Below are 89,790 nucleotides of genomic sequence, written 5' to 3' on the forward strand. Positions count from 1 at the left end.
GAGCCCCCTGCGAAAGCTTAGTGGGCGATCGCAGGGGGCGGCGGGGGTAGCCATTTCATTATTAGATCTCCGTGAACACGATATTTGTGTATGCCACAGATCTAATGTGGGAGCGGGCTTGCTCGCGAAGGGCGCACTGCGGTATCAGAGCTTGACCGCTGGCCGCCCAGGCTTTTTGGTCTGCAACAAATGCGAAAACACCGCATGCAAATCATCCGACGCACTTTCTTCGTCGAGGTTGAGCTTGCTGTCGATGTGGTCCATGTGATGCATCATCAGGTCCACCGCCAGCGTCGCGTCCCGCGCTTCGATCGCGTCGATCAACTGAGTGTGTTCATCATAAGAACAGTGGGAACGGTTGCCGCTCTCGTACTGGGCGATGATCAACGAAGTCTGCGACACCAGGCTGCGCTGGAAGCTGATCAGCGGTGCGTTTTTCGCCGCTTCGGCCAGTTTCAAATGGAACTCGCCGGACAGACGGATACCGGCACCACGATCACCACGGGAAAAGCTGTCGCGCTCGTCGTTGACCATCTGCCGCAGTTCGAGAAGTTGCTCGGCGGTGGCGTGCTGAACCGCCAATTCAGTGATCGCCCGCTCCACCAGACGCCGCGCCAGAAACACCTGACGGGCCTCTTCGACACTCGGGCTGGCGACGACCGCACCGCGATTCGGTCGCAGCAACACCACGCTTTCATGGGCCAGACGCGACAGCGCGCGGCGAATGATGGTGCGGCTGACCCCGAAAATTTCCCCCAGCGCTTCTTCGCTCAACTTGGTGCCGGGCGCCAGACGCTGTTCGAGGATGGCCTCGAAGATATGCGCGTAGACAATATCGTCCTGGGTACCGCTACGGCCGGCTTTGCCTGCTCGCGGTTGTTTCTTGAGGGGTTGCAACTGTTCGTTCATGGGCACTCGAGTCGGGAGAACTGCGGCGAATTGACCGTGACTGTAATACGGCACAGTGGGTCGCTGGCAAGTATCGCGTAAAAAACACCGTGATTGTACACAATGGCAGGTGGCAACACGACTGTACGGCTGTTTGTCGCCCTCGCTGTATTGCAACGACCGGTTACTTTTCAGTTTAGGCTTGAACACAGAATCCGCAGCCTGAACACAATCCCTGTAGGAGCGAGGCTTGCCCGCGAAGGCGTCGTGTCATTCAACATTGATATCGACTGACTCTACGCTTTCGCGGGCAAGCCTTAATGCCAGTCAGTTAAGTGCGAAACCTGTGGGAGCGGGCTTGCTCGCGAAGACGGCGGCATAGTCAACATTGATGTCGCCNAGGGCAAGCCTCGCTCCTACAAGGTTCAGCGGCTACGGACATCTTTATCAGAACAAGGAACACCGCTGTCATGACCGACGCCACGCACACGCAGCTTCGCCCCCTGACTGACACGTCACCCTCGGCCATCGTCGCCGGGTTCATCGCCATGATGACCGGCTACACCAGTTCACTGGTGCTGATGTTCCAGGCCGGGCAAGCGGCGGGCCTGACTAGCGGGCAGATTTCGTCGTGGATCTGGGCGATCTCCATTGGCATGGCGGTGTGCTCGATCGGCTTGTCCCTGCGCTACCGCACGCCGATCACCATCGCCTGGTCGACCCCCGGCGCGGCGTTGCTGATCACCAGCCTGGGCGGGGTCAGCTATGGCGAGGCCATTGGCGCCTATATTACTTGCGCGGTGCTGGTGACCATTTGCGGCCTGACCGGCAGTTTCGAACGACTGGTGAAAAAGATTCCTGCCTCATTGGCAGCAGCGTTGCTGGCGGGAATTCTGTTCAAGATCGGCAGCGAGATTTTTGTCGCCGCCCAGCACCGCACTGCGCTGGTCCTGGGGATGTTCTTCACCTATCTGGTGGTCAAACGCCTGTCACCGCGCTACGCCGTGCTCGCCGCGCTGTTGATCGGCACCGCACTGTCAGGGTTCATGGGGCTGCTGGATTTCAGTGGCTTCCATCTGGAAGTCGCGACGCCGGTCTGGACCACGCCGCACTTTTCCCTGGCCGCGACCATCAGCATCGGCATTCCGCTGTTCGTGGTGGCGATGACGTCGCAGAACATGCCGGGCATCGCCGTATTGCGCGCCGATGGCTACAACGTGCCGGCCTCGCCACTGATCACCACCACCGGCATTGCCTCGTTGTTGTTGGCGCCGTTCGGCTCCCATGGGATCAACCTGGCCGCCATCAGCGCGGCAATCTGCACCGGCCCGCATGCCCATGAAGATCGCAACAAGCGCTACACCGCCGCTGTCTGGTGCGGGATTTTCTACGGGATTGCCGGGGTATTCGGCGCGACGCTGGCGGCGTTGTTTGCCGCATTGCCTAAAGAGTTGGTGCTGTCGATTGCCGCGCTGGCGCTGTTCGGCTCGATCATCAATGGGTTGAGCATTGCCATGGCGCAAGTGCAGGAACGGGAAGCAGCGCTGATCACCTTTATGGTGACGGCGTCGGGGCTGACGCTGTTTTCCATCGGTTCGGCGTTCTGGGGGATTGTGGCGGGGGTGTTGACGTTGGTGATTCTGAACTGGCGCAAGGCCTGAAACAAAAAAACGGCGACCCTTGGGTCGCCGTTTTTTAGAACATCAAGCTACCGGATTGATCGGCTTTTCCGGGTACCAGACGTCGATCAGCGGGCTGACGGTTGCTTCGGTCAGTTCGCTGCGGCCTTTGAGCCAGGCTTCAACAGCGGCACGCTGCTCTTCGGAGACCGAGCCACGCTTCTGCAGGCAAACCAGACCGAAGTCGTCGCCGCCAACATAGCCCAGACCGTTGGCTTCCATGGCTTCTTTCAGGAACGCGTCGAGGAAAGCATCAATGGCTTCATCAGCCAAATCTTCTTTGAAATCCAGGTTCAGTTCGAAACCCAGCTCTTGAAATTCATCGACGCACAGTTTTTTGCGCAGACGCTGGGAACGGTTAGTCGCCATTGGAACAATCCTCATAAGTAATAACGGGCAGCACTTTAGCAGTTTAAGGCGCCGATTGCCCGCCTCGGAACACCGCTACACCTACCGTCGGTAAAAAAATAGCGGATTAGACGACCGGGGTACGGCACAAGCCGCTACACCTTGGGGCATAATGCCGACACTTTCATGACCGCTGAGGGAATTTATCTCCATGCCCTCGTCTTTTTTCCCCTCGGCTGTAGGGTTTTATTTCAGATGATCAAATCTTTGCGTCCATTGCTGCTGGCCAGTCTTCTTCTGCCCCTGGCCCTCCCCGTTTCCGCCGCTTCGATCAACACCGCCCTGTCGCCCAACGTCGAAAAGGCCCTCAAGGCCAGCAAACTGCAAGACAGTGCCCTGTCGCTGGTGATGATCCCGCTCAACGGCCCGGGCACCCCAACCATTCATAACGCGGACGTTTCGGTTAACCCGGCCTCGACCATGAAGCTGGTGACCACGTATGCCGCGCTGGAAATGCTCGGCCCGAACCATCAGTGGAAAACCGAGTTCTACACCGACGGCACCCTCAGCGGTGGCATCCTCAACGGCAACCTCTACCTCAAGGGTGGCGGCGATCCGAAGCTGAACATGGAAAAACTCTGGCTGCTGATGCGCGATTTGCGCGCCAACGGTGTAACCCAGGTCACCGGTGATCTGGTGCTGGACCGCGGCTTCTTCATGCAACCGCAACTGCCCGAATTCAATGACGACGGCAATGACGAGAACAAACCGTTCCTGGTCAAACCCGACGCGCTGCTGGTCAACCTCAAGGCCTTGCGCTTCGTCGCTCGCAACGACTCGGGCAAGGTCCTGGTATCGGTCGAGCCGCCGATTGCCAGCATCCGCATCGACAATCAGGTCAAGGCGCTCAATTCCAAGCAATGCACCGGTGGCGTGCGTTACAACCCGGTGCCCCAGGCTGATGGCAGCGTCACCGTGACCGTTGGTGGCCAGTTGGGCGAAGGTTGCAGTTCCCAGACCTACCTGTCGCTGCTCGACCACGCGACTTACACCGCCGGGGCCGTGCGGGCGATCTGGAAGGAACTGGGCGGCAGCATCCAGGGCCAGGATCGTCTGGCACCGACGCCGAGCAACGCCAAGGTACTGGCCCGGGCCTACTCGCCAGATCTGGCGGAAATCATTCGCGACATCAACAAATACAGTAACAACACCATGGCTCAGCAGTTGTTCCTGAGCCTGGGCCAGAAGTTCCGCACCGATGCCGATGGTGACGACGCCAAGGCCGCCCAACGCGTGGTGCGCCAGTGGCTGGCAAAGAAAGGCATCACGGCGCCGCACCTGGTGATGGAGAACGGCTCCGGTCTGTCCCGTGCCGAGCGAGTGAGTGCGCGTGAAATGGCCGCGATGCTGCAAGCCGCCTGGCGCAGCCCGTACTCTGCCGAGTTCATCAGCTCGATGCCGATTGCCGGCACCGATGGCACCATGCGCAAACGCCTGAAGACCACCGCGATGCGCGGTGAAGCCCACGTCAAGACCGGCACCCTGAACACCGTGCGCGCCATCTCCGGCTACAGCCGCGACATCAATGGCAATACCTGGGCGGTGGTGGCAATCCTCAACGACAAGGCACCATTTGGCGCCTCCTCGGTGCTGGATCAGGTGCTGCTGGATCTGTATCGCCAGCCGAAACTGCCGACTACGGCTTCGGTGTTGTAACCCGATCGTCCAGACACTGGAGATCAAATAATGTGGGAGCGGGCTTGCTCGCGAAGAGGGCGTGTCAGTCGACATTAATGTTGCCTGACACACCGCTTTCGCGAGCAAGCCCGCTCCCACATTGATTGGGGTCAAAGCACAGCATTGCGATCAGTCCACAGGGTTTACATGCGGCCCGGCTTAACTCATCTGCCCCTCAACCCGATCCCTTCCCGCCTGCTTCGCCGCATACACCCCTGAGTCCGCCCGCAACAGCAGCGCATCCGCGCCCTCCCCGGCCTTCCAACTGGCAATCCCGAAACTCGCGGTGACGATCCCGACCTCGTCGATCGGCGCACTGCGCAACCCTTGCCACAACTCCACGGCCAGCACATGAGCCTGTATGCCGTCGATATCCGGACAGAGCACCATGAACTCTTCGCCCCCCAGGCGACAAAACACATCAGTGCGCCGCAGGCGACCGCCAATGCGCTCGCACACGGCCTGCAAAACCCGATCGCCCACGGCATGACCGTGCTGGTCATTGATGCGCTTGAAGTGATCGATGTCGAGCATGATCACCGACAACTCCCCACCGCCGCGCTCGACCCGGGCCATTTCGGTGGTCAGGCGCTCCTGGAAATAGCGACGGTTATGGATTCCGGTCAGGGAGTCGGTCACCGACAGTGCGCGCAATTCCTCCTCCACGCGCTTGAGGTCGGAGATGTCCGAAATGTAGCCATGCCAGAGCACACCGCCGCCGGGCAGCTCCTCCGGAGTCGCTTCACCGCGGACCCAGCGCGAACCACGCCGGGGTAATTGCACGCGGTATTCCTCGCGCCAGGGGCTGAGGGTGTTCGCCGATGCCTGGATCGACGCGCGGACCCGGCGCGCATCCTGAGGATGAATCCGCGCGAACACCGCCTCGGCGTTGTGCAACAGCACGTCCGGCTCAAGTTCGTAGATTTCGCGGATACCGTCGCTGGCGTAGATCACGCTGAAGCGCCCATCGAATTCCATCTTGAACTGGTAAATCCCGCCGGGCACATGAGCGCTGAGCTTCTTCAATAACAGGTCCCGTGCCGCCAGAGCCTCGTGGACGCGCTTGCGCTCGGTGATGTCGATACAGATCGCCAGGTGCCCGACCCACAAGCCTTCCTCGTCGAGGACCGGGGTCGCCAGCATGTTCACCGGCAAATGGCTGCCGTCGTGACGGACCAGGGTCCACTCCCGGGCTTCGTGACCGCCCTCTTCCCCGCCTTCGACCAACATCGCCTGACACGTCGGGATCGGCTTGCCATAGCGCGCGCTCAACTCCGCCGAGCGCGCTTCAAGCTCCCGGGGCAGGTGCAGATTTTCCAGGGTCATGTGGCCCACGGCCTGCGCACTGGAGTAACCGAGCATTTGCTCTGCACCGGCATTGAAGGTGCTGATAATCCCGCGCAAGTCAGTGGCAATGATCGCCACCTGAGTCGCGGCATCCAGCACACCGCGCAACTGCCCATGGGTGCCGCGCAACTCTTGCTCGCGGTCGTGAAGTTCCTGGGTCCGCTGCTCCACCATCTTCAGCGCCCGCTGGCGCTGGCTGACCAACACATAGAGCAACACACTGAGCAACAGACTGAGCAAACCGCCGAGCACCACCAGGCTGGCTACCGAGGAATGGTTAGCGTTCAGGAACGCGGCGCTTGGGCGCATGTCCACTTGATAATCGTGGTCGGCCAGACGCAGTAATCGCGTGGAGGACAAGTCACTGGCCCCCGCCGTGTTGGTCGACTCGTACAACACTTCGTGCTGATCATCGGTGGACAAGTCGAGGATTCGCACCGAGAGAGAGTCGTGATTCTCCTCCGGCAGCCCGTCCGCCAGCAGCTGACGCATGCTGATCACCGCCATGACGTACCCGGCGGGCGCGGCACTCGGGAGGTTCTGATGGTTGACCGGCGCCACCAGCAATACACCCCGCGAATAGGCGGGCTCGACGCCTACCAGATGCAACGGTTGCGACACGACCATGCTGCCACTGCGATCGGCTCGCTCCAGAGTCGAGCGGCGCAGGGGTTGCGCCAGCAGGTCATAACCCAGCGGTGTGGGCAGTCGGCTCTGGGTTTGGGTATAAAGCACCGGCACGTACTCGTTCCGTTCCGCGGCCGGCTGCCACTGGCCATCGGCGTTGAGTTCGCGAAAGGTGAAATTGCTCAAACCCTCTTCAAGCACCGCGCGCTCAAGTAGAGGTCGTTCAGCGCGGGAAACCCGTGGCGCCCAGGAATAGGCCTGGGTGCGACGCAAAAGAGGCTTGGTGTAACCGTCGAATTCTTCGCGGGACACCGTCCCGGAATAGACAAAGAACCGGCGCAGGCCGCCGAGGCGCTGCTCCTGATCTTCGAAACGTTCTTCGATACGGCTGTAACGTTCACTGGCGAGCAGTTGGAAACGTTGCCGCAATTGCTGATGAAACTGATTGAACGTTGCCCAGGCCAGCAATCCCGTGAGAATCCCGCCGACGAGTAATACCAGCAGCGCGACCAGCCCGGCCGAAACATCTTCGCGGATAAAACCCAGGATCTTGGGGCGCACGGCGTGCAACGACATAAAAACAACTCAAAATGCCAAGTGCCGGAAAAGCCCATTGGCCATGAATGGAGTTATAGCTATTAGCCACTAATTTGACCAGCACTGTAGGAGCGAGCTCGCTCGCGATGGTCGATAACGATAACGCGTGCTTTCTGGAAACACGCGGCGCTTTCAGGTTCATCGCGAGCAAGCTCGCTCCTACAGATACGGGGGTCAACGGGCCGTTATTTTCCAGGCGCGATGGATCTTGGCGTTACGGGAAAAATCCGGATCGATGGTCTGCCCAGTGATCTCCTCGACCGCATAGCGCTCGCCGAGATTCGGCTCCAGCTCGAACTTGCGGAAGTTGTTGGAGAAATACAACACCCCGCCCGGCGCCAGGCGTGCCATGGCCAGATCGATCAACTGCACCTGGTCACGTTGCACGTCGAAGATCCCTTCCATGCGCTTGGAGTTGGAGAAGGTCGGCGGGTCGATGAAGATCAGGTCGTATTCGTCACGGCAGGCATCGAGCCAGGCCATCACGTCGCCCTGCTCCAGACGGTTTTTGTCGGAGAAACCGTTCAGCGACAGGTTGCGACGCGCCCAATCCAGATACGTTTTCGACAGGTCGACGCTGGTGGTGCTGCGCGCACCGCCCTTGGCCGCATGCACGCTGGCGGTCGCGGTGTAGCAATACAGGTTGAGGAAGCGCTTGCCAGCCGCCTCTTTCTGAATCCGCATGCGCATCGGCCGGTGGTCGAGAAACAGCCCGGTGTCGAGGTAGTCGGTGAGGTTCACCAGCAGCTTCACGCCGCCTTCGTTGACCTCGTTGAACTTGCCCTGCGCGCTCTGACGCTCGTACTGCTTGGTGCCGCTCTGACGCTCGCGACGCTTGACCACCACGCGGTTCTTGTCGATGTTCAACGCCTGCGGGATCGCCGCCAGGGCATCGAACATCCGCGCCGAGGCTTTTTCCGGGTCGATGGATTTCGGTGCGACGTATTCCTGGACGTGGACCCAGTCGTGATACAGGTCGATGGCCATGGAATATTCCGGCATGTCGGCATCGTAGACGCGGTAACAGTCGATGCCTTCACGCTTGACCCACTTGCCCAGCGCCTTGAGGTTTTTTTGCAGGCGGTTGGCAAACATCTGCCCGCCTTCGCTCAAGCGCGGCTGCTCGATCACCACCGGTGCCGGTTTGATCGGGTTGCCGTTCTTGTTGTACTTCTCGTACTTGCCCGGCGCTTCGATGTTCGACGGCGCATCGGACTCGGCCTGTTCGCGCTCGATCTGACGCTGTTCCGGGGTGCGACGCTCGCCAGTGACGAACTGGTCCGGCGTGACCTTGATCAGCAGCAATTTGCACGGCAAGGCACCGTTCCAGAACGAGTACTGTTTGTGGCTGCGGATGCCCATGCGTTTGCCCAGGTCCGGGGCGCCGGTGAACACCGCCGCTTCCCAGTTCAGGCACGCCTGTCGCAGGCGCTCGCCGAGGTTCTGGTAGAGGTAGAGCAGGCTCGCCTCATCGCCCAGACGCTCGCCGTAGGGAGGGTTGCAGATCACCAGGCCTTTCTGGTTCTGGTCCGGGCGCGGCTCGAACGTCGCGACTTCGCCCTGGTAGATCTTGATCCACTCGCTCAGGCCGGCACGTTCAACGTTATTGCGGCCCGGCTGAATCAGGCGCGGGTCAGCTTCGTAACCGCGAATCCACAGTGGGGGCTTGGCCAGGCCGGCCGCGGCGCGCTCGGAGGCTTCTTCGTGAAGTTTTTTCCACAGCGCCGGCACATGACCGAGCCAGGCGGTGAAGCCCCATTGCTCACGGCGCAGGTTCGGCGCCATGTCGGCGGCGATCATAGCGGCTTCGACCAGGAACGTACCGACACCGCACATCGGGTCAGCCAGGGCGCCGCCATCGGCTGCAATCCGTGGCCAGCCGGCACGGATCAGAATCGCTGCCGCGAGGTTTTCTTTCAGCGGCGCCGCGCCTTGCTGCAAGCGATAACCACGCTGGTGCAGGCTGTGACCGGAAAGATCGAGGGACAGAATCGCTTCGCCACGGTCCAGGCGCAGGTGAATGCGCAGGTCCGGGTTAAGCTTGTCGATCGACGGACGGTCGCCCTGCGGGGTGCGCAGTTTGTCGACGATGGCGTCTTTGACTTTCAGGGCGCCAAAGTGTGTGTTGTCGATGCCCGAACCGTGACCGCTGAATTCGACGGCCAGAGTGCCATCGCTGAGCATGTGGTCTTGCCACTCGATATCCAGCACGCCGTGGTAAAGGTTTTCGGCGTCCTTCATCGGGAAGCGCTTGAGCACCAGCAGCACGCGGTTCGCCAGACGCGACCACAGGCACAGGCGATAGGCGGTTTCCATGGTGGCCATGCCGCGCACAGCCGAGGTGTGCTCACGTGCTTCCTCAAGGCCAAGCCCGACGGCTTCCTCGATAAGCAGGCCTTCAAGGCCTTTGGGGCAAGTGAGGAAGAGTTCGAAACGATCGGACATGGTAATTCCAGAGCCTTTAGCTAAGTGAATCGGCAACGCATTGCCGATCCGGTTTTCAATCAGGCGTTTTTCTAACAGAACGCCCGCGTGGCACGAAGGTGTGCCGTCCCACCCTGACTGCTCGGGTTAAAAGAGCTTAGATGCCAGGGCAGATAAAAAAGTTGATGCAACAAAATGTCATAAGTCGACCCTTCGTCGAATAGTCCCCAAGTGAACGGGTGTCATTCTCGTTAAAGGCCTCACCCCTCTCATCCCGCGCAGGGCCGATCATACCGGGGTTTGGCCAATAAACACGGGACAAATATCGTGTTACTTATGGCCATAGCATCTTTATGGTTACGTTCTTATGACAAAACGATCATTCCCTCGATGTGACGCATTGGTTAGAACTCAACTCAGGTTGACGTCGCAACGGCGTCAACACCTTGGCTCGCGACGCCGGCAGCGAGCCACCAACGGCAGAATTTTTCTGCCTGACCTCGATTGAGGTCGACGCGATAAATACAGTCAACAAGTGAGGGCAACACCCTATGAGAAGACTTAAGCGTGATCCGTTGGAAAGAGCATTTTTGCGCGGATATCAATATGGCGTTGGTGGTAAATCCCGTGAGCTTTGCCCTTTTACTCTACCGTCGGTACGCCAAGCCTGGATCAATGGCTGGCGAGAAGGACGCGGCGACAACTGGGACGGTATGACCGGCACTGCGGGCATCCACAGACTCAACGAACTTCACGCCGTCGGCTAATACAGGGCACACACTCCGACACGACACGACAATCTGATTACGCAACGACTTAACCACGCACGTCCCATCCGGACGGCGGGCTTCGGCCCAGGGGCTCCTTCGAGGAGCCCTTTTTTATGCCTGCATAAAACTCAACCTCGAGCTGCAAACACATTACCTGTGGGAGCGGGCTTGCTCGCGAAAGCGATTTAACATTCAAGAATGATGTTGACTGACCCAACGCTTTCGCGAGCAAGCCCGCTCCCACAGGGTTCAGCGCAGCGCGGCGATTGCATCCACCGATTCACGAATCAACGCCGGGCCTTTGTAGATGAAGCCGGAGTAGAGCTGCACCAAACTCGCACCCGCAGCGATTTTCTCAGCCGCGTGCTTGCCTTCGGTGATGCCGCCCACGGCGATGATCGGCAAGCGACCGGCCAGTTCCGCCGCCAGCACCTTCACCGTGTGAGTGCTCTTGTCGCGAACCGGCGCGCCGGACAATCCACCCGCCTCGTCACCATGTTCCATGCCTTCGACGCCAACGCGGCTCAGGGTGGTGTTGGTGGCGATCACCGCATCCATCCCGGTTTCGATCAGCGCTTGGGCGACTTGAGCGGTTTCTTCGTCGGTCATGTCCGGCGCGATCTTGATCGCCAGCGGAACATGTTTGCCGTGATGCAGGGCCAGTTCCGCCCGGCGGGTGGCCAGGTCGGCGAGCAATTGCTTGAGCGAATCGCCGAATTGCAGGCTGCGCAGGCCCGGGGTGTTGGGCGAACTGACGTTGACCGTCACATAGCTGGCGTGGGCATAGACCTTGTCCAGGCAGATCAGGTAATCATCGACCGCACGTTCAACCGGCGTATCGAAATTCTTGCCGATGTTGATGCCCAGCACGCCCTTGTACTTGGCTGCCGCCACGCGAGCGAGCAAGTGATCGACGCCGTGGTTGTTGAAGCCCATGCGGTTGATGATCGCCTCGGCATCCGGCAAGCGGAAAATCCGTGGTTTCGGGTTGCCTGGTTGCGGACGCGGTGTGATGGTGCCGATTTCGACGAAACCGAAACCCAACTGGGCAAAACCGTCGATCGCCGCGCCGTTCTTGTCCAGACCGGCCGCCAGACCCACCGGGTTCGGGAACTCCAGGCCCATGACCGTCACCGGCATTTTCGCCGGTGCCTTGCACAGCAAACCGTTGAGGCCCAAACGTCCGCCCGCGCCGATCAGGTCCAGGGACAGATCGTGGGAGGTTTCCGGGGAAAGTTTGAACAACAGCTGACGGGCCAGGGTGTACATGGGCGGGTTTGACTCTGGGCAATGAAAAGTGGCGGCGATTATAGCCGTGTGGAGAGTCAGCGGCGAGAACCAAGGGATTTATTCCCCCGATCGGCGATGCCTGTCGGAGCGTTTTTTGATAGTCGCAGCTGGAGGGCGGGTGAATGATCGATTCGACTGCACTGACGCAGCGCCGATGGAAGACAACGCAATGCAAATTTCCTCATCACCGCCACCAACACTCCAACTTCATGGAAATGCCGTCAGTTCCGCCCCTCCAGCCCGCCCAGATCACATAATTTTGGAAATGGAAGGCTGTGCCTATTCTCAGACAATCGCCGAGACCCTGAGTCAAAATGTGCCCGGCGAACATGTCACTGAACTGCGTTCCGATGACACAAGAATTATGCTCGAGGATGCAGGTGAAATACTGAAAGGTGTCATTACAGAGACTCCTGTCAATAATACCGAACGCGAGATTGCACTGACCATTGCGCACCTTGTTCAAGCTAATCTCGACGCAGCGAGAGAGACTGCGACTCCCGGATCTCTGGCAGAACACGTCCTGAACATCGGGCTCCCGAAGTCCGAAGAAAATGAAGAGTCTTCAGTCTCCGCAGCACTACACCGCGCCCAGACAATCGTTGACTCACTCGGCGAACTCCTGGCCAAGTTGGGACGCAACGAATTCGAAGGTGATCTCGGACGATGGGCCAGCAACCTGACGATTTCCGGCCTGCGCACAGGCCTGGTCATCGGCACTCTCACAACCGTCAGGCAACTGATTGGCTTCGCTTTGGAAAAATCCTTGTCCTCCAATGCCGCCGCACCACTGACACGCAATGTGATGAGCGCAATCGCCCTGGCAATCGGCCCCGCGCTGAACATCCTTGGTGCAATAAGAGACGAGTGCAACGGTACGGCCAATCAGCAAACGCGCTTGGCCCGGATCGCCACACTCACCTTGTCGATGGCTGCTTTGGCATTGACGGCGTCAGCGCCGGCAGCGGCGATGCCAGCATTAGCCGCCTACGGCACGCAAATGGCTTTCTACAGCTTCGCCAATGACCTGGTTAACCTGTTCTTGCCGATAACTGACAACTCAAAAGCCAACCTTGGTGGCACTGCCGCCAGCGGAGTGCTGAACAGTGCTCTCCAGTTTCTGGCCTTTACAGGCATGAACTACACCGCGCCCCATTCCGGTCCGGGCTATGTCATGTCACAGGGCAAAGAGCCCCCATCGACCGAGCGTCAGACTTTCGCCGCTCAGCTAGCAGTGTGGTTGGCACAAAATACCGACACAGTCTCCGATCCAAATCCAACCGTCCAGAGTCGGGGCAACGAGATTGTCGAATCCCTCGCTCTGGTGGTTGGACATGATTTTCTACGTGGTGCCTACAACGCCGGAGCCGATGTTGCCAGCCAAGTGATTGGCGGCGAACTGATGCACGCTCTCCAGGGTGAAAACACGGGCAAAGGCTTTCGAATCAACATGTCTGCACGGGTACCCACCGCCGAACAAGTCGCCAACCAATTCTTGTCCACCAATGCCATTCGGACCTCGGTGAGCGAAACAATCATCGCCGTTGTCATCTCCGCAACCCGGTACTTCTCGACCCTGCCGATTTCCAAAGCTGATGTAGACCATATCGTCAACACGCTGGTCGCCGCAGTGGTTTTCGCGGGACGCTTTGGTGCCGTGTACGTCAATGAGCGAACGAAACCTGCGTAAGTTCATACAGCGTTGTGCGCCAAGCTATTTTGGCTTGACGCAACCCAGCCTCACCACTCGCTCTTTTCCCAACTATCGTCGCCCATCGGCTGGAACACATCGCGCATAAAACTTGAGATGAATATCTCGATGCTGAAAGCCCGGGCATTGGCGCCGCTGATTTCCTTGTAGAGCAGCGACTTTTCCAGGTTCTCGTCTTTCAAACGGAGCAACAGTTTATGCGTGACGGCCATAATCGCCTTGGCGTTTGGATACACGGGCGTGCCATCGGGTTTCAGTTGTGACTTCAGGAAAAGGAAGATGGCCTTTTCGCCCTGCCCTTCCATCGCCAAGAGCTGTTGATAAAGCGAATCGAATTCGGGGTCCGGGCGCTTGCTGCCGTTGACCTCAGCCGCATTGCCAGACGCCTGCAACACGCGTGATTCAAGGCTCTCGACCGCAGACCTCTGATCAAGGCGGTTAACGCTCATCATCGGTTCAATCTTCATGGCGCACCTGCGTTGTAGCTTTTTCAGCGACATCGGTAGAACGCTTGCCGAAGGCCGAACACAAGTCATTCAGTCGTTGCAGGGATGCCTGATCGAGCGAGCGCACCGATTCGGGCAACGTTGTCAGTCGCGACAGCAATCCGGGCTCGAGGCGTTGGCGGGTCGTTTCGGTGTCGAATTCGAGCAATTGGTCGGCCAGGCGCAGCAGGTAGCGTTCCTCAGGGTGAAACTCCACAGCAATCGTACCGGGCCACAGCGCCTGCAACCGTTGCCGGATTTCGTCTGCCCGAGGCTTGCAGCGCATCGGCAGCAGCACCTGCAATACCGCCTCGGCCTGGCCCGGCTGATCGGCCAGCCAGCGTTCGAGCATTTCCTCCAGCCACTCATCGCGACTCAGAACGTCGCCCAACAAATGGCGAGCCGCCTGTAGGAGCTCGTTGCGCAATGCCTGCCCCAGCGTCTGTTTTTCGAGCAAACCGTTCACCAGATCGGCGGCCGCCCGCAAAATGCCCTCGGCATAGCCTTCCTGAAAAGCCTCGGCGCGAACCGCATCGGCATCGCGCCGGGCCTGGTCGACACAATCGCGCGCCCAGCGCCGGGCTTGACGTTGCAGTACGCGACGCTGGCGCGCGGCGACAATGTCATCGGCGGCCATGCGCACCTCCATCGTCTCGGGTAGGTCAGTCAGGGTTCGGATGGTATCGAGCATGCTGTGCCGCCAAAAAGAAAAGAGCCGGATCGGGTTCAGCCACCGGCCACTGTTTGTGCAGGCCGACAACCTCTGGAGTGAATTGCAACGACAGCCGCTGCAACAGCAGAGGCGGCAGGTGTTCGGACAAACCCGACAGTGAATTGAAGCCGGCGACTTCGACCTGTTGCGTTGGCGCCGTCGACAGTTCAAGCGGCACGTCGGCGCGCGGCCCTGGCCTGCAACTGGCGAATCTGCGTAACGACATCGGCAACTGCTGCCACGCTGCGCCTCGTGCCAACTGCGCAGAAAGTCGCCAGGCGCCCATCAAGCAGGCGACATAGGGTAATTGGCGCCATTGCCGGACCCACAAATCAGCAATGGGTGTCAGTGGTGTGACCGGCAATGAACGGTGCTCGCCGAACCCTTCGAGCAGGATCCGGTTAAGCGCATCCCGTGCATCAGGACCGTCAAACCCCTCCGGTATGCGCAAACGCTGCGGGTGCACATAATCAAGAGGCTCGTAGAAAATTTGCCGCAGACGCTCAGCGCAGGATGTCACGCCGCTCTCCTCTGGATTGCCGATAGGCCAGCGCCGCCCCGCCCGCCATCAGCACTGCCGTCAACGAAGCCAGCAGCCAGACCCAGCGCGAATCACTCTGCGTGGCGGACACCGACGGCGCGACATGCTGTGTCGGCGAGCGCTGTGACAGGACGACCGAAATATTGTCGTACTCAACGCCCGCAAAACTGTTTTTGAGAAAGCGCTTGATATCGGTGATCAGCAACTGCGGCTCGATATCCCGCTCATGAATGACCAACGCCGACAGATGAATGGGCGCTGCCTTTCGCCCGCCCTCACCGGCATCCAGGTCATAACTGACATGCACCCGCGCCGACACCACCCCCTCAAGCACACTCAACGATTGTTCGATTCGTTGCTCCAGCGCCGAGTAGAGCCGGGCTTTTTCGGCCCTGGGCGAGGCCACCAGCGAATCGCTGGGGAACATCTCGGCCACTTGAATTCGAGGCTTGGAAGGCAGCGAATAGAGGTTGAGCAAGTCGACAGCGGCCGAAAAATCGATCTGATCGATGGTCACCGAATAGCCGGTTTTGCCTGCGTCGACTTTCGTTGCCGCGATATTGTTGCGTTGCAGCACAGACAGCACTTCGTTGGCCTGCTGTTGATCCAGCCCTTCGAGCAGGCTCGGCTGACGACAACCCACCAGCGCCACGCACACCAGCATGAGCAACGCACTGGCTTTCATGACGCACGCAACAGGGTTTCGGCCGTGCTCACGGCTTTACGGACCAGCACGTTGAGCAAATTGATGTCGACGTTGTACTGCCCGACCTGCTCCTGCAACCGAGCCAGCATTTCGGGGCTGGTGATATCAGGGTTTTGCATCAGTTGATTGATCGACGATACCTCCTGGCCGCTGCTCACCGCTGAATTGGCGAAGGCGTCGATCAATCGGCTTTCAAGCGAAATGGGCGGAGCTTCCTGCGGGCTACGCAATTGCGCAAAGGCTGTCGGCTCGATGAATGAATGGGAAACGCTCTGGATAGACATGCAATGCACTCATGAAAAAGGCCATTGGGTGAACCAATGGCCGATCAAAAGGGGAAGAGTCAGCGCGCGGCCTGGATGATGGCCATGTCGATATCCTTGAAGCCCTTGACCGTGTTGGTCTGGGCATTACGGAATACCGTGTAGGAAGAAAAGGCAGCCTGATAAGCGGCCAACTTTCCAGGATCCGATGCGTCACCCTTGAGGTCCTCGAGTGCTTCATCCAGCGCGAGCTTCAGATTCGCGGCACCAAGCTCGAACGCCGCCGCTTGACGCCCGAGAAAATCATCGGGAAATGTGATGGGAATACCAATACCAGACATCGGTCACCTACTCTGTTCAGTTGGGAAAATGCCAAGACGACGACGTCATCTTGATGTAGCCCTGAGGGCCAATCTGAAACGACTTGCCCTTGAGCAAGTCGTCCTTGAGCTCGATAGCGAAGTGCACGTAGCGATCGCCCCATTGCCGGGTAAAGCCGTCGATGTATTGTCGAGCGGCTGTCAATTCGGCGTCCTGCAAATTGCCTTCAATCGAAAACGTCACGCTGTCGCCGTGCTCGTCCCGCTTGAACCGCAGCGAAAGGCGCTGCAGGCCTTCCTGGGCGAGGTCCGCCAGTAAATTGTCATCCTGCATCTGCACCGCCACTTCCCGGGCATAGGGGGCGGCTTCGAGCAAAACGTCGCTCAGTTTCGATTGCAACGGTGGCGTGAGCAGATTGCGCTGGGCGCTCAACAGTAATCGCGGCTGTGCGGGGTCCTTGAGATCAAGAGAATGCCAGGCCAACTGCGGCTCATGGTCAACCAGCAGTTTTTCCAGCCGGCGACGTTCCTGATCCTTCACCAGCACCTTGCCGGGCAACAAGTTATTACGCATCAACACCTGGCGGCTCCAGCCGGCATCACGTTCAGAAGACGCAAAAACGTAGACCGTGTCGTCCCGCCCATGCACCACGTCGACGTCCGCGCTGGTGCCGTTGATCAGGGTACGAATATCAGTTTCCGGTGTCGGTTCCGGTATCGACAGGATGCCCACCGTGGTCAACAGCAAACACAACGCCAAGCCGCCACCGAGCCATTTCGCAGGGGGTGTCCGGCGCCAGGTACGCGTGGCTAGTTGAAAGGAAGTCGGTGCCTGTATCTCGAGAGGTTCGGGCGCCCACGGCTGGTCGTGAGGCCGCAAGCCGATGCACAGGGCGCCGACTTGCTCACTGCGTTGGAACGGGCAATGTCGAGTGTCCGATGGCTGATCAAGCAGCCGCAATGTTGCACCGTCCTGCACGCTCTCATCCAGCAGCACTTCAAAATTACATCCCCCTTGATCCAGCGGCACATAGATCGCGTCCGGCGGCACGCTAATCGCTCCGCTGCCTTTTCCCAGCAAATCCACGGGCGCCACGATGAACAAGGTTCTCGGCTCACTGAGCGGGAATTCGCAACCTTGCAGCGGACCGTTGAGGATTCGCAGAACGCAGGGTTGTAGAGAGGGGCTCGACGTGACGGTCACCGATCACGCTCCAGGCAGTGAATGAGCGTCCATGCTAGGAACATTACCCGGGATGTTCCTGATCGAATTCTGCCGGTTTCGCACGCCGATGATCAGAATCAGCCGTTGCGTTCGGTGTCCGGGGCTGCCCGAGTACTTTGGGGGTTAACATGCGGTAACGCTTCCACACCTTTTGCGCATAGCGCAGACGGGCCGCTTGCCGATCAGGCGCGTTACCGGCGTTGTAAGCGCCGACGGCCGTCCAGTTGTAGCCGTAACGAGCCACAAAACCGGCCAGCACCGCCGCCCCGACTTCAACGGACAGACAGGGTTCAGCCAATAACCGTTGTTCGGTAATGCCCTGTGCACGCAGGCGCGGCAGATGAAAGCTGTTGATCTGCATCAGCCCGATATCCCGCGAGCCGTCCTTGTTGTAGTTCAACGCGTTCGGCAGCTGCCCGGACTCCACCTCGGCAATGGCCTGCAGCAGTTCGGGTTCAATGGCGTGCTGCCGGCCCGCCTGGCCCCAGCAATAAGCATGCGCGGGTTCGGCCACCCAACCTATCAACATCAGGAGCCCACCCGTGACCCGACCGCTCATGCCAGGCGCCTGCCATTGTCCTGTTGCAAGGTTTTCCGTGCCATGAACATGACTTCATGAGGATTTTCCGTGAGCGTGATGCGCACCCGCAGAATCTTCGCCCGGACACAGTTCGAGTCGTGGCGCAGACACTTGTCGATACTTTGAGCCGCCTGATCGTTGCGCCGCCAAAACCAGTGGTGCCAGGCGTGGAGGTAATGGACATCGGCCTGATCGGCTGTCAGCAAACAGCGGCGAAACAGCACTTGCGCAGCGTCGTCGCACCCTCGAAGGCTGGTCAGCAAGGCCAGCCGCGGCAGTGCTTGCGCACTGTCGGGGTCCAGCGACAATGCCCTGGACAGGGCCGAATGAGCCCCATCGATTGCCCGTTCCTGCTCACACAGACCCAGCATCGCCTTTCCCAGCCACGCATCGGCCACGCCACACCACGCAGCGGCATAACGTTCATCCAGTTGCAGGCAGTATTGAAATTGCACCAGCGCGTCGCGCAGGCTTTGCGGGGTGTGACGTTGCACACTGCACAAGCCATTGAGATAAGCCACCACGGCAGGATAGGAAGTGCAGAAGCTTCCAGAGGGACGCAGCCCCGGCAGGCGCTGCGCGACAAGACAGGTCAACTCTGCGAGCGCCTCCCCCAGGCCATCGCCACCCAGGATTTGCCCATGTAGCAGAACGTGATCACTGCCACGTATCAACTCGACCGACCACTGCGCTTGCTCGCCCGGGCGAGTACAGCGCCCGCTGAGGTAGAAGTCCGGCATCAAACACCTGACCAAATCCCGGGCGTCGGTCCGTTGATCAAACTCAGCCATCAACCCCGAAGGGACAACCCGCAGCGCTGCGCCGAATGCCGTGGTGAGCTGACGGATCACCGCATCCTGCATATCCAGAGCATTCGCCTCGCTCACACCGCGAAAAGCCAAAACCGCCAGCGACGGTACCGTGGCCGGCACTAGCCCGGATGGATCGACCACTGCAACCGGGCAGGTGAATCGATAACCCTGGCCGTACACCGTCGCAATGAAGTCCTTGTTGTCCTTGAGCAGCTTGCGCAAGGCGTAGATGCAGCGAGTCAACGACTCCTCGGCGGCATCAATCCCGGACCATACGCGGTCCAGCAGGTGGTCCTTGCTGATGACCGAGCCGGCCGAGCCAAGCAGCAGACGCAGTACCTGTAGCTCTTTGGGGGGGACGTGTATTCCTTTGCCGTCTCGCATCAGCGTTCCATCGCTTTGCAGTAGCCATTGGTCAAAAACAAATGACCTGAATGGTGGGTGATCAGTTGCACTGTCCATACTTTGAGACATCTCTATAGAAAGGTACTGAAGCGCAATTAAACCTGTGATTAAGCAGGCTCAAGATGACAAGCGTTAGGACTATAAGAAGTTGAGCGAGAACTATCCGTAGGACTACAATCTTTTACTGGTAGGAAATTAAAATGAAAGCTGTAGGACAATTCCCCCACGATCACGTCACCATCGCAAAATGAACAATATTGAGATTTTTCGTCGCCTCAAGCACATTACATATAAAAACATAAAACATAAAACATAAAACATAAAACATCCATCTAAAGCCCACACTTCTTAATAAACATCTGAAAAACATCTACAGCGCTTTACTTCGACAGCTGTAAGAGCCAAGCAATGACGGAATTTTTAATAAATCATGAAACTATTAAACCCTTGAAATAAGCGTTTTTTACAAGCCGCACAAATTTACGCAATGCAATCTTTGCAAGCAGCAAACTTCAACCAACCGATATATAAGGGTTAAAATGCACTTCCCAAATATTAGCTCGCTTACAGGACTTAGTTCGACCAACCTGGAAACCAACTTTAAAGAAAGGTCACATGGCGTAACGGCGGGGAAACTTAATTATGCAACTAGCTCTTCGCGAGAATTTTGCCGAACACTTGACAAATATGGAATTGACATACAAAAGAACAAGATGACAGGAACGAATGCTGCAGATCAGATGACAGTACTTGCACACAAAGACCACGCAGGCAACTACAAGCTGGAGACAGGTCTGTATATCTCCAATCCAAAAAATGGAGATGCGTACGGCGACTTCAAGTTTTATCAGGGCCGCGGAGCAAAAAAATATCAAACATCACAAGTCGCCAAACTGGAATTTGACAAAACAAGTCTAGAGAGGCTGAGTAAAACCTACCATGAAGTACCAGGCGCTACTAAGTTTCTGAGCGACCTACTTGCACTTCGCCCTTGCAAAGATTTGAACACATACATTAGCAACCCTGAGCTATTTTCCTATTTAGCTCCTGATGACGCGCAATCAAATGGCTTCCTGATTTTTCCCAACCTACCCTACATCGACACCCCATCGCTACTTAAAACGCCTACCAGCATGAAGGACAAAAAAGAAGGTATTGCGGTGTGTGCATATGCGGTACACCCGAATCAAGACCTACGTCTAATTAATCACATGAAAGGCATGGAAAATCTGAGCAGATTAAATACTCTCGATCACCATTCAACCGACAATCGGACCGCCCATGAGATGGAATCCGGGACGACTGTGAAATATCTTTCGAGCATCCTAGACTTGGATGTGAGGGACGTCCCAATGTTAGAAACATTACACACACACATCTTAGACCATCTATATAACGTTTATGAAGCTGATAAAGCTAAGGATAAAGTACAACTGTTTTTTCATTTCCCAGTAGCGGAAGAAACCTCTACTTTGCACCTCCATGCCCGCGTAAACAAAGCAGATCATCCCCTCAACGAGGCCAGATCATTTGAGCTTATAGAAGTCATCGATACGCTACGGAGTGGTAGAAGTATAATTGACATGATTCTAGGAAGAAATAATGGGGTATTTTATACAGGCGCACATGAGAGTGTTGCGGCTATTCAAGACATTCCAAATAAAGGGTCAGTTCATAACCCGTATCTCCTACCTCTCTCCCAGCCTTTCGAGGGCTCATCCATGTTTCGAAGCCCGCAAGAAACTTAATACCTTGTGACTTGCACTCACAACACATAAGAAGTCTGGTTGACAGCTTATCTTCACAATGAGTTATCAGCCAGACATCGAACACCTTGAAACAAGCAAACCTTCTTCGTTTTCTTTGAAATTACGACAACTTCAAAATTAAAACCAAAATTATTTGTAGCGTCTTACTGCAGCGCAGATATCAGCCACGGACCTCCACTCCGATATATCTTTTTCAGGCAGGTCGATTTCGAAAAGCTCATTTAGCGCCATGACAACTTCAACCAACCCCATCGAATCAATATACAAATCTTCCACTAATCGCGACTCAACTTCTATTTTCCCATGGCCCGCCAGAAAACAGTGAGACAAGACGTCTATTACCTGAAGATCGACCCCAAACTCCTCATTCACAATTCACGACCTCTTTTAAAAACCAGCATTGATTTAAACAATACACAACCTATCAAAACCGCTCCACTTGAAGCCCAATAACATAACCTCTCAAACACCCTCAAACACCCTCAAACACCCTCAAACACCATCAAACACCCTCAAACACAAACTTACCATTATCAAAAGATATTAAATATAAATTTGTTTTTTACTTTTCCGAAATTCGGTATTCCACTGATAGAACCGATTTCGTCTGTAACTGGCACAAGATACTTCCCACCATTTCTACCTAGAATCATATCGACCATGGTTCTACCAGCCTCCAGACATTCAATAACCTCATCAAGCTCAAAAGATCTTGCGTTATTAAGCGGATGCTCAGCCTTATTTACCCATACATGAAGGTGTAATGTCGCAGTTTTTTCAGCTACAGGAAAATGAAAAAAAAGCTTCACTTTGTCAACTACATGATCGACACCATAAACTTCTGAAAGATTGCAAACCACATCTTCCTTCAATTTTCTTAACATAGGAACATCTCCCTCCACCAGGTCAAGCACCGACGAAAGATACTTAATACCAGTCCCCGACTCTATTTCATACAGGGCACGTTTATTGTTAGCATAATCATCCTTTCGATGACCGTCCAAGCGCACACCAGGTTGCGTACAAATTTCTTCGATGAACGATAGATTTTGATTAGGATGAATTGCCCAAACCCCCAACGTAATACCCGACTTTCTTTCCTTTAGAATCATAGGCTCCTCTGAATACTCCCTGAAGTCTATATAGGGTAAGTTGGGAAAAATCAAAAAGCCGTTAGTGGTAGCATCACAAGGATTGAAATACGAAAATCGATCACGAGCAAGTTCATAACCAGACAAATCCTTGCACGGAACCATATCAAGAAGGTCTCTCAAAAACTGTGTGACACCCTTAACCCTATGATAAGTGTTGCTTAGCGACTTCAGACTTTCCGCATCAAAAACCAAAACATTACACTCTGGCGCTTGGTACTTCTTGGCTCCCAGCCCCGAATAAAACCTGAATTCACCATAACGATCTCCGGAGCTTTTATCCGAAATAAACAGCCCAGACTCAAGCTTAGCTTCCCCACCAATGGGCTTATGTGAAAAAACTACAGGAGTGCTCCTGTCCAACGCACACTCCATTTTAGTTAAAGAAACATCTATGCCAAAACTATCGAGCCTACGCTGAAACGTACAGGCAGAATTACCAGCCCCCATAAAAGACGACCTAACTCTGCCACCAACAGTTTCTAGATCAAGAGCCTCAATATTTCTACAATGCACTGCACTTATACCCAAACTACTATTTAATTGCGCCCCCACTCCTCCCCCCTCAACATTATTCAATATCGACTCAGACATCACCACTGACAACCAAGCTCCCTCTCAAAATATAACCCCTTACTTAAGCTATTAAAGCCACATAAATTCAACCTCGATAAACCACAACAAAGCAACCCTCTTCACCACGAACAAATTTTCACATCCCAAGCAGCGAACAACTTCCACCAAGAGGACGCTCCACTTATGAAGTGCGCACTCAAAAATTCAACATCGCCTTCAACATGTCAGTAAACTGATTAAGATGAGAAGACAGCGTCTTATTAAAGTTGTCATGATAAGAGTTGGCATTGGAATACTTCTGCGTGAAGGACTGCAGCATGTTTTTCATGCGTTCCTCCTGGGCATTGAAGCCGGTTTGCCAGGCCTGGAATTTTGATGTATCCCAAGTAACCGTACCACCACTAGGCAAGCTGTCCTTCATGATGGTCAAAGGCCCAAGGTCCATGACCACGCTGTACGTGCCGTCGTCATTTTCCTGGAGGCAGTTGGCGGGAAGGCCTAGCGCCAAGCGCCATTTTTCGGCTTCTTCTCGGGTGGCGCCTTCCATGCCCGGCGCCGGGAATAACACCGCTGCGGGATTCGGATGTGAATATTTATTAATCAGTGACTGCAAGGCGGCCCGGATCGCGCCGGCGTTTAATTTAACTTCCTTCCCGTCATTCGCGCCTTCAATCCAGTCTTTCATCTGTGCAGTGATTTCTTTGTTGAAATCGGCAAAGAAGTCGGAGTAAGCGGCGATGATGTGTTCGTAGCCTGCCAGGTAACCGTTCTTGATCAGTTCGATCAGTTCCAGCAGTTTTTCGAAGAAGTCGTTTGGCGAGTTGATCACTGCTTCGAATTGATCTTCAACTTCAGTTGGAACTGGCTCGCTGTTCAGTTCACCCAAAACTCGTTTCTGTTCGGTTAGAACTTGCTGAAGCTGTTCCTCTGACAGCGTGTTAATGCCAGATTTCATCACCGAACAACATACCTGCGCTTGTTGCGCCCACATCTGCGAGCGAATGCGCTTGGCCTGGGTCTGTTCGGCAAACTCCGCTATAGAACTTTCCGCAGAGCCACCGTTCAAGAGGTCACCAACGACTTTGTTGATGTTCGGCTGACACCTGAGCATGTTCTCAAGGTTGCGATTGAGTGCTTGCGCCGAGCGTTCCAGCATTTGAGCCGACGAAAAAGCCAGCGGAACTTCGGGTATTAGTTCGGGTAATGAGGACGCGGGCAGCCTTTCATTGCCATGTGCGGGAGGTCGGCCACTCGCCGGGTTAAAGCCAGGAATTATCATTTCATTCTCCTATCAAGCGCGCGTCAGCGCGCCAATGACTTCAATACGCGACTGGAAAAGCTGCATCACGATGTCCATAAGCTTTTGCAACAGCGCCGCGTCGGCCGAGTCTTTCTGCCCCACTTCGTCGCTTAGACTTTTCTGAGTGTTTTGCGCACTTTGCTGCAGCGTTTCTTTTGCGCGGGCGGCGAATTCATCCATCCGCACAATGCTGGACATCACCTGGCTCAGGCTCATTGACATGGCGTTGAGCGCCCGACCGATTTCAAGTTTCTTTTCGATGCTGCCGCTGCCCATCTGGCTCAACCAGTCAGAGGTCTGGCCGACTTTTTGCGCCTTGAGCATTTCAGCGTCAAACCACGCCTGTTCCTTAGCCGTCAGCGTGGCGCCCTCGGGCTTGAAGTCCACGGTCTTCGACCTGCCGAAATCATCGAAAACCTTGATTTTGTGGGTCGTGTCCGGACTCCAGTCATCGCTGGCGCGATCACGCTTCAGGTCCCGCTCGATGTTGTTGGCGTCCAGCGAATTGCGTTTGTGCAGGTTAATGTCCGCGTGTTTCAGCCCTTGTCCCTGGAAGGTTTTCACCATTGCAAAACCGGCTATCGCGCCGGAGACCACCGCGCCAGTAATGGCGCTGTACAGACCGGCCTTGCCAGTCTCCACGATTGCCGCGCCCTGGGACTTGGCGGCGTCGGCGGCCATGATGCTGAAATGCCCGCGCAACTCGGCGTTGGTCACTCGAGCGATGTTCAATGCAATGATCGCGGCGACCAATACGTTCGCATGTTTCTCCCAGGCGCCGGGGTCGAACACCAGATCGTTGGGCGCTTCATTGCCGGGCATCTTTGAGGCGGCGACAAAGTCCTGCCGGTCAGACTCGCTGATCTCATGGTCGGTGACTTTCAGGTCCAGCTCCTCTGGTGTATAGCTGGCGATCGCCGCCCTATCGAGCACCTGCCCCTTACCAACCTTATCGCCCAACGCTGAATCACCGAGTGGACGAAGCGAGTCCCTTTTAATCTCTGGAGTAAAACTGATCGGGCGTTGAGCCAACGCCCTCACACCATTAATCATGTCCATGACGAATTCCTTTTATGATTGATTTCAAACGTGCCGAACCATGTTCAGGCTGACCGAGTGGCTGCGTTGCATATCGGCAAACACTTGCTCGATCTGGCGGGTACGCTCCTGCATCGCGCGTCCGTAGTCCTCGACCACGCGCGTGAGGTAGGTGGTAATTTCTTCACTGACGGCCATGCGTATCCGCACGTCCGCCAAGTGCTCGGCGGCCTGCGCCTGGTGTACGCCGCTTCTGATCTGAAGCGTGCTTTGCGCCGCTACACTGCCGAACTCGGTGACGGCTTGAGCGATTTCAAGATTGGCCGCGTAACGGGCCAGGGCCACGGGATCGGCACCGTTGGTGATGAAGCTGCGCAGTTGCGTCAGCAACTGGGTCAGCGTGTTACCCACCGAGGACGCCACCTGCTTCATCGCCTGCATCGCCGCGGGTGCCGCTTGCGCAATCACCGTCGCCAGTTTCGAGGCAGCGGCGCTCACCATCGGCCCGATCACTTGGACCCCGACCAATGCCGTCAGGGCGATGGCGGCGAGGGTCGACGCGATGCCCTGGATCATGCCGGCGATTTGCGCAATTTCCTTCGCGGTCTCCGGATCGACGCCAAAGGCAATCAGCAGTTTGGTGTAGAGATCGGTAAACAACTTGATGGCTTCCTGCATCACCGTCATCAGCGGCTTCATGGCCTCAGCCATGAACGACACCCCGGTGGCTTCCTTGACCACGGCATCGGAAATCATCACCGCCGCGCCAATCACACCCACCGCGATCAGCACCGGATTGGCAGTCAACACGCCGGCCGCAATGGTTGCGACGGTCAACAGGGCGCCAACGATCATGCCGATACAGCCCATGGTTTTCTGCATGGCCTCGGCTTTGCGCACTTCTTCCAGGTATTTATCCGACTCCAGCTGCATTTTCTCTTGCAGCTTGGCCTGCAATTCCAGAAACAGCTCCTGACTGAGCTCCTCCTTGTTTTGCGCCGACTCGCCCAGTAATTCGATGAGCTTTAACCGATTGAGCAGCGCCAGTGCGCTACTGCTCAGCGCCTTCTCTTCAGACTGTTTGATGGATGGGCCTGCGAGCCCCGCTGCCTGTACCTTCTCGGAGACGACTGCCAGGGTTTTGGCCGCGGCGTTGGCCACGTCTACCAGTTTCAGATGGGCATCGGTGGCTTGTTTAAAGGCCTGGGTGTGGCCCGCCAGCTCGCCTTTGAGTTGATCGCGCACCGCCAACTCCCGTGCGTACTCGGGGGAGTCAGGGTCCAGCTGCGCCAGACGCGCCTCGCTTGCGTCAAGCAGGCCCTGGAAATGCTGGACCCGCTCGCGCAGTTTTTCGAGTTTCTCCTGACTGCCGCCGACGGCCTCTTCAGCCGCCGCCAAGGCATCGACAGCAGACTGGTATTCACCTGCCAGCTTTTCATGACCTTGTTGTTTCGCGCCGGCCATCGCCTGCAACATGGCCAGACGATTTTTCAGTTTGTTGGTGTCAACCTCGCTGAACAATTCGCTGAGCATTGCCATCAGGAAGGTGAACAAGTCCCCCTCCGCTTTCGGTTTGTCGCCGTGGGGTTGCACGGGTGCATGCAACTGCGGTCGACCGGCAACCGCGGCGGATTGAGCCTTGTCACCGTCGTAGTGCACCGACATCAGACCCGCCAGCGCTTCCTGACCGGCCTTCTGGTAGTCAAGCGTTCTGGCAGCCTGGCTGGCGGCCTTGCCGTAGATTTCAATTGCCTCGGCACGGCCAAGGGTTCCCCGGATTGACGGGTTGGATGTACTTCTGATTTCACTCATGTTCAGTCCTCCGAACAGTGCTATGCAGGTGGTCCAGGGTGTCGAGATACACCTGGGCTTGCGCGCGCAGATCCGCTTCCGTGGTCTGCTCGATCACGCATTCAAAACACAACCGCGCTTTGCCAACCTTGCCCAGGGCGAGTTGACATTGGCCGGTGTAGAACATGGGCCGGCAGTCGTCTTTGCCTTGGGCAAACGCGATGGCATACAGATCGATCGCTCTCTGGTGGTTTTGCTTGAGCTGATGCACGGCAGCCAGCCCCAGCCAGTAATGGCTGTTGTAAATGTCGTAGATGCACAGGAAGTGAAAGAACTTCTCGGCATCGTCCAGCCGTCCCTGTTCATAGAACTGGAACGCAAAGGCGTACAGGCCTTCCATGTGCTCGTCGCTGATGCCTTGCACCTCCTTCAGCGGTGCGCCCGCGAGCACTGCATCCACGACCTGCCTGGCCAACTCTTCATCTTGTTGATTGTTGCGACTCATCGGCCACACTCCTGAAAAACGTCAGCGCCGCTGACAGGTGCATTGAGCCAAAGCGCTGGTGAGCACGCTGCCAAATTGCGCTCATGCCAGCCTTCGGAGAAAGGAAACGGGACGGGATCAGGCCTGCTCTACCTGCTCGAGCCAGATCAGCAGGCGCAGCACTTCTTCAACTTCCTCAACCTGAATGAAGCTGTAGCGTTGATGGGTCTTGAAGATCCGCCGTGCCAGGGCGATGTCGCTTACCACCGGCACACCGACCTCCCGGGCATAGGCCCGGACAGCAAGGGCTCGCTGGTTGGTTTCCATCAGGGAAATGAACGGCAGCACCGTGATTTCCGGCCGGAAATACACACCGATCGCAATGTGTGTGGGGTTGGCGATGATCATGCGCGAGTTGCGCACGTCGGACTTGACCTGCTCCGACAGCAGCTCCATATGCAGGTCGCGCCGGCGTCCCTTGATTTCCGGATTACCGTCCTGCTCCTTGTGTTCGCGCTTTACCGAATGCAAATCCATCATCTGTTCTTTGATGAACAGCCAGTATTCGCACAGCGAATCGAGCACGACGATCAACAGGACGCACCCCAGAAAAGCCAACACCAGCACCAGCAGCAGGTGGCCCCAGATCGCAAACAGATCTGGCGCCTGGGCGAACAGTTGGGCAAACAGCAAATGCCGTTGCGTCACCCAGACAATCCACAGCGCCATGGCAAAACTGCCCAGGTACAACAGCGCCTTGACCGTGTCCTTGACGGTGCGCAGGCTGAACAGTTTTTTGAAACCGTTGATTGGGTTCAAGGCCCCCAGGTTGAGCTTCAGCGCTTCACTGGCCAGCGCAAAACCACTTTGCAGCAACGCAGGCAAAGCGCTGGTCAACACGCACACCAACAGCAACGGCAACAACGCCTTGAGCCCGACGACCACCAACATCGCCGAATACTTTTGCAGGTCGGCGTCGAAATCACTGGCGATGATGCGCCGGTAGACTTCCATGATTTCCAGCAGCGAACTGTTGAATACCATGTAGGTGATGCCGCACAGTGTCAGGCAGGTGACCACCAGGTCTTTGGCCTTGAAGGTCTGGCCCTTGCGCGAGGCATCCCGCAGACGCTTGGGGGTGGGTTTCTCAGTTTTCGACGCGCTGGAAGACATCGGCGACCTCCCCGTTGAGGAAAGCGTCGGGCGCCTGGAACTGGCTTCCCATGCGCAGGATTTCGTCCGGCAAGTGCGCGCCGAAATACAGGATCAACACCACCAGCGCCACCAGGCTCTTGACCGTCAGCGACACCGAAAACGCATTCATCTGCGGTGCATACCGCGAGAGCAATCCCAGTAATGCCTCGCTGACCAGTAACGTGGCCACCACCGGTGCGCTAATCACCAATGTCTTGCTGACCAGGGCATCGAGCAACGTCATGACGGGCTGCAACTGTATTTCGCAGCTGACCGGCGCGCAGATACGATAGCTATAGCCGACGGTTTCCAGCATCAACAGCATCCCGCCGCCCTCGAGGTAAACCGCAGCGGCGAATAATTGCAGAAAGTTGGCCAACTCCGAGGTATCGACACCGTTGGCCGGGTCCACCGTGCTGCTGAGCATGGCGCCGCGCTGGTTGTCGATGAGATTGCCCATGGCGTGCAGCACCCAGAACGGCCAACACAGCAGGCACCCGAGCAGAGCGCCGATACCTGCCTCGCGCAATAACAGGCCGAAAAACGCTAGCCCGTCGAGACGAGGCAGCGGCTCACCTACGTACGCCCAGAACCCCAGCGCCACCAGCACGATCACCGCCTGACGTGGAGCGCCGGTCAGCACGCCGCTGTTCAAGAACGGCAACATGAAAAAAATCGGCGCCAGCCGCGCGAACCCCAGGAGCGCAGCGGCGAACAACGCATACAGATCGAAAAACAGCGAAACCGTCATTGGCCTACCCCAGGGCCAGACGCATGACTTCACGACTGAAATCAAGCAAGGTTTCGCCGTACCAACCCGAGAGCAGGAACAGGCACGCCGCGACGGCCAACAGTTTGAAGCCGAACGGCAGCGTCTGCTCCTGCAACTGAGTGACGGTCTGCACCAGACCCACCACCAGCCCGACCACGGTGGCCACAATGATCGGCCAGGCCACCATCAACAGAATCAGGTACAGGGTTTTATTGCCGGCATACACCAGATCGTTCATCAGGGCCCCCTAAGCCAGCAAGGTCAGGTATTGCTTGACCAGCCCGGTAGAAAGCAGCGCCCAGCCATCCAGGGCGACAAACAACACCAGCTTGATCGGCACTGAAATGATCACCGGACTCATCATCATCATGCCCAGCGCCAGCAGGATGCTGGAGATCACCAGGTCGACGATCACGAACGGCAGATACAGGTAAAAGCCGATCTTGAAGGCACTCTTGATTTCGCTCAGTGCGTAAGCCGGTAACAGCGAAAACAGGGAAGGTTCAAGCTGATCATCATCGGGCAGTCCGGGCTCGGTTTCACTCTGGAGCGCCTGGGCGCGCTCGAAGAACTGCGCCAGTTCTGGATCAGTGTATTTGCGCAGGTAATCCTTGTAGCCACCCAAGCCGTTCTCGGCAAAATCCACCACCGATTCCACGTCGGTGAACGCAATCTGTTGTTCCTTGTAGTAGCCATAGCCCTGTTTCATCACCGGCGTCATGACGAAAATCGCCATCATCAGCGCGATGGCATTGAGCGACATGTTCGACGGCACCTGCTGCAGCCCGAGGGCGTTACGCACGATGACAAACACGATAGAAAACTTGATGTAACAGGTGCCGGCCGCGACCAGGAAGGGCAACAGTGAAGCGAAGGCCAGCAGCGCAATCAGCGAGACATCATTCATCACTGGCGTTCCGATAGACCTCAAGCAATTCGACACCCAGTTGCGCGTCCAGCTGAACCAGCTCTCCCCGGGCAACCGGCTTGCCATTGGCCCGCACTTCGATGTGCTGCGAAGCGTCCGGATCCAGCGCAATGAGCTGGCCGTCGATGATGTGTTGTAACGCGCCCAGGTCGATGTCCCGGGTCGCCAGAACGAACTCCAGGCGAACCGGCAAATGAGCCAGCTCCCCACCGTTTGAAGGCTCGACAACCGCTTGCGTGTGCGAATCGACGGCAGTCAATTCCATGTGTAAACCCTCTTCAGTGAACGTAAAAACGCCGATACCCCGCTCCGCCAGCACACAGTGGTGCGTCAGTCGGGTGATCCGCAGAACATCGCCTTGCCTGAGCCGCCCATGGCTCGCGCGACTGAGGTGACTGACGCCCAACTGCAATACCAGGCGCAGCGGCAGATCGCTCAACCATGAAGCGGACTGCGGCGCCCTGTTTGAAGGTTGAGCCGATGGCAGATCCATCACCCAAACCCGGCCCCGAGCGGTATCGAGCCATGGCAGTTGCTGCGCGCAAACGGAGTCGGTCAACTCGATCTCGGACAGATCCCGGTCATGCAACCCTTCCACCTCCAGCATCAGCGGGCGTGACACCGCGCGAAACAGCCCGGCGATACTTTTCCCCGAGCACGCGTCGGGCAGCACTGATTGCAACTGCGGCAGTGAGTAGTGCAGCCAGTCGCCAGCCTGAATCAACCCACGCCAGTCCCCCTGTTCACCCCGCGCGCAAAAGCTCAGGAAACCGGACTGTCCATCAAGGTTGCCAACCCCCGCGCAATGACCGGCTTCGCGCCAACGCCGGACTGTCTGTAAACGCGAATGCGTCAGCGCATCCACCCGTCGCAGCACCAGCGTTCTCATGCCGGATGTTCCTGCTGCTCTTCCTGCTCATCGTCCGGCGACTGACGCGAACCATGACGGGATTGCTCATCCGCGGTATCAGCGAGGCGCCAGTGGCTTTCGCGAACCTGATCGAAAGGCTCCCTGAGGTGCTCGAGAACCTGCGGATTACTGGGATTGAGCACCAGGTTCTGCGCGAACTCTCCTGGCAGTCGAGTGATCGTGACTTGGCCACTGGCAGTACCTTTGCTGAACGGAATCTGCAAAAAATTCCGACTGGCGCCCGCAGCTTCTTCGAGGGTGATGTCCGACGGTGGTGAAGGTGGCAAGGTTGCCGAAGGGACGGTGACCGGTGACGCCATTGTGGGGGCACTTCGCGGAGCCTGAGCGACGGGCAGCGCCTCGGGCAGATCAACAAGATTGTCTGCAACGGCTGGCTTGCCGGGTGGCGGTGACAGATCAACCGGCGCCGATTCCATCGGACGCGACAGTCGATCCGGCAATGGCTGAGACTGAGGTAGAGGCTGAGGTTGAGATTGCGGTGACAGTGGTTGTGGTGCGCTGTTGGTCCGCGGTAGTGGCAGCGGCGCTTCGACGGTCGATGCCGGGATCGTCACCCGCTCCATCGCCGAAAGCACAGGCTCCATCTGGCGCGATGCGGATCGTCCTTGCGCGGCAGGCACTTCAACCTGCGCCTGTAAATCATGACGCTCGATGATCCCCGCGCTTGACGAAGGAGCCGGTGGAAGCCTGTCATGGCGACCCGTCCCCATCATCGGTCGATGACGCACCAGCAAGGCGGCCGCCAGATCCAGCAGCCCTTGCGGCAGCTCGTCCTCTTCAACGGGTATCAATTTATCCTTCAGCTCATCCACCGGACCGTCATGGCCCGGCGCTTCAACTGAAGCCGGTAACCTTGGCACCACACTCATCTCTCTCATCGCCGTACTCCGGTCATCTCTTCAATTTCTCGTTCTTCGCGACGCACGTGTTCAAGCCGTTGGACACGCAGCAGCTGCTGGACAGACCGTTCATATTTGCCATGTTGGCGCTGCAGTAAACGCAGCTGTTCGCGTTGTTCGCACAACGATTGATCGACCTGCCGGCACTCCCGATCAACGCGATCGCGCTCCAGCTGCACCAGGTGAATCTGCCGCCGGATCACCGCTTGACGCCTCAGTAATGCGAGCAGTTGGCCGTGGTCGAGCACGCAGTCCTGCGCGCGATGGCTGGCCAGCAGGCTGTGCAGCGACGCTTCCTGTTCCGCAAAACCCGCCAGCTCCTGACGCAATGGCAGCAACTGCTGTTGCGTGCGCAAAACAGCCCGTTCGCAGCGTTGTTGACGGGTATCGCTCAGCGCCAGCAACCGGCGCCTGTCAGGCAATGAGTTCATTCAGACTCCGCAGCGACTCTTCAGGTGAGGAATGCTCGTTCGTTGGCTGACGCAGCCAGTCGATCAGGGCATCGCGGCGTTGCATGGCGTGATCATTGGCCGCGTCGGCGCCCGGTGTGTACTCCCCCAAGTCGAGGAATATCTGCAACTGCTCGAGGCGCGCCAAAAGCTCACGGGTGGACGATGCCAGTTGTTGAACCTGTGTGGTCGTGACCTGGGTCGCCACGCGGCTGACGCTGCGCAACACATCGATGGCGGGAAAATGGCCCTTGGCGGCCAGATCGCGGCTCAGATAAATATGCCCGTCGAGAATCGACCGGATCTCTTCGGCCATCGGGTCCGGCTCGTCATCGCTTTCCAGTAGCACCGTGTACCAGGCTGTGATGCTGCCCCGAGCCGTGACACCGGGGCGTTCCAGCAGGCGCGGCAAGGCATCGAACACCGAGGCTGGGTAACCCCGGCGTGCCGGCGCTTCGCCAGCCGCCAGTGCCAGGTCGCGCCGTGCCCGGGCATAACGGGTCAACGAGTCCAGCAACAGCACCACGCGCTGACCCCGGTCGCGGAAGTACTCGGCGATGGCCGTGGCCTGCAGTGCGGCGTTGCAGCGATCCACCGACGAAAAGTCCGAGGTCGCGAACACCAGCACACAGCGCGAGCGTTTTTCAGACTGGCGCAGATGTTCAACGAATTCGGTCACCTCTCGCCCGCGTTCGCCGATCAGGCCAATGACGAAAACGTCCGCCTCGGTGTGCTGGATCAACATGTTGAGCAGCGAGGTTTTGCCCGATCCGGCGGCGGCAAATATGCCGATGCGCTGACCGACACCGCACGTCAGCAAACCATCGATGGCCCGAATGCCGGTCATCAAGGGTGACGCCACCGGTCGACGTTGATGGTATGCCGGAGGATCGGCGTCCACCGGGCAGTCCTGCTCATCAAAGCCCGTCGACGGTGCCAGTCGCTCCACAATCCTGCCGTGTGGATCGACCACGCTGCCGAGCATGGCCTCGCTGCAAGACAGGCGTAACACTGAGCCAGTCGGCACGATCAGCGACTCTCGGGACAGCCCTCGTGCATCTCCCAGCAAACTGAGCAGTACCACGCCCGGCTTGAAACCGATCACTTGCGCCCTGGCCGTCACCTGCGACGAACGCCAGTGCTGGCGGACCTCGCAGACTTCACCGATGACCACACCGACCAGTGCCGCTTCGATCAACGGGCCGCTCAAGCGCAAGGGGTGAGCCGCGCGTCGCTCCAGCCGCGCGGTCATAAGCGCAGGATGGCGCATAACGCTTCGATCTCGGCCACGAAAGCGTCCAGGGCCTGGGCGAAATGCTCGGCGTCGCGAAGGGCCTGTTCGTTACACATCAAGCGCAACTCGAGCTGACCTTGAACCTCGCACAGGTGCAACTGCCCACTGCGGGACCAGCGACTGCCCTGGAGCAAAAACTGCCACAGATCGACGGCGCAATGGTCGAACGCATGGGGCCTGACTTCCGTGATCGACGCCCAGACCCACACTTCCCCGTCCACGTCGCCCACGCTGATATTGGGCAAATCCTTCATCTGCAATTCAATCGTACTGTGGCTGTCGAAGTGGCCCAGTTGCCCGCCTGTACAGCCGCTGTGCAACAGCGCTTCGCGCAGCAACCGGGCAATGTCCATCTGTCTCATTTACCGGGTTTCCTTAAAGGGTCTTGATGACATTGACCGAGATGGTTTCCGAGATTTCACCGAACGACATCACGTCCAGTTCACGGAATTTCCCCTCGATCAGTTTCTTGATGTAGCGCCGCACATCGACCGAACACAGCACCACCATGTCCTTGTGTGGAATGTGCAAGCTGTCCAGGCCGACGCTGAGTCGGTCCATCAGTTCTTCTGCGTCAGCCGGTTCCAGATTGACGAAACTGCCGCCCGAGGTTTGCCGGATACCCTTGCGCACCACGTCTTCAAATTCCGGCGACAGCAGCAGCACGCGTAGGTCATTGCCATGGGCGAACTTGTTACTGATGTAGCGCGCCATCGCGCCGCGCACGTGTTCGACCAGCACCAGCACGTCCTTTTCCCGCGATGCCCAATGGGCCAGCGATTCCAGAATCAACTTCATGTTGCGCACGGAAATGCGCTCGCCGATCAGTCGCTGCAGGACCTCGGCAATCTTTTGCACAGTGACGTGGCGGTACACTTCCTTCAGCAGATCGGGATAGCGGCTTTCCATCTCGTCAAGCAGCTGTTTGGTTTCCTGCACCCCGAAAAACTCCTGGATGTTGCGTGCCAGCAACGTCACCAGACAGCGGTAGCACTCGTCGTAGGCCGGGCGCAGTTGGTAACCCAATTGCTGCACCCGCTCCTTGTCGTCGGCGTTGATCCAGATGCCGCCCGACCGGTTACTGTCGGTGCCGCGCACCAGCGCGAAACCCATGGGTTCGAGGTCGGGTGAATAGTCGAGCAGGCGCCAATGATCGAAATGGATGTCGAACTGATCGGCGCGCACTTCGTTGATCAGCACGGCGATTTGGTGAGGCGGCAAGGTGTCACTGGCGCGTAATAGAGGCTCGGGGATTCGCAGCCCGTAATCGACAAAGAACTGGCTGCGAAAGCGCGCCATCAATCGAGCGTCTTTCAACTCGCCCAGGCGCGCGGTCGGCACCAGCAGCATCAAGGCGATGGTCTCGGTGGCGATGCTGTCGACGTCGTCCAGCAAACCCAGCTCGGTGTTCGCTTCATCAGGTGCTGGCAGGTTCCCGCGCGCTTCGCCAGACTGGCCCGCAACCCTGGAAGCCTTGCGATGCCGGAAAAACACCACCAGCCCCAGCACGCCGGCAATCGGCAAAAACGTCATCAACGGGAAACCCGGCAGCAGGCCAACGCCCACCGCCAGCAACGCGGTCACGCCCAGAACGAAGGGGTTGCCCAACATTTGGGCGAGCATGTTGCGGCCCAGATTGTTGTCATCGCCGTTCACGCGGGTCACGATGAAACCGGCGCCGATGGCAATCAGCAGCGCGGGGATCTGTGCCACCAGACCATCACCGATGGTCAGCAAGGTATAGGTCGACAGCGCGCTGGACATGTCCATGCCCATCTGCCCGACCCCGATGGCCATGCCACCAATGAAGTTGACGAAGATGATGATGATGCCGGCAATTGCATCGCCCTTGATGAACTTCATCGCGCCGTCGAATGAGCCGTACAACTGGCTTTCACGTTCCAGCACGCTGCGTTTTTCCCGGGCCTCTTCGGCACTGATCGCGCCGGCCTTGAGGTCGCCGTCAATACTCATCTGCTTGCCCGGCATGCCGTCCAAGGAAAAGCGCGCCGCCACCTCGGCCACCCGCTCCGACCCCTTGGTGATCACGATGAATTGAACAATGGTGACGATGGAGAAAATCACAAAGCCCACCACCAGGCTTTCACCGATCACGAATTCGCCGAACGAGGCGATGATGTCCCCGGCGTCGGCCTGGCTCAGAATCAATCGGCTCGTACTGATCGACAGCGCCAGGCGGAACAGCGTGGTCAGCAGCAGCAAGGCCGGAAACGTCGAATAGCTGAGGATGCGTTCGATGTAGAACGACCCCATGAACACCAGCAGCGAAATGACAATGTTCAGGCCGATGAGAAAATCCACCAGCACGGTCGGCAGTGGAATGATCAGCATGGCGATGATCATCACCATCAGCGTCAGGATCAGCAGTTCGGGGCGCGCGCTGACGTTGCGCAAAAAGATATTGAGCATGAAAAGTTCAGATTCCTGGAAACGTCATGAACCGCCGGCGAGGTGTCGCCGTTCGATGTTTTCATGAGCAAAAGCGATGTCGGCCAAATGGCAGAACTGTTGCGCCAGGCGTTGCGGCGCTTCTTCATCGCAAAATAATTCGTGTGGCAATTGCAGGCACACGCCTCGCAGCACCTGCAGCAGCATTGAACGTTCGCGGTGCGCAATCAGCACGACGCTTTCACCCAATGCGCCGAGCAATAACTGGTCGAGTTCGTCGGGGTAGGTCAACAGGCCCAGCAGAAACACCAGCCAATCAGTCTCTCGAGCGTTGTGCCGACAGACCCATTGATCGCCAATCAAGCTGTCGATGAACACAGCTTCGGCCGAGCGCAGACGCTTGAGCCCGGTCAATCTGGCCAGCAAGTGGCCAAACTCCTGGCGTGAGCAACTGGGGTCCTGGGCGCTGATGTCGGTCAGCAGCGCCGCTTCGATGAAGGCCAGTACGTTCATGCGCTGGGGCGCGCCAAACAAAGCGATCCAGTCCTGATAGCAACTGACCGGCCCTTCGTCCGATTCCAGAAAGTCACGGTAGGCTTCGCGCAGCAATCCCGCCCGTACCGTAAGCGCCGCGCCGAACAACCTGGCTTTCAAGGCGGCGTTGATTCCGGCTTTCATGCGTTTGGGCGAGGCTTGGTCAATCACCGTTTGCAGCAGGGTTTCGAGTCGCTGGCGGGTGCCTGCATCGAGCTTCTTGCGGCGCAATAACTCACGCAGCACCAGCGCCAGGTCACTGTCGTCGGGAAACAGTTTGCGTGCCATCTGCAGCAACCAGGCAACGGGTCTGTCGGCCAGGCGCGCCAGACTGAGCACTTGCCGGGCCTTGGGCACGGTGTCGTCTTCAAGCACCCTTTCGAAGCTGTCAGTCAAGGACTCGGACTTGAGCTCAAAATGCCGCCGGCTCCGGAACTGTGCCATGGCCGCCGACATTTCATCGCTGATCTGCACCAGGCGTTGCGTGAGCGCAACCGTACCGCTTTCCTCGACATCAATGTCGACATTGGCTTGAGGCTGAGGCTGCTCTGCGGCCTTTTCGGCGTTCAGCCGCGCCTGAGCCGCGCGCCCCCCCGAGGAAATGGTCGGCAGCATCACTTCTGTTCCGCGCGAAAGTAGGCCCGACGCACGCGTTCATGCTGCTCCGGTGTCATCAGGCGAGTACCCGGGTCGACGGCTTCCGGCTCCCATGCCGCGCGAATTTCCTTGGGCTGGATCAGAAACACCCGCACCGTATTCGCCGAGCGGCTCTGCCGGTAGCTGAACAGGCGACCGATCCAGGGTATCGAACCCAGCACCGGAATCCGTCCGACCTGCTCGCTGTGGTCATCCCGGGTAAAACCGCCGACCAACAGGCTTTTGCCCGGCGGCACCCGCGCCACGGTGCTGATGCGTGTGCGGCCGACCATCGGCAGAGCGTTCGGCTGCTCGCCGGCGTCTGGGCGCTCGACTTCGTTACCGTCTTCGATGTTGAGCGACATTTCGATTTCGTCCGCCTGGGCGAAACGCGGCAACACATTCACCAACGTGCCATACGTCACGTGTTGCAGGTCGACACTGCGCTCGCCAACCAAAGGTGCGTAAAACGTCCGGTTGTTGTCGAAGATCGCCGGCACGTTTTCCTGGGTCAGAATCACCGGTCGCGCGACCACATTGGCTCGGCTGGTACGCTCCAGCGCCATGACCTTGGTCACGAAAGATGCGCCATCAAGCGTGGTCGCCGAGCCCGCATTGAGCGACGCCGCAAACTGTCCGCCCGCCTTCAACGAGCCCTGCCATTCGATGCCCAGCTGGTTGAGTTCGTCCTTGTGCAAATCAATGATCCACAACGACAACTCCACATGACGCTTGGCGGTGTCCAAAGCGCTCACCAGGTTCTCGATGAAGCGCACCTGTTCCGGCAGCCCCTTGATCAGCAGACTATTGGTGTCGGGGTAGGCCACCACTCGAATGTTCCCCGCCGCCGCCTCCCGCGCAAGAATCCGCGGGGCCGTCGGGTCATCGGCTGAAGGCGCAGTGGCCAATCCTTCCAGGGGAAACGCCGGCATCAACCCTGAGGACTTCTGTGCTGTGGTTTGTGCAATCAGCGGTTCCACCTCGGCCTGCTCGCCACGCAGCAGTTGCTCGATCACCGTCGCCAGTCCGGGGATGGTCACCTTTTCATCGCGCAGCTCGTATTTGCGATCACCTACAAAGGTGTTCTGTACCTGAATAACGCCAATCTGCTGCTTGCCCAATAACAAGTCAGAGCGCTGGTTATCCATCAAGTGTGCGGTTTGAAGCACCAGGTCGACATAGATCGGCGGCCCGGAAATGTGGAAGGTGCGCAAGCCATCGTTGCGCAATGGATAACGGGCGTCATGCAATCCGGACTGCGTCAGGAATGACTTGAGCCTGGCCACTGAAAGCGTTTGCAGCGACGCCATGGAGCTTTTGATTTCGGCGGCGTCATACACGTAGATCGCCTGGCCATCGCTGTACCAGATCAGGCCCATCCGGGCGGTGATCCGCTCTAAGGTCGTTTGCGCCGATCCCAGGTCGAATTCACCGGAAATCCGTTTGGCCGCGGCCGCCTTGCTGACGATGACCGGCTTGCCCAGCGGCCCCGACAGTTCTGTGAAAAACGTGCGCACGCTCTGCTCACGCGCCACGTAAGTCTCGGCTTGAGCCTGCACGGAAATAGGGACGAAAACCAATACGGAGCTCATTAGTATCGGTACGAAACGCAGCGCAACGGAATGAACGCTCATCGACTCACTTGCTTGAAAGGTAGGTGATATCCGCAAGGCTGCTGGGCGAGAAACCCATCAGCTCACGAACTTCCTTGGAAAAATGCGAAGAAGAGGCAAAGCCGAACTCCAGCGCCACATCCGTCAGCGAACCGTTCTTCAGGTTCATGTTCAGCAGCGCCTGGGCCGTGCGCCAACCGCGCAATGCTGGCTTGGCCGCAGTGCCCAGCGCCTGGCGGCACAGGCGTCGAAAGTGCGACACCGACACGCCATAGCGCTGCGCCAGTGCGCTCAACTTTTCGCTGTGACTGCCTTGCTCCAACAGAAACCGCACCAACCCGTAGCTTTCGTTGTGGCGCAACTGACTGGCGAAGGTCCGATAGGGCAAACCACCGCCCAGCGCCTGCTGGATGTACCAGCGCTCAAGGGCTTTATTGGACTGGAGGGTTTCATAAGCCACTGGCAAGGTGGCCCACGGTTGCGCGCATGTGCCTTGATCGTGCAGCGCACTGCTCACATCGAAGAAGACCTGTAATTTCACCAGAGGCGCTTCGGACAACTTCATGACCTCAACGCGACCGCCGCTCACGTGGATCACTCGATCCAGCGCGATCAGGCCTTCCCAACCGACTGGCAGCCAACAGCACGCCGCAGAATTCGCAGAGGCCAGACGCACGGGGTTTTCGACGACGCGTAGATGCAACAGACGCTCGTCGAGGTGAACTTCAGGGAACGCTGTGGCACAAAGTGGTTCGATCTGCACATCGGTCTCCTTGGCAACCTGGTTGATGTGGTCGACAGGATGAAAGACGCGGCGTATCGAATCCTGATGAAATGCTGATGGGACGCAGCTGGCATATGCCTTGCACTGCCCCTGTCATCAGCACTCATGCCAACGACGGGATGAGTCGAAAGACAAAGGCGTCGTCACAAGGCTTTGCTCACGCGAAAGCCTGGGACGACGTTTTTTTTTGGAAGGTGTTCAGGCATGAATGAAACCACAGCCGGCCCACTGGCCTGGGTCAACGGCAGCGATGCCCCGGAAAAAACCGAAATCAATCTCGGCTTCATGGCCCTGAGCGACTGCGCTTCAGTGGTGGTCGCCGCCACCCAGGGCTTCGCCCAGCCCTACGGCCTTACCCTTAATCTCAAGCGCCAGACGTCGTGGGCCAACCTACGGGACAAACTGGTCAGCGGCGAACTCGACGCCGCCCACAGCCTGTACGGTCTGATTTACGCCGTGCACCTGGGCATCGGCGGCGTAGCCTCCACCGACATGGCCGTACTCATGGGTCTTAACCAGAACGGCCAGAGCATCAACCTCTCCCACGGTTTGCAAGCCCTGGACGTGACCAGTCCTGAAGCACTGGACCGACATGTGCACCAAAGTCGCCCAAAACTGACCTTCGCTCAGACATTTCCCACAGGCACCCACGCCATGTGGCTGTATTACTGGCTGGCGAGTCAGGGCATTCATCCGTTGCAGGATGTCGACAGCGTGGTGGTGCCGCCGCCGCAAATGGTCGCGCACCTGCAAGCCGGGCGCATCGACGGTTTCTGCGTCGGCGAGCCGTGGGCTGCCAGCGCGGTGCAACAGAATCTCGGGTTTACGATGGCCACCAGCCAGACCCTTTGGCCCGATCACCCGGAAAAAGTCCTCGGCTGCACCCGCGCCTTCGTCGAGCAATACCCCAACACCGCACGGGCATTGGTGATGGCGATCCTCGAAGCCAGCCGATTCATCGAAGCCAGCCGCGAAAATCGCCGCAGCACCGCGCAACTGTTGAGTGCGCCTGAGTATCTGGATGCACCGCTCGATTGCATCGAACCACGCTTGCTCGGTGACTACGCCGATGGCCTGGGCAATCGCTGGCAAGACCCGCACGCGATGCGTTTCCACGGTGACGGCGAGGTCAATCTGCCGTATTTGTCCGATGGCATGTGGTTCATGACCCAATTCCGGCGCTGGGGTTTGTTGCGTGGCGACCCGGACTATCTCGGCGTGGCCCGTCAGGTCCAGCAACTAGACTTATACCGTGAGGCCGCCACCGGGGTCGGTGTGCCCGCCCGGAGTCAGGAAATGCGCAGCAGTCAACTGATCGACGGCAAAGTCTGGGACGGCTCGGACCCGGCCGGCTATGCCCGCAGCTTCACGCTGCACGCCATGAGCGGCAGCGCTCCCCTTCTCGCCAGCCGCTGACAGGAGCCTGCGAATATGTTGCGTATCCTGCTGATCAACGACACCGCGAAAAAAGTCGGGCGTCTGAAGGCTGCCCTGACCGAAGCCGGGTTCGAGGTCATCGACGAGTCCGGCCTGACCATTGACCTGCCCGCGCGCGTCGAAACGGTGCGTCCGGACGTGATCCTGATCGATACCGAGTCACCGAGCCGCGATGTGATGGAGCAAGTGGTGCTGGTGACCCGCGACCAGCCGCGGCCGATCGTGATGTTCACCGACGAGCACGACCCCGGCGTGATGCGCCGGGCGATCAAGTCCGGCGTCAGTGCCTACATCGTCGAGGGCATTCACGCACAACGCTTGCAGCCGATTCTCGACGTGGCCATGGCGCGCTTTGAAAGCGACCAGGCCCTGCGCGCGCAACTGCACGCCCGCGACCAGCAACTGGCCGAGCGCAAGCGCATCGAACTGGCCAAGGGGCTGCTGATGAAGATGAAGGACTGCAATGAAGAAGAGGCCTACACCCTGATGCGCCGCCAAGCCATGAGCCGCCAGCAGAAGCTGATACAGGTGGCGGAGCAGATTATTGCCATGAGTGAGTTGTTGGGCTGACTGCCTTACCCCTGTGGCGAGGGAGCAAGCTCCCTCGCCACAACAACCTCTATAGCCACAACCACCGATTGTTGGCACAAATCTCGCTAAGTAAATCCCTGCAAGGTAACCAACGGCGGTTGCCCCACCTACGACAAAGACGTCGCTCACCTCATTCGCCCCCTGGCGGATCGGGTAGCGGCGTTTTTCCGTTTTGGCCCCAGAGACCGGGGCCGGTGGCGCGGCCTTTGTGGCGCCCCACCTGCAAGCTCATGACTCCTTCTTGATACGCCTGACAGCTGAGGTGCGCGATGAATTCAAGCTTCTGGAAATCCGGCCATACCCCGACACTGTTCGCAGCCTTCCTCTATTTCGACCTGAGCTTCATGGTCTGGTACCTGCTCGGCCCAATGGCGGTGCAGATCGCCGCCGATTTGCAGCTGACCACCCAACAGCGCGGGCTGATGGTGGCCACGCCGATTCTGGCCGGGGCCGTGTTGCGCTTTATCATGGGCATGCTGGCGGATCGCCTGTCACCCAAAACTGCCGGACTGATCGGCCAGGTGATCGTCATCTGCGCCCTGTTCGTCGCCTGGAAACACGGCATCCACAGCTACGAGCAAGCACTGCTGCTGGGCCTGTTCCTCGGCATGGCCGGTGCGTCCTTTGCCGTTGCCCTGCCGCTGGCGTCGCAGTGGTATCCGCCGCAGCACCAAGGCAAAGCGATGGGCATCGCCGGCGCCGGTAACTCGGGCACCGTTCTCGCCGCACTGATCGCCCCGGTGCTGGCCGCCGCGTTTGGCTGGAGCAACGTGTTCGGCTTCGCCCTGATTCCGCTGATCCTGACCATCATCGTCTTCGCCTGGCTCGCTAAAAATGCCCCCGAGCGGCCGAAAGCCAAGTCCGTGTCCGACTACTTCAAGGCCCTGGGTGACCGCGACAGCTGGTGGTTCATGTTTTTCTACAGTGTGACCTTCGGCGGTTTCATCGGTCTGGCCAGCGCCCTGCCCGGCTACTTCAACGACCAATACGGCCTGAGCCCGGTGACCGCCGGCTACTACACTGCTGCTTGTGTGTTCGGTGGCAGCCTGATGCGTCCGTTGGGCGGCGCGCTGGCGGATCGTTTCGGCGGGATTCGCACCTTGCTGGCGATGTATACCGTCGCAGCGCTCTGCATTGCAGCAGTGGGTTTCAATCTGCCGAGCTCCTACGCCGCGTTGGCGCTTTTCGTCTGCACCATGCTCGGTTTGGGTGCAGGCAACGGCGCAGTATTCCAGTTGGTGCCGCAGCGTTTTCGCCGGGAGATCGGTGTGATGACCGGGCTGATCGGCATGGCCGGCGGCATTGGTGGCTTCGCACTGGCAGCCGGCATGGGCGCGATCAAGCAAAGCACTGGCAGCTATCAACTGGCGTTGTGGTTGTTCGCCAGCCTTGGCGTACTTGCCTGGTTCGGTCTGCATGGTGTGAAACGTCGCTGGAGAACCACTTGGGGTTCGGCAGCCGTCACCGCTGCTCGGGTGTGAGAACTGAATGAGCCTGCAACTGAGCTTTGCCGAACACAGTGCCATCGGCCCCCGCGAGGAGAACCAGGATGCTCTGCGCCTGGTCACTCCGGCCCCGGCGCTGGCGGCAAGCAAGGGTTACCTGTTCGCCATCGCCGACGGCGTCAGCCAATGTGCCGATGGCGGGCTCGCCGCCCGTTCGACCTTGCAGGCCCTGGCGCTGGACTACTACGCCACCCCGGAAACCTGGGGCGTCGCCCAGGCATTGGACCGTCTGCTACTGGCGCAAAATCGCTGGTTGCAGGCTAACGGTGGCGGGCAACCGCTGCTGACCACGGTCAGTGCCTTGGTGATGCGCGGCCGGCGTTTTACCCTGGCGCATGTGGGCGATTGCCGGGTTTATCGCTGGCACGTCGATACGCTGCAACGGGTGAGTGAGGATCACGTCTGGGACCAGCCGGGCATGCAACATGTGCTCAAGCGGGCCCTCGGACTGGATCAACACTTGGTGCTGGACTTTCTCGATGGTGAACTGCGCCTGAACGAGAGTTTCGTACTGCTCAGCGACGGCATCTGGGCCGTGCTGGGCGACACCGCCATTGCGGGCATTTTGCGCGATCAGCCTGACCTGAACAGTGCCGCGCAGACCCTGGTCAGCGCCGCGCACCTGGCCGGCAGTCAGGACAACGCCAGCGCCCTGCTGGTGCGGGTCGATGCCCTCGGTGAAACCAGCATCGGCGATGCACTGATTCATCTGCAGCAATGGCCCCTCCCGCCTGCGCTGAAGCCGGGCCAGACCTTCGAAGGCTGGCAGGTCGAAGGGATCCTCGGCCAGAGCCAGCAATCGCTGCTCTACCGGGTGCGCGACGCACAACAACAGCCCTGGCTGCTGAAAACCTTGCCCGGTGCGCTCCGTGACGATCACCAGGCGGGGCAGGCATTGTTGTCGGAGGAATGGTTTCTCAAGCGTGTGGCCGGGCGGCATTTTCCTGAAGTCCATGCCGCCAGTCAGCGTCAGCATTTGTACTACGTGATGCGTGAATATTCCGGGTCTACCCTGGCTGAGCTGCATCAACGCGTGGGAACACTGCCATTGGCTCAATGGCTGGATCTGGCCGAACGCTTGCTGCGGGCCATAGGCATATTGCATCGACGGCAAATTCTGCATCGCGATATCAAACCGGAGAACCTGCTGCTGGGGGACGACGGTGAGCTGCGACTACTGGATTTCGGCCTAGCCTACTGCCCGGGGCTGTCCGAAGATCAAGCCTGCGCGCTGCCCGGAACGCCCAGCTATATCGCGCCGGAAGCCTTTCGTGGTGACCCGCCGACGCCACAACAGGATTTGTATGCGGTCGGGGTGACCTTGTATTACCTGCTGACCGGGCAATATCCCTACGGCGAAATCGAAGCGTTCCAGCGCCCACGATTTGGTGTGCCTGTCAGCGCCAGTCGCTACCGGCCCGACCTGCCGGAATGGATCGCGCAAAGTCTGGAGCGCGCGGTGGCGGCGGCTCCGGATCAGCGTTTTGAAACGGCGGAAGAATGGTTGTTGCTACTGGAACAGGGAGAACGTCGCAGTTTGAGCGTGCGCCCCAGACCGTTGCTGGAGCGCGAACCGCTGAAAGTCTGGCGGACGTTGGCACTGGTGTCGTTGCTGGTAAATCTGGTGCTGCTGTTTTTGCTGTTTCATGGTTGAGTTTTTCACTGAACCCAAAAGATCAAAAGATCAAAAGATCGCAGCCTGCGGCAGCTCCTACCGGTGCCCACGATCTCCTGTAGGAATTACCGCAGGCTGCGATCTTTTGACTTTTCTGCTTCAAAACCGGGCATCGCGCCTTGAACCGGTGCACGCAAACACCCTCCTCCCACGCTGAGAGCCCATAAATTCGGCATTTGTGCGACTTGGCACAACCACTGCATTACCTTTCCCAACATACATAAAGCCCGGCCTTCAACGTAGAAGGCTGCGCTGCCCGAGAGAACGGGACAAGGACAAAGGCGTCCTCGCTAGTTAACTAGCGGGACGCCTTTTTTTGTTTGCGCAAAATTTTGTCGAGCAAGGCCTGAATGCCCTGATGAGGCAGGCCCGAGCTCCCCGGAGAACCTGATGAAAAAACTAAAACTGGTGATGATCGGCAACGGCATGGCCGGGGTTCGCACCCTGGAAGAATTGCTCAAGCTGAGTAATGAGCTGTACGACATCACGGTCTTCGGCGCCGAACCCCATACCAACTACAACCGTATCCTGCTGTCGCCAGTACTGGCCGGCGAACAAACGTTCGAAGAGATCGTGCTCAACGATCTGGACTGGTACCTGGAAAATAACATCAAGCTGCTGCTCAACCGCAAAGTGGTGGAGATCGACCGGGTCAAACGCCGGGTCATCGCCGAAGACGGCACCGAGGCCGAATACGACCGCCTGCTGATCGCCACCGGTTCGACCCCGTTCATCCTGCCAATCCCCGGCAATACCTTGCAGGGCGTGATCGGTTATCGCGACATTGCCGACACCCAAGCGATGATCGACACCGCCAAGACCCACAAGCACGCCGTGGTCATCGGCGGCGGCCTGCTGGGTCTTGAAGCCGCCAACGGCCTGATGCTGCGCGGCATGCACGTCACCGTGGTGCACATCGGCGAATGGCTGCTGGAACGGCAACTGGACAAAACCAGCGGCCAACTCCTGCAAACCGCCCTGGAAGCCCGTGGCCTGCATTTCCGTCTGTGCGAACAGACCCAGGCTCTGCACGATGCCGGCAATGGCCGGGTCGGCTCGGTGCAGTTCAAGAACGGCGACATCATCCCTGCCGACCTGGTGGTGATGGCCGCCGGTATTCGCCCAAACACCGAACTCGCGGAAAAATCCGGCATCCCGTGCAACCGCGGGATTCTGGTCAACGACACCCTGCAAACCTACGACCCTCGGGTCTACGCCATCGGCGAATGCGCCAGCCACCGTGGAGTCGCCTACGGTCTGGTCGCGCCGCTGTTCGAACAGGCCAAGGTATGCGCCAACCACCTCGCCCAATTGGGCTTCGCCACCTACAAGGGTTCGGTGACTTCGACCAAATTGAAAGTCACCGGCATCGACCTGTTTTCCGCCGGCGACTTCATGGGCGGCGAAGGCACTGAGACCATCACCCTCTCCGACCCGATCGGCGGGGTTTACAAAAAACTGGTGATCAAGGATGACGTGCTGGTCGGCGCCTGTCTGTACGGCGATACGGCAGATGGCGGTTGGTATTTCCGGCAGATCCGTGAGAACCATGCCATCGGCGAGATCCGCGATCACCTGATGTTCGGCGAAAACGCCCTCGGTGACGTAGGACACCAAGGCCAGGACAAGGCCATGAGCATGGCCGACACCGCCGAAGTCTGCGGCTGCAACGGCGTGTGCAAAGGCACCATCGTCAAGGCCATCCAGGAACACGGTCTGTTCAGCGTCGATGACGTGAAAAAACACACCAAGGCTGCCAGTTCTTGCGGTTCCTGCGCCGGTCTCGTCGAGCAGATCCTGATCAATACCGTGGGCGGTGCGGCGGACGTCAAACCGAAAAGCGAAAAAGCCATCTGCGGTTGCAGCGACCTCAACCACGGGCAAATCCGCCAAGCCATCCGCGACCAGCACCTGCTGAGCATTGCCGGCACCATGAGCTACCTGAACTGGCGTACCCCGAACGGTTGCGCCACGTGCCGTCCGGCGCTCAACTACTACCTGATTTCCACCTGGCCGGGCGAAGCCAAGGACGACCCGCAATCGCGTCTGATCAACGAACGCGCCCACGCCAACATCCAGAAAGACGGCACTTACTCTGTAGTCCCGCGGATGTGGGGCGGTGTGACCAATCCTTCAGAGCTGCGGCGCATCGCCGATGTGGCCGACAAGTACAACGTGCCAATGGTCAAAGTCACCGGCGGCCAGCGCATCGACTTGCTGGGGATCAAAAAGCAGGATCTGCCAGGCGTCTGGAAAGACCTGGACATGGCCTCCGGTCACGCCTACGGCAAATCCATCCGCACCGTGAAAACCTGCGTCGGCAGCGAGTTCTGCCGCTTCGGCACCCAGAACTCCACGCAACTGGGCATTGAGCTTGAGCACGACCTGTTCAACATGTGGTCGCCGCACAAAGTGAAACTGGCCGTCTCCGGTTGCCCACGCAACTGCTCGGAAGCGGGGATCAAGGACGTCGGAATTATCGGCGTAGATTCCGGCTGGGAGATGTACATCGGTGGCAATGGCGGGATCAAAACCGAAGTCGCGGAGTTCTTCGTCAAGCTGAAAACCGCCGAAGAAGTGCGCGAATACAACGGCGCGTTCCTGCAGCTGTATCGCGAAGAAGCCTTCTACCTCGAGCGCACCGTGCATTACCTGCAACGGGTCGGCATGGAATACATCAAGAAAGCAGTGCTGGAAGACCCGGAGCGGCGCAAGGCATTGAACGATCGCCTGCAGTTCTCCCTGTCGTTGGAACAGGACCCCTGGAAGGAACGCCTCGAACAGCCACTGCTGAAAAAAGAATTCGAGGTCATTCCCGTGAAGAACCTGGAGGTATCGGTATGAACTGGCTGGATATCTGCGCACTGGAAGAAATCAACGCACTGGGCTCGCGGATCATCGCCGGCCCGAAAGGCGACATTGCGATTTTTCGTACAAGCGACGATGAGGTTTTCGCCCTTGATGACCGCTGCCCGCACAAGGGCGGGCCGCTGTCCCAGGGTTTGATCTACGGCAAACGGGTAGCCTGCCCGCTGCACAACTGGCAGATCGATCTGCAAACCGGCGAGGCCCTGGCCCCGGATGTCGGCTGCGCCCATCATCATTCGGCACGGGTCGAGAACGGCCGGGTACTGCTGGCCCTACGGGAAGCAAGCTGATGGACAAGCAAATCACCGCCTCGACCTGCTGCTATTGCGGGGTCGGCTGCGGCGTGCTGATCGAGCACGATGGCGAGCGCATCCTCGGCGTCAGCGGCGATCCCGCGCACCCGGCCAACTTCGGCAAATTGTGCAGTAAAGGTTCGACCTTGCACCTGACCGGCGACTTGGCAGCACGGGCGTTGTACCCGGAATTGCGCCTCGGCAAAGGCCTGGCCTGCAGCCGCACCGACTGGGACACGGCTCTCGATCACGCCGCCAGCGTCTTCGCCGAGACCATCGCCGAGCACGGCCCGGACAGTGTCGCATTCTATATCTCCGGGCAGTTGTTGACCGAGGATTACTACGCCTTCAACAAACTGGCGCGGGCGCTGGTGGGCACCAACAACATCGACAGTAATTCACGGCTGTGCATGTCTTCTGCGGTGGTCGGCTACAAGCGCAGCCTCGGTGCCGATGCTCCGCCTTGCAGCTACGAAGACCTGGAGTTGAGCGACTGCGTGATGATCGTCGGCAGCAACATGGCCTACGCCCACCCAGTCCTTTTTCGTCGCCTGGAAGAAGCAAAATCCCGCCGCCCACAGATGAAAGTCATCGTCATCGACCCACGGCGCACCGACACCTGCGATTTGGCTGACCTGCACCTGGCGATTCTGCCCGGCACCGATGTCGCCTTGTTCCATGGGATTTTGCACCTGTTGCTGTGGGAAGACTGGGTCGACCGCGATTTCATCAAGGCCCACACCGAAGGCCTGGCCGAGCTGAAAAACCTGGTGCGCGATTACACCCCGACAATGGTTTCGCAACTCTGTGGCATCAGCGTCGAGCAATTGCAGCAATGCGCGGAATGGGTCGGCACTTCACCCAGCTTTCTGTCGCTGTGGTGCATGGGGCTGAATCAGTCCACCGCCGGCAGCGCGAAGAACAGCGCACTGATCAACCTGCACCTGGCCACCGGGCAAATCGGCCGGCCCGGTGCAGGACCTTTCTCACTGACTGGTCAGCCGAATGCCATGGGCGGCCGGGAAACTGGCAGTTTGTCGAACCTGCTGCCAGGCCATCGCGAAGCGGCCAATGCCGACCACCGCGCGCAAGTTGCCGACTACTGGGGCGTTGATCAACTGCCCGCAAACACCGGGCTGACGGCCATCGAACTGTTCGAGCAGATGCGTAGCGGCAAGATCAAAGCCCTGTGGATCGCCTGCACCAACCCTGCCCAGTCGCTGCCGGATCAAACCGCTGTACGCGCGGCACTGCAAGCCTGCCCATTCGTGGTGTTGCAGGAAGCCTTTCGGACCACCGAAACCGCCGCGTTCGCCGACCTGCTGCTGCCCGCCGCCAGTTGGGGTGAAAAGGACGGCACGGTCACCAACTCCGAACGGCGCATTTCCCACGTCCGTCAGGCCATTGGCGCACCCGGTGAAGCACGGCCCGACTGGGCGATCACCGTGGATTTCGCACAGCGCCTGGAAAAACATCTGCGCCCTGGAGCAACCAGCCTGTTTGCCTTTGAAACCCCGGCGCAGGTCTTCGATGAATACAAACACCTGACTCGCGGCCGCGACCTCGACCTGTCCGGGATCAGCCATGAATTGATCGACCAACTCGGTCCGCAGCAATGGCCCTTCCCCGCCGGTGCCCGCGAAGGCACGGCGCGGCTGTATCTCGACGGGGTTTTCCCGACCGCCAGCGGGCGTGCACAGTTCGTCACCGACCCGTATCGCGCCGCCAAGGAGCAACGCGATGCGCGCTTCCCGCTGACCCTGATTACCGGCCGCCTGCGCGATCAATGGCACGGCATGAGCCGCACCGGCACCGCCGCGCAACTATTCGGCCATGTCAGCGAAGCCGTGTTGAGCCTGCACCCGGATGAACTGCGTCGGCATCGCTTGCAACCTGGCGATCTGATCAATCTGAAAAGTCGCCGGGGCTCGGTGATCGTACCGGTCAGCAGCGACAACAGCGTACGTCCGGGCCAGGCCTTCCTGCCGATGCATTGGGGCGACCGCTTTCTCAAGGGCGGCGTGAATACCCTCACCCTTCCCGCCTTCGACCCATTGTCGAAACAACCGGAACTCAAACACAGCGGTGTGCGCCTCGAACCTGTGCAATTACCTTGGCAGCTTTTCGCTCTGATAGAAGGTGATGTTCAACAGCACTTGGAGACACTACGACCGCTCTGCGAGGCGTTTTCCTACGCCAGCCTCAGCCTGACCGGCCGTGAACGCCCTGCACTGCTGATACGCGCCGCCAGCGCCACCGCGCCAGATCCACAGCTATTGCGTGATATCGATCAATGTCTGGGGCTCAACGCAGGCCCGGTATTGGCGTACGACGATCCTCGGCGCTCGATCGGCAAACGGGTACGGATCGAGAACGGTCGGATCACCGCGATTCGCCTGGCCGGTGAAACCCTCGCTCAGCACTGGCTGCAAAGCCTGTGGCTCGAAGGTCGCGCCGACGAACAGCTACGCCGTTGGCTGTTGGCGCCCTTGAGTGCACCACCGGGCGGCGCTGGCGGTCCGGTATCGGGCACCAAAACTCTGTGCAATTGCATGAACGTCAGCCAGAACGCGGTCTGTGCCGGCATTGGCCGTGGTCTGGATTTGCAGGGTTTGAAACAAGAATTGGGCTGCGGCACGCAATGCGGCTCCTGCGTCCCGGAAATCAAGCGTTTGCTGGCCGCCACTGCGCAGCCAGTCGCCGTCATCTCGTGAGGAAAACACTATGAGCGCAAAAGTCTGGCTGGTGGGTGCGGGTCCTGGCGATCCTGAATTGCTGACCCTCAAAGCGGTTCGAGCGTTGCGCGAAGCAGACGTGGTGCTGATCGACGATCTGGTCAATGACGCGGTGCTGGAGCATTGCCCGAGCGCGCGAATTATTCCTGTGGGTAAGCGCGGCGGCTGTCGCTCCACGCCCCAAGCCTTCATCCATCGTCTGATGTTGCGTTATGCCCGCCACGGCAAATGCGTGGTGCGGCTCAAGGGTGGTGATCCGTGCATCTTCGGGCGCGGCGGTGAAGAAGCGCAGTGGCTGCGCGAGCGTGGCGTCGAGGTTGAGCTGGTCAATGGCATCACGGCGGGTCTTGCCGGCGCGACCCAATGCGATATTCCGCTGACGCTGAGGGGCGTGGCGCGTGGCGTGACACTGGTCACGGCGCACACTCAGGATGACAGCAGCCTGAACTGGCAGGCCCTGGCTCAAGGGGGCACCACACTGGTGATCTACATGGGCGTGGCGAAGCTCAGTGAAATTCGCGAGCAATTGCTGGCCGGCGGAATGGCAGCCGATACACCTGTGGCGATGATCGAAAATGCTTCCCTGCCGCACCAACGGGAATGTCGGAGCGATCTGACAGCGATGGAGGAAGATGCCTGCGCCTTTGAATTGAAAAGCCCAGCCATTTTGGTGATTGGAACCGTGGCAGCCTGTGCAACGTCATCTCTGTGGGAGCGCGGCTTGCCCGCGATGGCGGCCGATCAATCAGCCTGAACCTACCTTCCCCTCACAACCAAATCCCTCATCACCAAATCGCAGACAAAGAAAAGCCCGGCCTAAGCCGGGCTTTTCCAGAGCTGCGAGCTAATTACTTAGCGCTAGCTTCAACCTGCGCTTCTACGCGACGGTTTACAGCGCGACCAGCGTCAGTTTTGTTGTCAGCAACTGGGCGGGATTCGCCGTAGCCAACAGACTGAACGCGGGACGATTCAACACCGTACTGGTTGGTCAGAACTTGCTTAACGGCGTTTGCACGACGCTCGGACAGTTTCTGGTTGTAAGCGTCAGGACCGACGGAGTCAGTGTGACCTTCAACAGTAGTAGTGGTGGATGGGTACTGCTTCATGAAGTCAGCCAGGTTCTTGATGTCGCCGTAGCTGTTAGGCTTGACTACCGACTTGTCGAAGTCGAATTTCACGTCCAGCTCAACACGAACAACTTCAGCAACTGCTGGGCAGCCATCAGCGTCAACAGTTACGTTGGCCGCGGTGTCCGGGCACTTGTCAACGTTGTCGCAAACGCCATCGTTGTCGCTGTCGGCGCAGACTTCAGCTGGTGCTGGAACTGGAGCAGCAGCAGGCTTGGAGCCGCCACCGAAGTTCACACCGATACCAACGCTAGGAGCCCACTCGGTGTCGCCCTGGTCGATGTTGTACTGAGCTTCAACGCCAGCACGGGCGTAGAAGTTGTCGGTGAAGTACAGCTTGGCACCGCCGCCAACGTTGGCGAAGGTGGAACCGTTACGACCGCTTTTGCCGTTCTGACCAATGCTTTGGTCGGAGAAGCCAGCCGATACGTACGGACGCAGCATGTCGCCCGGGTTGTTGAAGTGGTACAGAGCATCCAGAGCGGTGTTGGAGCCCTTGATGTTACGACCATCTTCAGCACGTGCGTTGTGCACTTCGTCGTAGGCCAGACGCAGTTCAACGTCGTCGGTCAGGAAGTAACCAACAGAACCGCCGAACAGGTTGCCGTTGTTCTTGAAGTCACGAGCGCTGTCGAACATTTCTTTCTTAGCGAAGCCTTCGATTTCAACTGCGCCTTGGCCTTGTGCCAGAGCGCCGAACGAAGTGGCAGCAATAAGAGAACCAATGGCCAAGCCCAAGGTGTTTTTCAGTTTCATCCGTTAAATCCCCATCTGGTGATTGTGAAGCAGTCCCGCAAACCGGGGGACAACTCGGCGGCAAGTCTATCAGAACTTGCCTACACGTAAGAGATATTTGCGCCGAACTAAGTTTCAGCGATGCCTGCAAATTTCTCACGCAATTTGTCTAGAGCGCGTTTGTAACGCATTTTTGTCGCACTCAAACCCATGTGCATTATGTCTGCGATCTCCTGAAATTCCAGCTCTGCGACAAATCGTAGCACCAGAATTTCACGGTCGATCGGGTTCACATACACCAGCCAGCGATCAAGTCCGCCCTTCTCCTCAGGTTTCGGCATCTTTTCTTCAGATGCTTCCTCGAGGGGGTCCAGACTCAAAGCGTCCATCAAGCGACGCTTTCGCCGTTCTTTCCGATACTGCGTGATGCACTCGTTGTACGTGATGCTATATAGCCATGTCTTGAACTTCGATTTGCCCTCGAAGTTCTTCAGGCCGTACAGCACCTTCAACATCACTTCCTGACAGACATCATCTGCGTCACGATCGTTCCCGAGATACCGTGCACAAACGTTAAATAATGTTCGCTGGTAACGCCGCATCAGTTCTTCATAAGCGCGCGTTACGTGAAACAGCTCGGTATGCGAGCGCGCGACCAACTCCTCATCAGAGAGCTCGCGGGGGTCGTAGCGCGTGGAGAGCAATTGAGCTTTATTCAAAACAAGTCTGGCCGACAGTCAGGTCAATGTCCGCCGCAGCCCTCAGGGCATTTTGCGGCGGCATACATTAGCAGGATTTGCCGGGTTAGCGGCTACTCACATGCTGCTCCAAGAGAATCCGATTCGAGAGAGAGACTAGCTCACCCTCATCGGTCAGCACGGTGGTTTTAACCGTGCCGATCTCTTCGATCTGACCTTCGACCTCGCCAACTCGCACTTGTTGCCCAACCTGATACAACTCACGCACATAGATTCCCGCAAGAATCTGACCGGCAATTTCCCGACTTCCCAAGCCCATGGCCAGCGCAACCGCCAGACCAACGGTAATCAAAACGATCACGATCACATGGTTGAGCAGGTCTGTTTTGACCTCCAACTGGCTGATCGCAACCGAAATACTGATGATGATCACCAGGCCCTGGGCAATTCGCCCCAGGCCCGCGGCGTAATCAAGCCCTACGCCTTCTGCCGCGCCACGCACCAGCCCATTGGCCAGTTGCGCCAGCAAGACACCCACCAGCAGTACCAGCGCAGCACCGAATACTTTCGGCAAATACAGCGCCAACATGTCCAGCGTAGCCGAAACTCGCTCAAGTCCAAGTGATTCTGCGGCTGAAACCAGAAAAATCAGCAGAACGAACCAATAGACGATCTTGCCGATCAGCGTCGAGATAGGCACCTGCAGGCCGGCGCGGGATAGCAACTTGGTCAGCCCGGTACCGCCCATCAAGCGATCGAGACCCAGTTTGGCAAGCAATTTGGAGAGTAGCGTGTCCAACAGTTTGGCCACGACAAAACCCAGCAGCAGCACAACCAATGCGCCGAACAGGTTCGGAATGAAGTTCGCAACCTTGGTCCATAACGCAGTCATTGCAGTGACGAGGCTCTGAGTCCAGAGATCAAGTTCCATATTCAATCAGCCTTATCAGCAGTGCGAGCGGTAGGTTTACGAAGACGGGAAACCGGCGCGACGTGGGCCGATCCGTTATTCAAGGCGATCATCAGCGCGGGCAGCCAGCGGCCCAGCAGGCTGAACAGATCGCCGGCACCGACCTGACGGTTGGCGGTTTTCAGCACGCGACCCAGGCATGCATCGTCGTCACGGCTGGACGGCGAAGCTTTGAGCATGTCACGCAAAGACTGTTCAAACGGATCGTGCATACGCACCTCTCGTGATATCTGTGAAAGACGCGGTTAAATTTGGTCGGGTCACATGACTCATCATCAGAACCAGCGCAAACGTCGGAATAGCCACCACTGCCCCAGCGCTACCGAGCCTGCCAGCAAGCAGGCGATCAGGAAGCCATAAGGGCTGGTGGAGAACGGAATGCCGCCGACGTTAATGCCCAAAAGACCGGTCAGAAAACTCATCGGCAAAAAGATCCCGGTGATGATCCCGAAGCGGTACATCGTGCGGTTCATACGCACGCTCAGACGCCGGTCTTCGGCCTCCAGGAGCAGCCCCACGCGCTCCCGGGTCAATTCAAGCTCCTCGAGATAACGGGTCAGACTGTTGTTCAATTCGTTCCAGTAATCGCCATCGTCTTCAACGAACCACGGCAGTTTTATCCGCGTCAGCTGACCGAAAATATCCCGTTGCGGTGCCAGAAAACGTTTCAGTGCAGCCGCCCTGCGACGGATCTGCAAAACAGCCCCATGCTCCGGTGTATACCGTTCGTCGGTATCCAGCCTTTCTTCTTCCTCATCGACGATTTCCGAGAGGCAGCTGACCAGATCCTGCACTTTGTTAGTGAGGTATTGCGCCATATAAAGGATCAGTTCGGAAGCGGTTCTCGGCCCTTTGCCTTCGGCCAATTGCACCAGCAACTCATCGGTGGCGCGCAACGGCCGCAGACGCAGGGAGATCACCCGCTGGGCCGAACCGAAGATCCGCACCGAGACCATGTCTTCCGGTTCGGCACCTGGATTGAGGTTGATCCCGCGCAGAAACAGCAACAGCTCGGAGTCCGGCAGCGGCAAAAGGCGCGGCCGGGTGTTCTCTTCCAGCAACAAGTCGCAACTAAATTCACTCAGACCGCTGTATTTACGCAGCCAGGTCTGGGTTTGCGGATGACTGCGATCCCAGTGCAACCACAAGCTTTCATGGGACTGCAACTGCAAGTCATCGAGTTCAGTCCGGGCTATCGAACGCGCACCGCCTTTACCGTCCAGCACCAGGGCATGTACCAGCCCCCATTGCGCGTTTTCTTCCTCGAACATCCTCACCCCTTTAATGAAACGCGCTTTATTCAGGCATCTTCAGCGGGCTTGGCGAAATGATCACGCCGTTGTTGTCCGCATAGATGTAGTGACCTGGATGGAAGGTCACGCCAGCAAAGGTCACCGCAACGTTGATATCGCCGAGCCCGCGCCTGTCGGATTTCCTCGGGTGGCTGGCGAGGGCCTGAACCCCCAGATCGGTCTGCGCGATGATATCAACGTCGCGGATGCAACCGTAGATCACCAGCCCTTCCCAACCGTTTTTCGCGGCTTTCTCGGCCAGCATGTCACCCAGCAACGCATGACGCAGGGAACCACCGCCATCGACCACCAGCACCTTGCCATTACCCTTGAGCTCGACCTGCTCCTTGACCCGCGAGTTGTCTTCGAAGCACTTGATCGTCACGATTTCGCCGCCGAAGGAATCTCGACCGCCGAAATTGCTGAACATCGGTTCCAGCACCTGCACCAGTTCCGGATAGGCGTCGCACAGGTCAGGCGTGAGGTAATGGTTCATCGAGAAACTCCTGTAAAGAGGAAGACAATCGAGTAGGCAACATACGCGGACCAAGGCTGAACGGCTGCAAACGCGCCGATCGAGTCAATCACCAAAAGTGACCAGAACCGCTTAATGCGTCATATCTTAGCCGCAAGCCGTTCAGAGCGAAATGCCCTTGTTAGAGCATCAGGCTCAAACGGCTGCGTCCAAATCCGGCTTTCCACCCAGCAAAGGCGTCTGTTGATCCGCCAGCCAGCGCGCCACCAACGGCCAGACTTCAGTCTGCGCAGCCTTGCTGACAAGCATTTCCACGTGACCGAAATTATCGCTAAAGCCTTGCTCGCGGCCAAGGGTGATGAATTGTTTGTGCTCGGAGCCGACCTGATCGAACAGCTTGCGGCAGGCCCAGGTCGGATCCTGATGATCGCCCGCGGCGCTCACGGCCAGCACTGGCAACTGAACCTCGGCCAAACCCGCCCACCAGTCCTTGTCAGCATCGCCAAAACGACCGAACAGCCCGTACCAGCGCATGCTTTCCAGAGCCAGGCCAATCGGCTCGTCCTCCGGGCCGCGCTTGAGCCGTGAACCTGACAGCTGGGCAAAACGCTTGAGAATAAAGCGCCCGCTCCATTCCACCGGTGGAAACTTCAATGGCCAGTAGGTGCGGCTGACCTGCGTGCCGAAAAACGCCGCAGAGGCCACCACCGGTTCGCCGATGTATTCGCCGCCCAGCGCCGCCGCCAGGGTGATCCCGCCCAGCGAGTGGCCAATCCAGTGCGGGATCTGGCCGCTTTGCTCGCGTACGAACGCGCCAATGGCCGGCAGATCGTAACGCGCATAGTCGGCGACGCGGTTGTTGCGATAGTCCTGGTTGCGCTGAGACAGGCCGTGACCGCGCATTTCCGCAATCCACACATCGAATCCCAGACGCGTCAGATGAGCCCCCAGCCCCAGACCTTTGGGAGAGAACCAGAACCGTCGATTGGAAAAACTGCCGTGCAACAGAATCACCGGCACGCCACGCACCGCCGGCTCATCGGCCAGGCCCAGGCGTGTCACAGCCAGTTCGACGGTACCGTCGGGGCTGTTGCCGGGTTTCAAACGATAGACGTCTTCGCTCAGATCACCGCGCCGCTCGGCGCTGATCAGGGCGACAGGAAATAGATTGCTGCTGCTTTGCATAATGCTCTTGCACAAAAAAGGGCGGCATCCAGAGGAGCCCGCCCTACTTGAATATCTAAAAGAGCCGGCCAGTGTGGGAGCGAGCCTGCTCGCGAAGGACGCCAGAACAACGCGTTTATCCAGCGAGTACGCGTTATCGTTTACGACCATCGCGAGCAGGCTCGCTCCCACAGAGAGCGGCCCGTTCACACCATCAGGCCGGAGCCTGACCTTCAGCCAGGAAGAACCAGGTTTCCAGCACGGAGTCGGGGTTCAGCGAAACGCTTTCGATGCCCTGCTCCATCAGCCATTTGGCCAGATCCGGGTGGTCCGAAGGACCCTGACCGCAGATGCCGATGTACTTGCCGGCCTTGTTGCATGCCTGAATAGCATTGGCCAGCAACTTCTTGACCGCTGGATTTCGCTCGTCGAACAAGTGCGCGATGATCCCGGAGTCACGGTCCAGGCCCAGTGTCAGCTGAGTCAGATCGTTGGAGCCGATGGAGAAGCCGTCGAAGAACTCGAGGAACTCTTCAGCCAGGATCGCGTTGGACGGCAGTTCGCACATCATGATCACGCGCAGACCGTTGTCGCCACGGGCCAGACCGTTTTCAGCCAGCAGATCGACCACTTGGCTCGCTTCGCCCAGGGTGCGAACGAACGGCACCATGATTTCAACGTTGGTCAGGCCCATCTCGTTACGCACGCGCTTGAGGGCGCGGCACTCGAGCTCGAAGCAGTCGCGGAACGATTCGCTGATGTAACGCGAAGCACCACGGAAGCCCAGCATCGGGTTCTCTTCTTCCGGCTCGTAGAGCTTGCCGCCGATCAGGTTCGCGTATTCGTTGGACTTGAAGTCCGACAGACGCACGATGACCTTTTTCGGCCAGAACGCTGCCGCCAGGGTACTGATGCCCTCGACCAGTTTCTCGACATAGAAGCCGACCGGGTCGTCGTAACCGGCGATGCGCTTGTCGACGCTGTCCTTGATTTCTTGCGGCAGGCCGTCGTAGTTCAACAGCGCTTTGGGGTGCACGCCGATCATGCGGTTGATGATGAATTCCAGACGGGCCAGGCCCACACCGGCGTTCGGCAGTTGCGCGAAGTCGAAGGCGCGGTCCGGGTTGCCGACGTTCATCATGATCTTGAACGGCAGATCCGGCATGGCATCCACGGAGTTTTTCTTGATGTCGAAGCCCAGTTCGCCTTCGAAGATGTAACCGGTGTCGCCTTCAGCGCAGGAAACGGTCACGCCCTGGCCGTCTTTCAACAGCTGGGTAGCGTTGCCGCAACCGACCACGGCCGGAATGCCCAGCTCGCGGGCGATGATCGCCGCGTGGCAGGTACGACCGCCACGGTTGGTGACGATGGCGCTGGCGCGCTTCATGACCGGTTCCCAATCCGGGTCGGTCATGTCGGAAACCAGAACATCGCCTGGCTGGACTTTGTCCATCTCGGACACGTCCTTGATGATCCGCACCTTGCCGGCGCCGATGCGCTGGCCGATGGCGCGACCTTCCACCAGCACGGTGCCGGTTTCTTTCAACAGGTAACGTTCCATGACGTTGGCCGAAGTGCGGCTCTTCACGGTTTCCGGACGGGCCTGCACGATGTAGAGCTTGCCGTCGTCGCCGTCTTTGGCCCATTCGATGTCCATCGGGCACTTGTAGTGCTTCTCGATGATCATCGCTTGTTTGGCCAGCTCGCTGACTTCGGCGTCGGTCAGGCAGAAACGTGCACGATCGGCCTTGTCCACGTCGATGGTCTTGACCGATTTACCGGCCGTGGCCACTTCGCCGTAAATCATCTTGATGGCTTTGCTGCCCAGGTTGCGCCGCAGGATGGCCGGACGACCGGCTTCCAGCGTGCCTTTGTGGACATAGAATTCATCCGGGTTCACCGCGCCTTGTACGACGGTTTCACCCAGGCCGTAGGCGCCGGTGATGAACACCACGTCACGGAAGCCCGATTCGGTATCGAGGGTGAACATCACGCCGGCGGTGCCGGTTTCGGAGCGGACCATGCGCTGCACGCCGGCCGACAGGGCAACCAGCTTGTGGTCGAAGCCCTGGTGGACACGGTAGGAAATCGCGCGGTCGTTGAACAGGGAAGCGAACACTTCTTTGGCGGCACGAATGACGTTTTCGACGCCACGGATGTTCAGGAAGGTTTCCTGCTGACCGGCGAAGGAAGCGTCCGGCAAGTCTTCGGCGGTAGCGGAAGAGCGCACGGCAACGGCCATGTCAGGGTTGCCGGCCGACAGCGTGGCGAACGCGGTGCGGATCTCGGCGTTGAGCTTCTCGGGGAACTCGGCTTCCATGATCCATTGACGGATCTGGGCACCGGTTTTGGCCAGGGCGTTGACGTCGTCGACATCCAGCGCGTCGAGGGCGGCATGGATCTGATCGTTCAGACCGCTCAGTTCCAAGAAATCACGATACGCCTGAGCTGTCGTGGCAAAGCCACCGGGCACCGATACACCGGCACCTGCAAGGTTACTGATCATCTCGCCCAGGGATGCGTTCTTGCCCCCCACATGCTCTACATCATGGACGCCGAGCTTATCGAGGGAAACTACGTACTCTACCAAGGTGATCTCTCCACTAACTGTGTTGGAAAAGCTCAGACGCCGGCGACTCGGGGGAGCGTTTGCCGGCTGTATGGCCTGGACCTGGAAAATAAGTGAGAATGCGGGCCATTGGGGCCGACAAATCGCGCCTACTATATCCAAGAATCGTTACAAGTGTCCTGTGTTGCAAATGCGTTCCTTTTTGGCGAGTGACTGTTGTTGCCAGACAAGGCGCCGCGACGAGTCAAAGCTGGCTATGACGAGGAGCGGCAACGCAGTATGGCGACAACAGGCGCCGTCAAAAGGGAACGCATTTGTGACACAGGACACTCACTTAAGGCCCAAGGTGCAAATGAAACGATCCGCTTTCTTTATCTCCGATGGCACGGGTATTACAGCCGAAACCCTCGGTCAAAGCCTGCTGGCGCAGTTCGAAAACATTACCTTCAGCAAGATCACGCGGCCCTACATCGACAACGCGGATAAAGCGCGGGCCATGGTACAACAAATCAACAAAGCCGCCGAAAACGATGGTTTTCGTCCGATTATTTTCGACACCATCGTCAATCAGGACATTCGTGAGATTCTCGCAACGTCGAATGGTTTCATGATCGACATTTTCTCGACCTTCCTGGCTCCGCTGGAACAGGAACTGACCGAGCATTCTTCCTACACCGTCGGCAAATCCCACTCCATCGGCGGCAACTCCAATTACATGGAGCGCATCGAGGCAGTGAACTTTGCCCTCGACAACGACGATGGCGCCCGCACCCACTATTACGACAAAGCTGATCTGATTCTAGTAGGCGTGTCGCGTTGCGGCAAAACCCCGACGTGTTTGTACATGGCCATGCAATTCGGCATCCGCGCGGCCAATTACCCGCTGACCGAAGACGACATGGAGCGCCTGCAACTGCCAACCGCCCTGCGCGCCCATCATCACAAGCTGTTCGGCCTGACCATCGACCCGGACCGCCTCACCGCGATCCGCAACGAACGCAAACCCAACAGCCGGTACTCGAGCTACGCGCAGTGCGAATTCGAAGTGCGCGAGGTGGAGAATCTGTTTCGCCGCGAGAACATTGCCCACATAAATTCCACGCATTTCTCCGTGGAAGAGATCTCTGCGAAGATTTTAGTAGAGAAAGGTGTGGAGCGACGGTTCAAGTAATTCTTTAGCGCCTGTCAGGCCGCCTTCGCGAGCAAGCCCGCTCCCACATTTGATCTTCAGCGAACACAGATTTTGTGTACGACAAAGATCAAATGTGGGAGCGGCGGTGCGACGATTCGACTTGCTCGCGAAGAACGATAACGCGGTCTCCTAGATCACAAACAAATCCACAAACCGGTTCACCGCCGTCGCTTCAAGCGCAGCCTGGTCCTTGCACAGCGCAAAGATCTCTGCACTCCGCTGAGCCGTGAAGCGCGTCGCCAGATTGGCCTTGAATTTCTCTTCCAGCAGCGGGATACCATCGGTGCGACGACGGCGATGGCCGATCGGGTACTCCACCACCACGTTCTCGGTGCTGGAACCGTCCTTGAAGAACACCTGCAGCGCATTGGCAATGGAACGTTTGTCCGGCTCCAGGTATTCGCGGGTGAAGCGTGGGTCTTCGACGATGAGCATTTTGTCGCGCAGCACATCGATAATCGGATGTACGGCGTGGAAGTCGTCTTCGTACTGCTCGGCCACCAGATTACCGAACACCAGGGGTACGGCGGTCATGTACTGGATGCAGTGGTCGCGGTCCGCAGCGTTGGCCAGCGGGCCGACCTTGGAGATGATGCGGATCGCCGATTCGTGGGTGGTGATGACGATCTTGTCGATTTCGTGCAGGCGATTCCTGACCAATGGATGCAGGGTGACGGCAGCCTCGCAGGCGGTTTGCGCGTGAAACTCGGCGGGAAAGCTGATCTTGAACAGCACGTTTTCCATCACGTAACTGCCGAACGGCCGAGAGAATCTGAAGGCTCGCTTGTCTTCAGGCTTGAGCGCCATGTCATTGTTGGTGTGGCTGAACAACACATCGTAGAACCCCCATTGTTTGGCGGTCAGTACACCGGGAATGCCCATCTCCCCGCGCATCGCAATGTCCGCCAGACGCACGCCACGACTGGAGGCATCCCCCGCTGCCCAGGATTTGCGCGACCCGGCATTTGGCGCATGCCGGTAAGTGCGCAGCGCCTGGCCATCGGCAAAGGCATGGGACAACGCCGACAGCAGTTGCTCGCGATTGGCGCCCATGAGCTTGGCGGTGACGGCGGTCGAGGCGACTTTCACCAGGATGACGTGATCGATTCCGACGCGGTTGAACGAATTTTCCAGCGCAATCACGCCTTGAATCTCGTGGGCCATGATCATGGCTTCCAATACCACGCGAATGGTCAGCGGGGCATCGCCATTGGCCAGGCGTTTTTGCGACAGGTGGTCGGCCACCGCGAGAATGGCGCCGAGGTTATCGGACGGATGACCCCATTCGGCGGCGAGCCAAGTGTCGTTGTAATCGAGCCAGCGGACGATGCACCCGATGTCCCAGGCGGCTTTGACCGGATCGAGACGGTAACTGGTCCCCGGCACGCGAGCGCCAAACGGGACGACAGTGCCTTCGACGATGGGTCCCAGGTGTTTGGTGCATTCGGGAAAACGCAGGGCCAGCAGACCGCAGCCGAGGGTGTCCATCAGGCAATTGCGGGCGGTATCCAGCGCGTCGGTAGATTCGATTTTGAAGTTGAGGACGTAGTCGGCGATGTCCTGCAGGACCGTGTCGTAGTCGGGGCGGTTGTTCAGGTCGACGTTGGCGCTCATGTTCGATTCACTCGGTCAGTGGTTCGCTGATGGGACCTCGGTTCAGGATCAATCTTAGTTGGTGACGCCATTCTTGTTATTGAAATGCAATTAACTGCGGGAGCGGGCTTGCCCGCGAAGAGGGAGTATCAGTCGAAATCAATATTGCCTGATACACCGCCTTCGCGAGCAAGCCCGCTCCCACATTGGCTCAGTGTCGGGGTTAGAAAGAATCCCCCGGCACGCGGACGTAACCTTCCATCAATACCCGCGCACTGCGGCTCATGATGGCTTTGTTCACGGTCCATTCGCCGTTGACCTGGCTGGCCTCGGCGCCCACGCGCAAGGTGCCGGAGGGGTGACCGAAGCGCACAGCGTTGCGTTCGATGCCACCTGCCGCCAGATTCACCAACGTGCCGGAAATCGCCGCCGCCGTTCCGATCGCCACTGCCGCCGTGCCCATCATCGCGTGGTGCAGTTTGCCCATGGACAGCGCGCGCACCAGCAAGTCAATGTCGGTGGCGGCGATCTTCTTGCCGCTGGACGCAATGTAATCCGCCGGTTTGGCGACGAACGCTACCTTCGGCGTGTGCTGACGTTTGGCCGCTTCGTCCAGATGCTGAATCAGCCCCATGCGCAGCGCGCCGTATGCGCGGATGGTTTCGAACATCGCCAAGGCCTTCAGGTCGCCGTTGATCGCGCCCTGCAATTCGGTGCCGGTGTAGCCGATGTCTTCGGCATTGATGAAAATGGTCGGGATGCCAGCGTTGATCAGGGTCGCCTTGAGCGTACCGACGCCCGGCACTTCGAGGTCATCCACCAGATTGCCGGTGGGGAACATCGAACCACTGCCACCCTCTTCTTCCGCCGCTGGGTCCATGAATTCGAGCTGCACTTCGGCCGCCGGAAAGGTCACGCCGTCGAGTTCAAAATCGCCGGTTTCCTGGACCTCACCGTTGGTAATCGGCACATGGGCAATGATGGTCTTGCCGATGTTGGCCTGCCACACGCGCACCACCGCCACACCGTTGTGCGGAATGCGGCTGGCGTCCACCAGGCCATTGCTGATGGCGAACGAACCGACCGCCGCCGACAGGTTGCCGCAGTTGCCGCTCCAGTCGACGAAAGGCTTGTCGATGGAGACCTGACCGAACAGGTAATCGACGTCGTGATCGGCCTTGAGGCTTTTCGACAGGATCACGGTTTTGCTGGTGCTGGACGTCGCACCGCCCATGCCGTCGATTTGCTTGTCGTATGGGTCGGGACTGCCGATCACTCGAAGCAATAACGCATCCCGAGCCGGGCCGGGAATCTGCGCCGCTTCGGGCAGGTCCTTCAGGCTGAAGAACACGCCTTTACTGGTGCCGCCGCGCATGTAGGTGGCGGCGATTCTAATTTGAGGGGCGATTTGAGGTGCGTGAGCCATGATGTTCCTTTTAGGATCGAGCGGGACCGCTTGGTCCCGCCCGAACTCATCGTGTTAAACGGCAACCGCCGATTCTTCGAGGAAGTCCTGAGCGAAGCGTTGCAGCACGCCGCCCGCTTCGTAGATCGACACTTCTTCAGCGGTGTCGAGGCGGCAGGTCACCGGCACTTCGACGCGTTCGCCATTCTTGCGATTGATCACCAGCGACAGCGTCGCACGCGGAGTGCGGTCGCCGATCACGTCGTAGGTTTCGCTGCCGTCGATGGCCAGGGTGTGGCGATCTGTGCCCGGTTTGAATTCCAGAGGCAACACGCCCATGCCCACCAGGTTGGTGCGGTGGATGCGCTCGAAACCTTCAGCGGCGATCGCTTCCACACCCGCCAGACGCACACCTTTGGCCGCCCAGTCGCGAGACGAACCCTGGCCGTAGTCGGCGCCGGCGATGATGATCAGCGGCTGCTTGCGTTCCATGTAGGTTTCGATGGCTTCCCACATGCGCATGACCTGGCCTTCCGGCTCGACCCGCGCCAGGGAACCCTGTTTGACCTTGCCGTTTTCCTGAACCATTTCATTGAACAGTTTCGGGTTGGCGAAGGTGGCGCGTTGCGCGGTCAAGTGGTCGCCGCGGTGAGTCGCGTAGGAGTTGAAGTCTTCTTCCGGCAGGCCCATTTTCGCCAGGTATTCGCCCGCCGCACTGTCGAGCATGATCGCGTTCGATGGCGACAGGTGATCGGTGGTGATGTTGTCCGGCAGCACCGCCAACGGACGCATGCCCTTGAGCGGACGAGCGCCGGCCAGCGCGCCTTCCCAGTAAGGCGGACGACGGATGTAGGTGCTCATCTCGCGCCAGTCGTACAGCGGCGTGACCTTCGGACCGGTGTCTTCGTGGATGGCGAACATCGGGATGTACACCTGACGGAACTGCTCCGGTTTCACCGAGGCCTTGACCACCGCGTCGATTTCTTCGTCGCTCGGCCAGATGTCTTTCAGGCGGATTTCCTTGCCGTTCGCGTCCAGGCCCAGCACATCTTTTTCGATGTCGAAACGAATGGTCCCGGCGATGGCGTAAGCCACCACCAATGGCGGCGAAGCCAGGAACGCGTTTTTGGCGTACGGGTGAATCCGCCCGTCGAAGTTGCGGTTGCCGGAGAGCACTGCGGTGGCATACAGATCGCGGTCGATGATCTCTTGCTGGATCACCGGGTCCAATGCGCCGGACATACCGTTGCACGTGGTGCAGGCGAAAGCCACGACGCCGAAGCCGAGTTGCTCCAGCTCATTAGTCAGCCCGGCTTCATCCAGATACAGCGCGACGGTTTTCGAACCCGGCGCCAGCGAGGATTTGACCCATGGCTTGCGAGTCAGCCCGAGCTTGTTGGCGTTACGCGCCAGCAGGCCTGCGGCAATCACGTTGCGTGGGTTGCTGGTGTTGGTGCAACTGGTGATGGCGGCGATGATCACCGCGCCGTCCGGCATCTGGCCCGGCACGTCGTCCCACTGGCCGGAGATGCCTTGCGCCGCGAGATCGGAAGTGGCGACACGGGCGTGCGGGTTACTCGGGCCGGCCATGTTGCGCACCACCGAGGACAGGTCGAAGCTCAGCCCGCGCTCATACTGCGCGCCTTTCAGGCTGTCGGCCCAGAGGCCAGTCTGCTTGGCATAGTTCTCCACAAGCTGCACTTGCTCGTCTTCACGGCCGGTGAGTTTCAGGTAGTCGATGGTTTGCTGGTCGATGTAGAACATCGCTGCCGTGGCGCCGTACTCGGGGGCCATGTTGGAAATGGTCGCGCGGTCGCCCAAGGTCAGCGCCGAAGCGCCTTCACCGAAGAATTCCAGCCACGCGCCGACGACTTTTTGTTTGCGCAGGTATTCGGTCAGCGCCAGCACCATGTCGGTGGCGGTGATGCCCGGTTGCAGCTTACCGGTCAGCTCAACGCCGACGCTTTCCGGCAGACGCATCCACGATGCGCGGCCGAGCATCACGCTTTCCGCTTCCAGACCACCAACACCAATGGCGATCACGCCCAGCGCATCAACGTGCGGGGTGTGACTGTCGGTGCCGACACAGGTATCGGGGAAGGCCACGCCGTCACGCACCTGGATCACCGGAGACATTTTCTCCAGGTTGATCTGATGCATGATGCCGTTGCCCGGCGGGATCACGTCGACGTTCTTGAAGGCTTTCTTGGTCCAGTTGATGAAGTGGAAACGGTCTTCATTGCGACGGTCTTCAATGGCGCGGTTCTTCTCGAACGCCTCGGGATCGAAGCCACCGCGTTCAACGGCCAAGGAGTGGTCGACAATCAACTGAGTAGGCACTACCGGGTTCACTTGCGCCGGGTCACCACCTTGCAGGGCGATGGCATCGCGCAGGCCGGCGAGGTCGACCAGGGCGGTCTGGCCAAGAATGTCGTGGCACACCACGCGGGCCGGGAACCACGGAAAATCGAGATCGCGTTTGCGCTCGATGAATTGTTTGAGCGATTCGGTGAGCGTGGCCGGGTCACAGCGACGCACGAGGTTTTCCGCCAGCACGCGGGAGGTGTACGGCAGGGTATCGTAGGCGCCGGGCGCAATGGCCTCGACCGCCGCGCGGGCGTCGAAATAATCCAGATGGCTGCCGGGCAGCGGTTTGCGGAATTCTGTGTTCATCGTCAGGACTCGGTCACGGTGGTTACAAAGGGTGGGGGCCTGGCGCAGTTCCCGAAGTGAACACGGTCAAATGTGGGAGCGGGCTTGCTCGCGAAAGCAGTGTGTCAGTCGACATCAATGTTGGATGTCAGTCCGTCTTCGCGAGCAAGCCCGCTCCCACACTGGTTCCCGGTTCATTCAGTAACCAGCGCGGTAGCGCCCACCATTCAGCGTTGTTCGATTGGCACGAACTTGCGCTGTTCGACGCCGACGTATTCGGCGCTCGGGCGGATGATGCGGTTGTTGGCACGTTGTTCGAACACATGCGCCGCCCAGCCGGTCAGGCGCGAGCAGACAAAGATCGGCGTGAACAACTTGGTCGGAATGCCCATGAAGTGGTACGTCGAGGCATGGTAGAAGTCGGCGTTCGGGAACAGTTTCTTTTGTTCCCACATGGTCTTGTCGATGGCTTCGGACACCGGGAACAGCACCGTGTCGCCCACTTCGTCAGCGAGTTTTTTCGACCAGGCCTTGATCACCTCGTTACGCGGATCATTGTCCTTATAGATCGCGTGGCCGAAGCCCATGATCTTGTCCTTGCGCTCGAGCATGCCGAGGGTGCCTTTGATCGCCTCTTCCGGCGACGAAAAGCGCTCGATCATTTCCATCGCCGCTTCGTTGGCGCCGCCGTGCAGCGGGCCGCGCAGGGAACCGATGGCCGCCGTGATGCAGGAATACAGATCCGACAGCGTAGACGCACACACCCGGGCGGTGAAAGTCGAGGCGTTGAACTCGTGTTCCGCGTAGAGGATCAGCGAAACGTTCATCACCTTGACGTGCAACTCGCTCGGTTTCTTGTCGTGTAACAGGTGCAGGAAATGGCCGCCGATGCAGGCTTCGTCGGTCACGCAATTGATGCGTTTGCCGTCGTGACTGAAGCGATACCAGTAGCACATGATCGCCGGGAACGCGGCCAGCAGGCGGTCGGTTTTGTCGTGCTGCTCGGAGAAGTCTTTCTCCGGCTCGATGTTGCCCAGAAACGAGCAACCGGTGCGCATCACGTCCATCGGATGAGCGTCAGCGGGGATGCGTTCCAGCACTTCTTTCAGCGCTTGCGGCAGGTCACGCAGCTTGCTCAGCTTCTGGGTGTAGGCAGCGAGTTGTGCCTTGGTCGGCAGTTCGCCGTACAGCAGCAGGTAAGCCACTTCTTCAAATTGGGCATCAGCCGCCAGGTCGCGAACGTCATAGCCGCGATAGGTCAGGCCTGCGCCCGACAGGCCCACGGTGGACAGTGCGGTTTGCCCGGCCACCTGGCCACGGAGCCCGGCGCCACTGAGTACTTTTGCTTCGGCCATTGCTGTCTCCAGTTTTCTTGAATTTGTTAGGGAAACTTGTAGGAGCGAAGCTTGCTCGCGAAAGCGGTGTGTCAGACGACATTGATTTTGAATGTCAGTCCGTCTTCGCGAGCAAGCTTCGCTCCTACAGGACTTTCTTTATTTCTTTGCAGCAAACAACGCATCGAGCTTCTGCTCGAAGGTGTGGTAATCGATGCGATCGTAAAGCTCCATGCGCGTCTGCATGGTGTCGATGACATTCTGTTGCGTGCCGTCGCGGCGGATCGCGGTGTAGACGTTTTCCGCGGCTTTGTTCATCGCGCGGAACGCCGACAGCGGGTACAGCACCAGCGACACGTCGGCGGCGGCGAGCTGCTCGGTGGTGTACAGCGGCGTCGCGCCGAATTCGGTGATGTTGGCCAGGATCGGCGCTTTCACGCGGCTGGCGAACAGTTTGTACATCTCAAGCTCGGTGATCGCTTCCGGGAACACCATGTCGGCGCCGGCCTCGATGCATGCCGCCGCACGATCCAGCGCAGACTCAAGACCTTCCACCGCCAAGGCGTCGGTGCGGGCCATGATCACGAAGCTGTCATCGGTGCGGGCATCGACAGCCGCTTTGATGCGGTCGACCATTTCCTGCTGCGAGACGATCTCTTTATTAGGACGGTGACCGCAGCGCTTGGCGCCGACCTGGTCTTCGATGTGAATCGCCGCCGCGCCGAACTTGATCATCGACTTCACGGTACGGGCGACGTTGAACGCCGAGGAACCGAAACCGGTGTCCACGTCCACCAACAGTGGCAAGTCGCAGACGTCAGTGATGCGGCGCACGTCGGTCAGCACGTCATCCAGGCCGGTAATCCCCAGGTCTGGCACGCCGAGGGAGCCGGCAGCCACCCCGCCACCCGACAGGTAAATAGCTTTGAAACCGGCGCGCTTGGCCAGCAGTGCATGGTTGGCGTTGATCGTGCCGACCACTTGCAGCGGATGCTCGCTGGCGACCGCATCGCGGAAACGCTGGCCTGGAGTGCTCTTGTTGGAACTCATGACTCACCTCGTTCAGTGGCTGTCGGGTTAGCGCCGTCCTGGTAGTGACGGGCGATATTGCGTTTGGAGACGCCGATGTGACGGCGCATCAACAACTCGGCCAATTCACCGTCACGGTCGGCGATGGCATCGAGAATTCGGTGGTGTTCGGCAAACGCCTGGCGCGGCCGATTGGGCGTGGTGGAAAACTGGATGCGGTACATGCGCACCAGCTGATAGAGCTCACCGCACAGCATCTGGGTCAGGGTGCGGTTGCCGCTGCCCTGGATGATCCGGTAATGAAAGTCGAAATCGCCTTCCTGCTGGTAGTAGCCGACACCTGCCTGAAACGCCGCATCGCGCTCGTGGGTTTCGAGCACGCGGCGCAGTTCGTCGATTTCTTCGACCGTCATGCGTTCAGCCGCCAGACGGCACGCCATGCCTTCCAGGGATTCGCGAATTTCATAGAGTTCCAGCAATTCAGCGTGGCTCAGCGACACCACCCGCGCCCCGACGTGCGGCACGCGAACCAGCAGGCGCTGGCCTTCCAGACGGTGAATGGCCTCACGCAGTGGCCCGCGGCTAATGCCGTAGGTGCGCGCCAGCTCTGGCTCGGAGATCTTGCTGCCCGGGGCGATCTCGCCTTTGACGATGGCCGCCTGAATGCGTCGGAAGACGTTTTCGGAAAGTGTTTCCGAGTCGTCCTGAACTGTGACCGGGGGATCGAGTTGATCCAGCATATTGTCGACACCTTGAATACCAATGCCGCAAAAACTAGCGAATATGGCCGATCACGTCAAAGGATAAATCGATATTGTCGACAATCGTCTAATAACCCGCTGCACCATAAGGAAGCAACACCTCAAGTTATAGCCGTCGGCCAGCGCTGGCGCCATAAACCCACCGTGCTAGAATGCCGCCCGCATTTGCTTGTCATCTGCATTGCCTGTCATAAAAAGCGGATAGGCATACCGAGGGAGCTTGTGCAGCAATGCCAGGGCCTTGAATTGAAGAACGGACCGCTGCGCACCAGGATTTATGAGACTCAAGCCCTTCACTACATTCCTATGTCTTTTTGGCCTGCCAGGTTTCGCCGCGGCAGGGGAAAAGACTGTGTATGGCCTCAATGAGTACGCTTCGCTGGACGGCATCAATCTGGAAGTCGCCGCCAAACTCGACACCGGGGCGAAAACCGCTTCGCTGAGTGCCCGCGACATCAAACGCTTCAAACGCAATGGCGAATCCTGGGTGCGCTTCTATCTGGCTATCGACGCCGCGCATTCGCACCCGATCGAACGACCGCTGGCCCGTGTCAGCAAGATCAAGCGCCGGGCCGGCGACTACGACCCGGAAGAAGGCAAGAAATACACCGCCCGTCCGGTCATCGAGCTGGATATCTGCATGGGTTCGGCTTTACGCAGCATCGAAGTGAACCTGACCGACCGCAGTGCCTTCCAATACCCGCTCTTGATCGGCTCCGAAGCGCTCAAACGCTTCGATGCGCTGGTCGACCCCAGTCTTAAATACGCTGCTGGCAAACCCGCCTGCGCCACCGACGCACATACCGCAGAGTAATTCCAATGCGCTCTCTTACCCTCCATCTGAAACTGCTGATCGCCATCCTGGTGGTGCTGGGCATTTCAGTTACGGCCTATCAGATTTTCGTACTCGGTATTCCGGTGACCGAAGACGCCACCGACGACTTGTGGAACATCGACGCCAAGGTCGAGTTCGTCGCCAACCCCAAGGATCCGATCAAGATCCAGATGTTCGTGCCGCCGCTGAGCCGCGACTACGTGAGCCTCAACGAGAGTTTCATTTCCAACAATTACGGCGTGTCGGTGAACCGTGTCGACGGCAATCGCAAGGTCACCTGGTCGGCGCGTCGGGCCAAGGGCAACCAGACCCTTTATTACCGTCTGGTGCTGACCAAACGCTACAGCGGTGAAAAATCCAAGGTCAAAGGCCCGACCTTCCGCGACAGCATCGCCGTCGAAGGCCCGGAAAAAGTCGCCGCCGACGCCCTGCTCGCGCCGATCCGTCAGCATTCGGCCGACGTCGAAACCTTCATCGGCGAAGCCATCAAGCGCGTCAACAACCTCAACGACGACAACGTCAAACTGCTGCTGGCCGGCGATCCGTCCACCGTGAACAAAGCCAAAATCGTCGAGCTGGTACTGTCCATCGCCCACGTGCCGGTGGAAAAGGTTCACACCATCCGCCTGGTGGCCGATCAGCCGCAAATGCCTGAACTCTGGTTGCGCAGCTTCAACGGCACCGACTGGCTGTACTTCAACCCGGAGACCGGCGAACAGGGCCTGCCCACCGACCGCTTGCTGTGGTGGACCGGCGACGAAAACCTGATCACCGTCGATGGGGGCAAGAAAGCCAACGTCACGTTCAGCCTGAACAACAGCGAAATGAATGCCATTCGCCTGGCCAAGCTGACCGACGAAAACTCCGACGCCAACTTCCTCGAATACTCGCTGTACGGCCTGCCGCTGCAAACCCAGCAGACTTTCATGATCATGGTGATGATCCCAATCGGCGTGCTGGTGATCCTGATCCTGCGCAACCTGATCGGCATTCAGACACTCGGCACCTTCACTCCGGTGCTGATCGCCCTCGCCTTCCGGGAAACCCAGCTCGGTTTTGGCATCGTGCTGTTTACGATCATCACGGCGCTGGGGCTGTCGCTGCGCTCCTACCTTGAACATCTGAAGTTGCAAATGCTGCCGAGGCTGTCGGTGGTGCTGACCTTCGTGGTGGTGCTCATCGCGATGATCAGCCTGTTCAGCCACAAACTCGGCCTGGAGCGCGGGTTGTCAGTGGCGCTGTTCCCGATGGTGATTCTGACCATGACCATCGAACGCCTGTCGATCACCTGGGAAGAGCGCGGTGGCGGCCATGCCATGAAAGTGGCGATCGGCACGCTGATCGCCGCCTCCCTGGCGCATCTGATCATGAGCGTGCCGGAGCTGGTGTACTTCGTGTTCACCTTCCCGACAATCCTGCTGATCCTGGTGGGCTTCATGCTGGCCATGGGTCGCTATCGCGGTTACCGCCTGACCGAACTGGTGCGTTTCAAGGCTTTCCTGAAGAAGGCTGACGCCTGATGTTCGGTCTCTGGAAGACCTGGAAAGCCCTGGAGGCCCGGGGCATCATGGGGATCAATCGGCGCAACGCAGACTACGTGCTCAAGTACAACAAGCGCAGCCTGTACCCGATCGTCGATGACAAGATCATCACCAAGGAGCGCGCCATCGCCGCCGGCATTCATGTGCCGGAGCTGTATGGCGTGATCTCCACCGAGAAAGAAATCGACAACCTCGACGCGATCATCGGCGGGCGCAACGACTTCGTGGTCAAACCGGCCCAGGGCGCCGGTGGCGACGGCATTCTGGTGATCGCCGACCGCTTCGAGGGCCGCTATCGCACGGTGTCGGGAAAGATCATCAGCCATGAGGAAATCGAGCACCAGATTTCCAGCATCCTGACCGGCCTGTACTCGCTCGGCGGTCACCGTGACCGCGCGTTGATCGAATACCGCGTGACCCCGGACCAGATCTTCAAAAGCATCAGCTATGAAGGCGTGCCGGACATTCGCATCATCGTATTGATGGGCTATCCGGTGATGGCCATGTTACGTCTGCCTACCCGCCAGTCCGGCGGCAAGGCCAACCTGCATCAGGGCGCCATTGGTGTCGGTGTCGATCTGGCGACCGGCCTGACATTGCGCGGCACCTGGCTGAACAACATCATCACCAAACACCCGGACACCACCAACGCCGTGGACGGCGTGCAACTGCCCTACTGGGACGGTTTCATGAAACTCGCCGCCGGCTGCTACGAGCTGTGCGGGCTGGGTTACATCGGGGTCGACATGGTGCTCGACCAGGAAAAAGGGCCGCTGATTCTTGAGCTTAATGCCCGACCGGGGTTGAACATTCAGATCGCCAACGATTGCGGGTTGACGTTGCGTACCCACGCGGTCGAAGCGCGACTGGAAGAATTGAAAGCGCGCGGGATAACCGAAACGGTGCAGGAACGCGTGGAGTTCGTTCAGGAAATGTTTGGGCATATTCCTGCGGTTGAGGGTTGATCCGAGACCGAGGCGCGACATTCGCGGGCAAGCCTCGCTCCTACATGGACGCCGCTGTACCTGTAGGAGCGAGGCTTGCCCGCGAAGGCTGACTAACAGCCACCCAATCTTTCAACCCTGGCACCAACAGTTCAATCCCCGACATCCCCTCTAGGAGCAAATCCTGCAGAGGACTACAATCGCTCCCCCGCCTCGATGGCTGATCTGCCCCGCCCATGTTGACCTGTTCCGTACACCCGCTGCCCTATCGCGCCAACCCCGCCGAATACTTCGCGGCGATTCGTCATGCCCCCGGTGCCGTGCTGCTCGACAGCGGTCGGCCGAGCGCCGAGCGTGGGCGTTATGACCTGCTCAGCGCCTGGCCGCTGGAGCAATTGGCCGTATTACCGGACGAAAGCGGCAGCCACTTCCTGCAACGCCTTCGCGACACTCTGACGCGACTCGGCGAAGCCGCTGTTCCTTTCGACCTGCCTTTTGCCGGTGGCCTGATCGGTTATCTGAGCTACGACTTCGGCCGGCATCTGGAAAACCTGCCGAGCCAGGCGCGGGACGACCTGCAATTGCCCGACGCACGTTTCGGGCTGTACGACTGGGCCCTGATCAGCGATCACCACTTGGCCACCAGCCAACTGGTGTTTCACCCAACGCTGATCGACAGCGAACGACAGCGGCTGATCGAACTGTTCACGCAATCTGCACCTCAGAAAATCGAGCCTTTCAAACTGGACGGCCCGATGAGTGCCGACCTGAGCGCCGATGACTATCGACAAGCCTTCGAACGCATTCAGCAATACATCCAGGCCGGCGACTGTTATCAGGTCAACTTCGCCCAGCGCTTTCGCGCGCAATACCAGGGCGACCCATGGGCCGCGTACTGCGCTTTACGAGCGGCGTGCCCGACACCGTTTTCCGGCTTCCAGAGCCTGCCCGACGGCGACGCCGTGCTGAGCCTGTCGCCGGAGCGTTTCGTTAAAGTCAGCGAGCGCCACGTCGAAACCCGCCCGATCAAAGGCACCCGCCCCCGCGGCCTGACTGCTGCTGAAGATGCGGCGAACGCCGCCGAACTGCTGGCCAGCCCCAAGGACCGCGCGGAAAACCTGATGATCGTCGATTTGCTGCGTAACGACCTCGGCCGCACCTGCCGCATCGGCTCGGTGCGGGTGCCGGAGTTGTTCAGTCTGGAAAGCTACCCGAACGTGCATCACCTGGTGAGTAGCGTTACCGGCGAGCTGGGGGATGGCAAGGATGCGCTGGATTTGATCGCCGGCAGCTTCCCCGGCGGCTCGATTACCGGCGCGCCGAAGATTAGGGCCATGCAGATCATCGATGAGCTGGAACCGACCCGTCGTGGGTTGTATTGCGGTTCATTGCTGTACCTGGACGTGCGCGGTGAGATGGACAGCTCCATCGCTATCCGCAGCTTGCTGGTCAAGGATGGGCAGGTGTGCTGCTGGGGCGGCGGCGGAATCGTCGCGGATTCGGACTGGCAGGCGGAATATCAGGAATCGATAACCAAGGTGAAGGTGTTGCTCGATACCTTGCAGAACCTCTGATACCGCACTTCTGTGGCGAGGGGGCTTGCCCCCGTTGGGGTGCGAAGCGCCCCCAAAACCCGACACCGCGAATCTTCAAATAGAACGCATGCACCGGTTTACGACTGCTTCGCAGCCGAACGGGGCGATGCGGCGTTCCGACAAGCCCCCTCGCCACAATATTGTGTTTACAAACTCAACGCCCGGTTCGAAGCCTTGATGAACTCCTGCTTCAACTCGGCAAAGCTGTGCACCGCCGGAAATTGTGGAAACTCGCGAATCACATTATCCGGTGCATGGAACAGGATCCCGGCATCCGCCTCGCCCAGCATCGTCGTGTCGTTGTAAGAATCACCCGCCGCGATCACCCGGTAGTAGAGGCTCTTGAACGCCAACACCGACTGACGCTTGGGATCTTTCTGACGCAGTTGATAGCCCGTGACGCAACCGGAATCGTCAGTAATCAGACGATGGCAAAGCAACGTCGGAAAGCCCAGTTGACGCATCAGCGGCTGGGAGAATTCGTAAAAGGTGTCCGACAAAATCACCACCTGAAAGCGCTCACGCAGCCAGTCGACGAATTCGCTGGCGCCTTCCAGAGGCTTGAGCGTGGCGATCACTTCCTGGATGTCGGAAAGCTTCAGGCCGTGCTCGTCGAGAATCCGCAGGCGCTGCTTCATCAACACGTCGTAATCGGGAATGTCCCGAGTGGTGGCCCTGAGGGAGTCAATCCCGGTTTTTTCGGCAAAAGCGATCCAGATTTCCGGGACCAGCACACCTTCAAGATCCAGACAGGCAATTTCCACAAGACACTCCCATTTTGTACTGTTTATTGAGTCGAGCGAGCAAAAGGACTGCCGAACTCTAGCGACTCGTCCTTCTCTGTGCAACGCAGAGGGCGCACCAGCCGCCGCAGGATTTTGTTACCATCGGCACATATAGAGCGCCCAGCGCCACCGACCTGTAGGAAGCCGCCCTGATGAGCCCATCGTTCGATGTCGTGGAACTCGCCACGACCTATGCCAACAAATCCGCCCAAGACATCCTGAAACTCGCGTTCGCCGAGTTCGGCGATGACCTGTGGATTTCTTTCAGCGGCGCCGAGGATGTGGTGCTGGTGGACATGGCCTGGAAGCTGAACAAGAACGTCAAGGTGTTCAGCCTCGACACCGGCCGCTTGCACCCCGAGACCTACCGCTTCATCGAGCAGGTGCGCGAGCACTACAAGATCGACATCGAAGTGGTGTCGCCTGACTACACCAAACTCGAACCTTTCGTGAAGGAAAAAGGCCTGTTCAGTTTCTACAAGGACGGCCATGGCGAGTGCTGCGGCATCCGCAAGATCGAGCCGTTGCGTCGCAAGCTCTCGGGGGTGACCGCCTGGGCCACCGGCCAGCGTCGGGACCAGAGCCCAGGCACCCGCAGCGCGGTCGCCGTGCTGGAAATCGATACCGCGTTCTCCACCCCGGAACGCACTCTGTACAAATTCAACCCGCTGGCGCAAATGACCAGCGAAGAAATCTGGGGTTACATCCGCATGCTCGAGCTGCCATACAACAGCCTGCATGAGCGCGGGTTCATCAGCATCGGCTGCGAGCCTTGCACCCGTCCGGTGTTGCCAAACCAGCACGAGCGCGAAGGTCGTTGGTGGTGGGAAGAAGCCACGCAGAAAGAATGCGGGCTGCATGCCGGCAACATCATCAGCAAATCCAAAGCTTAAAAAATCACAGTCGTAGACCGCGTTATCGTTCATCGCGGGCAAGCCACGCTCCCACAGGTTTTGTGTCGTTTACATCATTACGATACGACTCAAAACCCTGTGGGAGCGGGCTTGCTCGCGAAGGCCGCACCTCGGTTCTAAATCAGACTCACAGAGCACTGAACCGCGCGCCCAACCCCTGCTCCGTAAACTGCTCAATGATGAAATCGACAAACGCCCGGGTCTTTCCCGGTAGCAGTTTGTGTTCGGCGTAATAGATGGAGATGTTGCCATCGTCGACGTACCAGTCAGGCAGTACCCGCTGCAACGTCCCGGTATCCAGATAACCCACGGCAAACGGCATGCTCACCAACGCAATGCCCAACCCCTGAGCCGCCGTGGCGCAGGCGGCTTCCGAATCGCTCATGGTCATCCGCGTCTTGAGTGTCAGCGGGCTGTGTTGCCGGGTGCGACTGGTCAACTGCCAGGAACGCACGCGTCCCGTCTGCGGCGAGCGTATCAAGATGCCGTCGTGGTGTTTGAGGTCGTCAGGCTCGACGATCGTCTCGTGCCCCGCCAAGTACTCGGCTGAAGCCACCAATACCCGATGGGCGGGCGTCAGCTTGCGCGCCACCACCCCTTGGGGCAGCTCGAATCCGCCACCAATCGCAGCATCGAACCCTTGGCCAATCAGGTCGACCTGGCGGTTATCGAAATGCCAGTCCGGGTTGATCGCCGGAAAGCGCTGCAGAAACTCGCCCAGCAACGGCACGATGTACAAGCGCCCGAACACTGTGCCCATGCTGACCTTGAGCGTTCCCGCCGGGCGTCCTTCGGCGCTGGCCAGGTTGGCCACCGCATTCTGGATCGTGTGCAGACTGGCGCTGACTTCGCCGAGAAACAGCTGGCCGGCCTCAGTCAGCGTCAGGCTGCGCGTGCTGCGCTGGAACAGCCGCACACCCAGTCGCGCCTCCAGCTTGGCGACGCTCTTGCCCACCGCCGCCGGCGTCAGGCTCAAGCGCCGCGCCGCTTCGGCGAAGCTGCCGACCTCGGCGCTACGCACGAAGCATTCGATACTGCTGAAGGTTTCCATAAGCGCCACTATAAACTTCTGGTTTACACAGACTATAGCAATGACGGTCTACCCGCTGGGTAGTGCGAAGCCGATACTCGACTCCGACAACAAGGCAGCCCGCCTTGAATTTCTGGAGATCGACATGACCACTCAACACCTCAGCGGCAAAGTAGCTCTGATTCAAGGCGGTTCACGCGGCATCGGTGCTGCCATCGTCAAACGCCTGGCCGCCGAAGGCGCTACCGTCGCCTTCACTTACGTCAGCTCCACCGCAAAAGCCGAAGAGCTGCAAAACAGCATCATCAGCGCAGGCGGCAAAGCCCTGGCCATCAAGGCCGACAGCGCCGATGCCGTCGCGATTCGCAATGCCGTTAATGCCACCGTCGAAGCCTTCGGTCGCCTGGACATCCTGGTTAACAACGCAGGCGTTTTGGCCGTCGCACCGCTGGAAGACTTCAAACTCGAAGACTTCGACCAGACCCTGGCCATCAACGTACGCAGTGTGTTCATCGCCACCCAGGAAGCGGCCAAACATATGACCGAAGGCGGTCGCATCATCAACATCGGCAGCACCAATGCCGAGCGCATGCCCTTCGCCGGTGGTGGCCCGTATGCCATGAGCAAATCGGCGCTGGTCGGCCTGACCAAAGGTCTGGCTCGCGACCTCGGCCCACGGGGCATCACCATCAATAACGTGCAACCGGGCCCGGTCGACACTGACATGAACCCCGCCAGCGGCGACTTCGCTGAAAGCCTGATCCCGCTGATGGCCGTGGGTCGTTATGGCAAAGTGGAAGAAATCGCCAGCTTCGTCGCCTACCTTGTCGGTCCCGAAGCCGGCTACATCACCGGTGCCAGCCTGACCATCGACGGTGGTTTCGGCGCCTGATACAGGTCACTTGTGGGAGCGGGCTTACTCGCGAAAGCGTCGTATCAGTCGACATTGAATGTTGCCTGACACTCCCTCTTCGCGAGCAAGCCCGCCCCCACATTTATACCGGTGTTAAGCCCACTCGAGTGCCGGCAAGCCACATGCACTAGGCTTGAACGCCTTCAACGTACGAAGAATGCCATCGGCGTGTGCGTACTTTTCATCGGCCATCGCCGCATCCGGGATCGCAATCGCCGTCATCCCCGCTGCTTTCGCTGCAGTGACGCCGAACGGTGAATCCTCGAACACCAGGCAATCCTCCGGCGCGACACCCAGGCGCCGCGCCGCTGTCAGGAAGATATCCGGCGCCGGCTTGGCTGCCCCCACTTCCGGGTCATCCGCGGTGACGATGAAGTCGAATAGCGCGAACCAGTCGCGGTGCAAGGTGGTTTTCTGACCGAACGACTGACGTGAAGAACTGGTGCCCACCGCAATAGGAATGTTATTGGCCTTCAAGTGCCGAACCAGCTCCTCTGCGCCAGGCATCGCCAGCGCCGTCGGAAAACGCTCGCGCATCAAGGGTTCGCGGATCACCAGGAATTCTTCGGCGGTGATCGGCAGGTCCAGCGCCTCGACCACATAGCGCGCCAGATCACCCGCGCCACGACCGATGATGTTCTGTTTGACGCTCCAGTCGAAGGTCCGGCCATAACGCTCGGCAATGATGGACGTGACCTCGGTGTAAATGCCCTCGGTATCCAGCAACAAGCCGTCCATGTCGAAAATCACGGCCTTGATCGGGCCGAACTCATCCAAGGGTGCATTCATCGCATCAGATCCGTTTTCTCATGGCATCCCAGGAGCGGCTCAGGCACGACCGGGTCCGTGATGGATTAAAGGGTTCAGCAGCATAGCGAGCGCGATTGGTAGAGAGCAACGGGCAACGCCTGACGGATACAAAAATCTGTGTCGAGACTCCCGCGATGATTTAGCGACTTCCCCTACACCAAACACCTCCTTTCCCGACTTCTTTTCTTGCTGATCCCCCGCAAAGTCTCGCGTTCCACATTGATCAGCGCGAGGGACTGCGAATGTTCGAACCTGACAAGGTCCTGGCCTTGAACAATGCCATCGGCTTGCTGGTGGTCGCCGCCATGAATCCCGAGCGTCCGGACGTCGAAGCGTTGCTCGGTGATTTTCGACTCTGCCTCAACGACTACGAGGCCTGGGCGGAAAACTTCTGGACCGGTGGGGCGCTGAATGTCGAGCAAGTGTTCAAGGTCGGCAACGAAGTCCGGCTCAGCGCGCCGAAGGACTCCACCGCCCCTGTCGGTTCGACACTCGCCATATGCCCCGCCAGTGGTCCGTTGACCCTGGTGCACCTGTTTGAGGCCGCGCGTTTCGTGCCGATCGGCAATACGCCGGTGATGCTCGAACCGGTTATCTCGCAGCGTAATGGTGAACTGACGTTCGGTGAGCCCGTCCACAAAACCATTGGCCCCAGCGGCATCCTCGAAATCCCCGAATGCTGGCGCGGCCAGCGCTATCGCATCACCTTCTTCCCCAATGTTTGCGCTGATCACGTCAAAGCACTCTATGCCTCCTATCAGGACGTTATCGGCGAGCTGGAAGGCTGGCTGCGCAATGAATGGACGAGCGAATTCGAGCCTTTATGGGCAGTTTTTTCCGAGGCAGGGTTCACCCGGCGCTACGGCATGTTGCAACAGGCCGACTGGCGCGGCTTCGAGCGTTCGCTGCACGGTTTGTGGGATGACGTGAAGCAGGTCTACGCCCTGGTAGCAGACCTGCAAACCAACAGCGAAAAACTCCTTGAGTACCTGACCCAAGGCGAGCTTGAGACGCTGCTGAATGCCTCGGCTGAAGCCATCGCCAATGTGTTGCTGATGTTGAGCGATGAACCGTTGATGTTCATCCATCTCGCGGCCTTCACCAGTTGGCTGAGGATGTTGCCGCCGCAGTACATCGCCGAAGTCGTGGCGCAAATTCGTACAGAACTGTTGATCAGTTTCCTGCTGGTGCGCCTCACCGGACCTACGGGCCTGAAGCTCGGCATGAGCGCCAAAGTACTGGACAAGATCAAGTCCCGGCAGGCTCGACAGTGGTTGGCGGCGGCCAGTTTGCGACTGGCCGAACTGACGGCCAAATCTGACCTGACAGCCCACGCTGGCGCGCTCAAACCGCTCGTGGTCAACGCGCGAAATGCACCACTGAAACCGGCACCGACGGTTCCGTTACAGATCAGTGCTGGCAACTCTCCAGTTGTACAGGTGAACAACCCTGTCGCTATCGCTCGCGACAAGTCCGGCGCCATGACCCGGCTGGGCCGTCACGAACCTCACGACGATGCATCTAATCAGGCGAAAAATCCCAACGGCGACAGTGCCGATTCGGCGAATAGAACCGCTACCAACGGCTGTCCGGTGTCAATGGTCAGTGGCGAAGAACTGCTGACCCTGACCGACGGTTCGCTGGATGGGTTGCTGCCGTTTGCCTTCACCCGGTTGTACCGCACCAGCGCGGTGGAGATCGATTGCGGGCTGGGCTGGGGCTGGAGCCATTCACTGGCGCAGCGGTTGGAGCTGGACGATGAACACGTCGTCTGGATCGACCATGAAAACCGTCGTACGACGTTTCCGCTGCCGAGCGCCCAGCGCCCGGTGATCCACAACAGCCTGTCGCGGGCGGCGATTTACCTCGGGGACGAGCCGGAAGAGTTGATTCTCGCGTTGGCCGGCGAAAAGAGCCGGTTCTACCACTTTCGAGGGGGCCGCTTAACGGCGATCAGCGACGCCTACAACAACCGCCTCCATATCACTCGCGACCGTCAGGATCGCATTCAACGCCTCGATAACCGCGCCGGTCGTTCGCTGCTGTTGTGCTACGAGCGCAGGCACCTCGTCGCCGTCGAATACCAGTCGTTTCACCGCACCGATGCCATGAATGAAGCCTGGCGTACAGAGCAGACGCTGGCTTTCTATCGCTACGACGCTCGCCAACGTTTGATCGAAGTAACCAATGCCGCCGGGGAAAGCGAGCGTTACGACTACGACGACCGGCATGTGATCCTGCAGCGGCAACTGGCCGGTGGCGCAAGTTTCTTCTGGGAGTGGGAACGCTCTGGCAAGGCGGCACGCTGCGTGCGGCATTGGGCGTCATTTGCGCAGATAGATACGCGATATGCCTGGGATGACCACGGCAGCGTCACCGTCCAGAACATCGATGGCAGCGAAGCGGTTTACGAGCACGACGACCGCGCGCGGCTGGTGCGCAAGGTCGGGCTTAACGGTGGCGAACAGCTCAAGGCCTATGACGAACAGGGCCGGTTGGTGGCCGAGCAGGATCCGCTGGGGGCCGTCACTGAATACCGTTATGACGACGTCGGACGCCTGATCGCGCTGATTCCGCCGGAAGACGAGCCAACGGACTACGAGTATCGCAACGGTTTCCTGCATGCGCGCTATCGCGGTAAAGCGGTGTGGAGATATCAGCGCAATGCTCAGGGCGATGTGACCGAGGCGACCGATCCCGACGGCCATATCACCCATTGCCACTACGACGCTCAGGGGCGGCTGCTGTCGATCCGCTACCCGGACACCAGCCGGCATGTGTTCGTCTGGAATGCCTTGGGGCAGTTGCTTGAGGAAACGCTGCCGGACGGTGGTCAGCGCAAGTTTTCCTACGATGCATTGGGGCGGCAGACGACCCGTCAGGACGAACACGGAACCGTCACCCGTTACCAGTGGGACGCCGCTGGCCGACTGACTCAGACGATTTTGCCTACCGGCGCCAGCCGCGCCTTCAGTTACAACGCCTACGGCAAGATCACCGCCGAACGCGATGAACTGGGCCGCGTCACCCGCTACGAATACGCCGACGATCTGCATCTGGTCAGCCGTCGCCTCAATCCCGACGGCACCCAGCTGAAGTACCGCTACGACAACGCGCAGCTGCTGCTCACGGAAATCGAAAACGAATCCGGCGAAAAATATCAGCTGGACTACACGACCAGCGGATTGATCCGACAGGAAACCGGCTTCGACGGCCGCCGCACCGCGTACGTCTACGACCTCAACGGCCACTTGCTGGAAAAAACCGAGTTCGGTGATGACGGCTCGCAGCTGGTTACGGGGTATCAACGGGATTCGGCCGGACGCCTATTGGTCAAGACCCTGCCCGATGGCATCAAGGTCGAGTACCGCTACGACTCGCTGGGCCGACTCGTCAGCGTCAATGACGGCCACGATCACCCGCTGGAGTTTAAGTACGACCAACAGGACCGCCTGATCACCGAACACCAGGGCTGGGGCACCTTGCGTTATCGCTACGACGCTTGCGGCCGACTCACCCACCTGCGCCTGCCGGACAACAGCAAACTCGACTACCACCACGCCAAGGGCGGTGCGCTGACGGCCATCGACCTCAACGGCACACGACTCACCACCCACCAGCTTGCCTTCGGCCGCGAACAGCAACGCCAACAAGGTCAACTCACCAGCGAATATGCCTATGACGATCAGGGCCGGCTGAAAGCTCATGCCGTCAGCCGACCTCAACATCCGCTGTACCGTCGCGACTATGCCTACAGCGCCAACGGCAATCTCGACCATATTGCCGACACCCGCCACGGCCAGCGCAGCTACCAGTACGACTCGCTCGACCGCCTGATCCGCGTCCGCTATTCCCGTGACCAACCGCCGGAAAGCTTCGCCCACGACCCGGCCGGCAACCTGCTGATGCAGGACCGACCCGGCCCGATGACCGTCAAGGGCAATCGCCTGCTGATGCAGGGCGACCGCCATTACGACTACGACGCCTTCGGCAATCTGACCCGCGAACGCCGCGGCACCGCGCAACAACTCGTCACCGAATACAGCTACGACTGCCAGCACCGCCTGATCGGCGTCACCACCCCGGACGGTCGTTGTTCAAGCTACCGCTACGACGCCTTCGGCCGGCGTATCAAGAAAACCGTCGACGGCAAAACCACCGAGTTCTTCTGGCAAGGCGATCAGGTCGTCGCCGAAAGCAGCAAGGAGCATTACCGCAGCTACGTCTACGAACCGGGCAGCTTCCGCCCGTTGGCCATGCTCGACGGCAAGGGCCCGCGCCAAGCCTGTCCGTTCTACTACCAACTCGACCACCTCGGCACACCGCAAGAACTCACCGACTACAGCGGCGACATCATCTGGGCCGCCCGATACACCGCGTATGGCCGCCTCACCCGCCTCAACCGTGACACCCACCAAATCCTCGATCAACCGCTGCGCTTTCAGGGGCAGTATTTCGACGCGGAAACCGGCCTGCACTACAACCGGCATCGCTACTACAATCCAGATGTCGGGCGGTACCTGACGCCGGATCCGAGCAAGTTGACGGGTGGGTTAAACGGCTATCAGTACACGCGCAATCCGGCGGGTTGGGTTGACCCGTTGGGGTTGAGTGAGTGCCCTGGAGGGGATGGGTGTAAGAAGCCATCGTTTGGGGATGAGGATCCGGCGGGTAAGGTGGGGGTTGATGAGGGGGAGCCCAGAACCCCGAATCCAAAACAAGAGAACTATTATTTGTACCGTGGTGACGACCGAGAACCATGGGAAATTTTTGAGGCAGGATTTGAACCCTTGGGAGACAGTACAGATCTGTACTTGCACGCACTAGATAATAGAAGCCCTCCCAGTTACTTTGTCAGCACTACGACAAACGAAAATGAGGCAAAAAAGTTTGCCACAGGCTACGGGATTGCCGATGGTTACATATACGCACTGAAAAACATTAGGGGAATTGATGTAAACAAAGAACTTGGCATGATGTCACCACATCGGCGTGAGGTTGAGATAGCATTCCCAGGAGGAATAAAAAATCATGACATCGTCGGCGCCACCCCCGTCTATGATGATGGTAGCTATAAGGGCTACTCCATACCAAACCCTTTCAGGAAGCAACCATGAAACCAATAGAAATATTAATAAATAACCATGGGATCGTAGAGACAGCCACAATCGAATGCGACAGAAGAAAACCGGCACTCACATTCACGATGCAAAGTGGCCTAAAAAAAACTTATACAGCCTACGACCTTTACGTATGCTTTGGCATGTTAAGAGCCGACTATCCTGAGATAAAATTCTTGTGCAAAGGCGCCAAATTAAATGTTCATACTTCACGAATGTCATCCCAAATGTCTAATGGATTAGTCGCGTACGAACTTAAACTTGGAAAACCTAGCGAAGAAGAGGACATAGTACGAATTTTCGACTACGAAGACGAAAACATCACTAACAATATTGAGGAGCAAAAAACTTTCTACAAAAACTGGATCGAGTCATTGATTATTACAACGACGCCAAAAAAACCTGAAGACAATATTCAATAAAACAACCAACAACATAGAGTCATGAACTCACGCAAAACCGCTCATCGAGCAAATGCGCCAAGTGCCGGTAACAGCACTTACAATTCACAGCAGCCATATCAAAACAAAACATCTAGCCACAGAACATTCAGCCATATATTCGACCCCACTTACTAAATCTGACAACTAGAGCAAACATAATGAAACATCACATAAAACTACAAGTCGGAAACACCATTGAAGATGCAACGCTTGAAGAGCGCTTTAGCTCACTGACGTTCAAAATGAAAAATGGATTCAGAAAAACCTACACCGACCACGACCTGTATTTATGCCTGGCACAAATCCGACGAGACTTCCCTGAAATAAAATTCCTTTGCAAAGGAGCAAAACTTAATGTATTCCCTTCACGAATGTGCTCCCAGATGAGCAATGGAGGTGTCGCCTATGAGATGACACTGGGAGAAGCAGCATCGCGTGATAATATTGTTCACATTTTTGATTTTGAGGACAAAAACATCACCACTGACATTTCCGAACAAATAAATTTTTACCATCAATGGATAAGCCATTTTCGACCAAAACAAACTAATTCAGCAACCAAAATCCAGCTTAAAGAAGACTGACTTATTTAGCTCGAAAAAACAAACCTTGCAGATAGCAAAATAAAGTGTTCAAGACAAAGTTAACATGGCAGATATTTCGGCGACACACTCATCGATACTAATAGTCGCCTATCAGGCCAACCACCTTTAAATCCGAACAGAAAATAGAAAGTGGACAGCGTAGAAATCTTAATGATCAAAAACGGTAGACGCCAGGTCGCGAAACTTCTCTGCGACTCGGAAACGCTGACCATTAATTTTGTTATGGAGGAGCGGATTTTTACGACTGCCTTGGCAACATCAGAAAAGAACACTGCGACGTAGTGTTTCTGTGCAAGGGAGCCAAAATAAACGTACACCCTTCCAGCATGTCCTCCCAGATGTCGCTCGGTGTAAAAGCATATGAACTCACACTAGGTAAATATGCATCAAGGAGTGATCTGGTCAATATTTTTGACTATGAAGAAAACAATCTTACGAACGATCCGGAGGTTCAAAGAGACTTCTTCATGCGCTGGGTTGAGTCAGACATTTCAGAGGAGTAACGAGTCGAGAAAAGAGGCTAGGAAACTTTCGATAGTCTGTGAAAAACATCCAAGCCCAGCTCGACGCTGGGCTCAGTTCTACAGCAAAAAAAACTCTGACTTAGCCGCCAGAACTACCGGTTTTACCTCCACTTCCTGCTCCACCACCGCTCTCATCAATTTCAAAATCACCTGACTCTCCAGACCCACTTCCAGAACCACTCCCCATCGAACTTCCATCGCTCATCGACCCACCTCCCTTCCCCGGGCTGGTGCTGCTTCCATTGGCATCGCCGCCATTCCCACCACCAATGGTGTCCGGTGGCGGCGCCTTCCCGTCCGAGGTACCCGCATTCATTTCCGAATAAGGTGGCATCCCGCCCTTGTCGACCGGCGCATCGCGGCCAGACGATTGAGCAAACGCCGCCAATGCACTGATCGACAATAAGCCGAACACCGTCAGGGTCGTCAGTTTTGACCTGATCATGGCGCACCTCCTTTAAAGAGTGCTTTATCTGATCTCAGGCAGCGGTCGCTTTTTAAAGGTGCCGCACCATCGACGAGCGGCGATGGATCGCTGCGCAGGCTTCAGCTCGGTTCGCCCGAGGCGTCATCCCCGGCAATGTCCGGGTCTTCCGGGTCGGCTTCCACATCACCGCGCTTCACATCATCGGTGGGCACTTGTTCCACACCGGTGTCGTCATCGTCGGGCGGGCGCTGATCGCGACTGAGGGAGTCGGTGGGTGAAGGCAGCGGGTATTCGGGGGTATCGTCGTCGATGTCGGAGTCTTTTGGATCAGCGTTCATAACGCACCTCTCAATGGACCTGAAAAGCAGATCCTGACATTTCGAGGACACCACGATAGACGCGGTTCGATCAGAGGGACGATCGGTCGGCCCGACCGCAAAGCACGATCACTCGTCGTCTTCCTCGTCGTATTCGTCGTACTCGCAATTGCCCACGTCGCCTGCGTCATCGGCATCGTTGAGCGGCACCGTGGCGTCGTCCATCAAAGACCCCGGATCTTCGTTGCCAGGATCGTTGATCGGGCCTTCTTCCTTGTCTTCGGATTCTGGAGCCATGGCATGCCTCACAACGTTCAGGGTGTATATAAAGTTCGAGACGTCCTCCAGCCAATCGTTCCAGAGTCCTAACGATAGAGACGAAAAACCCGGCACTGGGCCGGGTTTCTACGGTCACTCGATATCGAGTTAGCGATGCTTGTACTTATTTTTATGCTTGTGCTTGTGTTTGCCGCCACCGGAATGTGAGCTGCCGCTGTCATTACCCAGGTTGCTGCCCACCGCGCCACCGGCTGCGCCGCCCACGCCCGCACCAATGGTCGAGCCGGTAGAGCCGCCTAGGCTATTGCCGATCACCGAGCCACCCGCCGCGCCGATACCGCCGCCAACGGCCGCTTCTGTGCGGCTGCCCTTGCGCGCACCGACCGCGCTGCCTGCCGCACCGCCGACGCCAGCGCCAACCGCTGCTCCTGTGCTGCCGCCTAGTTGACCGCCGACTACGTTACCCAACGCGCCGCCAAGACCACCGCCCACTGCAGCGGTGCCGTCGCCGGCAGCCATTGCACCCTGAGCGACCAAAAGTCCTAAAACCACCGTGGACAATGTCAAACGCATGATATGAACCTCTAATTTCCGCATCGGGGGAAGAACGTGCCGCGGATAGGCCTCAGCCTGGCATCTGCGTCTGTTGAACAGCAAAGCAAATACCGACTGTACGAGATTTGAGCCACATCCGGGAGAAACGTTCCAAAACGAAAAAGCCCGGCATCGAGCCGGGCTTTTTCAGCGGATCATTCAGGATCAGTGACCCTTTTTGGACAGATTGCTGCCCACGCCGCCGCCCAATGCACCGCCCAGACCAGCGCCGATGGTGGAACCTGTCTTACCGCCCAGGCTGTTGCCGATAACCGAACCGCCTGCCGCGCCGACACCGCCGCCGATGGCCGCTTTGGTGCGGCTGCCTTTGCGTGCTGCAACAGCACTGCCGGCTGCGCCCGCTACGCCAGCACCAATCGCTGCACCGGTGCTGCCGCCCATTTTCTGGCCGACCACATTACCCAGCGCGCCACCCAGACCACCACCGAGCGCGGCAGTGCCATCACCGGCAGCCATCGCACCTTGAGCAACCAAAAGGCCCAGAACCAGAGCAGGCAGTGTCAAACGCATAACGAGAGCCTCAAAAAAAGGGGGGAAACCGAAAGGCCGGAGATTGAATGCTTTAGAGGAGGCAAAGTCCAGACACAAACACGGAACAACCTCGTCATTGGCGACGGTTGGACAGCATTTATGGAAAAGGTTTTATAACAGGCAAAAAAAAGCCCGCTGGGGAGACGGGCCAGGGTACTGCTTTCTAACGGATGAGCTGAGACTACGTAGGCTGGTGTGAAAAGTTTGTGAAAAAAACCACTAGTGTTCGCAATATTGTAGGACGTTTCTTCGCATTGCCTCCAAGGGTGATTTCTACCCTTAAAAAACAAGAAACCCCGCTCAATGGCGGGGCTCGACGAGTCACTGTTTACTTCCTGGAGGGCGCCCCCAGCTTGGGCATGAATTTCGATTTCGGCCCTCGGGTCCGAGGCACTGCGGATTTGATTTTGTTGATCTTGATACGGTCTTCACCGAAGCTCGGCACATAGTCCGTCTGACCACACTGCACGCAATTATTGATTGGAAAATCCGCCCCGTCGTCTTCGATATACGGCTCAGTCATATCTTCGCTCCTCTCAACGGGTCGATACCGGCAAGCCCTATTTGCCTGAAAAATATCGACCACCCAGGATTTTGAGACTAGCTGGTCATTCCCGGACTTGTGATTCAGATTGTTACGTGCCCGACGAATGGGCAGCGTCTGCCTCCTACAAAACCGGATGGCGAATAACCAGAAGGTGCACGTCCTTGGCACGGCGGCGCAGTGAAGATTTTTTCACACCCACTTACCTCAGTTTGACCGCCGTCCCGGTCACAAACACCACCACCATTCCACCCTTGCCGGCCGGCATGCTGATCTCATAATCGAGCCCCACCACTGCATCCGCCTGAAGCGCCCGCGCCCGTTCCTTGATCTCGTCGGTGGCCTGAATCCGCGCATCCTTCAATGCCCGCTCCAACGTTTGAGAACGCCCGCCGAAAAAATCCCGCATGCCGGCAAACAGATCGCGGATCACGTTAACGCCCTGCACCGACTCGGCGCTGACGATGTCCAGGTAAGCGGTGATTTGCCGACCTTCGATGGTGTGGGTTGTGGTGGTGATCATGAAATGTCCTTGTTCAGAGCTGTCGTCGATAGGGCGAAACGACGGGGAAAACGGCGCGAGAATTGAGTATAGAGATCGATTCCCGTCGAGGGGTTTGGCAGTCTAACAGGGGAGCGGAACTCACCTGAAATGGGGCTTTGAGGGCGGTTTGAAAAGGTCGTACCCGAAAAGCAGTTAAGTCCTACATATCGCTCGGAAGCCGCGCCCCGATTGCGCATTGCTCTGGCTGAGGTGGGCTCATATAGTTTGAGCGTCGCCTGACACGCGAGAGTAAATCCTTGTTCTGCCGACTTTCTTATCTAAAACCACCTACTCGGCGTTTTTCAAGGTAGTTGTCGCGTCAACCGTCCAGCTATGCCGCTCTTTTCTCGTCCTG

80 protein-coding genes are annotated in these 89,790 nt (G+C 58.4%); 23 read left to right on the forward strand and 57 right to left on the reverse strand.

The window, feature by feature from the left end; genetic code table 11:
* Positions 1-144: 144 nt before the first annotated feature.
* Complete coding sequence (locus IC37_RS18095; RefSeq protein ID WP_030127886.1) at positions 145-909, reverse strand: GntR family transcriptional regulator; 765 nt, start codon at positions 907-909, stop codon at positions 145-147.
* 449 nt (positions 910-1,358) lie between these two features.
* Between IC37_RS18095 and IC37_RS18100 the strand changes: the two genes are divergently transcribed.
* Entirely contained in the window at positions 1,359-2,549 is a 1,191-nt protein-coding gene (locus IC37_RS18100) for a benzoate/H(+) symporter BenE family transporter (RefSeq protein WP_030127887.1), read from the forward strand.
* A gap of 42 nt (positions 2,550-2,591) precedes the next feature.
* On the opposite strand, the gene IC37_RS18105 is transcribed toward IC37_RS18100, so the two are convergent.
* Complete coding sequence (locus IC37_RS18105; protein ID WP_007896965.1) at positions 2,592-2,936, reverse strand: YggL family protein; 345 nt, start codon at positions 2,934-2,936, stop codon at positions 2,592-2,594.
* A 234-nt stretch (positions 2,937-3,170) separates the two neighbouring features.
* Here IC37_RS18105 and dacB point away from each other — a divergent pair, with 234 nt between their 5' ends.
* Positions 3,171-4,631, forward strand: a complete 1,461-nt coding sequence (gene dacB, locus IC37_RS18110) for a D-alanyl-D-alanine carboxypeptidase/D-alanyl-D-alanine-endopeptidase (protein WP_030127888.1) — start codon at positions 3,171-3,173, stop codon at positions 4,629-4,631.
* Between the two features lie 180 nt (positions 4,632-4,811).
* Here the strand turns inward: dacB and IC37_RS18115 are convergent, their stop codons facing one another.
* Together IC37_RS18115 and rlmKL are read right to left on the reverse strand one after the other, a co-directional pair.
* Positions 4,812-7,202: a GGDEF domain-containing protein gene (locus IC37_RS18115; protein ID WP_030127889.1), complete on the reverse strand. Its 2,391-nt coding sequence runs from the start codon at positions 7,200-7,202 to the stop codon at positions 4,812-4,814.
* A gap of 195 nt (positions 7,203-7,397) precedes the next feature.
* Entirely contained in the window at positions 7,398-9,668 is a 2,271-nt protein-coding gene (gene rlmKL, locus IC37_RS18120) for a bifunctional 23S rRNA (guanine(2069)-N(7))-methyltransferase RlmK/23S rRNA (guanine(2445)-N(2))-methyltransferase RlmL (protein WP_030127890.1), read from the reverse strand.
* 530 nt (positions 9,669-10,198) lie between these two features.
* Here rlmKL and rmf point away from each other — a divergent pair.
* Positions 10,199-10,414: a ribosome modulation factor gene (gene rmf, locus IC37_RS18125; RefSeq protein WP_003223300.1), complete on the forward strand. Its 216-nt coding sequence runs from the start codon at positions 10,199-10,201 to the stop codon at positions 10,412-10,414.
* Between the two features lie 252 nt (positions 10,415-10,666).
* On the opposite strand, the gene IC37_RS18130 is transcribed toward rmf, so the two are convergent.
* Positions 10,667-11,686 (reverse strand): quinone-dependent dihydroorotate dehydrogenase, encoded by a 1,020-nt coding sequence (locus tag IC37_RS18130; protein ID WP_030127891.1) that lies wholly within the window; start codon positions 11,684-11,686, stop codon positions 10,667-10,669.
* A gap of 139 nt (positions 11,687-11,825) precedes the next feature.
* On the opposite strand from IC37_RS18130, the gene IC37_RS18135 reads away from it, so the two are divergent.
* Positions 11,826-13,397 (forward strand): hypothetical protein, encoded by a 1,572-nt coding sequence (locus tag IC37_RS18135; protein WP_143519217.1) that lies wholly within the window; start codon positions 11,826-11,828, stop codon positions 13,395-13,397.
* Positions 13,398-13,447: 50 nt separating this feature from the next.
* On the opposite strand, the gene IC37_RS18140 is transcribed toward IC37_RS18135, so the two are convergent.
* The 9 genes from IC37_RS18140 to IC37_RS18180 are packed head-to-tail and all read right to left on the reverse strand — an operon-like array spanning position 13,448 to position 19,446.
* On the reverse strand, positions 13,448-13,885 hold the full coding sequence (locus IC37_RS18140; protein ID WP_030127893.1) for a hypothetical protein: 438 nt from the start codon (positions 13,883-13,885) through the stop codon (positions 13,448-13,450).
* Positions 13,875-14,594, reverse strand: coding sequence for an oxygen-regulated invasion protein (locus IC37_RS18145; RefSeq protein ID WP_030127894.1), 720 nt, complete (start codon positions 14,592-14,594; stop codon positions 13,875-13,877). The genes IC37_RS18140 and IC37_RS18145 overlap by 11 nt, the downstream gene beginning before the upstream one ends.
* Positions 14,566-15,135 (reverse strand): secretion system protein, encoded by a 570-nt coding sequence (locus tag IC37_RS18150; RefSeq protein WP_030127895.1) that lies wholly within the window; start codon positions 15,133-15,135, stop codon positions 14,566-14,568. The genes IC37_RS18145 and IC37_RS18150 overlap by 29 nt, the downstream gene beginning before the upstream one ends.
* Positions 15,119-15,841 carry an EscJ/YscJ/HrcJ family type III secretion inner membrane ring protein gene (locus IC37_RS18155; protein ID WP_030127896.1) on the reverse strand — a complete coding sequence of 241 codons (723 nt, stop codon included), beginning with the start codon at positions 15,839-15,841 and terminating at the stop codon, positions 15,119-15,121. Before IC37_RS18155 ends, IC37_RS18150 begins: the two co-directional genes overlap by 17 nt.
* Complete coding sequence (gene sctI, locus IC37_RS18160) at positions 15,838-16,146, reverse strand: type III secretion system inner rod subunit SctI (RefSeq protein WP_030127897.1); 309 nt, start codon at positions 16,144-16,146, stop codon at positions 15,838-15,840. Before sctI ends, IC37_RS18155 begins: the two co-directional genes overlap by 4 nt.
* A 59-nt stretch (positions 16,147-16,205) precedes the next feature.
* Positions 16,206-16,466, reverse strand: coding sequence for a type III secretion system needle filament subunit SctF (sctF, locus tag IC37_RS18165; protein ID WP_030127898.1), 261 nt, complete (start codon positions 16,464-16,466; stop codon positions 16,206-16,208).
* A 16-nt stretch (positions 16,467-16,482) separates the two neighbouring features.
* Complete coding sequence (locus IC37_RS18170; protein WP_030127899.1) at positions 16,483-17,649, reverse strand: PrgH/EprH family type III secretion apparatus protein; 1,167 nt, start codon at positions 17,647-17,649, stop codon at positions 16,483-16,485.
* Positions 17,650-17,692: 43 nt separating this feature from the next.
* The gene (locus tag IC37_RS18175; RefSeq protein ID WP_030127900.1) at positions 17,693-18,199 is read right to left on the reverse strand and encodes a transglycosylase SLT domain-containing protein; all 507 of its coding nucleotides are present in this window, start codon (positions 18,197-18,199) and stop codon (positions 17,693-17,695) included.
* Positions 18,200-18,225: 26 nt separating this feature from the next.
* A complete protein-coding gene (locus IC37_RS18180; protein ID WP_256580755.1) occupies positions 18,226-19,446 on the reverse strand; it encodes a winged helix-turn-helix domain-containing protein in 1,221 nt (406 codons plus the stop codon).
* A gap of 560 nt (positions 19,447-20,006) precedes the next feature.
* Between IC37_RS18180 and IC37_RS18185 the strand changes: the two genes are divergently transcribed.
* Positions 20,007-21,215: a hypothetical protein gene (locus IC37_RS18185; RefSeq protein WP_143519218.1), complete on the forward strand. Its 1,209-nt coding sequence runs from the start codon at positions 20,007-20,009 to the stop codon at positions 21,213-21,215.
* 150 nt (positions 21,216-21,365) lie between these two features.
* On the opposite strand, the gene IC37_RS18190 is transcribed toward IC37_RS18185, so the two are convergent.
* From IC37_RS18190 to IC37_RS18280, 19 genes are all read right to left on the reverse strand, one after another.
* Positions 21,366-21,608: a phosphopantetheine-binding protein gene (locus tag IC37_RS18190; RefSeq protein ID WP_256580756.1), complete on the reverse strand. Its 243-nt coding sequence runs from the start codon at positions 21,606-21,608 to the stop codon at positions 21,366-21,368.
* Between the two features lie 161 nt (positions 21,609-21,769).
* Entirely contained in the window at positions 21,770-22,993 is a 1,224-nt protein-coding gene (locus tag IC37_RS18195) for a hypothetical protein (protein ID WP_143519219.1), read from the reverse strand.
* A 166-nt stretch (positions 22,994-23,159) separates the two neighbouring features.
* Positions 23,160-24,242 carry an IpaD/SipD/SspD family type III secretion system needle tip protein gene (locus IC37_RS18200; protein ID WP_030127905.1) on the reverse strand — a complete coding sequence of 361 codons (1,083 nt, stop codon included), beginning with the start codon at positions 24,240-24,242 and terminating at the stop codon, positions 23,160-23,162.
* Between the two features lie 12 nt (positions 24,243-24,254).
* On the reverse strand, positions 24,255-25,322 hold the full coding sequence (locus tag IC37_RS18205; RefSeq protein WP_051414779.1) for an IpaC/SipC family type III secretion system effector: 1,068 nt from the start codon (positions 25,320-25,322) through the stop codon (positions 24,255-24,257).
* Between the two features lie 24 nt (positions 25,323-25,346).
* Entirely contained in the window at positions 25,347-27,113 is a 1,767-nt protein-coding gene (sctE, locus tag IC37_RS18210; RefSeq protein WP_030127907.1) for a type III secretion system translocon subunit SctE, read from the reverse strand.
* Complete coding sequence (sicA, locus tag IC37_RS18215) at positions 27,106-27,597, reverse strand: type III secretion system translocator chaperone SicA (protein WP_030127908.1); 492 nt, start codon at positions 27,595-27,597, stop codon at positions 27,106-27,108. The genes sctE and sicA overlap by 8 nt, the downstream gene beginning before the upstream one ends.
* A gap of 117 nt (positions 27,598-27,714) precedes the next feature.
* Positions 27,715-28,749, reverse strand: a complete 1,035-nt coding sequence (locus IC37_RS18220; protein ID WP_030127909.1) for an EscU/YscU/HrcU family type III secretion system export apparatus switch protein — start codon at positions 28,747-28,749, stop codon at positions 27,715-27,717.
* A complete protein-coding gene (gene sctT / locus IC37_RS18225; RefSeq protein ID WP_030127910.1) occupies positions 28,724-29,521 on the reverse strand; it encodes a type III secretion system export apparatus subunit SctT in 798 nt (265 codons plus the stop codon). Before sctT ends, IC37_RS18220 begins: the two co-directional genes overlap by 26 nt.
* 4 nt (positions 29,522-29,525) lie before the next feature.
* On the reverse strand, positions 29,526-29,780 hold the full coding sequence (locus IC37_RS18230; RefSeq protein ID WP_030127911.1) for an EscS/YscS/HrcS family type III secretion system export apparatus protein: 255 nt from the start codon (positions 29,778-29,780) through the stop codon (positions 29,526-29,528).
* A 9-nt stretch (positions 29,781-29,789) separates the two neighbouring features.
* Positions 29,790-30,449 carry an EscR/YscR/HrcR family type III secretion system export apparatus protein gene (locus IC37_RS18235; RefSeq protein WP_030127912.1) on the reverse strand — a complete coding sequence of 220 codons (660 nt, stop codon included), beginning with the start codon at positions 30,447-30,449 and terminating at the stop codon, positions 29,790-29,792.
* Positions 30,442-31,359: a FliM/FliN family flagellar motor switch protein gene (locus IC37_RS18240; protein WP_030127913.1), complete on the reverse strand. Its 918-nt coding sequence runs from the start codon at positions 31,357-31,359 to the stop codon at positions 30,442-30,444. Before IC37_RS18240 ends, IC37_RS18235 begins: the two co-directional genes overlap by 8 nt.
* On the reverse strand, positions 31,356-32,279 hold the full coding sequence (locus IC37_RS18245; protein WP_030127914.1) for a hypothetical protein: 924 nt from the start codon (positions 32,277-32,279) through the stop codon (positions 31,356-31,358). The genes IC37_RS18240 and IC37_RS18245 overlap by 4 nt, the downstream gene beginning before the upstream one ends.
* Positions 32,276-32,731, reverse strand: a complete 456-nt coding sequence (locus tag IC37_RS18250) for a type III secretion protein (protein WP_030127915.1) — start codon at positions 32,729-32,731, stop codon at positions 32,276-32,278. The genes IC37_RS18245 and IC37_RS18250 overlap by 4 nt, the downstream gene beginning before the upstream one ends.
* Positions 32,715-34,001: a type III secretion system ATPase SctN gene (gene sctN, locus IC37_RS18255; protein WP_030127916.1), complete on the reverse strand. Its 1,287-nt coding sequence runs from the start codon at positions 33,999-34,001 to the stop codon at positions 32,715-32,717. Before sctN ends, IC37_RS18250 begins: the two co-directional genes overlap by 17 nt.
* Entirely contained in the window at positions 33,998-34,405 is a 408-nt protein-coding gene (locus tag IC37_RS18260; RefSeq protein WP_030127917.1) for an invasion protein B family, read from the reverse strand. The genes sctN and IC37_RS18260 overlap by 4 nt, the downstream gene beginning before the upstream one ends.
* Before the next feature lie 13 nt (positions 34,406-34,418).
* Positions 34,419-36,473: an EscV/YscV/HrcV family type III secretion system export apparatus protein gene (locus IC37_RS18265; protein WP_030127918.1), complete on the reverse strand. Its 2,055-nt coding sequence runs from the start codon at positions 36,471-36,473 to the stop codon at positions 34,419-34,421.
* 24 nt (positions 36,474-36,497) lie between these two features.
* The gene (gene sctW, locus IC37_RS18270; RefSeq protein ID WP_030127919.1) at positions 36,498-37,604 is read right to left on the reverse strand and encodes a type III secretion system gatekeeper subunit SctW; all 1,107 of its coding nucleotides are present in this window, start codon (positions 37,602-37,604) and stop codon (positions 36,498-36,500) included.
* Entirely contained in the window at positions 37,601-39,214 is a 1,614-nt protein-coding gene (gene sctC, locus IC37_RS18275) for a type III secretion system outer membrane ring subunit SctC (protein ID WP_371916334.1), read from the reverse strand. The genes sctW and sctC overlap by 4 nt, the downstream gene beginning before the upstream one ends.
* A gap of 46 nt (positions 39,215-39,260) precedes the next feature.
* Positions 39,261-39,998: a helix-turn-helix domain-containing protein gene (locus IC37_RS18280; RefSeq protein WP_030127921.1), complete on the reverse strand. Its 738-nt coding sequence runs from the start codon at positions 39,996-39,998 to the stop codon at positions 39,261-39,263.
* 225 nt (positions 39,999-40,223) lie between these two features.
* On the opposite strand from IC37_RS18280, the gene IC37_RS18285 reads away from it, so the two are divergent.
* The 8 genes from IC37_RS18285 to cobA all read left to right on the forward strand — a co-directional run bounded on the left by IC37_RS18285 (position 40,224) and on the right by cobA (position 51,877).
* Complete coding sequence (locus IC37_RS18285) at positions 40,224-41,435, forward strand: CmpA/NrtA family ABC transporter substrate-binding protein (protein WP_030127922.1); 1,212 nt, start codon at positions 40,224-40,226, stop codon at positions 41,433-41,435.
* A 15-nt stretch (positions 41,436-41,450) separates the two neighbouring features.
* Entirely contained in the window at positions 41,451-42,026 is a 576-nt protein-coding gene (locus tag IC37_RS18290) for an ANTAR domain-containing response regulator (RefSeq protein WP_030127923.1), read from the forward strand.
* 290 nt (positions 42,027-42,316) lie between these two features.
* Entirely contained in the window at positions 42,317-43,528 is a 1,212-nt protein-coding gene (locus IC37_RS18295) for a NarK/NasA family nitrate transporter (RefSeq protein ID WP_030127924.1), read from the forward strand.
* A gap of 7 nt (positions 43,529-43,535) precedes the next feature.
* Positions 43,536-45,206, forward strand: a complete 1,671-nt coding sequence (locus tag IC37_RS18300) for a bifunctional protein-serine/threonine kinase/phosphatase (protein ID WP_030127925.1) — start codon at positions 43,536-43,538, stop codon at positions 45,204-45,206.
* A 411-nt stretch (positions 45,207-45,617) separates the two neighbouring features.
* Complete coding sequence (gene nirB, locus IC37_RS18305) at positions 45,618-48,071, forward strand: nitrite reductase large subunit NirB (RefSeq protein ID WP_030127926.1); 2,454 nt, start codon at positions 45,618-45,620, stop codon at positions 48,069-48,071.
* Positions 48,068-48,385 (forward strand): nitrite reductase small subunit NirD, encoded by a 318-nt coding sequence (nirD, locus tag IC37_RS18310; RefSeq protein ID WP_030127927.1) that lies wholly within the window; start codon positions 48,068-48,070, stop codon positions 48,383-48,385. The genes nirB and nirD overlap by 4 nt, the downstream gene beginning before the upstream one ends.
* Positions 48,385-51,102, forward strand: a complete 2,718-nt coding sequence (locus tag IC37_RS18315) for a nitrate reductase (protein WP_030127928.1) — start codon at positions 48,385-48,387, stop codon at positions 51,100-51,102. The genes nirD and IC37_RS18315 overlap by 1 nt, the downstream gene beginning before the upstream one ends.
* A gap of 10 nt (positions 51,103-51,112) precedes the next feature.
* On the forward strand, positions 51,113-51,877 hold the full coding sequence (gene cobA, locus IC37_RS18320; protein WP_030127929.1) for a uroporphyrinogen-III C-methyltransferase: 765 nt from the start codon (positions 51,113-51,115) through the stop codon (positions 51,875-51,877).
* Positions 51,878-51,971: 94 nt separating this feature from the next.
* Here cobA and IC37_RS18325 read toward each other — a convergent pair whose 3' ends face one another.
* The 8 genes from IC37_RS18325 to ppsA all read right to left on the reverse strand — a co-directional run bounded on the left by IC37_RS18325 (position 51,972) and on the right by ppsA (position 60,174).
* Positions 51,972-53,006, reverse strand: a complete 1,035-nt coding sequence (locus tag IC37_RS18325; RefSeq protein WP_030127930.1) for an OmpA family protein — start codon at positions 53,004-53,006, stop codon at positions 51,972-51,974.
* Positions 53,007-53,113: 107 nt separating this feature from the next.
* Positions 53,114-53,704 (reverse strand): RNA polymerase sigma factor SigX, encoded by a 591-nt coding sequence (sigX, locus tag IC37_RS18330; RefSeq protein WP_030127931.1) that lies wholly within the window; start codon positions 53,702-53,704, stop codon positions 53,114-53,116.
* Between the two features lie 85 nt (positions 53,705-53,789).
* A complete protein-coding gene (locus tag IC37_RS18335; protein WP_007902078.1) occupies positions 53,790-54,614 on the reverse strand; it encodes a mechanosensitive ion channel domain-containing protein in 825 nt (274 codons plus the stop codon).
* Between the two features lie 2 nt (positions 54,615-54,616).
* On the reverse strand, positions 54,617-54,865 hold the full coding sequence (locus IC37_RS18340) for a hypothetical protein (RefSeq protein ID WP_007940635.1): 249 nt from the start codon (positions 54,863-54,865) through the stop codon (positions 54,617-54,619).
* A 63-nt stretch (positions 54,866-54,928) separates the two neighbouring features.
* On the reverse strand, positions 54,929-55,924 hold the full coding sequence (locus IC37_RS18345) for a zinc transporter ZntB (RefSeq protein ID WP_030127932.1): 996 nt from the start codon (positions 55,922-55,924) through the stop codon (positions 54,929-54,931).
* Between the two features lie 25 nt (positions 55,925-55,949).
* Complete coding sequence (gene rraA, locus IC37_RS18350; protein ID WP_030127933.1) at positions 55,950-56,441, reverse strand: ribonuclease E activity regulator RraA; 492 nt, start codon at positions 56,439-56,441, stop codon at positions 55,950-55,952.
* Positions 56,442-56,615: 174 nt separating this feature from the next.
* Positions 56,616-57,605: an alpha/beta fold hydrolase gene (locus IC37_RS18355; protein ID WP_030127934.1), complete on the reverse strand. Its 990-nt coding sequence runs from the start codon at positions 57,603-57,605 to the stop codon at positions 56,616-56,618.
* A 193-nt stretch (positions 57,606-57,798) separates the two neighbouring features.
* Positions 57,799-60,174, reverse strand: coding sequence for a phosphoenolpyruvate synthase (gene ppsA / locus IC37_RS18360; protein ID WP_030127935.1), 2,376 nt, complete (start codon positions 60,172-60,174; stop codon positions 57,799-57,801).
* A 331-nt stretch (positions 60,175-60,505) separates the two neighbouring features.
* Between ppsA and IC37_RS18365 the strand changes: the two genes are divergently transcribed.
* On the forward strand, positions 60,506-61,324 hold the full coding sequence (locus IC37_RS18365) for a pyruvate, water dikinase regulatory protein (protein ID WP_007902088.1): 819 nt from the start codon (positions 60,506-60,508) through the stop codon (positions 61,322-61,324).
* A 150-nt stretch (positions 61,325-61,474) separates the two neighbouring features.
* On the opposite strand, the gene prpD is transcribed toward IC37_RS18365, so the two are convergent.
* From prpD to IC37_RS18395, 6 genes are all read right to left on the reverse strand, one after another.
* Positions 61,475-62,959 carry a 2-methylcitrate dehydratase gene (gene prpD, locus IC37_RS18370; protein WP_030127936.1) on the reverse strand — a complete coding sequence of 495 codons (1,485 nt, stop codon included), beginning with the start codon at positions 62,957-62,959 and terminating at the stop codon, positions 61,475-61,477.
* 202 nt (positions 62,960-63,161) lie between these two features.
* Positions 63,162-64,364 (reverse strand): 2-methylaconitate cis-trans isomerase PrpF, encoded by a 1,203-nt coding sequence (prpF, locus tag IC37_RS18375; protein ID WP_030127937.1) that lies wholly within the window; start codon positions 64,362-64,364, stop codon positions 63,162-63,164.
* A 54-nt stretch (positions 64,365-64,418) separates the two neighbouring features.
* Positions 64,419-67,016: a Fe/S-dependent 2-methylisocitrate dehydratase AcnD gene (gene acnD / locus IC37_RS18380; protein WP_030127938.1), complete on the reverse strand. Its 2,598-nt coding sequence runs from the start codon at positions 67,014-67,016 to the stop codon at positions 64,419-64,421.
* 206 nt (positions 67,017-67,222) lie between these two features.
* A complete protein-coding gene (gene prpC / locus IC37_RS18385) occupies positions 67,223-68,350 on the reverse strand; it encodes a 2-methylcitrate synthase (protein WP_030127939.1) in 1,128 nt (375 codons plus the stop codon).
* A gap of 138 nt (positions 68,351-68,488) precedes the next feature.
* Positions 68,489-69,379, reverse strand: a complete 891-nt coding sequence (prpB, locus tag IC37_RS18390) for a methylisocitrate lyase (RefSeq protein ID WP_007902093.1) — start codon at positions 69,377-69,379, stop codon at positions 68,489-68,491.
* Positions 69,376-70,098: a GntR family transcriptional regulator gene (locus tag IC37_RS18395; protein WP_030127940.1), complete on the reverse strand. Its 723-nt coding sequence runs from the start codon at positions 70,096-70,098 to the stop codon at positions 69,376-69,378. Before IC37_RS18395 ends, prpB begins: the two co-directional genes overlap by 4 nt.
* A 298-nt stretch (positions 70,099-70,396) precedes the next feature.
* Between IC37_RS18395 and IC37_RS18400 the strand changes: the two genes are divergently transcribed.
* The 4 genes from IC37_RS18400 to pabB all read left to right on the forward strand — a co-directional run bounded on the left by IC37_RS18400 (position 70,397) and on the right by pabB (position 75,013).
* Positions 70,397-70,933, forward strand: coding sequence for an ATP-dependent zinc protease (locus tag IC37_RS18400; protein ID WP_007902103.1), 537 nt, complete (start codon positions 70,397-70,399; stop codon positions 70,931-70,933).
* Between the two features lie 5 nt (positions 70,934-70,938).
* Positions 70,939-72,474 carry an inactive transglutaminase family protein gene (locus tag IC37_RS18405; RefSeq protein ID WP_030127941.1) on the forward strand — a complete coding sequence of 512 codons (1,536 nt, stop codon included), beginning with the start codon at positions 70,939-70,941 and terminating at the stop codon, positions 72,472-72,474.
* Positions 72,474-73,460, forward strand: coding sequence for an alpha-L-glutamate ligase-like protein (locus tag IC37_RS18410; RefSeq protein ID WP_030127942.1), 987 nt, complete (start codon positions 72,474-72,476; stop codon positions 73,458-73,460). The genes IC37_RS18405 and IC37_RS18410 overlap by 1 nt, the downstream gene beginning before the upstream one ends.
* Before the next feature lie 215 nt (positions 73,461-73,675).
* Positions 73,676-75,013: an aminodeoxychorismate synthase component I gene (pabB, locus tag IC37_RS18415; RefSeq protein WP_030127943.1), complete on the forward strand. Its 1,338-nt coding sequence runs from the start codon at positions 73,676-73,678 to the stop codon at positions 75,011-75,013.
* Positions 75,014-75,180: 167 nt separating this feature from the next.
* Here the strand turns inward: pabB and thrH are convergent, their stop codons facing one another.
* Complete coding sequence (gene thrH, locus IC37_RS18420) at positions 75,181-75,798, reverse strand: bifunctional phosphoserine phosphatase/homoserine phosphotransferase ThrH (RefSeq protein ID WP_030127944.1); 618 nt, start codon at positions 75,796-75,798, stop codon at positions 75,181-75,183.
* Positions 75,799-75,971: 173 nt separating this feature from the next.
* Here thrH and IC37_RS18425 point away from each other — a divergent pair, with 173 nt between their 5' ends.
* Positions 75,972-76,712 (forward strand): phosphoadenylyl-sulfate reductase, encoded by a 741-nt coding sequence (locus IC37_RS18425; RefSeq protein ID WP_008074131.1) that lies wholly within the window; start codon positions 75,972-75,974, stop codon positions 76,710-76,712.
* Between the two features lie 148 nt (positions 76,713-76,860).
* On the opposite strand, the gene IC37_RS18430 is transcribed toward IC37_RS18425, so the two are convergent.
* A complete protein-coding gene (locus IC37_RS18430) occupies positions 76,861-77,784 on the reverse strand; it encodes a LysR family transcriptional regulator (RefSeq protein WP_030127945.1) in 924 nt (307 codons plus the stop codon).
* A gap of 124 nt (positions 77,785-77,908) precedes the next feature.
* Here IC37_RS18430 and IC37_RS18435 point away from each other — a divergent pair, with 124 nt between their 5' ends.
* Positions 77,909-78,655, forward strand: coding sequence for a 3-oxoacyl-ACP reductase family protein (locus tag IC37_RS18435; protein WP_030127946.1), 747 nt, complete (start codon positions 77,909-77,911; stop codon positions 78,653-78,655).
* Positions 78,656-78,769: 114 nt separating this feature from the next.
* On the opposite strand, the gene IC37_RS18440 is transcribed toward IC37_RS18435, so the two are convergent.
* On the reverse strand, positions 78,770-79,465 hold the full coding sequence (locus IC37_RS18440) for an HAD-IA family hydrolase (RefSeq protein WP_030127947.1): 696 nt from the start codon (positions 79,463-79,465) through the stop codon (positions 78,770-78,772).
* A 263-nt stretch (positions 79,466-79,728) separates the two neighbouring features.
* Between IC37_RS18440 and IC37_RS18445 the strand changes: the two genes are divergently transcribed.
* From IC37_RS18445 to IC37_RS18455, 3 genes are all read left to right on the forward strand, one after another.
* Positions 79,729-84,603, forward strand: coding sequence for an RHS repeat-associated core domain-containing protein (locus IC37_RS18445; RefSeq protein WP_030127948.1), 4,875 nt, complete (start codon positions 79,729-79,731; stop codon positions 84,601-84,603).
* Entirely contained in the window at positions 84,600-85,028 is a 429-nt protein-coding gene (locus IC37_RS18450) for a hypothetical protein (RefSeq protein WP_030127949.1), read from the forward strand. The genes IC37_RS18445 and IC37_RS18450 overlap by 4 nt, the downstream gene beginning before the upstream one ends.
* A gap of 179 nt (positions 85,029-85,207) precedes the next feature.
* Positions 85,208-85,633, forward strand: coding sequence for a hypothetical protein (locus IC37_RS18455; protein WP_051414780.1), 426 nt, complete (start codon positions 85,208-85,210; stop codon positions 85,631-85,633).
* Between the two features lie 624 nt (positions 85,634-86,257).
* Here IC37_RS18455 and IC37_RS18465 read toward each other — a convergent pair.
* From IC37_RS18465 to IC37_RS18490, 7 genes are all read right to left on the reverse strand, one after another.
* On the reverse strand, positions 86,258-86,623 hold the full coding sequence (locus IC37_RS18465) for a hypothetical protein (protein ID WP_081729241.1): 366 nt from the start codon (positions 86,621-86,623) through the stop codon (positions 86,258-86,260).
* Between the two features lie 101 nt (positions 86,624-86,724).
* Entirely contained in the window at positions 86,725-86,943 is a 219-nt protein-coding gene (locus IC37_RS18470) for a hypothetical protein (protein ID WP_030127951.1), read from the reverse strand.
* Positions 86,944-87,051: 108 nt separating this feature from the next.
* The gene (locus IC37_RS30115) at positions 87,052-87,219 is read right to left on the reverse strand and encodes a hypothetical protein (protein ID WP_177409413.1); all 168 of its coding nucleotides are present in this window, start codon (positions 87,217-87,219) and stop codon (positions 87,052-87,054) included.
* A gap of 129 nt (positions 87,220-87,348) precedes the next feature.
* Positions 87,349-87,774 (reverse strand): glycine zipper domain-containing protein, encoded by a 426-nt coding sequence (locus tag IC37_RS18475; protein WP_030127952.1) that lies wholly within the window; start codon positions 87,772-87,774, stop codon positions 87,349-87,351.
* 186 nt (positions 87,775-87,960) lie between these two features.
* Positions 87,961-88,326, reverse strand: a complete 366-nt coding sequence (locus tag IC37_RS18480) for a hypothetical protein (protein WP_007902140.1) — start codon at positions 88,324-88,326, stop codon at positions 87,961-87,963.
* Positions 88,327-88,675: 349 nt separating this feature from the next.
* A complete protein-coding gene (locus IC37_RS18485; RefSeq protein ID WP_030127953.1) occupies positions 88,676-88,870 on the reverse strand; it encodes a hypothetical protein in 195 nt (64 codons plus the stop codon).
* Positions 88,871-89,093: 223 nt separating this feature from the next.
* A complete protein-coding gene (locus IC37_RS18490; RefSeq protein ID WP_007902143.1) occupies positions 89,094-89,414 on the reverse strand; it encodes a YbjQ family protein in 321 nt (106 codons plus the stop codon).
* Positions 89,415-89,790: the final 376 nt, after the last annotated feature.

Source organism: Pseudomonas sp. QTF5, assembly GCF_000512695.2.
Taxonomy (GTDB): domain Bacteria; phylum Pseudomonadota; class Gammaproteobacteria; order Pseudomonadales; family Pseudomonadaceae; genus Aquipseudomonas.

Coding starts and splice junctions, on each gene's coding strand:
- IC37_RS18095 (WP_030127886.1), bottom strand. CDS start 909: ATGAACGAACAGTTGCAACCCCTCAAGAAACAACCGCGAGCAGGCAAA.
- IC37_RS18100 (WP_030127887.1), top strand. CDS start 1,359: ATGACCGACGCCACGCACACGCAGCTTCGCCCCCTGACTGACACGTCA.
- IC37_RS18105 (WP_007896965.1), bottom strand. CDS start 2,936: ATGGCGACTAACCGTTCCCAGCGTCTGCGCAAAAAACTGTGCGTCGAT.
- dacB (WP_030127888.1), top strand. CDS start 3,171: ATGATCAAATCTTTGCGTCCATTGCTGCTGGCCAGTCTTCTTCTGCCC.
- IC37_RS18115 (WP_030127889.1), bottom strand. CDS start 7,202: ATGTCGTTGCACGCCGTGCGCCCCAAGATCCTGGGTTTTATCCGCGAA.
- rlmKL (WP_030127890.1), bottom strand. CDS start 9,668: ATGTCCGATCGTTTCGAACTCTTCCTCACTTGCCCCAAAGGCCTTGAA.
- rmf (WP_003223300.1), top strand. CDS start 10,199: ATGAGAAGACTTAAGCGTGATCCGTTGGAAAGAGCATTTTTGCGCGGA.
- IC37_RS18130 (WP_030127891.1), bottom strand. CDS start 11,686: ATGTACACCCTGGCCCGTCAGCTGTTGTTCAAACTTTCCCCGGAAACC.
- IC37_RS18140 (WP_030127893.1), bottom strand. CDS start 13,885: ATGAAGATTGAACCGATGATGAGCGTTAACCGCCTTGATCAGAGGTCT.
- IC37_RS18145 (WP_030127894.1), bottom strand. CDS start 14,594: ATGCTCGATACCATCCGAACCCTGACTGACCTACCCGAGACGATGGAG.
- IC37_RS18155 (WP_030127896.1), bottom strand. CDS start 15,841: ATGAAAGCCAGTGCGTTGCTCATGCTGGTGTGCGTGGCGCTGGTGGGT.
- sctI (WP_030127897.1), bottom strand. CDS start 16,146: ATGTCTATCCAGAGCGTTTCCCATTCATTCATCGAGCCGACAGCCTTT.
- sctF (WP_030127898.1), bottom strand. CDS start 16,466: ATGTCTGGTATTGGTATTCCCATCACATTTCCCGATGATTTTCTCGGG.
- IC37_RS18175 (WP_030127900.1), bottom strand. CDS start 18,199: ATGTTGATAGGTTGGGTGGCCGAACCCGCGCATGCTTATTGCTGGGGC.
- IC37_RS18180 (WP_256580755.1), bottom strand. CDS start 19,446: ATGCGAGACGGCAAAGGAATACACGTCCCCCCCAAAGAGCTACAGGTA.
- IC37_RS18185 (WP_143519218.1), top strand. CDS start 20,007: ATGCACTTCCCAAATATTAGCTCGCTTACAGGACTTAGTTCGACCAAC.
- IC37_RS18200 (WP_030127905.1), bottom strand. CDS start 24,242: ATGATAATTCCTGGCTTTAACCCGGCGAGTGGCCGACCTCCCGCACAT.
- IC37_RS18205 (WP_051414779.1), bottom strand. CDS start 25,322: ATGGACATGATTAATGGTGTGAGGGCGTTGGCTCAACGCCCGATCAGT.
- sctE (WP_030127907.1), bottom strand. CDS start 27,113: ATGAGTGAAATCAGAAGTACATCCAACCCGTCAATCCGGGGAACCCTT.
- sicA (WP_030127908.1), bottom strand. CDS start 27,597: ATGAGTCGCAACAATCAACAAGATGAAGAGTTGGCCAGGCAGGTCGTG.
- IC37_RS18220 (WP_030127909.1), bottom strand. CDS start 28,749: ATGTCTTCCAGCGCGTCGAAAACTGAGAAACCCACCCCCAAGCGTCTG.
- sctT (WP_030127910.1), bottom strand. CDS start 29,521: ATGACGGTTTCGCTGTTTTTCGATCTGTATGCGTTGTTCGCCGCTGCG.
- IC37_RS18230 (WP_030127911.1), bottom strand. CDS start 29,780: ATGAACGATCTGGTGTATGCCGGCAATAAAACCCTGTACCTGATTCTG.
- IC37_RS18235 (WP_030127912.1), bottom strand. CDS start 30,449: ATGAATGATGTCTCGCTGATTGCGCTGCTGGCCTTCGCTTCACTGTTG.
- IC37_RS18240 (WP_030127913.1), bottom strand. CDS start 31,359: ATGAGAACGCTGGTGCTGCGACGGGTGGATGCGCTGACGCATTCGCGT.
- IC37_RS18245 (WP_030127914.1), bottom strand. CDS start 32,279: ATGAGAGAGATGAGTGTGGTGCCAAGGTTACCGGCTTCAGTTGAAGCG.
- IC37_RS18250 (WP_030127915.1), bottom strand. CDS start 32,731: ATGAACTCATTGCCTGACAGGCGCCGGTTGCTGGCGCTGAGCGATACC.
- sctN (WP_030127916.1), bottom strand. CDS start 34,001: ATGACCGCGCGGCTGGAGCGACGCGCGGCTCACCCCTTGCGCTTGAGC.
- IC37_RS18260 (WP_030127917.1), bottom strand. CDS start 34,405: ATGAGACAGATGGACATTGCCCGGTTGCTGCGCGAAGCGCTGTTGCAC.
- IC37_RS18265 (WP_030127918.1), bottom strand. CDS start 36,473: ATGCTCAATATCTTTTTGCGCAACGTCAGCGCGCGCCCCGAACTGCTG.
- sctC (WP_371916334.1), bottom strand. CDS start 39,214: ATGAGCTCCGTATTGGTTTTCGTCCCTATTTCCGTGCAGGCTCAAGCC.
- IC37_RS18285 (WP_030127922.1), top strand. CDS start 40,224: ATGAATGAAACCACAGCCGGCCCACTGGCCTGGGTCAACGGCAGCGAT.
- IC37_RS18290 (WP_030127923.1), top strand. CDS start 41,451: ATGTTGCGTATCCTGCTGATCAACGACACCGCGAAAAAAGTCGGGCGT.
- IC37_RS18295 (WP_030127924.1), top strand. CDS start 42,317: ATGAATTCAAGCTTCTGGAAATCCGGCCATACCCCGACACTGTTCGCA.
- IC37_RS18300 (WP_030127925.1), top strand. CDS start 43,536: ATGAGCCTGCAACTGAGCTTTGCCGAACACAGTGCCATCGGCCCCCGC.
- nirB (WP_030127926.1), top strand. CDS start 45,618: ATGAAAAAACTAAAACTGGTGATGATCGGCAACGGCATGGCCGGGGTT.
- nirD (WP_030127927.1), top strand. CDS start 48,068: ATGAACTGGCTGGATATCTGCGCACTGGAAGAAATCAACGCACTGGGC.
- IC37_RS18315 (WP_030127928.1), top strand. CDS start 48,385: ATGGACAAGCAAATCACCGCCTCGACCTGCTGCTATTGCGGGGTCGGC.
- cobA (WP_030127929.1), top strand. CDS start 51,113: ATGAGCGCAAAAGTCTGGCTGGTGGGTGCGGGTCCTGGCGATCCTGAA.
- IC37_RS18325 (WP_030127930.1), bottom strand. CDS start 53,006: ATGAAACTGAAAAACACCTTGGGCTTGGCCATTGGTTCTCTTATTGCT.
- IC37_RS18335 (WP_007902078.1), bottom strand. CDS start 54,614: ATGGAACTTGATCTCTGGACTCAGAGCCTCGTCACTGCAATGACTGCG.
- IC37_RS18340 (WP_007940635.1), bottom strand. CDS start 54,865: ATGCACGATCCGTTTGAACAGTCTTTGCGTGACATGCTCAAAGCTTCG.
- IC37_RS18345 (WP_030127932.1), bottom strand. CDS start 55,924: ATGTTCGAGGAAGAAAACGCGCAATGGGGGCTGGTACATGCCCTGGTG.
- rraA (WP_030127933.1), bottom strand. CDS start 56,441: ATGAACCATTACCTCACGCCTGACCTGTGCGACGCCTATCCGGAACTG.
- IC37_RS18355 (WP_030127934.1), bottom strand. CDS start 57,605: ATGCAAAGCAGCAGCAATCTATTTCCTGTCGCCCTGATCAGCGCCGAG.
- IC37_RS18365 (WP_007902088.1), top strand. CDS start 60,506: ATGAAACGATCCGCTTTCTTTATCTCCGATGGCACGGGTATTACAGCC.
- prpD (WP_030127936.1), bottom strand. CDS start 62,959: ATGAGCGCCAACGTCGACCTGAACAACCGCCCCGACTACGACACGGTC.
- prpF (WP_030127937.1), bottom strand. CDS start 64,364: ATGGCTCACGCACCTCAAATCGCCCCTCAAATTAGAATCGCCGCCACC.
- acnD (WP_030127938.1), bottom strand. CDS start 67,016: ATGAACACAGAATTCCGCAAACCGCTGCCCGGCAGCCATCTGGATTAT.
- prpC (WP_030127939.1), bottom strand. CDS start 68,350: ATGGCCGAAGCAAAAGTACTCAGTGGCGCCGGGCTCCGTGGCCAGGTG.
- prpB (WP_007902093.1), bottom strand. CDS start 69,379: ATGAGTTCCAACAAGAGCACTCCAGGCCAGCGTTTCCGCGATGCGGTC.
- IC37_RS18395 (WP_030127940.1), bottom strand. CDS start 70,098: ATGCTGGATCAACTCGATCCCCCGGTCACAGTTCAGGACGACTCGGAA.
- IC37_RS18400 (WP_007902103.1), top strand. CDS start 70,397: ATGAGACTCAAGCCCTTCACTACATTCCTATGTCTTTTTGGCCTGCCA.
- IC37_RS18405 (WP_030127941.1), top strand. CDS start 70,939: ATGCGCTCTCTTACCCTCCATCTGAAACTGCTGATCGCCATCCTGGTG.
- IC37_RS18410 (WP_030127942.1), top strand. CDS start 72,474: ATGTTCGGTCTCTGGAAGACCTGGAAAGCCCTGGAGGCCCGGGGCATC.
- pabB (WP_030127943.1), top strand. CDS start 73,676: ATGTTGACCTGTTCCGTACACCCGCTGCCCTATCGCGCCAACCCCGCC.
- IC37_RS18425 (WP_008074131.1), top strand. CDS start 75,972: ATGAGCCCATCGTTCGATGTCGTGGAACTCGCCACGACCTATGCCAAC.
- IC37_RS18430 (WP_030127945.1), bottom strand. CDS start 77,784: ATGGAAACCTTCAGCAGTATCGAATGCTTCGTGCGTAGCGCCGAGGTC.
- IC37_RS18435 (WP_030127946.1), top strand. CDS start 77,909: ATGACCACTCAACACCTCAGCGGCAAAGTAGCTCTGATTCAAGGCGGT.
- IC37_RS18440 (WP_030127947.1), bottom strand. CDS start 79,465: ATGAATGCACCCTTGGATGAGTTCGGCCCGATCAAGGCCGTGATTTTC.
- IC37_RS18445 (WP_030127948.1), top strand. CDS start 79,729: ATGTTCGAACCTGACAAGGTCCTGGCCTTGAACAATGCCATCGGCTTG.
- IC37_RS18450 (WP_030127949.1), top strand. CDS start 84,600: ATGAAACCAATAGAAATATTAATAAATAACCATGGGATCGTAGAGACA.
- IC37_RS18455 (WP_051414780.1), top strand. CDS start 85,208: ATGAAACATCACATAAAACTACAAGTCGGAAACACCATTGAAGATGCA.
- IC37_RS18465 (WP_081729241.1), bottom strand. CDS start 86,623: ATGATCAGGTCAAAACTGACGACCCTGACGGTGTTCGGCTTATTGTCG.
- IC37_RS18470 (WP_030127951.1), bottom strand. CDS start 86,943: ATGAACGCTGATCCAAAAGACTCCGACATCGACGACGATACCCCCGAA.
- IC37_RS30115 (WP_177409413.1), bottom strand. CDS start 87,219: ATGGCTCCAGAATCCGAAGACAAGGAAGAAGGCCCGATCAACGATCCT.
- IC37_RS18475 (WP_030127952.1), bottom strand. CDS start 87,774: ATGCGTTTGACATTGTCCACGGTGGTTTTAGGACTTTTGGTCGCTCAG.
- IC37_RS18480 (WP_007902140.1), bottom strand. CDS start 88,326: ATGCGTTTGACACTGCCTGCTCTGGTTCTGGGCCTTTTGGTTGCTCAA.
- IC37_RS18485 (WP_030127953.1), bottom strand. CDS start 88,870: ATGACTGAGCCGTATATCGAAGACGACGGGGCGGATTTTCCAATCAAT.
- IC37_RS18490 (WP_007902143.1), bottom strand. CDS start 89,414: ATGATCACCACCACAACCCACACCATCGAAGGTCGGCAAATCACCGCT.